The organism is Prochlorococcus marinus str. MIT 9314 (assembly GCF_000760035.1).
GTDB classification, from domain to species: Bacteria; Cyanobacteriota; Cyanobacteriia; order PCC-6307; family Cyanobiaceae; genus Prochlorococcus_A; species Prochlorococcus_A marinus_B.
Genome location: NZ_JNAO01000012.1, coordinates 57,426 through 172,768, shown reverse-complemented (window position 1 = coordinate 172,768; position 115,343 = coordinate 57,426). Strand labels below are relative to the sequence as shown.

Here is a 115,343-nt window from a genome sequence, read left to right as displayed (position 1 = left end):
AATTTCTTCTTTTTATGCTATTTATCATGGACCCTTAGGATTAACGCAAATTGCTAAGAGATTAGTTAAGTTGAGAATAAATTTAGAATCAAGTTTAGATGCTTTAGGTTTTGATATTCCTGATGGGATTAGATTTGATAGTGTTGATGTTTATTCTGAGCATTCCCAGGTGATCCATAATGAAGCTTTAAAAAATGGCTATAACTTAAGAATTTTGCCGTTGGGATCAACTATTGAAAATTCAACTGGCTTTGGGATCTCTTTAGATGAGCTTAGTAATGAGAAAGAAATAAAAGATATTTTGACTTTCATAGCAAACCTTGTAGAAAAAGAAGAAGATTTAGAGCATATAAAATTTGATAAAGAATTTCATCTTGAAAGTTTAGCTTTGAGATCCAGTGCATGGATGGAGCAAGATATATTCACAAATTACCAAAGTGAAACTGAATTAATGAGATATATATTCCGACTTGCAGAAAAAGATTTTTCTTTGGTAGATGGGATGATGCCATTGGGAAGCTGTACCATGAAGTTAAATTCTGCAGCAGAGTTAAATCCAGTCTCTTGGGCTAATTTATCTTCCATTCATCCTTTTTCCCCACCAGATCAAACTAAAGGCTATTCAAAAATTATATCTGACCTAGAAAACTGGATCAGTGAAATTGTTGGTTTAAAATCAGTTTCTTTTCAACCAAATGCAGGCTCTCAAGGAGAGTTTGCAGGTTTACTGGCAATAAATTCTTATTTTGAATCAAAAGGTGAACTGTTAAGAAAAAAATGTTTAATTCCAAAAAGTGCTCATGGAACAAATCCTGCTAGTGCAGTTATGGCAGGTTTTGACGTGTTAACTGTTGAATGTGATGACGAAGGAAATATTGATTTTCAAGATTTGTCAATTAAGGTCAAGAAATTTGATAACCAAATAGGGGCTCTTATGTTGACTTATCCCTCTACTCATGGAGTTTTTGAATTACAAATCAGAAAGATATGTGATTTAATTCACTCTGTGGGAGGATTTGTCTATTTAGATGGAGCAAATTTGAATGCTCAGGTTGGATTATGTAAACCGGGGAATTATGGTGTTGATGTTTGTCATTTGAATTTACATAAAACATTTTGCATTCCACATGGAGGTGGTGGTCCAGGAGTAGGTCCAGTTGCTGCATCAGAAACTTTAAGCCCATTTCTTCCTAATCATTCTTTAATGGATAATAATTTATCTATTAGTTCCAATTACGTATCTTCTGCCAAGCATGGGAGTGCAAGTATTCTTCCAATAAGTTGGATGTATATAAAAATGGCTGGTCTTAGTGGTTTAAGGAAAGCAACTGCGCATGCAATTTTATCTGCAAATTATATTGCGCATTCTTTAAAGCATAAATTCAAGATTCTTTATAAAGGAAAAAATAATTTTGTCGCGCATGAATGTATTTTAGATTTTAGGGATTTAAAATCCAAGACTGGTTTGGGTGTAAATGATTTAGCTAAACGATTAATAGATTATAGTTTTCATGCTCCAACTATAAGTTGGCCTGTTCCAGAGACGATAATGATAGAGCCTACTGAAAGTGAAAGTTTGGTTGAATTGGATAGATTTTGTGAGGCTATGCTATTGATTGGAGAAGAAATCAGCGAAATAGAAAAAAATGTTGCATTAAAGAATAACAATGTAATAAGTAACGCTCCCCATACGCTGAAAGAGTTAATTGCTGATAATTGGCATTATCCTTATTCAAAAGAAAAAGCTTCTTTTCCTTATAAAACTCCAACGTCTATTAAGTTTTGGTCTTCAGTTTCTAGGATCAATAATGCATATGGCGATCGCAATTTAATTTGTTCTTGCAATGTAAATCAAGGCGAGACTTTAGAAGAAAAAAAATGTGCTTAAAGGACTAGCGTTCTTATATTTACTTAGTTATTATCAGTGAGAATAAAAATTTAATATTTTCTTATAGAATTTTTTTAAATTTTTTTATTAAAATATTCGAGCATCAAATTTTTTGGGGTATTTGAAGCTATGACCAAAGATTTTAAATCTGGTAATGTTAAGCATCTGCCAATTAAAAACGTAGATTTACCAAATTTTGTCAATAATTTTTCGGGAGATAACTCAAACATTTATTCCATTGAGGGAACTAATGTCATAAGAGTACCCTTTGGTAAAAAATTTTCAAAGAAAAAAAGGCCTGAAAAGAACCAAAATATCGCTACTCTAATACTTCCTTTAAGTTCATATAATAATCCCACGCCTCCACACGTAGCATAATTAGGATTAATTTTAATCTATTTCTTTGAGAGTATCTGCATAATAATTTTGCAGTTGTAATGTTGCTTGATTCCAATCCCATTTTTCTGCTTCGTTTCGTGCCTCTTTTCTCATAACTTCTCTTTTATCTTCATTCGCTAGAATTTTTTTTGTCGCTTCAATCAAACTTTGTTCCCCATTATCTTTTTCATCAGGATCATATAAACAACCATTAATCCCATCGCTAATAATATCTGGAATCCCCCCCTTGTTGGCTCCGATAACAGGACATCCTGCTGCCATTGCTTCTAGTAAAACTAACCCAAGTGTTTCTGTACTAGATGGAAATAAAAATATATCTCCAGATGCATAGGCGCTAGCAAGTTCATCGCCAGATAAATATCCTATGAAATTAGTCTTTGTATTTTCGAAGATTTTTTCAAGTTGGTTTCTATATGGTCCGTCACCTACAAGTGCTAGGCAAGCATTTGGAATACTTTCTAAGACTGGTTTAATTCTCTCAATTTGTTTTTCTGCTGATAATCTTCCTACATAAATCAATAAGTAATTAGCGTCGTTATATTTTCCAAATAATTTTTTTCTCATTTTCTCACTTCTCAAATCTGGTCTGAAACTGTAAGTATCTACTCCTCTTTGCCAAAGAGCAGTTCTTTGAATACCTTTTTCTTTTAATTCATTGACCATAGCGGTGGAAGTACACAAATTTAACAAGGCTTGATTATGTGCTGCTTTCAGTAATTCCCACAAAAGTGGCTCTAGCATACCCATACCGTAATGTTCCAGATATTTCGGAAGATGAGTATGGTAGCTAGCAATTAAAGGAATATTATTAGTTTTTGCCAACCATATACCACCTAAGCCAAGTACAGCTGGATTAACAACATGTATCAAATCTGGGTTAAATTTTTCTAACTTATCTGAGACTGCAGGACCGGGTAAACCAAGCTTCAACTCTGGGTACAAGGGTAGTGGCATTGCAGCAACTCCCACTACAGTTGCTCCCATATATGATTCTGGACACCCCTCTGGACAAAAAATTATAACTTCATCACCATTTTTTATTAAAAATTCAATTGTTTTAGTCAGTCTTGTTACTATGCCGTCAACTTTAGGTAAAAAAGTTTCAGTAAACAATGCAATTTTCACTTTCTTAAGGTAATTATTTCAAAATTTTAATTAGTCTTTATAGCCTCAGCTTGTTTTTTTGTCCAGGATGAAACACAAGGTATGCGATTAAGATCACATCTATTGGAGTATTTTTTAGCAACTTCAACAACTTCTTCTAACAAGCCATTATCAAGAGTAGTTGGGTTTAAACCTAATTCTATAAAGCATTTATTATCAACAATTAGATCATTTTCAACTGCTTCATTCCTTGGATTTGGTAAATAATTGATATCAGCTCCAGTTAGAGAAGCAACTTTTTTAGCTAGTTCTCCAACTTGATGACTCTCAGTCATTTGATTAAAGATTTTGACTCTTTCTCCAGATTTCGGAGGATTTTCAAGAGCAAGTTGTACGCATTTTACAGAGTCTTTTATATGTATAAATGCTCTTGTTTGCCCTCCTGTCCCATGAACACTTAATGGATATCCAATTGCAGCTTGCATTAGAAATCTGTTTAAAACAGTTCCATAATCTCCATCATAGTCAAATCGGTTTGTCAATCTAGGATCCTTTAAAGTTGCTTCTGTATTTGTTCCCCAAACAATGCCTTGATGTAGATCAGTGATCCTTACAAGATCATTTTTGTTGTAGTAAAGAAATAATAATTGATCTAAAGTTTTAGTCATATGGTAGACACTACCTGGACTTGCAGGGTGTAATATTTCTTCTTCAAAGCGGCTTCCATCAGGTTGTGGAACTTCAACTTTTAGATAACCTTCTGGGATTGTTGCACCTCTATGTGATCCATATCCGTATACTCCCATTGTTCCTAAATGAACAACATGTATATCTAAATTACTCTCTACTATCGCAGCAAGTAGGTTGTGGGTGCCATTAACATTATTATCTACTGTATATCTTTTGGTAAAACTCGATTTCATCGAGTATGGTGCTGCTCTTTGTTCTGCAAAATGGATCACGGAATCTGGTTTTTCATCAATGAGCAAATTTAGTAATTTTTGATATTGCTTAGAGATATCCATATTAAGAAATCTCATAGGCTTGCCTCCAGTCTCTTCCCATGCAGAAAGTCGTTCTGTTATGGAAGAAATTGGAGTTAAAGATTCTACCTCTAGATCAATATCAATTTTTCTACGACTTAAATTGTCGACAATAATTACATCATGATTTTGCTCTGCTAAATTCACCGCACAAGGCCAACCGCAAAAACCATCTCCACCTAGAACAATAACTTTCACTCAGAACTCCAGAATTAAAAGATTCATAATATATTTATTAAATTACTACAGCGTGCTTCCACTTTGCGAAAAAACATTGTAAATAGTTTCAAATCTTCTTTCTTAATACGATAAATAAAAGCAAATAATAAATTTTTACTTTCTTTTTAAACTTTTCTCAATTTAGAGAATTAGATAGATATATTTTTTTCCGGGGAACTTGCTACTGCAAAGTCTTGTTTTTTAATTCTTCCTGCCAGAAAAGCTTGCCTGCCAGCTTTCACACTATAATTTATCGCTTGGGCCATTAGAGGAGGATTTGCAGCTTGTGCTATTGCACTATTGATTAAGACACCATCAGCTCCAATTTCCATGGCTTGAGAAGCTTCACTAGGCACCCCGATTCCTGCGTCAATTATTACTGGCACTTTTGCATTCTCAATAATAATCCTTATATTTGATAAATTTAACAAACCTTGCCCGGAGCCTATGGGAGAGCCCAGTGGCATTACAGTTGCACAACCTATTTCTTCCAGTCTTTTTGCAAGAATAGGATCTGCATTGATATAAGGTAGTACAGCGAAACCCTTTTTTATTAAAATTTCGGCTGCTTTAAGAGTTTCTATTGGATCTGGTAGCAAATACTTTTTGTCAGGAATAACTTCTAACTTCACAAAATTATTTTCTTCTTGACCAGATAATTTTGCAAGTTCTCTTCCTAAAATTGCTATTCTGACTGCCTCATCGGAATTCACACAACCAGCTGTATTAGGAAGCATCCAGTATTTTTCCCAGTTGATTTTTTCGAGTAAATTTTCTCCGGTCTGATCATTTTTAATTCTTCTAACAGCAACGGTTATAATTTCCGTTTCAGAATTTGACAAACTTTCCACCATATCTTGAGTAGATTTGTATTTGCCAGTACCAACCAATAATCTACTGGAAAATTGTTTTCCACCAATTAGTAAAGAAGAATAATGTTCCATATTTAGAATCCCTTATCTTTAATACCTTTATAAGGTTCATAATTGTTTCTTTTTTCTAACTCCTTACTTTTTTTAATTGCTGTTTTGTTTTTTGGATCAATCACCAAAACCTTTTGATAAGTTTCATATGCCAAGTCATACTCAAGTAAACGCTGTTGTGCTGATGCGAGGTTATTTAGAGCTATAGGATATTCTGGAAGTGATTTTATGGCAGATTTATAGTGTTTAATTGCTTTCTTAAATTCATTTTGAGCAGCATAAGAAAATCCTAAAGCATTATTTATTATCGCTTTGGCTTCATCAGGTTCATTTTCATAATTTTCAATTGCTTTTAAAAAAGTTTTAGAAGCTTCAGAATATAATCTTTTTTTTATCTGAATAGACCCAAATTCATATAATTCTGCAGCTTGAGTGAGAGAATCTAAACCTTTCTGCTCGAATTTTACTAAATTTAATTCTTCACTTCTTGTTTTTAAAAATTGTCTAAATACAAAAATAGAAATTATTATTAATACAACAAAAAGAATTATTAAATAAGATTGAAAGGAAGATATTTCCATTATTTATAATTTTTCTAGATTATATTCTTTTTTTCTACTGACTAACTGAAGAAACAATTTTTTCAAAACACTTAGGATCGTTTAAGGCTAATTGAGCAAGCATTTTTCTGTTGATGATAATTTCTGCATTTTTCATCCCATTTATTAACTTGCTGTAGTTTGTTCCATTTATCCTTGCAGATGCGTTAATTCTAGAGATCCAAAGTCTTCTAAAATCTCTTTTTCTTCTTCTTCTATCCCTATAAGCATTACAAAGAGCTTTCATCACTCTTTGGTTTGCGGTTCTGAAAAGATTTTTGTTGCCGCCTCTAAAACCTTTTGCAAGATTTAAGATTTTGTTTCTTCTTTTTCTGGCTATGTTGCCTCTTTTTACCCGTGCCATGAATATCTAATAAAAATTGGTTAAAGATTTATGCGTATGGAATCATTAATCTTACATTATCAGCATCTCTTTCATCAACTACGGCTTTTGTTGAGAGATGTCTTTTTAATTTTGAGCTTTTATGATCAAGTAAATGATTATGGAAAGCTCTTCTTCTCATGAATTTACCCGTCGCAGTAGCTTTAAATCTTTTGGAAGCTGATTTACGAGTTTTTAGTTTAGACATTTAAGTCAAATGTGTTTGATTAGAATAATCTAAACCTTTATATGCATTGGTGCAAATTAAAGTTTTTAATTAATTAAGGAAAGTTCTAATTTATGAAACTTACATTTACCTTTTTAAACTTATTTTTAGGCTGTATTTCTCTTTTAATAATAAACACTAAATTTATTTCACATGCAAAAGGGGAAGAATTGCTAAAGGTTGAACTCCATAATGAAATTAAAAAAGGAAAATTTTTAATTGGTTTAAAGCAATATTTAGGTGGGGAGAATGATAGTTTTTCGGAGAAAAAGAATATAAACTTTACAACTAATAAAGGTTTTTTAAACTTGATATCGTCTAACGGTATTAAACATAAATCAAAACAGATAAATATTACATGGGCGGATATTCCCGTAAAAAATCCAAAAACAATTGAAAGAATTGTTTTTGGTCCTTTTGCTAGCTATGAATCGGCAAAAAAACAATCAGAGAAACTAAGAGATAAAGGATTTGAGACGACTGTTGCCTACCCTAAAAATTGGGAAGTATGGATTCCATTTCAAGATGATCTGCCAGAGTTTGAATTAAACAATAAGATTTTCAGAAAAATAAAAAATTTTCAAATTACTCCCGTTCTTAGAAATGACTATAGTGGTATGAAACTTGAAGGTCCTATTTATATTTATTCTGAAGAGAAAATAAAAATAAATGGTGTTAATTTTGGCAAAAATTTTTATTTAATAAAGGATTTATATGGAACTTGGACCTTAGTTCAAAAAATTGAATTTGATGACTATTTAGAAGGTGTTTTGCCATATGAAATTGGACCGAATTCTCCTTTAGAAGCACTCAAGGCTCAAGCAGTTATTGCAAGAACTTGGGGCATATTTAATTCTGATAGATTTAATATGGATAAATATCATTTATGTGTAAGCATTCAATGCCAAGTTTATAAGCCTTCTGAAATTTCATATAAAAAAGTACAAAAAGCCATAAACGAAACTTCAAATTTAATTCTTACTCATGAAAATCAACCAATAAATGCCTTTTATCATGGTTCTAATGGTGGAGTATCTGCTACTGCAAGCGAGTCTTGGCAAATTCAAGATTATTCTTATTTCAATTCAATCATTGATGGTTCTAAAGCATTAAGTAAAATTTTTAAACTTCCAATTACAAATGAATCTTATTTAAATAATTTTTTAGATTTTGATGAAGAACAGTTTTATGGGAGTAATCATTCTCTTTTTCGATGGAATAAGAAAATTTCTAATCTTGAAATTAAAGAAAAGTTAATTAAAAACAAACTTATAAATATTAATGAAGATGTTTTTGATTTAAATTCTATTGAACGTGGGTCTAGTGGCAGAGTGACAAAATTGGAAATAAAAACGGACAAGGGTAATAAATCTATTGTTCTTGTTAAAGATGATATTCGAAGGGTATTAAATTTTATACCTAGTAATTTGTTTACTATTAATAAATTAAGTGATGATTTATGGCTTTTGAGAGGAGGAGGCTTCGGTCATGGTGTAGGTTTATCTCAGTCAGGAGCAATTGAAATGGCTAAATTAGGATTCTCTTATGAACAAATATTGAATCATTACTATCGAAGTGCAAAACTAAAAAAATTTGAGATATTGTCTCAATGGAAGTTAAGTAATTAACAATTTACTTTTATGAGTAAGGGTTTTTATAAAAATCGAAGATTGAAGTCGCTTATATTTCTTAGTGCTTGTTTTTTAGTAGCTTTTATTCCTCATGCTAGCAATATCGAAAATTTCTTTTACATGATATTGACTATTTCTTTTGTGATTGTTTTTTACGGTTTAATAGTTATTTCTAGAAATTTCAAAAGGAACACTGTTTTAAATACTGTAAGCAGAAGAATAAGTAATAAAGAGTTACCTGTGCTTGATATTTTAGTCGCAGCTAGAGATGAAGAGAATGTCATATCAAGATTAGTTGAAAAATTATTTAGTTTAGATTATCCAACAAATAAATTAAATATTTACATAATCGATGATGGTAGTTCTGATAAGACGCCTTTAATTTTAGATCGATTATCTAGAAAATATGCCAAGCTAAAAGTCATAAGTCGTTCTCCAAATGCAGGAGGAGGAAAGTCAGGAGCTTTGAATTATGCCTTGAAATTTACCCATGGTGAATGGTTATTAGTTTTGGATGCTGATGCTGAATTAAAACAAGATTCTTTGATAAGGTTATTTAGTTTTGTAGAAGAGGGTGATTGGTCTGCAGTTCAACTAAGAAAATCAGTAACAAATGTAAGTAAGAATTTTTTAACTTCCTGTCAGTCAATGGAGATGGCTATGGATGCAATCTTTCAATATGGAAGATTATCAGTTGCTGGAGTTTCAGAATTAAGGGGAAATGGTCAATTAATTAAGAAAGAAACATTATTAGCATGTGGTGCTTTTAATGAAGATACAGTTACAGATGATCTTGATTTGAGTTTAAGATTATTATTATCAAAATCTAGAATTGGAATCTTATGGGATCCTCCAGTCATGGAGGAGGCAGTTGAGAATTTAAATGCTTTATTAGCCCAAAGGCAAAGATGGGCAGAGGGGGGGTTGCAAAGATTCTTCGATTATGGAGATCAATTATTTACTAATAAAATTGATTATTTGCAGAAATTTGATTTAACTTACTTTTTCATCTTGCAATATGCATTACCAATCATTTCTATTTTTGATTTAGTTTTCAGTGTTGCTTTTTTAGATTCACCAATTTACTGGCCTATTTCATTTACAGCTTTTATGTTATCTGGAATTGCGTTTTGGTACGGTTCTTCTTGTAAAAGTGAAGTACCTGTATTGCAAAAAAGCAATTTTTTGATGGTATTTGTATCGGTTTTTTATTTATCACATTGGTTTTTAGTAATCCCTTGGGTAACTATAAAGATGTCTGTTTTTCCAAAAAAGATACTCTGGAGAAAGACTCTTCATACTGGAGTTTAATCTATTCATCAAGGTCTATAATTTCTCCATTAAAAAAATTTGCTAAATTTTTTGAACTATCATCATAAGTTTCCTCGTTAGATATTTTTGTTGACGAATTAGTTTTTGGATCTATTTTAATTTTTGGTTCTATTTTTTTTATTGGCTGGGAATCATTTACTTCATTTTGGGTTATTTCTGGAGTGTTTGTTGGGTTACCTTTATTTAATTTTTTGGTCGAAAAATTAAGTATTATTCCATCTCCAAATATCTTTTTTACAGTATTTTCAATTATAACTTTTCTGCTTTTTATCATACTTTCCCAGTTTGGAGATAATGCAATTGTGATTTTCTCCGAATCAAAACTTTCAAGTTCGGCTTGTTGCGAAAGTAACATTTTTGTTGATGGTAACTCTACTTTAGAAAGAATTAATTCCCATTTATCTTTTAAATTTGATCCAGGATTATCTTGGTTATTTTCAGAAATATTTTCAATTCTCTCTTTTTCAAGAACTTCAAATTTTTCTACTTTTTCGTCTTTTTTTTCGATCAATTCCTTGTGAGTTATCTCTTCTTGGATACTTGGTTTTGGAATCTCATCTGAAATATTTTTTTTATTAATTGGAATGTTTTTTCTACTTTCATGCTTCTCCTCAGTCGTATTGTTTTTACTTTCTTGTTTATTTTCAAAACTATTTATCTCTTGACTATCTAGAAGACCAGTTAAATGAATTTCAAACCAAAGCCTTGGATTATCACTTGATTTGATTTGATATTCGATATTTCTCAGATTATTATGCCAATTAATTATTGTTGATTTATTTATTGTTTTTGAGATTTTATCTAACTCATCTCGAAATTCATCAGACGTATAATAAAGATCTGAATATTTATTATTTGTAGTGTGTAATAAAAGATCTCTTGTTATATTCAATAATCCGATAATTATTTGAAGAGGTTCGTTTCCAGCATCATATAATTTGTTACAGGTGTCAATTAATGACTCTGGCTTATTCTCAACCAATGATTTAATCAGATTTGTTAATTCATTTTCTGATACTTCTCCTAGGAGGTTTTGGATATTATTGATTGTTATCCCTTCTGGTAAGAGATTCAATTGTTCAAGGAGGCTTTGTGCATCTCTCATACCTCCATTAGACCTTTTTGCAATCATTTTTAACGCCTGAACTTCGTAATTAATGGATTCTTTTTCGGCGATTTCTGATAAATGTTGAAAAATATCACTAGGGCTTATTCTTCTAAAATCAAACTTTTGGCATCTACTTTTTATTGTATTTAATACTCTCTCAGGATTTGTCGTCGCAAGTATAAATACAACTCTTGAGGGTGGTTCTTCAATAGTTTTTAGTAAAGCATTTGAAGCTGCCGTTGAAAGCATATGACATTCATCAATTACATAGACTTTCCATCTCGCTTGAGTAGGTGCAAATCTCGCTCTTTCTATAATTTCTCTTATATTTTCTACTCCTGTATTTGATGCTGCATCAATCTCGATAATATCTAGAGCGCTCCCATCTGTAATTTGTCTACATAAGTCACATCTACAACAAGGAGTTATCGTAGGTTGGTCGAATGCCTGGCAATTTAGAGATTTTGCAAATATTCTTGCACTTGATGTTTTTCCAGTGCCTCTTGGACCATTAAAAAGATATGCAGGAGCAATTTTTTTTGTTAATAGAGCTTGTTTTAGTGTAATGGATATAAATTTTTGCCCAACCAATTCGTCTAAGTTGTTTGGTCTATATTTTTGATGAAAAGGCTTATGTATATTTGGCATTTATCTTTCATTAATTAGAAAAATTAGGGATTCAATTAAAAAAATTAAACTCTAATTTTATGCAGACTCTTTAATGATTCTTTTTGAGCCTGAAGGTAGTTTAACAATTTTAGATGAGAACAAATTATCTACCATTTTTTTTGTAATTGTGAATTCTTTTACATTTTCTTCAGAAGGCAAAGTGTACATTATGTCTAGCATTAGTTCTTCAATTATTGATCTTAATGCTCTTGCACCTGTTTTTCTTTTGTATGCTTCATTTGCTATCGCTTCAACAGAATCAGGCTCAAATGATAATTCAACATTATCCATACTTAGTAAAGTTTTGAATTGCTTTACTAATGCATCTCTTGGTTGAGTCAAAATAGATTCTAAAGTTTCTTTAGTAAGACGATCTAATACAGCACAAACCGGAATTCTTCCAATAAATTCGGGAATTAGACCATATTTCACTAAGTCATCTAATTCTAAATTTTTCAGGGAATCTCTTGGATCTACTATTTTTTTTGTATCAACTTTGTTTTCATCTGAATTGGTGGTAAATCCTATAGAGTGTTTACCCATACGCTTTTGAACGATATCCTCTAAACCTATAAAAGCTCCCCCACAAATAAATAGTATTTGACTCGTATCAATTTGGATGCAGTCATTATAAGGATGTTTTCTTCCGCCTTGAGGTGGCACATTTGCAATTGTTCCTTCAAGCATTTTTAATAATGCTTGCTGTACCCCTTCACCGGAGACATCTCTAGTAATTGAAGGATTCTCGCTTTTTCTTGCAATTTTATCTATTTCATCAATATAAATAATTCCCTTTTGAGCTAGTTCTACATTCATTTCTGATTTCTGTAGAAGTCTTAAAAGTATGTTTTCAACATCCTCCCCAACATATCCAGCTTCTGTCAAAGTCGTTGCATCAGCTACTGCAAAAGGAACATCTAAAAACTCTGCTAAAGTTTGCGCCAATAATGTTTTTCCACTTCCAGTAGGGCCGATGAGTAAAATATTTGATTTTTGTAATTTAGTTGCTTGTGAATCAGTTGAATTGCTATTTTTACTGTCTTCTTTAACTTTCCAAGCTAACCGCTTGTAGTGATTATATACGGCTACTGATAATATTTTTTTTGCAGATTCTTGTCCAACAACTTGATTATCTAGAAAACTTTTTATTTCTAATGGCTTAGGAATTGAGGTTAATTCTAAAGGAACAGATTTTTTTGGATTATCAGTTGGTAATTTCTTTTTTACTTGTGGAGAGTTGTTTGTGTTCGCTTGATTATCAAGTAGTTCTTCATCGAGAATCTCATTACAAAGGTCTATGCACTCATCACAGATATAAACCCCAGGACCAGCTATAAGCTTTCTTACTTGGTCTTGTGACTTCCCGCAAAATGAACATTTAAGATGGGCGTCGAATTTAGCCATCGATTATAAGTTTTTAAAGTGAAAGGTGTGAAATATTCCCTATTCACTAGGATTGCTCATAAATATCGATTCGTCATCATATTCTTAAAAAATCAGGACCCCTTGTCACTTTTTGATAACTTTATCAATTAATCCATATTCGACTGCTTCTGAGGGGGATAAAAAGTAATCTCTTTCTGTATCTTCATTAATTTTTTCTAAAGGTTGACCAGTATGTTCAGCTAAAAGTGAATTTAATGTTTTCTTAAGAAAAAGTATTTCTTTAGCTTGTATTTCAATCTCTACTGCTTGACCTTGCGCACCTCCTAGAGGTTGATGAATCATAATCCTAGAATTAGGTAAAGCTAATCTTTTCCCCTTTGCTCCTCCAGAAAGTAGAAATGCCCCCATACTTGCGGCTACCCCAAAACATATTGTCACTACATCAGGCGATATTTGTTGCATGGTGTCATAAATGGCCATTCCTGCAGTTACTGAGCCTCCAGGAGAATTAATATATATTTGTATGTCTTTTTCGGGATCTTCAGCTTCAAGAAATAATAATTGTGCAACAAGGGAGTCAGATACTTGATCATTAATTCCAGTACCTAAAAAAATTATTCTTTCCCTCAATAACCTTGAATATATATCAAAAGCTCTTTCTCCTCTACCTGATTGTTCTATAACAGTTGGAACAGCGGCAATAGTCTTATGATTACTTTCGTAAGAACTTATTGAGCTTTGGATTAAATGTTTTTTTTCTGAGTTCACAACTTAGTTTGAGTCTTATGAATAATTTAGGGGGTTTTTGTTTAATTAGTAGGAAATTTCATAAATTATTTTTTTTCTTTTTTATTTCGAGTTTTTGTAGTTTTTGTAGTTCCTGTTGTTTTAGTCCCAGATTTTGCGGCTTTTGATGTTTTGGAGGTTTTTGTAGCTTTAGAAGTTTTTGTAGTTTTTTCTTTTACTTCAGAATTTTCTTCAAGCCAAATTATTAATTTTTCTTTGAGTAGATCGTTACTTACTACTTCTGTTAATCTTTTAATATCTATTTGTTTTGAAGATTGAGAGATTGCAGCTTCATAATCTTTCATTTTTAAATCAATTTCATCTTTCTCGACTTTGATGTTTTCTGTTTCAGCTAATGCTTTTAAAGCTAAATTTCTTTGAACATTTTTTTCAGCTTGAGGCCTTGTGGACTCTGCTAATGACTTAACTAATTCCGGAGTGAAAGTAGATTTTACATCAAGACCTTGTTGAGCAAATCTTTGAGCGGTTTGTTCAATATTATTCCTCACTTCTATATCAATCATAGATTTTGGAATTTCAGCAACCAATTCGTTTGTTAAAGCATCTAATAAAGCTTCAATTTTGATATCTTTTTGAGTTTTTTCAAAATTGTCTTTAAGTTGCTTCTCAATATCTTTCTTTAACTCTTTTAATGATTCTTTGTTGCCAGACTGTTTTGCAAAATCGTCATTAAGTTCAGGCAATTCTTTTTCCTTAAGATCCTTAAGATTTACTTCAAAAATTGCTTCTTTGCCTCTTGAATCCTCATGAGAATAATCATCAGGAAATTTAAGGTTAAGTGTTTTAGTATCACCAATTTTCATCTTTACGATTCCCTCAACGAAACCAGGAATCATTTTGTTCTTTTCTAACTCAAGATCCATTGATTCACTTGTTCCACCATCAATCTCTTTACCAGAATCTTTATATTTTCCTTTGAAACTAACTACAGCAATATCTCCTAATTTTGCTGCTCTATTGGTAACTGGAATAATGTTTGCAAACTGATTTCTAGATTTTTCTAGCGCTTCATCTATTGACTTAGGATCAAACTTTGTATTTGATATTTCAACACTTAGTCCTTTGGATTTTTTAAGTTTTAATTCTGGGGCAATATCAGTTTGAAGAGTAACCTTAAGTGATTTTTCAGGACTAAACTTTGCAAGTAAAGATTCAAATCCATCTATCAATTCTGGCTCACTTAGTGGCTCTATAGATTTTATTTTTAACGCTTCTTGCCATGATTTATCAATAATTTTTTCTAGAGCAGAAGCGTGTAATTGCGTGATGCCAATTCTTTGGATTAAGACTTGTTTAGGAATCTTACCAAGTCTAAATCCCGGAATTTTAGCCGAACGACTGATAGAACTGATTGTTTCATTTACACACGTTTTGCATGTCTCAGATGGTATTTCTAATTCGAATGAAATTCTACTTTGAGGCAGAGGAGTTGTTTTGACTATTAGTGCATCTTTAGCCATGTTTTTCTAAGTTATTACTATAAGTCGAATCTTAATTATTTCACATTATGTGATTTCCTTGAAAGTTAATTTTTTGATAAAGTAAAAAAAATAGTCAATCTATTTATAAAAATCATTTTAAAGTGTGAGACAATCTCCGTATTTGCCTAATAGGCCATTAAAAGTTGCTGTTTTAGGTTCTTCAGGTGCTGTGGGATCTGAATTGCTAAAAATTCTTGAACAACGTGATTTCCCAATATCAGAATTGGTCTTGCTTGCATCAGAGCGGTCAGAAGGAAAAAAAATTATTTGGAAAGATGAAGAATTAGTTACAAAAAAAACAACTAAGGAAGAATTTAAGAATCTTGATTTAGTTTTGGCTTCAGCTGGCGGAAGTATTTCAAAAAAATGGTTGTCTACCATTATTGATCAAAATGCTTTATTGATAGATAATTCAAGTGCTTTCAGATTAGATAAGAACGTCCCTCTTATAGTCCCTGAAGTTAATGCTAGTGACGTACTTAATCATGATGGGGTAATAGCGAATCCAAACTGCACTACCATTTTGTTGACATTAGTTTTAGCTCCATTAAACAAACTTTCGACTATTCAAAGAGTTATTGTCTCAACATATCAATCTGTCAGTGGTGCAGGCCAACTGGCGATGGAGGAACTAAAACTTTTAACTGAACAATATCTTCAAGGAAATCCTCAAAAAAGTAAAGTTTTGCCATACTCCCTTGCTTTTAATTTGTTTTTGCATAATTCCCCTATGCTTTTAAATAATTACTGCGAAGAAGAGATGAAAATGGTTAATGAGACAAGGAAAATATTAAATATTGCTGATTTAAAGCTCTCTGCTACATGTGTTCGAGTCCCAGTACTGAGAGCACACTCTGAATCGATCAATATTGAATTTGCCGATGTAGTTGAGCCTAAAGATGCTCTTGAAGAATTAAAACAATCTCCTGGAATTGAAGTTATTGAGGATTACAAAAATAATAGATTTCCTATGCCAAATGACGTTATGGGAAGGGATAATGTTGCTGTTGGCAGGCTAAGAACTGATATAAGTCAGCCTCATGGATTAGAATTATGGTTATGTGGAGATCAAATAAGAAAAGGAGCAGCTTTGAATGCTGTTCAAATAGCTGAGTTATTAATTCCAAAAAAATGATTACAGACAAAACTGAGTGTAATAATCCACTATTTGGAAGAATATTGACTGCAATGGTTACTCCATTCACTGAGAATGGAGATGTAGATTATGAACTAGCTATAAAACTTTCAAATTATCTTTTTGAGAACGGTTCCGATGGAATTGTGTTGTGCGGTACTACTGGAGAATCTCCGACTCTTTCATGGGCGGAACAGCATGATTTATTTATTGCGGTAAAAGGATCTTTAGATGCAAGCTGTAAAGTAATAGTTGGCACTGGTAGTAATTGTACAAGCGAAGCTGTGGAAGCTACAAAAAAAGCTTACGATTCTGGTGCCGACGGTGCTTTGGTCGTTGTTCCTTATTACAATAAGCCCCCTCAAGAAGGTCTTTATAAACATTTCAGTTCTATAGCTAAATCTGCAAAGGATTTACCTCTTATGCTCTACAACATTCCTGGCAGGACTGGATGCAATTTATTACCTGATACTGTGAAGAAACTTATGGATTTCTCAAATATTCTCAGTATTAAAGCTGCAAGCGGTAGAATAGAGGAAGTAACAGAATTAAGGGCTATTTGTGGCTCCGAACTCTCTGTATATAGTGGCGACGATTCATTGTTGCTTCCAATGTTATCGGTAGGTGCTGTAGGAGTAGTAAGTGTTGCAAGTCATTTAGTTGGATTGCAATTGAAAGAGATGATTCATTCTTTTCAAAGTGGAAAGGTTTCCAATGCTCTTGCTATTCATGAAAAACTTCAGCCTCTTTTCAAAGCACTCTTTATGACTACTAATCCAATCCCAATTAAAGCTGCTTTGGAGCTATCGGGATGGGATGTAGGTAATCCTAGGAGTCCTTTGTCACCTTTAAACAATGACATGAAAAAGCAACTATCTTTTATCCTGAATTCCCTATAATAGGGATTATATTTAACTTGATAATTAAATTTAAATAAACCTTATTTGATTACAAGCAGGCCTTCATAAATTTCAAAATTATGCAATCAAGTACAAATTCAACTGTAAATAGATCTACTCATGATTCATCTAGATCTAAAAGTAATACTCCAGCTCTACGGGTAATACCTCTTGGAGGATTACATGAAATAGGAAAAAACACTTGCGTTTTTGAATATGGTGATGAATTAATGCTTGTTGATGCTGGCCTAGCTTTCCCATCTGATGGTATGCATGGCGTCAACGTTGTTATGCCTGATACAACTTTTTTAAAAGAAAATCAAAGAAGAATAAAAGGAATGATTGTCACTCACGGGCATGAAGATCACATTGGAGGTATTTCTCATCATCTAAAGCATTTTAATATTCCCATTATTTATGGCCCAAGACTTGCAATGTCAATGCTTAGAGGAAAAATGGAGGAAGCAGGGGTATCTGATAGAACAACTATACAGACAGTAAATCCTAGAGATGTTGTAAAAGTAGGACAACATTTTTCTGTTGAATTTATTCGAAATACCCATTCTATTTGCGATAGCTTTTCTTTAGCAGTTACAACACCTGTTGGCACAATTATTTTTACGGGAGATTTTAAGTTTGATCATATGCCAGTAGATGGAGAGCAATTTGATATTGAAAGAATGGTGCATTACGGAGAGAAGGGTGTTTTATGCATGTTCAGTGATTCTACTAATGCCGAAGTTCCAGGTTTTTGTCCTTCTGAGAAGACTATCTATCCCTCTTTAGAAAAACATATTGCAGAGGCAAAAGAACGAGTTATCCTCACCACTTTTGCTAGTTCTGTGCATAGAGTGACAATGATCTTAGAATTGGCCATGAAACATGGAAGAAAGGTCGGTTTGTTAGGTAGATCGATGATAAATGTTATTGCTAAGGCAAGAGATATTGGTTATATGAAATGCCCAGATGATTTGTTTGTTCCTATCAAGCAAATTAGAGATTTGCCAGATAGGGAGACCTTATTATTAATGACGGGTAGTCAAGGAGAACCCCTAGCAGCGTTAAGCAGAATCTCTCGTGGTGAACATCAACATGTTCGGCTTAAGACTACTGATACTGTAATATTTTCAGCTAGCCCAATTCCTGGTAATACTATTTCTGTTGTTAATACAATAGATAGATTAATGAAACTCGGAGCAAAGGTTGTTTATGGAAAGGGTGAGAATATTCATGTTTCTGGTCATGGTTTTCAAGAAGATCAAAAGTTAATGTTGGCACTCGCAAAACCTAAGTTTTTTGTTCCTGTTCATGGAGAACATAGAATGCTTGTTTGTCATGGGAAGAGTGCACAAACTATGGGGGTTCCAAAGGACAATATCTTAATTATTGAAAATGGAGATGTAGTTGAGTTAACACCTAATTCTATTCAAAAGGGTGATCCTGTAAAAGCTGGTGTTGAACTGCTTGATAACTCACGAAATGGGATTGTAGACGCTCGAGTATTAAAGGAAAGGCAGCAATTAGCTGGGGATGGTGTAGTAACTGTTTTAGCTCCTATTAGTACAGATGGGAAGATGGTTGCGCCTCCTAGAGTTAATTTGAGAGGAGTTGTTACTACTGCAGAGCCAAGAAAAATGTCTATGTGGACAGAACGAGAAATAAGCTGGGTCTTAGAAAATAGATGGAAACAATTATCCAGACAAACTGGGCCGAATAATTTTGAGGTAGATTGGATTGGTGTACAAAGAGAAATTGAAAATGGTTTATCGAGAAGAATGAGAAGAGAATTACAAGTTGAACCACTTATTTTGTGTTTAGTTCAACCTGCTCCAAGTGGAACTCGTGCTTATATTCCAAAGATTACAGAAGAGCAAAATTTCTCCAATAGAAATAGAAATAATAATAATTTCCATAAGAAATCAAACAATAATAGTCATCCTAATAGTTCAAATAACCCACAAAATTCCCAAAAAAGTTCAAAAGTATCACAGAATCCATCAGCTGAGACTGCTACAGAAGATTCATTTGAAGGTAGAACAAGAAGAAGAAGATCTGCTGTAACATCTTAACTTTTTTCAAAATTTATATAGTTTTTATCCCAAACAATTTTTAAAAACTCTTGCAGATTAATTTGACCTTTATTTTTTTCATAAATTGAAGTTGCTAATTTTGTCAGATTTTTAGAACTACATTGCTTTGGAGATATTTCTTTTAAAAATCTATTTAAAATTGTGCACCTCGCTTCAATACACATACCATTTAGGAGATTCCTATCGATACCTTTAACATCTTTACAATAAAAATATGCTAGTTCACTTAGATCATTACGTTCATTATTGTATTTGCTCATTTTTTGGGAAAAATTATTTATCCTCTCAGAACAACCAGGATAGATGACTTCTAAGGTAGGAATAATTTTTTTTCTTACTAAATTTCTTTTTAATTTAAGATCTGAATTTGTAGGATCTTCCCAAACTGGAATCTTCATTTCATTGCAAAATTGTTTTGTATCTTCCCTACTGAAAATTAATATTGGTCTTATTAAATAAATTTGATTTTCTATTAATCTTTTACTCTCAATATTACTCAGACCTGCAAAATTGCTTCCTCTAGATAAATTGAGGATAAATGTTTCTGCATTATCACTACTCGTGTGACCAGTTAGCAAATAAATATTATGTTTTTCCTGGTTTTTATTTAATAAAGTTTTGGCTCTTTCACATAATTTTTTATATCTCCATTCTCGTGCTTTTTCTTCTGAAGAAATACCTTCTTTATTTGCTTGATCAAAAGAGAATGAAATATTTTTATCTTCGCAATAATCTTTTAATTCAAGAGCATAAAGTGATGATTTTTCGTGCCACTGATGATCACCATGCCAAACACTAATGGACCAATTATGTAGTTTTTTTAGGTCATTAATTAGGGTTAATAAGGCCATTGAGTCTTGACCCCCCGAAACACTTATTAAAATATTGGATTCTTTGGGAATTAATATTTTTTTGGCAAGAATCTCCTTATGAAGCTTATGATGCCATGATGACCAATTTTTCTGACTTAATTTTTTATCAGTCATTTTGTGTTGCTCAGATAATATTTTTTAAAAAATGCACTGTTTTACTAAAACAATGTCACAATCGGGTAATAAATTCATTAAGTCAATGAGTCTGATTAATCTTTTGCCACAAAAAATCAAAGAAGAGTTAAGAAGCAAATCCTTACTCAAAGTTATTTCAGGATTGAATAATTTCGATGTTCAGTCTGTGAAAATAATTGTTGAGGCTGCTTCATTAGGAGGTGCAGATCTTGTCGATATTGCTTGTAAACCCGAACTCGTTGATTTAGCACTTAAGAATTCAACACTACCAGTTTGTGTTAGTTCAGTAGTGCCTCGATCTTTTCAAGATTGTGTAAAAGCAGGAGCATCATTAATTGAGATAGGAAATTACGATACTTTTTATGAAAAAGGCATTCATTTTTCAGATAAAAAAGTTTTAAACATTACAAAAGAGACGAGGGATTTATTGCCTAATTTTCCTTTATCAGTAACTGTTCCTCATACTATGCCTATTGATAAACAAGTTGATCTTGCTGTAAAGCTAGTGGAAGAAGGCGTTGATATTATTCAAACAGAAGGTGGTACCAGTTCTACTCCTTACTCTCCAGGAATTCAAGGTTTTTTTGAAAAATCAGTACCAACTCTTGCATCTACCTATGCTATTCATCAAGAATTTAAGAAACAATCTCTGAATATACCAATCATGAGTGCCTCTGGATTAAGCCAAGTAACTTGTCCACTAGCAATATCTTCTGGAGCCTCAGCAGTTGGGGTTGGATCGGTGGTTAATAAATTAGATGATTTAATATCAATGATTGCGGTTGTTAGGGGACTAAAAGAATCTTTGAAAAATTCAATAATTGGAGAAAAAATTTCTTAGTATAGCAACATCCTTTAACTCCTAGCTTGATGAACAACTATAAGCTTCAAGCTCCTTACGAACCAAATGGAGATCAACCAGAAGCTATTAAAAAATTAGTTAAAGGCGTAAATAATGGTAAACAGTTTCAGACTCTTTTAGGAGCTACTGGAACTGGAAAAACATTTACCATTGCCAATGTAATTCAACAAACAGGAAGGCCAGCACTTGTTTTAGCCCATAACAAAACGTTGGCTGCACAACTATGTAATGAATTAAGGGAATTTTTTCCAAAAAATGCTGTTGAGTACTTCATTTCTTACTACGATTATTACCAACCTGAAGCTTATGTACCTGTAAGTGATACTTACATAGCCAAAACTGCTTCAATTAATGAAGAAATAGATATGCTTAGGCATTCTGCAACACGCTCATTATTTGAAAGAAAAGATGTAATTGTTGTAGCCTCAATAAGTTGTATTTATGGTCTTGGTATACCGAGTGAGTATTTAAAAGCTGCAGTTAAATTTGAAGTGGGAAAATCAATAAATCTACGTTCTTCTTTGAGGTCTCTGGTTGAAAATCAATACACTAGAAATGATATTGAAATTACTAGAGGTAGATTCAGAATTAAAGGTGATGTTTTAGAAATCGGTCCAGCTTATGAAGATAGATTAATAAGAATTGAGTTATTTGGTGATGAAGTCGAGGCTATTAGATATGTTGACCCTACTACAGGAGAAATACTTGAAAGTTTGGAACAAGTTAGCGTTTACCCAGCGAAGCATTTTGTAACTCCAAAAGAAAGACTTGAGAGTGCAATAAGTGCAATTAGAAGTGAATTAAAAACTCAACTAGATAAATTTGCATACGAAGGAAAATTATTAGAGGCTCAACGTTTAGAACAACGTACAAAATATGATTTAGAAATGCTTAAAGAGGTTGGTTATTGTAATGGAGTTGAGAATTATGCTCGTCATTTATCAGGTAGGGAGGAAGGTTCACCGCCAGAATGTTTAATAGATTACTTTCCCAAAGATTGGTTGTTGGTAGTTGATGAGAGTCATGTAACATGTCCTCAACTTCATGCGATGTACAACGGTGATCAATCAAGAAAAAAAGTTTTAATAGATCATGGTTTTAGATTGCCAAGTGCTGCAGACAATAGACCTTTAAAATGTGAAGAGTTTTGGGAAAAATCAAAACAGACATTATTTATAAGTGCAACCCCCGGCCAATGGGAATTAGATCAATGTGATGGTGAATTTATTGAGCAAGTTATAAGACCAACTGGGGTATTAGACCCGGTAATTGATGTAAGACCTAGTGAAGGCCAAATAGAAGATCTGTTATCTGAAATAAGAATTCGAGCTGAAAAGAATCAAAGAGTGCTTGTGACAACACTTACTAAGAGAATGGCTGAAGATCTAACTGATTTTTTATCTGAAAATAAAGTAAGAGTTAGATATTTGCATTCCGAAATCCATTCAATTGAAAGAATTGAAATTATTCAAGACCTTAGAATGGGCGAATATGATGTTTTGGTAGGAGTTAATTTATTAAGAGAGGGACTAGATCTTCCAGAAGTATCCTTAGTCGCCATTTTAGATGCTGATAAAGAAGGTTTTCTGAGGGCAGAAAGGTCATTGATTCAAACAATAGGAAGAGCTGCTAGACATGTTGAAGGTGTTGCTTTGCTTTATGCAGATAACTTCACAGATTCAATGAAAAGAGCAATATCTGAAACTGATAGAAGAAGAACTATTCAAAAAAAATATAACCAAGTCAATGGTATTACTCCAAAACCTGCAGGCAAAAAAATAGAAAATTCAATATTATCTTTTCTAGAACTTTCCAGAAAACTTGATGCTGGTGGTTTATCTAAAGATTTAATAAATATAGTTAATAACAAAACTGACGCAATTCTCAGTTCCAGTGATAATCAATGTTTGCTCGAAGAATTGCCTGACTTAATAGAAAAGTTAGAAATTAAAATGAAAGACGCTGCAAAAGAGTTAAATTTTGAAGAAGCAGCAAATTTGAGGGATAGAATCAAAAAATTAAGACAAAAATTGGCAAGAAATAATTAAAAAGAACTTATTTTTCTAATTCGAAATGATTATGAATCGCATTAACTGCTTTGTCACAATCTTTTTCTAAGACAATACATGAAGTCCTAATTTCACTAGTGGCAATCATTTCAATATTGATATTTTGGTCAGCCAATGCTCTAAATATTTTTCCAGCCGTCCCAACCTTAAATGCCATTCCCGCTCCTACAGTACTTACTTTTGCTATAGCAGGGCCATCTTCAATGTATGATCCGGGTAATTTTTTAGTTAAGGCCTCAAAAACTAAGTTAGCTTTTTCTCTATCTTGTTTATTCATTGTAAGACTAATATCTTTAGTTTTAAAAGTGGAAATTCTTTCAGACTGAACAATAGTATCGATAAGTAAATTATTTTCAGCTAATGCTAAACATATCGATGCTGCTACACCTGGACGATCAGGCAGTTTTCGAAAGCTTACCTGAACTTGGTTTTTATCTAATGCAATTCCTCTTACTTCAGGTTGATCTTGTTTTTCATTGATTGGATTAACAAATATTTGTGTATCGGATAACTTAAATTTCTCAGCAACAAATCTAATAGCTTTTGGTATATTATTAATTTCAACTACACAGCTGACTTTAATTTCACTAGTAGCTATTAACCTAACGTTTATATTCGCTTGAGATAAAGTATCAAATAAATCAGCTGAAACACTAGGTCTGCCCATAATGCCTGCTCCCTGAATACTTAATTTTGTCATGTTGGTTTTTAAGTTAAATTCTCCCCCTAATTGACTAGTTATAAGTTCACATTGTTCTGCAGTCTTTTTTACTTCTAATACACCAACAGTAAATGTAATATCGTTTTTATTTCCATCATTTGTCGCTTGTATTATTAAATCTACGTTAATACTTGCTTCTGAAAGTTTTTCAAATATTTGTGCAGCAATCCCAGGCCTATCAGGAATATTTGAGAGACTGAATACTGCTTGGTTTTCTAATACTTCAAGACTATTGACTGTTTTTGTTAATTCTAAGCTTCCTCTTTTTAGCGGGAGAGGCTGGATTTGACTTTCTAAGAGAGTCCCACTGGAGTCACTTTGGCTTGATTTGACACATAATTTAATTCCATAATTGCGAGCAATTTCTACTGCTCTTGGATGGAGAACTGAAGCACCGACGCTTGCAAGTTCAAGCATTTCCTCGCAGCTAATTTCATCTAAGAGTTTTGCATTAGGAACAATCCTTGGATCAGTAGTAAGAACCCCTGGAACGTCTGTATAAATTTCGCAAGTCTCAGCTCCTAAAGCTGTTGATAAAGCTACCGCGGAAGTATCTGAACCACCTCTACCCAAAGTTGTAATTTCCATTGAACCCGTATGGCTTAATGTTGTTCCTTGAAATCCAGCTACGACAACTACAAAACCCTGATTTAAATAATTTTGGATCCTTTCTGTTTTAATATCCAGAATTCTCGCTTTACCATGAATTGATTCAGTAATAATTCCAACCTGGCTACCAGTCATTGAAATTGCAGGTATTCCGTACTCGTTTAATGCCATTGATAGAAGAGCTATGGTTACTTGCTCTCCAGTTGAGAGAAGCATATCCATTTCTCTTCGATTGGGATTTTTACTAATTGATTCCGCTAAACAATTTAAATCATCTGTAGTTTGCCCCATCGCAGAGACAACTACTACAATTTCATTCCCTGCTTCTTTACTTTGACAAATGCTACTTGCAATATTTTTAATTTTTTTAATATCACCGACAGAAGTACCGCCAAATTTTTTTACTAGTAAAGCCATATTTAAATGATAATGTAAATTCTTAAACTTATAATTTGGTTAACTTAATTTAATTAATTTCTCTGTAAAAACATTTATGGGATTATTACCTTGTTTTAGTAATGATTCAATATCTAGTAAGTTACTCATTAAATTAATTAAATATTCTTGAGATACATTTTTGACTTTTTTTCGAATAAAAAAAATTCGTTTTGGATTAGAAATGCCTGCAAGATTACAAATCTTTTCTGCATTATCGTTACCTGAATTAACTGATAGCTTGACAATGGTATGAATTCTTATTTGACTAATTAAACCTGCATTTAGTCTTAAAGCAGGTTCTCCTTTCTTTAAAGAATAATTTATTTCAATGAGGCTTTCATTAATATTTTTTTGTAAGAGAAGATCAATGATTTTGAAAATATTAGATTGATGATCACTAAATATTTTTTTTACATCAATACTTTTAAGAAAAAGTTGTGAATTCGAATCACTTAATATTGCAGAGAGGTATGTTTTAGCTTTAGCTAATTCATTTATTAGTTTAAAGCTGTCATTACCAACTGAATCAATTATTAATTCAGCTGCATTTTTATCAATTTTGATATTCATTTCATTTGCGGCATCTTCTAAAAATCTTTTTTGGCCCTCATAGTCCCAAATTTCTGGTAAAGAAAATGATTTTTCTTTGGCTAAATTATTTTTAATAAGTTTTTGTAAAAATTTAGTACTCTTTAGTCTTGAGTCTGGTTTTTTTGTATTTTGCAAAATGAAATAAGTATTTTGAGGTATATTGTCATGAATTTTTTCAAATTTAGTTCTTAGATCTTCATTTTTGGCAGTAAAAATGGGATTATTTTTCAATGTAACTATTCTGTATCCATCTCCAAAAGGAGGTGTAAGAACTTCATCAAAAGCTTTATTGACTTGCTCATCATCATCTCCATTTAAATTAGTTACGTTTATTTCTTTCCATTCTTTGGATACTTCCTTATCAATTAATTTTTGAATAAATGTATTTTGAGCATTTAGATCATTACCCCATAATATTTGTATTGGCATAATAGCTCAATAAAACCCATATATTAACTATGATTACTTCTAACACAAATTAAATTTAATGGTAATAGATCATCCAATTTTTTTGGAAAGCATCAGATTCATAAGATCTCGTTTAGCAGCAAATGATCTAAATTATTTGGAAAAAAAAGTATTAGAGAGATTAGTCCATACTTCAGGAGATTTTACGGTTCAAAATCTTTTAAATTTTAGTGAAGGTGCTTGTGAAAAGGGTCTTCAGGCACTTAAAAATGGTGCTCCGATTTTAACTGATACCGATATGGCAGCAGCAGCAATAAAATCCATGGCAGAAAATACAACTAGTAATACAGTATTCACCGCTAGAATGTGGTTTGGAAAAAATAATCATACAAACTTAACTAAAACTGCATATGGCTTAAGTGAAGGTTGGAAGGAGTTATCCGCTATAAATTCTGGAAGCAAATCTCCTATTGTAGTTATTGGCAGTTCGCCTACAGCGTTAACTTATTTAATTGATATTTTAGAAAATTCAAAAGATTTACCTAGTTTAATTATCGGAATGCCTGTTGGATTTATTGGAGTAGAAAATAGCAAAAATAAATTGATTTCCACCGATCTTCCTAGAATTGTTTTGAATTCAACTAGAGGAGGTGCTGCCATGGCAGCTGCTGCGGTTAACGCCTTATTGAGGGAAACTATTTAAAGAGTATTTATTTTATAAAAATGTCAAAAATCTACTTAATATCATAATTTAATTTGTTATTTTCTTCTAAAGAATTTAAAACTGATTTTGCTTTTTCTATAACTTCTTTTGGGACTCCTGCTAATTTAGCTGCTTCTATGCCATAGCTTTTGTTTGAGCCCCCTTTAATAATCCTGTGGCTAAAAATTAGCTGATCGTTATTTTGTTCTACTAAAACTTGAAAATTTTGTATATTCTTATTTGAATTTTTTAAATAATTAAGCTCATGATAGTGCGTAGCAAAAATAGTATTACATTGAATTTTTTTTGCAAGATATTCACTTACTGACCAAGCTATTGAAAGTCCATCAAAAGTAGATGTCCCTCTGCCAATCTCATCAAGTAAAACTAGTGAGCTAGAAGTTGCCTGATTTAGAATTGATGCAGTTTCAGACATTTCTACCATAAATGTTGATTGTCCAGATGATTGATCATCAACAGCCCCAATTCTTGTGAAAATCCTATCTGCAATCTTGATTTCAGCATTATTAGCAGGAACAAAGCTACCAATTTGTGTGAGAATTTGTATTAAACCAAGTTGTCTTATAAAGCAACTTTTTCCGCTTGCATTGGGACCGGTTAATATAATTAATTTTTGATTATCCTCAAAAGAGATATCGTTTGCTACAAACTTTTTATCACTTAACAATTGCTCTACAATTGGATTTCTTCCTGCGATAATTTTTGTACTATTTTTTGTTATTGAATCATTTATTGGTATTAATGAAGGTTTTATAAAATTGTTTTCTACTGAAGTAATTGATAAACCAAGTAGTGCATCAAGAGATGCTATGGATTTTGCGATTGATCTTATTTGTTTTGTTTTTTCAGCAACTATATTTCTTAATTCGCAGAAAATTTCATATTCTTTTGATGAAGCTCTACTTTTTATTTGGAAAATCTTATTTTCTTTATTTTTAATTTCAGAAGTGATATACCTTTCTTCATTAGTAAGTGTTTGCCTTTTGATCCAATGTTGTGGAGCTAAATTAACTTTTGACTTATTAATAGAAATGTAATAACCAAAATTTTTATGAAATTGAATTTTTAGGTTTGAAATTTTGCTAATTTTTCTTTCCTTTGATTCCTCTTTATTTAGCCACTCAGAGTAATCATCCATTAAATTTCGTAAACCATCTAATATATTGTCAACACCATCGTGGATCATGCCTCCTTCACTAATATTTAGAGGAGGATTTTCTACTAATTTAAAACTTATAGTATCAGCTAATTCTAAGAGTCCTTCATCAATATTTTTTAATTGATCAGTCCAATCTGGCAGATCATATTTAAATAATTCAATTATGGATTTTAGTCTAGGCAATTTTTTTAAACCTTCAGCTATTGCAATTAAGTCTCTGGGACTTGCATGACCTGCACAAGCTCTACCTGCAAGTCTTTCTAAATCCCCCATTGCTCTAAGTAAATTTTGGGTATCTGTACGTAATTTTTTAGATTCAAGAAAGTTTGTAATTATATTTTGTCTTTTATAAATTTCATTAACGTTTAATAGTGGTGAATCTATCCACCTTCTTAAACACCTTGCGCCCATGCAGGTATAAGTCCTATCAATACTCCATAGTAGCGAACCTACATAATTGTTTTCTCGTTGAGTATTTTTGATTTCTAAGTTTTTTTGAGTTTGATAATCAATAATTAATTTGTTGTGACCATATTGGATTTGTGGAAAGTCTAATGAGATTTTTAAAGAAGAATCTTTATCTAAATTTGAAGGATTAATTTTTTCTAAATAATTTAATAAACCTCCAAGTGATCTAGTTGCATTGTTTAAATTTTTAAGTCCTATTCCCTCTAGGTTTGCAATTTGGAAATAATTTTTTATTAGATAATTTGCTTCATTAATTCCAAAATTAGTCTCTTGAGAAACAGTATATGTAATTTGACTATTTCCTTTAATTAATAAATCTCTTACTGCATTGCTTCCTACAATGATTTCTGAAGAATCTAATTTAATAATTTCATCAAATAGTTTTGACAGAGATTGGCCTTCTAAAGTTATTAATTCTCCTGTGCTTACATCAGCTTTTGATATACCCCATTCATAAGATTCATCTGAGTTTTCTTCTGATAAGTAAATAGCACTAATCCAATTATTTTTCTTTGCTATCAACATCCCCTCTTCAATTACAGTGCCAGGAGTAATTATTCTCGTTATTCCTCTTTTAATTGGAGTGCCATAATTTCCAGAACTTTTTTCTAATTGATCGCATATAACCACAGAATAATTTTTTTTAATTAAATCAGCACAATATCTCTCCATTGCATGATGGGGAACCCCTGCCATAGGGATCTTACCAATCTCTTTGCCAGCATCTTTACTGGTAAGCGTTATTTCTAAAAGGTTAGATATTAATACAGCATCCTCAAAAAAACATTCAAAAAAATCTCCTAATCTATAAAGTAATAACCTATCTTTATTTTCTTCTTTTAGAGTTACATAATGCTTCATTACAGGAGTTAATTTCAGTTTTGAAACTGTTTTATAGCTATAAGATTCTTCATTGATGCAAACATTTTTGTTATTTGAAATTAAATCAGTCTTGAATTTATTTATTAAATTAGTTGAATTTTTTCTTTGTCTGGGTCTTTTTTGCGATTCTTTTTTTAAATCTTCCAAAGATAAATCTTCTGGAATTTTTGTTATTTCTTTTTGTTCATTATTATCATTACCAATCGCAAATAAATTCTTTTGAATTATCGTATCTTCTTGCATACTTTTTTAATTCCTAAATAGATATTAGGTAGAATTTTTTTTTTTGCATTTAAAGTGGCTAAAGTATGTAAATTTTCTCCAAAAATTATCATTTTCATGAGATTATAGTATTTATAATATTTGAAACCTAAGACTGAATTATGCAGGCTGTTAACTTTTTCTTCGTAAACGCTCTATTATTTGCTTCTTTAATTGCGGTAGTTGGAGTACCCGTTTTATATGTGACTCAACCTTCTACTGAGGAAGGACAGCGAGAAAGTAGGAGAAAAATTTATTCTATTGCTGCTGTTTGGGTTGTTTTGGTTTTTGTTACAGGGATAGTTTCTTCATTAGTTTGAACTTAATACCTTTTCGTGAGAGTCTATTAATATATCTAAGTAAAATTTAATGGCTATTTTTGAGGGTTCTTTTACTAATGCCTCTACTTTAAAAGTTGGGATTGTAATAGCAAGATTTAATGATTTAATTACAAATAAAATCCTATCTGGTTGTCTTGATTGTTTAAAAAGACATGGTTTAGATACCTCTGAATTAAGCAATCAAGTAGATATAGTTTGGGTTCCTGGTTCATTCGAATTACCAATCGCAGCTAAAACTCTTATAAAAAAAAAGAGTTATGATGTTGTAATTGCTCTTGGGGCTGTGATCCGTGGTGAAACTTCTCACTATGATGTAGTTATATCTGAGGCGAGTAAAGGTATTTCACAAGTTTCAAATGAAAATAATGTTCCAATTATTTTTGGAGTTTTAACTACTGATACTATGCAGCAGGCTTTAGAAAGAGCAGGGATTAAAAATAATCTTGGTTGGAATTATGCTTTACAAGCAATTGAGATGGGATCCTTAATAAAAAATTTAAATTAATTGAAAAAATTGAATTATTTTTATCATTGATCCCTTCTTTGATATAAAATAAAAAAGTTATGCGGATGTAGCTCAGTGGTAGAGCATCTCCTTGCCAAGGAGAATGTCGAGAGTTCGAATCTCTTCATCCGCTCTTAATGTTTGTATCTTTTAAGATATTCTTAATAAAAATTTCGTAATGACAAGAGTAATTTCTATTGAGGATTTAAAGGGATTATTTACTAAACCTTATGGTACAGATGCACCAACAAAACAAAAATGGGCTGAATTTTATAATGAGAATGTTATTTTTACAGACCCTACGCAGGAAACAGAGGGCTTAGATTCTTATGTTAAAGCTCAAGAAAAGCTTGTTAAAAGATGTGATGATGTTTTTTTAGAAACTCATGCAATTTCCATTACTGGGAATTGTGGATTTGTGGAATGGACTATGGGTTTAAAAATTATGGGTAAAGAATTTATCTATCCTGGAACTACTCGTTTATTATTTGGTAAAAATGGATTAATAACAGAGCACAGAGATTACTTTGATTTCTGCGGCCCAACTTTTGGACCAGTTCCTATTTTAGGACCTTTTATAAGATGGCTTTATAGTAAATTTATTTCTTGATTTTGTTTTCTTTAGAAACAGAGTGTTTTATATTTCATGAATCAATAAATTTTGAGAAGTAACATCTTTAAAATTAAATTGGGAATAAAACAATTTTTTATTTGTTGTCATTAAATATAATTTTTTTGTATTTTTAATTTTTTTAGAAGATAAAAGATTTTTTACAATTAATGTACCAAAACCTTTGCCTTGGTGATTTTCATCAATAACAATATCCCAAAGCACTCCGCGGTAAATCCCATCGGTTAAAGCTCTGCCAAAACCAACTATTTCTTGACCAACCCAAAGACTTATTACCACATCACTGTTAGCAAGACATTTTTTTAGATCATTAATTGTTCTTTTTTGTGCCCAGAAAGCATTTGTATCTAATAATTTTTGTAGCTTAATTAATCCATTTGTAGGTTTAAGATTAGGACCTAATCCAAAAACCCTTAACCCTAAAGCTCCTCTGGCATGTTTGATTAGAGATATTTTTTTCATTTATTAAAAAGATTTTGAAAAGTGATGTCAACTAGGTTATTTATGTGACTTCAATCTAAATACCTTAATCGATCGTTTATATAAAATAAAGAGATAATATTTTTCTTCATTCTGTTGTAACGCACTAATTTATAATGATTGTAATAAGATGAATTTTTTAAGGACTTTGACTTATGCTAAAACTTTTGTTGGGAGATCCGAATACACGAAAGTTAAAGCGCTATCAACCAATAGTGGAAGAGATAAATTTTTTAGAAGAAGAAATTTCTCAATTGACTGATGATGAGCTTAGACAAGAAACTCAAAATCTTAAATCAAATATTTCAGCAGAATTAGATTTTAAAAAACAAAAAGAACTACTTGAAGAATTTCTTCCTAAAGCCTTTGCAATTGTTAGAGAAGCAAGTAAACGTGTTCTTGATATGAGACATTTTGATGTTCAGTTAATAGGCGGGATGGTTTTAAACGAGTGTCAAATTGCTGAGATGAAGACTGGAGAGGGAAAAACTCTTGTCGCAACTTTACCTTGTTATTTAAATGCTCTTACGGGGAAAGGAGTTCATGTTGTTACTGTCAATGATTATTTAGCTAGAAGGGATGCAGAGTGGATGGGACAAGTTCATCGTTTTTTAGGTTTATCCGTTGGTTTAATTCAGCAAGATATGAATCCAGTTGAGAGGAAGAAAAATTATGATTGTGATATTACTTATGCAACAAATTCAGAATTAGGATTTGATTATTTAAGAGACAATATGGCTACCGATATTAGTGAGGTAGTTCAAAGAAAATTTAATTATTGCGTCATTGATGAGGTAGATTCAATATTAATTGATGAAGCAAGAACGCCTTTAATCATTTCTGGCCAAGTTGAAAGACCACAAGAAAAATATCAAAAAGCTGCAGAATTATCTCTGGCATTAGTCAAAGCAAAAGAATTAAGTAAAGATGGTATTGATCCAGAAGGGGATTATGAAGTTGATGAAAAACAGAGAAGTTGTATATTAACTGATCAGGGTTTTGCAAAATGTGAAGAGTATTTGGGAGTTAATGATTTATATAATCCTCAAGATCCTTGGGCGCACTATATAACTAACGCTTTAAAAGCCAAAGATTTATTTATTAAAGATGTAAATTATATAATTAAGAACGAAGAGGCTGTCATAGTGGACGAATTTACTGGTAGGGTAATGCCTGGAAGGCGTTGGAGCGATGGACAACATCAGGCAATAGAAGCCAAAGAGGGTCTTAAAATTCAGCCTGAGACTCAAACATTAGCATCAATCACTTATCAGAATTTTTTCCTTTTATATCCCGGTTTAGCAGGAATGACGGGAACTGCAAAAACTGAGGAAGTTGAATTTGAAAAAACTTATAAATTAGAATCAACAGTTATACCTACAAACCAAATAAGAAAGAGACAAGATTGGTCTGATCAAGTATTTAAGACAGAGATTGGTAAATGGAAAGCCGTTGCTAAAGAAACTGCACAAATTCATAAAGATGGTAGACCTGTTTTAGTTGGTACAACAAGTGTTGAAAAAAGTGAATTACTAAGTTCACTTTTATCTGCCGAAAAAATACCGCATAATTTGTTAAACGCTAAGCCAGAGAACGTTGAACGTGAGGCAGAAATTGTTGCTCAAGCGGGAAGAGCAGGTGCTGTTACTATTGCGACTAATATGGCTGGAAGGGGAACGGATATAATTCTTGGCGGTAATAGTGACTATATGGCAAGGCTTAAATTAAAAGAAATTTTAATTCCTTTGTTAGTCAAGCCTGATAATGAGCATAAGCCACCAATACCTAAACAAAGAAGTTCAAAGTCTAAGACTGGTTTTTCTACAAAAGCTGATTCAAATTTGAAAAAGAACATTTCAAATTCTTCAACAAGTCTTTTCCCCTGCAAACTAGATGAAGAAATTGAAAAGAAACTCTCTCTTTTATCTGATGAACTTGTTAAAAATTGGGGAGATAGAAAACTTTCTGTCTTGGAGCTTGATGACAAGATAGCTACAGCTGCAGAAAAAGCACCAACTAATGATTACTTGATAAAGCTTTTGAGAGAATCTTTGTCTGATGTAAAAAAAGAATATGAAAAAGTTTTGATTCATGAAGAAGAAAAAGTAAGAGAAGCCGGAGGTTTACATGTTATTGGTACTGAGAGACACGAATCAAGAAGAGTGGATAATCAACTGAGAGGAAGAGCAGGAAGACAAGGTGATCTTGGAAGTACAAGATTCTTTTTATCTTTAGATGATAATTTATTGAGGATTTTTGGAGGTGATAGAGTAGCCAATTTAATGAATGCTTTTAGGGTTGATGAAGATATGCCTATTGAGTCAGGAATGCTTACTAGATCTCTAGAAAGTGCTCAAAAGAAAGTTGAAACCTACTATTACGATATTAGAAAACAAGTTTTTGAATACGACGAGGTAATGAACAATCAAAGAAAAGCAGTTTATGGCGAAAGACTAAGAGTATTGAAAGGAATTGATTTAAAAAGACAAGTAATAGGATATGGAGAAAGGACAATGATTGAAATTGTAGATGCTTATATTAATCCTGATCTTCCTCCTGAAGAGTGGAATATTGATCAATTAATTTCTAAAGTTAAAGAATTTATATATCTTTTAGATGATCTTAAATCTGATGATATTAATTTACTGTCAATAGAAGAATTAAAAAACTATCTTCAAGAGCAGTTGCGAATAGCTTATGATTTAAAGGAATCACAAATAGAAAAGATTCGTCCAGGATTAATGCGAGAAGCTGAAAGATTTTTTATTTTGCAGCAAATCGATAATTTATGGCGAGAACATCTGCAATCCATGGATTCTTTGAGGGAATCAGTCGGATTGAGAGGTTATGGTCAAAAAGATCCCTTAATCGAATATAAAAACGAAGGATATGACATGTTTCTTGAAATGATGACTAATATGAGACGAAATGTTATCTATTCAATGTTTATGTTTCAACCTAAAACTGACGTTAATGAAAAAACTTAAATCAATATTTAATCATCTCCAAGAAATTCAAAAATTTCTTTATCTTTAAGATTTTGAGAATCACCGAGTTTAGAAATATCAATAGATTCTGAGCTAACTATACATTCTAGAGTTTTTTGTAATTTAAGAATTTCAGTCTCAAGGGAGTCTATCCTATCCATTAAATTCTTTATCACATTAGCTTCTGCATCTGGTAAGGCAGAGTGAGCTAATGGATTGACTTTGACCCCACTTTGATGCACTACTCTTCCAGGAACTCCGACCACAGTACTGTTCCCCTCTACATTTCGAACAACTACTGAGCCAGCACCAATACGGGTATTAGATCCTACCGTGATGGATCCAAGAACTTTTGCGCCAGCTCCGACTACAACATTTTCCATTAAGGTGGGGTGTCTTTTGCCATGGCTTTTGCCAGTTCCTCCTAAGGTCACTCCCTGATAAAGCAAACAGTTATTTCCTATCACAGCAGTTTCACCAATTACAACTCCCATTCCATGGTCTATGAAAACCCTCTTACCAATTTTTGCCCCAGGATGGATTTCAATACCTGTTGCTAACCTATTTAGGTGACTGAGTAAGCGGGGAATCAAAGGAATCTTTAATTGCCATAATTTGTGCGTAAACCTATGTATAACTATTGATTGAAAGCCTGGGTAGCAAAGAAATATCTCTACTATTCCTCTTGCGGCGGGATCTCTCTCTTTGATAATTTCTATATCTGATTTAAAAGTTTTCAATACCATGGTTTAATTAATAACTCCTATTTCTTTTTTTAATTGATTTATTGTTTCGATACTTAAATAATTTTTAGCACATATTATTTGAGGTAATCTCATTAACTGAGAACGATTTTTTAATAATGTGTTTTCTACAACTGATAAACTCGGTCCATCACACACTATATGGTTTGAAGCCTTTAAAAGTGAGAGTAATCTACTGTTATTATCTGAGATTGCCGTCATTAGCATTAATTCGCTGCCACGCATGCTATGTATAATGACTTCTGCTGCTCTCAATAAACCAGGACTTATGCTAACAATACCTACACAACTTCCAGCATTTAATTCCTTGAGAATTTTTAATTCCTTTTGAAAGTCGCTCAAGTCAACTGAAATTGCGCGAACTCCATGTTTCTTAGCAACTTTTTCTAGGGGCTGTAAAAAATATCTACTTGTGACAATCGTACCATTATTTGAATTACTCAAAACTTTTTCTAATTCTTCCATAGGAACAACTTCTACTGGTACATTAACTGTTTTAGAAAGGTCTTCTGCTATTAACATAGAAGCTCCAATATCTTCTCTAGGAGTACTGACTATGATTCTTGATCCGCACTTTATACGCCAATCAATTTCATTGGTCAAAATCTCTCTCGTCTCTTGTAAAGAGAATCCAAGACTTATTAAGTTGTCAATAACCTTCTTTGCTTCTTGATCAGGAACCTTACTTATTTTATCTTTTGAGTAAAGTGATTTTGTGAATTCTCTTTTAGTAAGATTATCTCTTACGTAGATACCTGATCCAGCTATTGCTTCAACAACTCCATCTATTTCCAGTTGTCTGTAAACTTTGCTTATAGTATTCCGATGGAGTCCAGTCTGCATTGCAAGTTGCCTTGTACTTGGAAGCCTGTGTCCGGGAGGATAATGTCTTGCTGCAATTGCGAAACAAATTTGATTAATTAGTTGAGTAGATGCCGGAATATCACTTTCTTGTTGAATATGGAATCTCACTTTAGAAAAATCCTGACTAATTTAATTTTTGATATAGTGACACTTTAACATTCGTCATATTTTTTAATAGCAATTTATCATCCATCATCTTTTTTAATAAGAGGAGTTTTGCGAGGGCTTAAAAACATAATCATGTTTCTACCTTCTCTTTTTGGTTTTTGTTGAACTTCTGACTGCTCTTCTAAATCATTAGCCATTTTTAAGAGAAGTGTCTCAGCTAAATTTGAGTGTTGAATTTCTCTTCCCCTAAAAATTACAGTGCATTTTACCTTATCTCCTGACTTTAGAAACTTAGTCGCTTGACCAATTCGAACATCATAATCATGCTTGTCAATTTTATACCTCATTTTTACTTCTTTAACTTCTGTTTGATGAGATTTTTTCCTTGCTTCTTTAGCTTTCTTTTCTTGTTCAAATTTATATTTACCGTAGTCCATGATTCTACAAACAGGAGGACTTGCTTTTTCGCTCACCAAAACTAAATCAAGTTCTCTTTGAGATGCTATTTCTAATGCTTTTAATCTATCTATGACGCCTAATTGTTTTCCATCTGAATCAACGACTCTCAATTGAGGGTATTTTATTCTTTCATTTATATTTGGTAGCTCTCTAACTGGAGCTCGTCGGTCAAAGCGTGGGCGTGGGGGCATTCAGTTAATTAAATAAATTGATTGGATGATGAACAAAATCTATTTTTATAAAGTTAGCTTAAAAAAGACTCTATTTTAATTATTGCATCTTTTAGTAGGTTTTTGTTATTAAGCCAAAGAGGATTATTTTTATTACGAAACCAAGTTTTTTGTCTTTTGGCAAATTGGATTGTTTTTGTCGCAGTTAACTCAATCGCTTTGTCAATTGTTGAACGATTATTTAAAACATCCTTAGCTTCTCGATAACCAATGGTTTCTAATATTGGCAAATCAAATCCGTAATTAGAGATCAGTTGTTTTGTCTCCTCAATAATTCCAGATGAAAACATATTTTTTGTTCTTTGAAAAATTCTTTCTTTTAAATTTTCTCTATCTAATCCAAGCTCTAGGATTTTCCAGTGAGGCGGTTTTTGAACTTTTAGAGTTGACATAGGTTTACCTGTTACGTAGAAGACTTCTAAAGCTCTTATTGTTCTAATGTGGTCAGCAAAATTGATTTTTTTTGTTGATAATGGATCACAATTTTTTAACAGGTCCCAACATTTTTCCTGACCAAGTTCTTCTAATTGTTTTCTAAAATTATTTTGAGGCGGGACATCTGGTACAAAAAATCCTTTTGTTATTGAATTCATATATAATCCACTACCTCCAACAAGAAAAGGTAGGTTATCTCGTTTAATTTCTTCTTTAATAGATTGTTGAGCAATTTCTTGAAATTGTTTTACATTAATTGGGTTGGTTGGTTCTTCAATATCTATTAAAAAATGCTTTATTTTTTTTTGTTGGATTTTAGATGGTTTGGCTGTTCCAATATCCATGGACTTATAAATTTGCCTTGAATCGATATTGTGTATATGAGTTTTAAAATATTCTGCAATTTCAATAGCTAGTTCTGTTTTGCCACTTGCAGTAGGCCCAATTAAAATTATTACATGAGGAAGATACGAAGACATATGAATTTCTGAAGAAAAAAATATTAGTTATATAATTAAAGTAATTAAATTTTTCATTGACTTCGAGCCTTTATCTTATTGCGGTGGTAAGTTTAATGAAATACCTTTTAAAATTGACATTTTAAAAGTCTAATATTTTCTTATATTAAATGAGTGAGGACAAAAGATCTAATAAAATCTCAAATGATTATGGCGCGGAACAGATACAGGTTTTAGAGGGGTTAGAACCAGTTCGTAAACGCCCCGGGATGTATATAGGTTCAACAGGACCTAGGGGATTACACCATTTAGTATATGAGGTAGTTGATAACTCGGTTGATGAGGCACTTGCAGGACATTGTGATCACATAGAAATAGTTCTTCGAGCAGATGGCTCTGCTTTGATTTCTGATAATGGACGAGGTATTCCAACAGATATTCATCCAAGAACAGGGAAAAGTGCCTTAGAAACTGTATTAACTGTTCTTCATGCAGGAGGTAAATTCGGAAGTGGTGGTTATAAAGTTTCAGGGGGTTTGCATGGGGTAGGAATATCTGTAGTTAATGCTCTAAGCGAATGGGTTAATGTGACTGTTTATAGGGATGGAAGCGAATTTAATCAAAGATTTGAAAAAGGTGTATCAAAGGGTGAATTGGAAACTAAAAAGCAGACTGGCAAACCATCTAAGAAAGGAACAACTATTTGCTTTAAACCCGACAAAACAATTTTTTCTGGAGGAATTGAATTTGAATATGCTCTTCTTTCATCTAGATTAAGGGAGCTAGCTTATCTAAATGGCGGAGTAAAAATTGTTTTTAGAGATGAAAGAGATCGTTTATCAGATGGTTCTTTTAAAGAAGAAATTTATTTGTATCAAGGAGGTATTAAAGAATATGTTGAATACATGAATGCTGAAAAAGATTCTATTCATCCTGAAATAATTTATGTTGACTCACAGAAAGAAAATGTATATGTAGAAGCAGCTTTGCAATGGTGTTCAGATGTATATTCAGATAATATTTTAGGATTTGCAAATAATATTAGAACTATTGATGGAGGAACTCATATTGAAGGATTAAAAACAGTTTTGACAAGAACTTTCAATAATCTTGCAAAAAAGAGAGGCAAAAGAAAAGATATTGAAAAAAATTTAGCTGGCGAAAATATTAGAGAGGGTTTGACTGTTGTTTTATCAGTAAAAGTTCCAGATCCCGAATTTGAAGGGCAAACAAAAACAAAATTAGGAAATACTGAAGTACGGGGAATTGTTGATTCTCTCATTGGGGAGGCTCTCACAAAATATATGGAATTCAATCCTGGAATTTTGGACTTGATTCTTGAAAAAGCAATTCAATCATTTAATGCAGCAGAAGCTGCGAGAAGGGCTAGAGAATTAGTAAGAAGAAAAAGTGTTCTAGAAAGTTCTACATTACCGGGTAAATTAGCAGATTGTAGTTCTAGAGATCCCTCAGAATCAGAAATTTATATAGTTGAAGGAGATTCAGCTGGCGGCTCAGCAAAACAAGGACGAGATAGGAATTTTCAGGCTATTTTGCCTCTCAGGGGTAAAATTCTCAATATTGAAAAAACTGACGATACCAAAATTTATAAAAACACAGAAATACAGTCATTAATAACAGCTCTAGGATTAGGAATAAAAGGAGAGGACTTTGACCAGAGCGCTTTGAGATATCATAGAGTTGTAATTATGACAGATGCTGATGTTGACGGTGCTCATATAAGAACATTATTACTGACATTTTTTTACAGATACCAAAGAGAACTTGTTGAAAAAGGTTTTATATACATTGCTTGTCCCCCTCTTTATAAAGTTGAAAGAGGTAAGAATCATAATTACTGTTATAACGAGAATCAATTAAAGGATACAATTCAAGGTTTTGGAGAAAATGCAAATTATAATATTCAAAGATTTAAGGGACTAGGAGAGATGATGCCAAAACAATTATGGGATACAACAATGAATCCTCAAACGAGGATGATGAAAAGGGTTGAAATCGAAGATGCACTTGAAGCTGACAGAATATTCAATATATTAATGGGAGATAAAGTTGCACCAAGAAGAGAATTTATTGAAACACATAGTAGCAATTTAGATATGGCAACTTTAGACATATGATTAATAATGTTCTAAAGAATTTTTGTTTAATTACTTTTGCATTAATCGCTCCAATAACATTACCTGCCGGTGGGATCCAAAAAAGTTTAAAGCAAAATAAGTTCCCTGATAATATAAATGAAATTATTTTGAGTACCAATACTTCTCTTTATTCTTGTCCTGAAATTTATGCCAAGGAATTGTTAGTTCTTGATGTAGGTACAACTTTGTCAGTATTACGTAATTGGAAAGTCAGCAAAAATGAAAATTGGGTGAGGGTTGAATTAGCTTCTAATAAATTTTTAGATAATCCTAATAAGATTTTAAAAGGCTGGATAAAAATGTAAATTTTGAAGTTTATTTCAATAAGTATAATTTTACTCGGAAGTACTTTTGGATTAATACTGAGAATATTCATACAAAATAATTTTAAAGAAAAAATAGGTTTTGATATTGACCATACTTCAATAGTAAATTTTATATCATCTTTTTTGCTGGGAATTTTAGTGGCTTTAAACTTTTTTAATAACGAAATATTAATATTATTTTATAGTGGTTTTTTAGGATGTTTTAGTACATATTCTTCATTTATATATCAATTATTTATTTTATTTAAAAAGAAAAAATTTCTAAGATTATTTTCACATTACATTGTAGTGATAATTTTTTCATTCCTGCTTTTTTATTTCGGTTATTTTCTTATCCAGTTTTTTTAAAGTGAAAATAAATAATTTTATTTATATTCTTTTGGCTGCTTACCTAGCTACTTTTTTAAGATTATTTATAGATAATAATTTTTTTATTTCAATAATTGGATCATTTTTAGTGGGTTTTTTTATAAGAAGAAGATTAAGTTATTCAACTAAAAAAATTTTATTGAGTGGTTTTTTTTCTTGCTTTACATCGTTTAGCGGATTTATATATTTTTTGTACACAATTTTAAAACAAGGAGATTGGATAAAATTTATAATTTTTTTTAATTTAATCATCATCGTAAATTTATTCATAATGCTTTTCGGATTCTGGATAAGTAGAAAAATTACTTAGATTTCTTATAATAGTTTTGTTACTTTGATAAGGGATTATATTTATGAATGAAAATAATCTTGAGACAGTTACATCGTTATCTGCAGATTTAAATACAAGAGAAAATATTACTATTCAACTTGAGGAATTGCTCATCACGGGAAACTATGATGAGGCGAAGTTACTTTTAGAGCCTTCCCAACCTGTTGATATTGCAGATGCTATTGGAAGCCTTCCACTAATATTGCAGGCATTAGCATTTCGATTATTAAAGAAAAATGAAGCAATTGAGGTTTATGAAAATTTAGATCCAGTAGTTCAGCAAACTTTATTAGAAAGACTTCGTTCAGGAGAAGTTTTAGAAATCGTTGAAAAAATGTCTCCTGATGATAGGGTTCAACTCTTTGATGAATTACCTGCAAAAGTTGTACGAAAATTTTTATCTGCTCTTAGTCCTGGTGAAAGGAGAGTAACAGCTGAATTACTTGGATATGAGCCTGAAACTGCCGGAAGATTAATGACAACTGAATTTATAGATCTTAAAGAGATGCAAACAGCAGCTGAAGCTCTTTCTCTAGTGAGAAAAAGAGCCCCATTTACTGAAACTATTTATAGCTTATATGTTACAGATAAAGAAAGACATTTAACTGGTATTCTCTCTTTAAGAGACCTTGTAACTGCTGATCCTTCTAAGCCAATTGGAGAGGTTATGACAAGAGACGTAGTTAATATCGCTACTAATACGAATCAAGAAGAGGTTGCTAGAGCAATACAAAGATATGATTTTTTAGCTCTCCCAGTCGTTGATAAGGAAAAAAGACTTGTTGGTATAGTGACCGTTGATGATTTAATTGACGTCATAGAACAAGAGGCAACAAGAGATATTTATGCGGCGGGGGCAGTACAATCTGGAGATGAAGATGATTATTTTCAAAGCAGTTTGTTTACGATTACTCGAAGAAGAATTGTATGGTTGTTAATTTTGGTTTTCGCAAATGGTTTAACGACAAAAGTTATAGCTATGAATGATCAAATATTAAAAGAAATAGTTTTATTAGCTGCATTTATTCCGCTACTAATAGGAACTGGGGGGAATGTTGGCGCTCAAAGTTCAACGGTTGTAATTCGAGGTTTAAGTACTCAAAAACTGAAGTCTCTTGGTGCAATTAAGGCAGTTTTTAAGGAGGCAATTACAGGCGCTCTTTTAGGCGTTTTTATGATGCTTGTAGTATTTCCCTTTGCTTGGTGGCAAGGAGAAGGACCTTTAATTGCCTCTGCGGTTGGAATAAGTTTGATATCCATAACAACTCTTGCTGCTACAACAGGAGCGATCCTCCCTTTGTTGTTTGACAGAATGAAATTGGATCCAGCCTTAATGTCCTCCCCTTTCATTACAACCGTAACTGATATAGCAGGTGTATTTATTTATCTCAGCACAGCAAAATGGCTATTAAGTTCTTCATTAGTCTAAAATCAGTAGGTATTTATTCTCATTTTTGTAAAATTGTGGATTTTTTTGTTTAACTTTACATTTCTTAATGGTATTGTTTACAAAACAACATCCAATCTTCATGTCTTCTGAAACAATAAGTGAAAATAAACTAGCGACAATCGCATCTATAAAAGCAAGTAATGATGTAGATCTTGTTCGATCATACTTGAGGGATATAGGAAGAGTTCCGTTACTATCGCATGAACAAGAAATTACCCTAGGTCGCCAAGTTCAAGAGTACATGGAAGTTGAAAGAGCAGAATTAGAAATTATTGAATTAACAGGAGATAAGCCTAGTATTGATGAATTATCGACCAAATTGAACTTATCTACTTCCATAATTAAAAAAAGACAGAGAGCTGGACAGAGAGCTAAAGAAAGAATGGTTGCAGCAAATTTAAGATTGGTAGTAAGCGTTGCAAAAAAATATACAAAAAGAAATATGGAACTTTTAGATTTGATTCAGGAGGGAACTATTGGACTAGTCAGGGGAGTTGAAAAATTTGATCCAGCAAGAGGATATAAGTTTTCAACATATGCATACTGGTGGATTAGACAAGGAATTACAAGAGCAATAGCTGAAAAAAGTCGAGCGATCAGGCTACCAATTCACATTACTGAAATGTTGAATAAGTTAAAAAAAGGGCAGAGAGAGCTCAGTCAAGAAATGTCTAGAACTCCAACTGTAACTGAACTTGCTAAGTACGTAGAGCTTCCTGAAGATGATGTGAAAGATTTGATGTGCAAAGCTGGGCAGCCAGTCAGTCTTGAAACCAAGGTTGGCGATGGTGAAGATACTGTTTTATTAGATTTACTTGCGGGGGGCGAGGATTTGCCAGATGAACAAATAGAGATGGATTGTATGAGAGGTGATCTACATTCTCTTTTACATCAATTGCCTGATCTGCAATGTAGAGTTTTAAGAATGAGATACGGAATGGATGGTGATGAGCCAATGTCTCTTACAGGTATAGGAAGAGTACTAGGGATAAGTAGAGATCGAGTAAGAAATCTTGAACGAGATGGATTAAGAGGCTTGAGAAGACTTAGTGATAATGTAGAAGCTTACTTTGTTTCTTGAATAAATTCATTCATTAACTGATTTGTCTTTTCAGGTTCTTCATCATGAGGACAATGACCAGCCCCCTTTATAATGTCTAATCTTTTAATATTCCTGAATTTGTTTTTCCACTGTCTTGCTTCATTTAAAGATTCCCAAGGATCTTTTTCTCCCCAAATCAGTTGTATTGGAGCATCAAGTTTATCGAAAAGGTCAGTAGCGAGATAGTCATCAAATAAGTTAATAAAACCACGAAATGCTTCTTTTGAGTTTTTCCTTTGAGAGGGGTGATAAAGTATGTCAATCAATTCTTTATCAATATTTTTTCCTGTAGGGTAAGCTTGTTCAAGTATTTTCTTAATAACTTTTGGATTAGCAGCTCTTGTAAAAAGTGTATTGCTAATTACTCTTTGTCTGACTATCGTTTTAAGGACGGGTCGCAGTAGATTCATTAAAATATCACTTTTTTTTAAACGTTTATCATCCATAGTTCTTTGTGCACAATCAATCAAAATAACACCTTTGCAATCATCTTTGAGAATTTCAGCAGCTTTTAATGCAATAACACCGCCAATGGAATTTCCTACTAAGTAAACGGGAGATTTAATTACCTCTGCACAAAATGTGGATATTTGATTACCCCATAATTCAAATGAATATTTAATTGAGTTTTCTTTAACGCGTTCGTAGGCTAATAAAGAACTAGGCTGACTGCTTTTTCCAAATCCTAATAAGTCAATTGCGTAGCAGTTAGAAAATTTCCCAAGAAAATCTTGATTATGTCTCCAATGGTTTTTTGATGCCCCAAATCCATGAACTAATAAAATTTTAATTTTTTTTTCAGTATAAGATTCTTTTGATAAAGACCAAGAAATTTCCCAATTTTTCCAGTTCCAAGTTTCAGATTTATTTAAAGACACTTTTAATATGTTTTAATTAAACTTTAATTCAAAAAAAAATAATTCGTTTTTAATAAATTATTCTTATTTAAGAAAAAGCGTTCATTTTATGCAAAAGAAAAAGGTCATATGTATTGGAGAGGCTTTAATAGACAGAATCAGAAATAAGTCAAATCAAGAATTTACAGATTTTTTGGGTGGTGCGCCGGCTAATGTTGCTTGTGCATTAAGAAAATTAAAAATAGATTCAATATTTATAGGAAGTTTGGGTAATGATGATTATGGAAAAAAATTTATTAGGCAATTTAATGAATTGGAAGTTAATTTGGATTTTTTGCAATTAGATAATGATTCATCTACTCGCGTCGTTAATGTAGATAGAGATCAATTTGGAGATCGTTTTTTTTCAGGCTTTGAGAAAAGTCCTCATTCATGCTTTGCAGATGAAGTTCTTAGTAAGAAATTAATCCAAAAAGAAATTTTAAATTTGGAGGAATCTTTTCTAGAAACAAAATATTTGGTTACCGGAACGATCTTGTTATCATCTCCAATATCAGCAGAGACCATTTTTTTTATTCTTGAACAGGCTAAAAAATTTGAAGTCAAAATAGTTATTGATTTGAATTGGAGAGAGGTCTTTTGGGATAATTCAAGTTTTTCATCAGAAATTTCTAAAGCTGCGAGAGTTAATTTAATTAAAAATTTTTTAAATCATGCAAATGTTTTAAAACTTGCCAAGGAAGAAGCAACATTATTTTTTGAGGATGATAATCCCTTGCGAGTATCTCAACAATTGTCTAATAGACCAGATGTAATAATAACTGACGGAAAGAACCCCGTTGAGTGGTATATCAGTGGATTGCAGGGAATTACCGAAACTCCTTCTTCTCAAAAAATTGTTGATACAACTGGCGCAGGCGATGCTTTTCTGGCTGGCTTAATTTCAAAATTGATATCTTCTGACTATCCTTCAAATTCACTAGAGATAGAAGATTACATTAAGTTCGCAAGTGTTTGTGGGTTATTAACTTGTCTTGGTGAAGGCGCCATCGAGCAACAGCCATATTATGATAGTGTTAATAAATTTTTGGGATCTCTTATTTCGTAGTGTCTTCCATAACTTTTTGCGTAACTAATTTGTATTTTCCAGAAATTATCAATAACTGGTTCTATTAATTCTGGCCATTCAATAACTAAAATAGCTTGTTTTTGTATTGCCTCTTCTTCTTCTGAAAAAAAAACTTCTTTTGCTAAAGAATTATTTTCTAACCTGTATAAATCAAGGTGAATTAGCGGAATTTTTCCTGAGTTATAGTGATGCGATAAGGCAAATGTAGGGCTTGTAATGTCCTCAGAGATTGATAAGCCTTTAGCAATCCCTTGAACAAATGAAGTTTTCCCAGCCCCAATTGGACCCTGTAATAAGACAATTGATTGGGGGTTTAATTTGTGTGAGAGTTTTTTTCCTAAATTTAAAGTCTCTTTTAAATTCTTAACAAACACAAAATGACGGAAAAATCATTTATAGTTTAGTAGAAAAAGTATTTACTAGATATGGTTATCGCAAATTCAGTTAAAACCTCCACTCCTAATTATGTAATCGCTGATATCTCTTTATCGGATTTTGGTCGTAAAGAAATTAAAATTGCCGAAACAGAAATGCCTGGATTAATGGCACTTAGAGATAAATATCAATCTGACAAACCATTAAAAGGTGCAAAAATAGCTGGAAGCCTTCATATGACTATTCAGACAGCAGTCTTAATAGAAACTCTTGTTGATCTTGGTGCAGAAGTGAAATGGGCTTCATGCAATATTTTTTCAACTCAAGATCATGCGGCTGCAGCAATAGCAGATCAAGGAATTTCTGTATATGCAAAAAAAGGCGAGACGCTTGATGAATATTGGCAATATACCCACTACATCCTTGATTGGGGTTCAGAATCTCCAAATATGATTCTTGACGATGGAGGAGATGCAACTGGCTTATTAATACTTGGTAGTAAAGCAGAAAAAGATTTATCTGTTTTAGATAATCCTGGTAATGAAGAGGAAATTGCTTTATTCAATTCCATTAAGTCTAAGTTGAAATTTGATAGTGACTTCTATTCTAGAATTAAGAGTAATATCATTGGAGTAACTGAAGAAACTACAACGGGAGTTGCGAGACTTTATCAATTGCAAAAGCAAAATGCTTTACCATTCCCTGCTATTAACGTTAATGATTCAGTAACTAAGAGCAAATTTGATAATTTATATGGCTGTCGAGAATCTTTAGTTGATAGCATAAAGCGTGCAACTGACGTAATGATTGCTGGAAAGGTCGCTCTAGTAATGGGTTTTGGAGATGTAGGTAAGGGTTCAGCCCAGTCATTGCGTGGACTTGGTGCAATCGTAAAAGTTGCTGAAGTTGATCCAATTTGTGCTCTTCAAGCAGCAATGGAAGGTTTTAGCGTTGTTACGCTAGATGATGTTGTGAAAGATATAGATATTTTTGTTACGGCTACTGGTAATTATCAGGTAATTACTCATGAAAATCTTCTAAAGATGAAGAATGAGGCCATTGTTTGTAATATTGGACATTTCGATAATGAAATTGATGTAGCTTCATTAAAAAATTATGAATGGGAAAATATTAAGCCGCAAGTTGATCACATAACTCTACCAAGTGGAAATAAAATTATTCTTTTAGCTGAAGGTAGATTAGTAAATTTAGGATGTGCCACTGGCCACCCAAGCTTTGTTATGAGTAATTCTTTTACTAATCAAGTATTAGCGCAAATCGAACTTTTTAATAAATCAGAGCAATATGCCAAAGAGGTTTATGTTTTACCAAAACACCTAGATGAAATGGTGGCTAGATTACATTTAGATAAAATTGGTGCGAAATTAACAAAATTAACTAAAGATCAGGCTGATTATATCAATGTCCCTATAGATGGACCTTACAAACCAGAACTTTATAGATACTAAGTTTGAGTTTAATTTTTTTAAATTTTCTTACTTCAATTCCTGATTACATCAGTTTAGCTGTTGAAAAAAATTCAACAATTGCATACCTTACTATTTGTTTGGCTATGTTTTTAGAAAATTTAATTCCTCCAATTCCTTCGGAAGTAATAATGCCATTGGGTGGTTTTTTTGTTTATCAACAAAAATTAAATTTCTATTTTTTAGTTTTTTGGGGATTACTTGGAACTATTTTAGGATCATTGCCTTGGTATTATTTAGGTAGATTAGTAAATGAAGAAAGACTTTCAAATTTTCTAGATAAAAAGGGAAAATATTTGGGTATTTCTTCTAATGATCTAAATAAAAGTAAAAGGTGGTTTGATAAATATGGGGTTTCTTTAGTTTTTTGGGGCCGATTAGTACCAGGCATAAGAACTTTAATTTCAGTTCCCGCTGGCATAGAACTTATGCCATTAAGAAAATTTTTGCTTTGGACTACATTCGGTAGCTTTATATGGGTAGCACTTCTAACTTATTCAGGCTATTTATTTGGTGAAAACTATCTAATCATTGAAACTTACTTAGATCAAATCAAAGTTGTTTTAAAGCCAATTTTAATTTTAGTTTTCTTATATTTTTTTATAAAAATACTTATTAGATTTTTGAAAAAAAAATAAAGCTTAGAAAGGAATTTCACTTGAATTATTGCTGTTGGAATATTGGTTATTATCAGACTCTTTTCGTGAGCCTAGTAAGTTTAATCTATCTACCCTAACAACTGGTTTATATCTATCTTCTCCAGTATTTTTATCTTTCCAACTATCAATTTTAAAGCTTCCTGTAATACCAATTAATGATCCTTTTTTCACATAATCTGCAGCGATTTGCGCTTGCTTGCCCCATATTTCTAAGTTAAACCAATCTGGTTCTTCATCTCTGCTTCTTCTGTTAACTGCAATTGTGAAATTGGCTACGATACTGCCTGATTCAAAATATCTGACATCTGGTTCACGTCCTGCTCTGCCAACAAGATTAATAGTGTTAATTTCCATAATTTTTTTTTTTTAATACTACTCATATTTCCAGGTTATGCTCAAAGTTTTACGTGCTATTCATAACTAAACGATAGAATTTCAAGAGCTTGGCAAAAAATAGATATATTATTTATAAAAAGTATTCTTATTGTGATTTTTAACAGATTTAAATTTTCTAGAGATATTGGCATAGATTTGGGAACGGCCAATACTCTTATACACGTATCAGGAAAAGGGGTTGTTTTACAAGAGCCTTCTGTTGTGGCTATGGATTTAGAAGAAGGTATTCCATTAGCTGTTGGTAAAGAAGCAAAGTTAATGCTTGGAAGAACTCCCGGCAATATAAGAGCAGTAAGACCACTAAGAGATGGGGTTATTGCAGATTTTGATGCTGCAGAACAAATGATAAAAACATTTATTCAAAAATGTAATGAAGGCAAGGGGATAGTAGCCCCAAGAATAGTGATTGGTATTCCAAGTGGAGTTACTAGTGTTGAGCGAAGAGCAGTAAGAGAAGCTGGATTAGCGGGAGCTAGAGAAGTTCATTTAATTGATGAACCTGTAGCAGCAGCAATAGGAGCATCATTACCAGTAACTGAGCCAATTGGAACAATGATTGTTGATATTGGTGGAGGCACTACTGAGGTTGCAGTATTAAGTTTAGGAGGAACTGTATTGAGTGAATCTGTTCGAATAGCAGGCGATGAAATAAATGAGTCAATTGCACTTTATCTTAAAAAAGTTCACAATTTAGTTGTTGGAGAGAGAACTGCAGAAGATATTAAGATTAAAATTGGATCTGCATTTCCAGATGATGATTTTGATAAAACTACTTTAGAGGTTAGAGGTTTACATCTTTTATCTGGTCTACCTAGGTCAGTCACTTTGACATCAGGAGAAATCAGAGAAGCCATGGCTGAAACACTCAGTAAAATAGTCGAAGCTGTAAAAAGAACTTTAGAGCGAACCCCCCCCGAACTGGCTGCAGACATAGTTGATAGGGGGATTATGCTTGCTGGTGGTGGAGCTTTAGTGAGAGGTATTAATGATTTATTGAGTGATGAAACAGGAATTTTTACTCACATAGCAGAAAACCCACTTCTTTGCGTAGTGAATGGTTGTGGAGAAGTATTAGATGATTTTAAAAAACTCAAAAGAGTTGTTGACACGCCAGAGTTTATAAGGAATGCCATAAGAGATTAATGTTATGTTAGGAACCCGACGAATTTCTACTAGTCGTTGGTGGCATAAAAAGAAAAATTGGTTATTTTTTGCAATTTTTTTATTTTTGGTTTTTGTAAGAATATCAAAAGGAGCATTCTATAAAGATTTTTTTTATTTTATTTCGAAACCTTTTTGGCCGGGTCAATTTCAAAAAGAAATTATTCTAAAGAGCATAGTTCAAGAGTCTTTAATAAACTTAAGTCTTCTTAAAAAGGATAATATAAGATTGCGTGAAATCTTATCTCTTCAACAATCTTCCGATAATGATAGTATTTCTGCGGCAGTTATTTCGAGAAAAACTGGAGGTTGGTGGAGACAAATAATTCTAAACAAAGGTTCAAAAGATGGCGTGGAAATTGGTAGTACTGTTACTGGCCCAGGTGGATTATTAGGAAGGGTAAATAATACTTCTTTATTTACTTCTTCGGTAACATTATTAACTTCTCCAGAAAGTAAATTAGGTGTATGGGTTGATAGAAGTCAAATTAATGGACTACTGGTTGGTTCAGGAGATAATTATCCTAACCTAATACTTTATTCAAAAGATGCTGATATTAAAGTAGGAGATTTTGTATCGTCTTCTCCTGCGAGTTCTTTATTACCTCCAAATATCCCTATTGGGATTATCCAATCTATAGATGAAACATTACAATCAAAAAAAACAGCAAAAATTTCACTTTTTGCAAATCCACAAGTAATTGATTGGGTGCAAATTTTGAAAGTAAATATTTAATGAATAAATTTCTTACAAAAAAATTATCTATAGTCAGCTTTGTTTTTATCCCAATTATTTTTTTGTGGCATCCTAATTGGCTTGGATTTTTAGGCGTTCAGCCATATTGGCCTTTATTTTGGTTGTTGCCTTGGTCAATGATTAATGGATCAATCAATGGATTAATATATGGTTTGTTTTTAGGTCTAATTTTAGATTCTCTGACTTTAGATAATAATTTTTCTCAAATACCAGGCTTAATTCTTTGTGGCGTTTTGTTTGGTCGAATTAAATTACATAGTGATATTTTGGTGGGACATTTTAGGTTTGGTTTGATTTGTTCTTTTGGAAGTTTTTTATGCGGGACTCTTTATCTTTTACAAATTTTGTTTAGAAATTTTTCTGAAAGTAATTCTTTAATGTTTATTCCCGGTGTTAAAAATATCTTATCTGAAGTTTTTTTAACAGGTTTTTTTGCTCCCTTTATTTGCTCCCAACTTTTAAGAATGTTTAAATTTTCAAGAAGAAAATTGCAGTAATAATTTTTGTCGAGAAGTAAAAAGTGTTTTAAAAAATTTATATTTTTAAATTATTGGAAATTTTTTAAACCTCAGGAATATCTCTATGAGGGTTCGTAATGTTATATTTTTAATTGTTAGAATAAAAATTCAATGCAATAGTTTTTGCTTTGAAATATCGATAAATCTTATTTAACTATGTCAAAAGCAAGAATTTTAGTTGTTGATGATGAACCAGCAGTTTTGAAGGTATTAGTTACGAGGCTTCAACTAGCTGGATATCAAGTTTATTCTGCTACTAACGGCGAAGAAGCTCTTGAATCTTTCCACAAGTATTCCCCAGACTTAATAGTTCTCGATGTTATGCTGCCAAAAATGGATGGATTTGCTGTTTGTAGAAGAATTAGGGCTGAATCAGTAGTACCAATTATATTTTTAACCGCTTTAGAGGCTATTTCAGAGAGAGTTGCAGGTTTGGATTTGGGGGCGGATGATTACTTATCTAAACCATTTAGCCCAAAAGAGTTGGAGGCTAGAATTGCAACTATTTTGAGAAGAATGGGTCCAGCTGTATCGGTTGCTGAAACTAAAGAAGTTCCTTCGGGCAAAGGAGTAATGAAGTTTGGAAGTTTAGTTGTTGATACTAATCGCAGACAAGTTTCTAGAGCTGGAGACAGAATTAGTTTAACTTATACTGAATTTAGTCTCCTAGAATTATTATTCGATGAGCCTGGTAAGGTTGTCCCGCGAGCAGAAATTTTAGAACAGCTTTGGGGATACCCTCCCCGTAGAGCTGCAGACTTAAGAGTTGTTGATGTATATGTTGCGAGATTAAGAGGTAAATTGGAACCAGATCCAAGAAATCCAGAACTAATATTAACAGTTAGAGGGATTGGTTACGCATCTCAGAGAGTTGGCGAAACGGCAACATCTTTGGCAAGTTGAGCCATAGTCTGATAATTTTATTAAATAAAACAAATAAATTAAAATAAATTTTGTCTGAAATAAAAGAAGCACGCTTACAAAAAGCTAATTCACTTGTTAGTAAAGGATTTGTTTCTTACGCACAAAATTTTAAGGTATCACATTCTATCAGTTTTCTTATTCAAGAATTTGATTATTTAGAAAATGGTCAGGAGGAAGATTTCAGTGTTTCGATTGCTGGTAGAGTAATGGCAAAAAGGGTAATGGGTAAAATTGCCTTTTTCACAATAAGCGATCAAGATAGTCAGATTCAGCTTTATTTAGATAAAAGAATTATTAATTTAAATTTAGAAAAACAAAAATTACTTTCTTTTGAAGATATCAAGGAAATCGTAGATATTGGAGATTGGATAGGCGTCTACGGAACTATTAAAAAAACTAATAAAGGTGAGCTTTCAATTAAAGTAGAAAAATGGGAAATGTTATCCAAATCATTACAACCTTTACCAGATAAATGGCATGGATTGACAGATATTGAAAAAAGATATAGGCAACGTTATCTAGATTTGATTGTGAATCCTTATTCTAAAAATGTATTCAAAACAAGAGCAAAATGTATAAGTTATATAAGAAAATGGCTAGAGAATAGAAATTTTTTAGAAATAGAGACTCCAATTCTGCAATCTGAAGCAGGTGGTGCTGAAGCAAGGCCATTTATAACTCATCACAATACATTAGATATTCCCCTGTATCTAAGAATAGCTACAGAATTACATTTAAAAAGAATGGTTGTTGGAGGATTTGAGAAAGTATATGAATTGGGCAGAATCTTTCGTAATGAGGGTATAAGTACAAGGCATAATCCAGAATTCACTTCAGTTGAAATTTATCAAGCTTTTTCTGATTATGTCGATATGATGGATTTAACAGAAGAACTGATAAAAGATATAGTAGCTGATTCATGTGGCTCTTTACTTATAAATTATCAAAATAAAGAAATTGATTTTTCTAAACCTTGGGTAAGAATATCCATGAAAGATATTGTTAAAAAATATACAGGGATTGATTTTGATTCTTTCAATGGAGACTTTCTAGCAGCAAAACAAGCCGTTAAAAATATAAATGTTGATCTCTCTAATAAAGTAAATACTATTGGAAGACTTTTAAATGAGGTCTTCGAGCAAAAAGTAGAATCAAAACTTATAGAACCCACTTTTGTTATGGATTATCCTGTTGAAATTTCTCCTTTAGCTAGGCCTCATCTTGAGAGTAAAGAAATAGTGCAGAGATTTGAACTATTTATTGTAGGTCGAGAGTTGGCAAATGCGTTTAGTGAGTTGATAGATCCAGTTGATCAAAGAGAAAGAATGCAATTACAGCAATCTCTTAGAGATGAAGGTGATCTTGAGGCTCATTGTATAGATGAAGATTTCTTGAATGCTTTGGAGATTGGTATGCCTCCTACTGGAGGATTAGGTATAGGCATTGATAGGTTAATTATGTTAATTACTAATAGCGCATCAATTAGAGATGTAATCCCTTTCCCATTGTTAAAACCAGAAATAACTTCCAAAAAAGGTGAAAAATTACCCTTGAATGAAGTAAAATAAGTTAATTAATCCAATACGAAATTTTTTAAATGAGTGGTGAACGTGTTGGTTTCCGTTTCAAACACGCGGATGCAGTAGTTAAAAGAAATCCTCAAGGCCGATCAAGAAGAGGATGGGTTATTGAACCAGTAGAGCAAACTACAAGTAGGGGTACAAAGATGCCTGCATACAAAATTCGCTGGAGAGATAGTGAGAGGCCTGAAACTGTATTACAGCATATGTTAATCGCAGATCCAGATCCTTCCCCACCTCCAAGTACAGTCATTTTAGATTGATAGATTCAATAATTCTGCACAATATTTTTATCTTTTTATTGCAGAGTAGATTTCTTTTTTTATACTTTTTTGTTTTTCTTCTTGCCGTTTGTCATATAATTTTTTCCCTTTGCCGACTCCAATAGTTAGTTTTATCCATGAGCCTTTTAAATAAAGAGATAATGGAACTATAGTCATTCCTTTTTTTTCAGTATTAGATTTCATTTTTATTATTTCTTTTTTATGTAATAGCAACTTTCTATTTCTTAATGGATCATGATTAAAGAAAGACCCCACATTTTTATGTGGTGAAATGTGAACATTTAATAACAAGATCTCCCCATCTCTGAATGAACAGTATCCGTCTCTTAAATTTGCTTTCCCATTTCTAATGGACTTTACTTCAGTACCTAAAAGCTCAATTCCAGCTTCGATTGTTTCAGATATTGCATATTGAAATTTTGCATATCTATTCTCGGCTAGAAGTTTAAAATTATTTGTTTTATTAGTATTACTTTTAACTTTGTTTGAATTTTTTGTCATTTTAGTTTTAAAAAATCTTTCTAATCAGAACAATTGCAATTAACCTTTCATTATGGCAATTATTTCTTCTAATATAGGCAATAATGACTTTTCTCCTCGTAAAAAAGAGCTTCGGCTAGTTGATTCAAAAATCATTCCAGAAGAAAAGAGAAATAATAATCTAAACTTAGCCCGACCTCTCACCTTTAATGAATTTATTGGCCAAGAACAACTTAAATCCTCTTTAAGAATATCTATAGATGCTTCAATTTTAAGAAAAGAACCTTTGGAGCATACTCTTTTATATGGACAGCCTGGACTAGGTAAGACTTCTCTTGCTTTTTTGATAGCACATGAATTGAATACAAAATGTAGGATAGCGACTGCTACAGCAATTGAAAGACCAAGAGATATTGTTGGTTTACTTCTTGGATTAAAAGAAGGTGAAGTTTTATTTATTGATGAGATACATCGTTTAAATAGGTTAACTGAAGAATTGTTATATTCCGCAATGGAAGATTTCAGACTTGACTTAACTATGGGGGCTAATAGAGGTGCCCGTTGTAGAACAATTAATCTTCCTAGGTTTACTCTGATTGGCGCTACAACTAAATTAGCCTCAATAAGTGCACCTCTTAGAGATAGATTTGGTATATCTCAAAAAATTGAATTTTATACACATGATGAATTAAAACAAATTATTGTTAATTTCTCCCGATTAATAAACCTCAATTTAGATGATGAAGCATCTTATGATTTAGCAAAGATATCTCGAGGGACTCCAAGAATTGCCTTAAGATTATTAAGACGAGTTAGAGATTATGCTCAAGTTGTTATGAAAACTAATAAGATTTCCGTAAATTTAATAAAAAAAGCTTTAAACTCTTTCCAAATAGACGAAAAAGGATTGGATTCTTTAGATAGACACTATTTATCTTTTCTTAACCAAAACAATAACACTCCAACTGGCCTTGATTCAATTGCAGCTGGCTTGGGTGATGATTCTTCAATGTTAGAATTTGTAGTTGAGCCTTATCTCATCAAAATTGGTTTCCTCACGAGAACTCCTCGAGGAAGATTGCTTACTGCTTTAGGGAAAAAGTACATTGATTCAAAAAATGATAACTTTTAAAAACGTTAAGGTTTATTTTTTATTAACTTTTATTTTTTTGAATATTTTTTATATTGCACCATGCTATTCAATATCTTTGAGAGAGGATTTGTTTAAAAATGCATTAGATCTAAGTTCAAGCGGAAAATTTAATCTCGCTTTGCAAGAGTGGAATCAATATCTAGATTCTTATCCTGATGATGCTGCCGGTTTTAGCAATAGAGGAAATGTAAGACTTGTTATAGGAGATGAAAAGGGAGCAATAGATGACCAAAATAAGGCAATAAGTTTAAATCCCAGTGAAATAGATCCTTACATTAACAGGGGGATAGCAGAGGAAGCATTGGGTTTATGGTCACAAGCGAAAAAAGATTATATGTTCGTTATTTCGCAAGACAGTAAAAATTTTTCTGCATTATATAATCTGGCAAATGTAGAAGGATCTACATCACATTGGGATGCAGCAAGAGATTTATTTTCAAAAGCTGCTTTATATAATCCTGGATTTGCCATGGCTAGGTCAAGTTTGGCATTAGCAGATTTCCAGTTGGGGAATATTGATGAATCTGAAAAAGAATTAAAAAAATTAATTAGACGTTACCCAACTTTTGCAGATGCTAGGGCAGCTTTAACAGCTTTGAATTGGTCTCAGGGTGAATCTGGAAAAGCAGAGAGTAATTGGATAGCGGTAACTGAATTAGATCCTAGATATAGTGATGAAGAATGGTTAGAAAAAATAAGAAGATGGCCTCCACAACCAATTAAAGATTTGATGAACTTTATCGATTTAAAATAAGTAATGAATGCAGATCAGTTTCATAAAAAAATTGATTCGATTAATGATGAATTAATTAACTTAAGAAGACATATCCATGCACATCCGGAATTAAGTGGACTTGAAAATCAAACAGCGATCTTGATCAGTGGTTTTCTAAAAAATATTGGTTGGAATGTTAAAGAATCTATAGGTAGGACTGGAGTTATAGCAGATTTTGGTCCTCTAGACAAAGGCATTATTGGTTTAAGAGTAGATATGGATGCTTTGCCAATATTTGAGGAAACTAAATTAAGTTTTTCTTCAAAAGTAGATGGTGTTATGCATGCCTGTGGTCACGATTTGCACATCGCGATTGGATTGGGTGTGGCAAAAATTATTAAGGATTTAAAACTAAATTTTGGGACTCGGATAATTTTTCAGCCTGCTGAAGAAATTGCAAGTGGAGCTAGATGGATGATTAAGGATGGTGCAACTAATGGGCTAACACATATTTTGGGAGTTCATGTATACCCTGATTTATCCGTAGGGACTATTGGGATTAAAGAGGGAAGTTTAACTGCAGCTGCTGGAGAACTTAAGGTTGAGATTAAAGGAAAATCAGGCCATGGTGCTCGGCCTCATGAAGGAGTTGATGCTATTTGGGTGGCTTCTAAAGTTATCTCGGGAATTCAAGAATCCATAACACGGAAGTTAGACCCTTTAGATCCTCTAGTAGTAACTTTTGGAAAAATAAATGGTGGTAATGCATTCAATGTTCTTGCAGAACAGGTTAATTTAATTGGTACTGTTAGATGCACTAATCGTAAATTATTTACTAATATTGGGAATTGGCTCAATGAAAATATTACTTCTTTAGCTAAAAGTTGCGGAGCTGAGGCAAAAGTAATATTTAGAGAAATCACTCCTGCAGTTAATAATAATTCAGAAATTAATAGAGTCCTCAGAGATTCGGGAATTAAGGTTTTAGGTCAAGAAAATGTTATTGAATTACAAAAACCATCATTAGGAGCTGAGGATTTCGCTGAATTCTTAAATGATATTCCAGGAGCTATGTTTAGGCTTGGTGTTTCTAGTTCAAATGGGTGTGCTCCTCTTCATAGTTCTAAATTTGATCCGGATGAAAGAGCTATTGCTATTGGGATTAAAGTGATAACAGAATCCATAGTAAAGTTAAATAATGAAAAAATTAATACTATTGCTACATGAAAGTTAATAAAAGATTTATCTTATCTTTTGTGGCTCCCTTAATGATCTTCATATCTGCTATGGGATTAATATTTAAAAACAATTCTAGGAAGATTTTTTATTTACCGATTGGATTAATGGGGGTTGTAATTATTTTGGAAAGGGGTATTAGTAGACAATTGGATAGAAAAAATATTTTAAAAAAGATAAAGTCTCATCAAAAAGTTAAATAAAATTATTTTTATTTATTTTCATGCAATAAAAGATGACTATTTTTTAGAAAAGAGCTATTAATAAGATTAAGACTAGGGGTGCTAAAAATTTAACTTAGCTGAGATCATACCCTTTGAACCTGAATCATTAATTTTGATGCAGGGAAGTGGAGATATGATCAAACTTTAGTAATAACATTTTTAAAAATTACGAAATTATGAGAAGTTCTTGGATTAAGCCCCGCCTTGGAAAAGACAATGTAACTCAGATGAACTTTGCGAGAAACGGTCATATTACTGAAGAAATGGATTTTGTTGCTAAAAAAGAGAATCTACCTTCTTCTTTAATAATGGAGGAAGTAGCAAGAGGAAGATTAATTATTCCAGCTAATATTAATCATTTGAATCTTGAACCAATGTCTATAGGTATTGCTTCTAGATGCAAAGTTAATGCCAATATTGGTGCTTCGCCTAATGCAAGTGATATCAATGAAGAAGTAGAAAAGCTAAAACTAGCTGTTAAATATGGTGCTGATACGGTTATGGATCTTTCTACAGGAGGAGTAAATTTAGATGAAGTGCGGCAAGCAATTATTCAAGAATCTCCTGTTCCTATAGGAACTGTTCCTGTTTATCAAGCTTTAGAAAGTGTACATGGTTCAATAGATAGACTAACAGAAGACGATTTTCTTCATATTATTGAAAAACATTGTCAGCAGGGCGTAGATTATCAAACTATTCATGCTGGTCTTTTAATAGAGCATTTGCCAAAAGTTAAAGGAAGAATTACTGGAATTGTCAGTAGAGGGGGAGGTATTTTAGCTCAATGGATGTTGCATCATTTTAAGCAAAATCCTCTCTATACAAGGTTTGACGATATTTGTGAGATTTTTAAGAAATATGATTGTACTTTTTCTTTGGGAGATTCACTAAGGCCTGGATGTTTGCATGATGCTTCTGATGATGCTCAGCTAGCTGAATTGAAGACCTTAGGCGAGCTTACTCGAAGAGCATGGGAACATAATGTTCAAGTAATGGTTGAGGGTCCTGGTCATGTACCTATGGACCAAATTGAGTTTAATGTGAGAAAGCAAATGGAAGAATGTTCAGAAGCTCCTTTCTATGTACTTGGACCATTGGTAACAGATATTTCTCCTGGTTATGACCATATATCAAGTGCTATTGGGGCGGCTATGGCAGGGTGGTATGGAACTTCTATGTTATGTTATGTAACCCCAAAAGAACATTTAGGTCTCCCAAATGCAGAAGACGTACGCGAAGGATTAATTGCTTATAAAATAGCTGCTCACGCTGCTGACATAGCAAGACATAGAGCTGGTGCGCGTGATCGAGATGATGAACTTAGTCATGCAAGGTATAACTTTGATTGGAATAAGCAATTCGACCTTTCATTAGATCCAGAAAGGGCAAAGCAGTATCATGATGAAACACTACCTGAAGAAATCTTTAAAAAGGCCGAGTTTTGTTCAATGTGTGGGCCAAAACATTGTCCTATGAATTCAAAGATTTCAGACGAATCTCTAGATCAGTTAAAAGATAAACTTGAAGAATGTAATACTACAGCGTAATTATCAGTTATTAGTTATAGAATTTCCTTCGTCTTATTAACTACGTTTTCGACTGTAAATCCAAAATTTTTCATACATTCTCCACCTGGTGCTGATGCACCAAACCTATCCATAGTAATACAAATTCCTTCAAAACCTGTATACTTATGCCAACCAAATGAATGGGCAGCTTCTACTACAACTCTCTTTTTCACACTACAAGGTAAAACACTTTCTTTGTAAGATTCTTCTTGCTCTTCAAAAAGTTCTACACAAGGCATAGAAACAACTCTGACTTTTTTACCTAAGCTTGAAATTTCCTTGCTTGCTTCAATGCAAAGATTAAGTTCGCTTCCAGTACCAATAAATATGAGATCTGGTGTTCCTTCGCAATCGGAAACTATGTATCCTCCTAGAGCCACTTTGTCGATCGAAGTATTTTCTTGATTTGGCATGCCTTGTCTACTTAAACAAAGGGCAGAAGGTCTTTTTCGATTTTGAATTGCTAGCTTATAAGCTCCACTTGTTTCATTTCCATCACCTGGCCTGAAAACTAGCATGTTAGGCATGGCACGAAGAGAGGGGATAGTTTCAATAGGTTGATGTGTTGGCCCGTCTTCTCCTACACCAATTGAATCATGAGTTAATACATAGATCACTCCTAATTCGCTGAGTGCTGAAAGCCTCATTGAACCTCTCATGTAATCGGCGAAAACAAGAAAGGTTCCACCGTAAGGGATAAGACCGCTATTATGATAGGCGATACCATTTAGGACGGCTGCCATAGCATGCTCTCTTACCCCAAAATGTAAATATCTTTTTTCGGGACTATGAGGCTGGAATGATCCTGTTTCTCCCTTGATATCTGTGTAATTAGAGTGAGTTAAATCTGCAGATCCACCAATTAATTCAGGCAGGTTAGGTCCTAATGCACCTAAACAAATTTGTGAATGCTTTCTAGTGGCTAACCCTTTATCATCAGGTGTATATGAGGGGAGATCTGAGTCCCAATTCTCAGGTAATTGGCCTTTTAACATTCTGTTTAACTCGGCTCCTTCGGTAGGATATTTTTTTTGATATTCTTCAAATTTAGAATCCCATTCTTTCTCTAAATTCTCACCTTTGTTTATTGATTTTCTAAAATGCGCATATACTTCATTTGGTATTTCAAATGGAGGATATTCCCAATTAAGAAAATCTCTAGTTAATGCAGCTTCTTCTTCTCCAACAGCTGCTCCATGAATTCCAGCAGTATCTGATTTATTAGGCGAACCATAACCTATGGTTGTAGAAATTTTTATAATTGAAGGCTTGTCTGTTATTAATTTTGCTTTTTCGATAGCTTCAGTTATTCCTTTAACATCATGATTTCCATCTTCAACATGTTGTACATGCCATCCATAAGCTTCGTATCTTTTTAAGACATCTTCGGTAAAAGAAACGTCGGTTCGCCCATCAATTGTAATTTGATTATCGTCATAGAGTGCAATTAATTTTCCAAGTTTAAGATGACCAGCTAATGAGCATGCTTCTGATGCAATGCCTTCTTGATTACAGCCATCACCCATTATTACGTACGTATAGTGATCAACAATATTGCAATCAGGCTTATTAAATTTAGCTGCTAAGTGTGTTTCAGCTATTGCTAAACCAACTGCATTCGAAATTCCAGCTCCAAGAGGTCCGGCAGTAACTTCAACACCTTCAGTTTCGAATGTTTCTGGATGTCCAGGAGTTTTTGATCCCCATTGCCTAAATTCTTTAATATCTTCTATGGAAACTGATTTATATCCTGTCAAATGAAGCAAGGAATATAACAGCATACAGCCATGACCAGCTGATAATACAAAACGGTCTCTATTAAACCATTTTGGGTTATTGGGGTTGTGATTAAGTATGTTTTGCCATAATGCATAACCCATAGGAGCACATCCCATTGGCAATCCAGGATGTCCACTATTAGATTTATTTACTGCATCTACAGCAAGCATTCTTATACTATTTACACAAAGTGATTCTAATGAAACAGATGCAGCGACCATTGTTTTAAAATAAGTTAAGTTGGAAATACAGAATTGGGTGTCTTCAATTCATTTTGCTGAAAGCAAGGCAAACGTTGTGACCACCAAAGCCGAAAGAATTAGAAAGAGCAACTCCTACTTGAGCTTCTCTTGCATTATTTGGTACATAATCAAGATCACATTCCGGATCTGGATTAACGTAGTTAATTGTAGGAGGGATAAAATTATGTGTCAAAGAAAGTATACAAGCTACAGCTTCTATACCTCCTGAACCTCCTAAGAGATGACCTGTCATCGACTTAGTAGAGCTTACAGGAATGAGGTAAGATCTGTCTCTAAAAATAGATTTAATTGCAGAAGTTTCATTTTTGTCATTAGCTGATGTACTTGTTCCATGAGCATTTATGTAATCAACTTTTTCAAGGCTAAGACAAGCGTCTTCAATTGCTAAGTTGATAGCTTCGGCTCCTCCAATCCCTCCTGGAGATGGAGCAGTTATATGATGAGCATCACATGTTGTTCCATATCCAATTATTTCTGCATAAATTCTTGCATTCCTTTTTTGTGCATTTTCTAAAGTTTCTAAAACAAGAATTCCAGATCCCTCTCCAATAACAAATCCATCTCTTTCTGCATCAAAAGGTCTGCTAGCAGTTTGAGGGCTTTCATTTCTAGAAGAAAGAGCTTTGGCGCTGGCAAAACCAGCTACTCCGAGAGGTGTAATACTTGCTTCTGCTCCCCCACAGATCATTGCATCTGCTTTTCCAAGTTGGAGTAATCTAAAAGAATCACCAATTGCATTTGAACCGGCAGCGCAAGCGGTGGATACAGAAGAACTTGGTCCTTTCGCACCCAAAGCGATTGCAGCCAAGCCAGTGGCCATGTTTGGAATCATCATTGGGACTGTAAATGGACTTACTCTTTTAGGCCCTTTATGACTCAATGTTTGAGCTTGACTTTCCATAGTTAGTAAGCCTCCAACACCAGAACCAATAATCACTCCAATTCTTGATGCATTAGATTCAGTAATTTCAAGTCCAGAATCATTAAAGGCTTGCTTTGCAGCAATAACTCCAAATTGGGAAAAACGATCCCACCTTTTGGATTCTTTAGCTTCAATAAAATTTTCAGATTGAAGATTTTTTACTTCTGCAGCAAATTTGCAAGGATGTTGTTCAGGATCAAAGAGAGTAATATCTGAAACCCCATTACTACCTGCTTGAAGACCTACTAAATATTCATCAATGTTATTACCAATTGGAGTTACTGCTCCGATACCAGTAATAACTACTCGATGGAAATTTGGCATCCTATACTAACCTTTTTTTTCTTCGATGAATTTTACTGCATCGCCAACAGTTGCTATTCCTTCAGCTGCTTCATCAGGAATTTCAATATCAAAAGCTTCTTCAAGAGCCATTACTAATTCAACAGTATCTAGAGAATCTGCACCTAAATCATTTTGGAAATTTGAATCTGATTTGACTTCTCCTGCTTCAACGCTTAATTGTTCTGAAACAATAGAACAGACTTTTTCGAGGATTTCTTGTGACATAGTTTATGGAAATTACTAATTATCTATATGATTTTATGCCCTAGAGTTAACAAGAGTGAAGCATATCTTAATTTTTTTAATTTCTTTGTAAGACAATAGTATTATAAAACGAGGTTCAAAAGACAATTTTTACATGTCACACGCAGTTAAAATTTATGACACTTGCATTGGTTGTACCCAATGTGTAAGGGCTTGCCCACTTGATGTTTTAGAGATGGTTCCTTGGGACGGCTGTAAAGCTGGCCAAATAGCTTCATCTCCTAGAACAGAAGATTGTGTAGGTTGCAAAAGATGTGAAACGGCATGTCCCACAGATTTCTTAAGTATTCGTGTTTATTTAGGAGATGAGACTTCTAGGAGTATGGGATTAGCATATTAATTTTTATAGTGCAGTTTTAAGAGAGTCCATGTTTTAGTAAATACGTATTTTATTTCAATATAATTGAAAAAAAAATTCGTATGTGTGGAATAGTTGCTGTAACTGGGTATAAAAAAGCTTTACCATTATTAATTAATGGTTTAGAAAAACTTGAATACAGAGGTTATGATTCTGCAGGTATTGCAATAATAAATTCCGAAACAAATTGTATTTCTTGTAATAAAGCAGAAGGAAAACTCAAGAATTTAATAAGTAATCTAAATAATCATAATATTCCTGGAACTGTGGGTATAGGTCATACCAGATGGGCAACTCATGGAAAGCCTGAGGTTAAAAATGCACATCCTCATACTGATAGTTCAGGAAATATAGCAGTTGTTCAAAATGGAATTATTGAAAATTTTCAAGATTTAAAAAATAAATTAGAGCAAGAGGGCATTATTTTTAATTCTGATACAGATACTGAGGTGATTCCTCATCTAATTCAAAGAGAGTTAAATACATTAAGTAAACTTAATCTTGAGAATAATGGGTCAACATTATTAGTAGCTGTGAGAAATGTATTATCGGATTTAGAAGGATCTTATGCTTTAGCTGTTTTATGGTCTGGTGCTCCAACCTCTTTGGTCGTTGCAAGAAGACAAGCGCCCTTGATAATTGGTTTGGGTGAAGGAGAATTTATTTGTGCTAGTGATACTCCAGCCATTGCAAACTTTACAAATATTATTTTGCCTATGGAGGATGAAGAAATAGCTTTGTTGACTCCGCTTGGAATTGAAATATATGACTCAAGTAACGAGAGGCAATATAGAAATCCGGTTTCTTTAAAAGTTTCAGAGCAAATAATGGATAAAATGCATTTTAAACACTATATGTTAAAAGAGATATATGATCAGCCACAGACTGCAAAAAACTGGTTGGAAACTTATTTAATTAAGAACTCAGATAATGGTCAATATCAAATCAATTATCCATTTGATACAGAATTTTTTGAATCAATAGAAAGAATTGAAATCATTGCTTGCGGTACAAGTAAACATGCTGCAATGGTGGGTAGCTTTTTATTTGAACAATTTTCAGGGATCCCTACAAATGTCTTTTATGCAAGCGAATTTCGATATTCACCACCTCCACTATTGCCAAATACGTTAACTATTGGAGTCACTCAATCCGGAGAAACTGCTGATACAATTGCGGCTATCGATATGGAAATTAAAAGACGTTCTTCAATTGAAAATAAAAAATTTAAACCCAACCTTATTGCAATAACAAATAGAAAAGAGAGTTCCATAGGAAGGCAGATCTCAAATATAATTGATATCTGTGCAGGAATAGAAGTTGGAGTTGCAGCAACAAAAACTTTTTTTGCTCAATTACTTTCTTTTTATGGATTAGCTATTAAATTTGCTCAAATTAAAGGTAATCAAAGTCCTGATGAAATAGGTAAATTAATAGACGAACTTATAAAACTTCCGCCATTACTTGAAGATCTCTTAGAGAAACATAATAAATCTTCAGAAAAGCTAGCACATGACTTTTTTAATATTAAAGATGTTATTTTTTTAGGAAGAGGAATAAATTATCCTATTGCTCTTGAAGGCGCGTTGAAACTTAAAGAAATTAGTTACATTCATGCAGCTGGATATCCTGCTGGTGAAATGAAACATGGTCCAATAGCTTTATTAGATAAAAAAGTACCTGTAATTTCTATTGCCTCCCCTGGTGAGGTTTTTGATAAAGTTATCAGTAATGCTCAAGAAGCAAAAGCTAGAGATTCATATTTGATTGGGATTGCTCCTGAATGTAATGGAACTGAAATCTTTGATTATTTGATGAAAGTTCCTTCCTCTAATGAATGGATTTCACCTTTACTTAATATATTGCCTTTACAATTATTGAGTTACCATATTGCAGCTCATAGGGGACTTGACGTTGATCAACCAAGAAATTTAGCTAAAAGTGTAACTGTTGAATAAATAAGTTTCTTAAAATTTTTTATTTTTTTGATTTATAGCTCTAAAAGTCCATTTGGAGGATCGATGATTAGAAAATTATTCTTTATATCTACTAATGGGACTATTTCTTTAACAAAAGGTATGAGAACTTTTTTTTGATTTTTAAATAGTTCAATAACAAGCAAATTATTTTTTTCATTTTCTAAATTGATAACTTTTCCAATTTTTTTTAATTCATCATTTTCTAAAGTCTTGACCTCGAGATTTACAAGTTCTAACAAGTGGAATTCTTCCTTTTTTAGTTTGGGTAGTGTATCAGCTTTTACAAGAATTTTAAATTTTTTCAGTTGCTCTGCATGATTTCTTGTATTTATTCCTTGAAACTTAACTATGAAGGTTTCTTTACCGGGCTGTTTGAAACCAGATATAAGTTCTATTTTTGAAGGAAGTTCATTTTCTTTTTGCAACCATCTAATTCCCGGTTTTAAAAATCTTTCTTCAAAATCACTTAGAGATTTAACTTTTACCTGTCCATTAATTCCATGACATGATGTTATCAATCCAACTGTCAACCATTCATTTTTAATTATCATATATTGTATTAGAAAGAGTGTTTTATGGAATTTTCTACTAAACCCATACTCCCCGGATCTTTTGTTGTTGTAAAAGACAACAATTCTATCTATAAAGGATATAAAGGTTTTGTACAAAGAGTTACAAAAAAAAGAGCAGCGGTTCTTTTTGAGGGAGGTAATTGGGATAAACTCATAACTTTTCAGCTAACCAATTTAGAAATAGTTTAAAATTAGATCTTACCCATAGTAATAAATTTTTCTAGCAAAACTCTAGCTGCATTTGTTTCTGCTTGTTTATGGGACTTGCCGAATGCATATGATTCTTTTAATCCTTCGATAAATATATCGCAAGAGAATCTTTTAGGATCCCCATTTTTCTTTGAGACTTCAATTATTTTATAGACTGGTAAATCCAAACCTTTACTTTGACACCACTCTTGCAATACTGTTTTAGATTTGAATTTATATGGAGCTTTTAAAAATATTTCTGAATCTTCTTCCCAAATATCATCTAACCAAAGATTTACTTCCTCAATGGAATTAAAACACTTGTAAACAGCACCGATTAAAGCTTCTGTAGCTTCACCAATAATAGTATTTTTTGAATTTTCATCACCAATAGCTTTAGGTCCTTTAATTATTAATTTTTCTATATGAATTTTTTCCCCTAATTTAGTTAACCATTCATCACTTACAATTTGCGATCTTAGCTCTGATCTTTCTCCTACACTCATTTGAGGATATTTTTTTTCAATAAAATTAGAAGCCGCTAATCTGAGGACTGCATCTCCAAAAAATTCTAGTTTTTCATAATTTAATATTTTGTCCTCCGAAGAGTGGATAAATGCTTGATTAAAATTTTGAATAATTGAAATATTTTGAGTTCTAATTATTTCAGAAAATCTTTTTGATTTAATATTTAAAGACTTTAAAAAAGTAGTTATTTGATTAATCCTCTTTGCGTTAATTATTTTTGTCATCTGATTTGAATAATCACAACAATTAGAAAGCAGGTCATAAGCCGGGTTCTGTTCACCTTAATTAATAAGATGGGCAATCATCTATCTAGGACTGGAATTACTTCAAAGTCTCAAGCGGCGCTTAAAAGTAGATTATTTAATGGTCATAAATCTACTAAGCCTTGCTCCCAGCCGGGGTTTACCTAGCCAACACTTCTCAATGTTGCTGGTGCGCTCTTACCACACCCTTGCACCCTTGCCATACATAAAGTATTAGGCGGTATGTTTCTGTGGCACTATCCTCACGGTTGCCCGCACTGGGAATTACCCAGCAAGCCTGACCATGTGGGAGCCCGGACTTTCCTCAAGAAAGTTTTATTTTGTTTCCAAAATAAAACTTTCTTGCGATTGCCTCTCCTGCTTTCATTTAGCATAATGCTTAATGCTCAAAAAATCATCTATTGGGGCTGTAGCTCAGCAGGATAGAGCAACGGTTTCCTAAACCGTAGGTCGTGGGTTCGACTCCCGCCAGTCCCGTAAAATAAAAAACTATATGTAGTATGTGTGCAAACTTGCTACTCTCTAGCTAGCGTGTAGTTAGTAATAAATCTTTTATGGCTAAGTTGCACGATATGCGTTTGAAGCTCTTAATTCAACAAGAGCATGAACGCATTTCTAAATCCCAACCGAATGATTTAGATCTTTCAATAGTTCAAGCAAGATGCCTTTGCTGGCTTGCGCTATTGGCGGAAGCTCACGAAGATCAAGCAAATGATGCAGAAAAAAGAGGCGATGCCGAGCAAGCAATGGGATGGTTTGCTGATTCTATGAGATTAAGAGATGTTATTAATTTGGTTACTAGTATTGAGATACCTTTGCCAGATAGTCCGGATTCACTCGATGAAAATGACGAATTATTGGATGGTCCTACAATTTTGCCCAAATAATGAGATGATATAGAAAGAATTATTTTTTCTTTTGACTGAAGAACCATGTCAATGCTCTGATTGTCAGAGATTTTATAAAGAACATGATCGTCTAATTAGAGAATTTCCTACTTTTAAGCAGCAACAAGAATTGAATTGGGCATCTATTCAATCGTTCAGAACTCTTTGTACCAAGGTAACTGATGAGTTGCAGAGACAATTATCTGAAAGAGAATCCAATGAAGATAATAGTTCAAAGGAAAAACATATTTCTGATATAGATATTACTGAAGCTTTAGATGAACTAGAAAGTGTTAATGCATATTTATATTCAATTGAAGCATTAATGGAAAGAATATTTGATACAAAAATTTCAAACAATATTGAATCAAAATTTAAAGAAATTGCAAATGAATTAGCCCCAGACCCATTAAATATGGATAGATTAATCTTGAATAGATTATTTCATCAAACCCCAGATTCACCAGATAAGAAAAATATTAATTAGTTAATTCTTCGACGTCGCAAGTAATTTCAACTGGCATTGGAGATACTTTCCAAATAGATTTACAGTATTCTCTAATAGATCTATCTGAAGAAAAATATCCTGACCTAGCAGTATTTAATAATGCCATTTTATTCCAAGATTTTTTATTATTCCAGCATTCACTGACCACATCCTGCTTATTTAAGTAATCTTCAAAGTCAGCCATAACAAAAAATGGGTCATGGCCTGTAAGGCTATTTAGTAAAGGTTTAAATAATTCTTTATCCCCATTGCTAAAGTGGCCAATTTCAATAAGGCGTATAACCTCTTTGAGTTCTGGACATTGATCAATAAAAGTTTTGGGAGAGTAGTTATTATTTTTTAAGCCCATAATTTCGCTTTCAGTCTTACCAAAAAGAAAGAAATTCTCTTTTTTCACAAGATCTCTTAATTCCACATTCGCTCCATCTAAGGTTCCAATCGTTAACGCTCCATTCATGGCAAATTTCATATTTCCAGTTCCAGATGCTTCTTTTCCAGCAGTTGAGATTTGTTCTGAAAGATCCGTTGCAGGATAAACTATTTCACCAAGTTTAACGTTATAGTCTGGTAGAAAAACAACTCTTAATAAACCATCCATATCTGGATCAGAATTTACTACATCAGCAATACCATTAATGAATCTAATCATTAGCTTTGCCATAAAGTAACCCGGCGCAGCTTTGCCTCCAAATATTATTGTTCTTGGGACTTCATACTTGTTTGTACCATTTTTGATTCTTAAATATTGGGCAATAATTTGTAGGGCGTTTAAATGTTGCCTTTTATATTGATGAATTCTTTTAACTTGAACATCAAATAAACTTGATGGATCTACCAGTATTCCAGTTTTTGAATGGATAAAGCTGGCTAATTTTCTTTTGCCATTTAGTTTGGTTTCCTCAAATTTTTGTAAAAAAATGTTGTCATCTTTTTTTTCTTCTAACTTTTTAAGAAGTTCCATATTTGTTATCCAGTTTGGACCAACTTCTTCTTCAAGAAGGTTAGATAATGATGGGTTAGATAAGGCTACCCATCTCCTTGGAGTAACTCCATTAGTTACATTTGTAAATTTTTCAGGCCATAGAGCTGCGAATTCAGGCAGAAGTTGTCTTTTGATTAGATCTGAGTGGAGAGCTGCGACACCATTTATATGATGGGCTCCAATAGTAGCTAAGTGAGCCATACGAACTGATTTCGTGCCTTCTTCATCAATTATTGAGAGTTTTTGAAGGATTTTGTCATCACCGGGATAACGTAGTCTTAATTGTTGCAGAAATCTCCAATTAATTTCATAAATAATTTCTAAATGTCTAGGAAGAAGATCATTAAATAAATTTAAATCCCATTTTTCTAAAGCTTCTGGCAGTAATGTGTGGTTGGTATATGCAACTGAGGAAGTTGTGATGTTCCAAGCTTTATCCCAACCTATTTGATATTGGTCAATAAGAAGTCTCATTAATTCTGCAACAGCTATGGCAGGATGTGTATCATTTAATTGGACTGTCCAATGCTTAGGGAATTCTGTTATTGGTATTGATCTTTTCTCAAGGCTTCTCAGCATATCCTGAAGAGAACAGCTTACGAAGAAGTGTTGTTGTTTGAGTCTTAATCTTCTACCTTCGTCTGTTCCATCATTTGGATATAGAACTTTTGAAAGAGTTTCAGAGGCAACTTTTTCTTCTACTGCTCCATAGTAATCACCAATATTGAAAGCATAAAAGTCAAAACTTTCTGTTGCATCAGCTCTCCATAGTCTTAATCTGTCACATGTATTTACCCTATACCCTAAAACTGGAACATCATGGGGGACACCTATTGCATGTTCAGAAGGTATCCATCTTGATCTGTAGTTTCCTTTATCGTCTCTATAATTTTCAGTTCTTCCTCCAAAGCCAACAAAACATGATTCATCAGGTTGTGGAAGTTCCCAAGGCCATCCACCTTTTAGCCATTTGTCAGTAACTTCAACTTGCCAACCATCTCTGATTAATTGATTGAATATACCAAATTCATAGCGAATACCATAACCAATTGCTGGAACTTGAAGAGATGCTAATGACTCCATATAACATGCAGCAAGTCTACCAAGACCGCCATTACCTAAACCAGGCTCTTCCTCTACTTCTAGTATTGTTGATAAAGATTCAATACCAAATCTTTTTAATGCATCTTCAGCTTCTTGAGTTATGCCAAGATTGAGGAGGTTATTACTTAATTGAGGACCTATTAAAAATTCTGCTGATAAGTAAGCTACCGTTTTTTGTGGTTTTTTTCTGATGACCTCTTGGCTGGCTAAGTATCTTGTCATTAGCCTATCTTTAACTGCGTAACTCAAAGCCATATATAAGTCGTGTGGACTCGCAGAGGTTGCTAACTTTCCAAGAGTGTAGAAAAGATGGGCTGTCATTCCTTGAAAAACAGCATCTGAATCCATCCCAGCTTTCTCAGGATCTAAATAGCAGCCTGGTGTAGGCAAGCGCAGATCGAAGGGTTTGTTGGAATTCATTGGATTAGCCATATAACAGACAATAGCCATTTTTTAGAAAATTTCTTTGTTGTAACTTCAGATCCACACTTGTTGAGTATTTTTGCTTTTTTCTTACATATTTCTTAAAGTGGGCCCTCAATAAACTATCTTCCAATTAGGTAGTTTATTTTTTACACTTAAATGTACTCTTTACTTGCTGAATTAAGTGCACATGATTTGGAAGTTGCTGAAACGTTGATCGGAGTTATAAGATTTTTATTGATCTTTTTAGCAGCAAGAGCATTAGCAGAAGTATTAGTAAGACTAAGTTTGCCAACGATTGTAGGTGAGCTTCTTGCAGGGGTTGTAATAGGAGCTTCAGGATTCCATTTATTGATACCGCCCTCAGCTGGAACTGAACTAAATGAGGGACTTGTAAATGTTATTAGTTCCTTAGCTTCAATCCCCCCAGAAGCAGTACCAGATGTTTATTTCGAAAGCTTTCCCTCCCTCCAAGCAGTAGCAACACTTGGTTTATATGCACTTTTATTTTTAACAGGCTTAGAAAGTGAGTTAGAGGAATTGGTAGCTGTCGGTGCTCAGGCTTTTACTGTTGCTATGGCTGGCGTAATTTTACCTTTTGCTTTTGGAACTCTTGGATTAATGTTTATTTTCCAAGTAGATCTAATTCCAGCAGTTTTTGCTGGAGCATCTATGACAGCCACAAGTATAGGAATTACAGCAAGTGTTTTCGGTGAATTGGGATATTTGAAAACTAGAGAAGGACAGATTGTTATTGGTGCAGCAGTGTTAGATGATATTTTGGGAATTGTTATTTTGGCAGTTGTAGTCGCCCTTGCTGCAGGAGGTACTTTAGAAATTGCTCCCATTATTAAATTAGTTGCAGCAGCTGTAGTCTTTGTTATTGCTGCTATTGCATTAAGTAGAACAGCTGCTCCAGGTTTTGATTGGTTATTAGATAGATTAAAGGCTCCTGGAGCCGTGGTGGTAGCTTCTTTTGTGATACTTGTATTGTGTTGTTTCGTGGCAACAGCCATTGGATTGGAAGCAGCTTTAGGGGCTTTTGCAGCTGGATTGATTCTTAGTAGTTCTAAAAATAATCATGCAATACAACAATCTGTTTTACCTTTAGTTTCCTTATTCGCCACTATTTTCTTTGTATTAGTTGGAGCTGGAATGGATTTATCTGTTATCAATCCACTTGATCCAACAAGCAGATCAGCTCTTGTAGTCGCAGGATTTTTATTAGTTGTTGCGATTATTGGAAAAATTGCTGCCGGATGGGTATTTTCTAGTGATAAACCTACAAATAGATTAGTTGTAGGTTTGGGTATGATGCCTAGAGGAGAGGTTGGTTTAATTTTTCTTGGGCTAGGAACAAGCGCTAAGTTATTAACCCCTTCTCTTGAAGCAGCTATTTTATTAATGGTTATAGGAACTACATTTCTTGCACCTGTACTTTTAAGAATTGTTCTAAAAGATAAGCCCCCAAATGATGGCAATAAAATTTCAGATGATGTTGCAGCTGATCCTGTGGGTCTTCTTTAGGAAATAAGTTTATTAGAATCAATAAAGATAAATTTTCAATGAATGGAAAAGTCAGCTCTGATAGATAGTGATGTAAATTATAATTGGAATTTTTTAAATTACCCAATTCATACAGTTTCCTCTAAGCCCGAGCAAACATCAAAAGATTGTGTAATTTTATTAATTCATGGTTTCGGTGCTTCTACGGATCATTGGAGATTTAATATTCCTATTTTGAGTACAAAATACGAAGTTCATGCAATGGATTTACTCGGTTTTGGAAAAAGTCCAAAGCCTCAAGACGTCGAATACTCAGGATCTTTATGGAAAGATCAAGTTGTTGCTTATGTAAAAGAGAAAATAAAAAAACCTACAATTGTTGTTGGAAATTCATTAGGTGGATATGCCGCATTAGCAGCTGGTGCAGAATTAAATGAGCTAAATGCAGGAGTGATCTTACTTAATGCTGCTGGATACTTTAGTGAAGAAAAAACTATCAAAAAGAATATGTTGCAAACTTCAATTGAAACAGTTGCCGGCATATTTTTGAAAAATATTGTTCTTCAACGTTTGATTTTTGAAAATATGAGAAATCCAAAAAATATTAAAAAAACGTTGAATCAAGTTTATGTTGATAAAAAAAATGTTGATGATTTTTTAGTTGAGTCAATAAGAAAGCCTTCTCTAGATTTCGGAGCTTTTAATGTTTTTAGAAGTGTATTTAACCCATCAGGTCCTCAGGGATTGCCGTTGGATAAGCTATTCGCAAAACTAAATGCACCATTATTACTTCTTTGGGGAGGGAAAGATCCATGGATGAACACTCCAAAAAAAAGAAATTTATATAAAAAATTTATACCAAAGAATACAAAAGAAATTATTCTTGATGCAGGACATTGTCCTCATGATGAGATACCTGAATTAGTTAATCAGCATATTTTGGATTGGGTTGATTCTCTTTAATTAATAATCGTGAAAGTTGAATTATCTAATAAGGAACAAGGAATTTTTGTCTTTCAATTGGATAAAAATAACTACATTAAATTTTGTCCTGAAAGAGGAGGCGTTATTACAAATTGGGTTTCGGATGGTAATGAAATACTTTATTTCGATGAAACAAGATTTATGGAAAAGACAAAAAGTATTAGGGGAGGCATTCCAATCTTGTTTCCAATTTGTGGAAATCTCAATACCTCTAGTTCAGTATTTGGAAATGGTTATTTGCAATTACCACAACATGGTTTCGCAAGGGATTTGCAATGGCAATACTCCTTTAATGAAAATGAAAAATTTTTATGTTTATTCTTAAATGCATCTAAAAAAACCAAAAAATATTATCCTTTCGATTTCGAACTAAAAATAGAAGTTATCTTAAAAGTTAACTTTTTAGAATTTGAAATTACAATCTATAACAAAACAGACTTTGCTATGCCTATAAATTTTGGTTTGCATCCTTATTTTAAAATTTCAGATTTCAAAAATTTAGAGTTTGTTGATAATCCACTTAATTGTCAGGATCAAAAAAGAAATACTATAAGTAATACTTTGGATGAATTAAACAAAATTAATTTAGGAGTTGATCTTCTTATGTATACTTCCGGTAGAAGCTCTTTTCGAGATAAAATTTTTAAAAGAGAGGTAACTTTAAATCATCCATATCCTTTTGATTTAGGCGTTATTTGGAGTGATCCTCCAAGAAGAATGATGTGTCTCGAACCTTGGACTAGTCCCCGAAATTCTTTTGTTGATGGATTTAGAAACATTATGATTCCTTCAAATGATAGTAAAAGGTTAAATGTCTCAATACAAATAAAATCTCTTAAGTAATTTTGTAATACTTATGAAATTTGTCGTTATAGATGATGATCCAACAGGCTCTCAAACTGTTCAAGATTGCTTATTACTGCTCAAGTGGGACTGTTCAACTTTAGCTAAAGGTTTTGAATCTAAATCTAATTTATTTTTTATTTTGGCTAATACAAGATCATTATCGGAAAATGATGCGAAATTAACAATAGAGGAAATTTGCAAAAATCTTAAGACTTTAATTACTTCTCAAGTCTATGAAGAAGAAATTATTTTTATAAGTAGAGGAGACTCTACTCTTCGAGGACATAATTATTTAGAGCCAATTGCTCTAAATAGTTGTTTAGGTCCTTTTGATGCTACTTTTTATATTCCAGCTTTCATAGAAGGTAAAAGATTCACAATTAATGGATCTCACTTTGTTGATAAAACTCCTATTAGTCAAACAATTTTTGCAAAAGATAAAATTTTTGGATATGAGACAAGTAATGTAAAGAATCTTTTATTTCAGCAGAGTAAATCGCAAATAAATTTTGAAGATATTCAAAATCTTTTATTGTCAGATATCGAAATGTTAAATGATGAAGAAAATAATATTGTTTTTAAAACACTAAAGAACTTGAAGAATAATAAACATGTAGTTGTAGATGTAGAGAATTATTCTCAACTAAAAAAATTTTCTTTAGTAATTAAAAAATTAATTAAACAAAAAAAATTCCTTTTTCGAACTGCAGCAAGTTTCATAAGTTCAATTTCTGAGAAAAAAAGTGTCTCTCAGAATGAAATATTTTTCTCTAATTTAAGAATAAGAAATAAAGAAAAGAGTTTTCTTCCAGGACTGATAATTGTTGGATCTTATGTAGAACTTTCTACAATACAATTGAATAATTTATTAGAGATAAGTAATTGCAATCCAGTTGAATTAGATGTTTTTGAATTCTTTAAAATTACTTCAACGCATGTTAATCAGAAGAGAAGGAATTTGTTTAAAAATAAATTTTTAAAAGAAATTAGATTTTCTTTTGAGAGAGGAAAAACTCCTGTTTTGTTTACTTCAAGAAAATTTATGTCTTTAGATTCTTCTGAACTATTTAATTTTTATAATTTACTTGCTTGTTTTATTGCTGAATTAGTCACGGATTTGAAGTATGAAATAGGATATTTGATTTCAAAAGGTGGAATAACAACAAATTTGATTCTTAGTAAAGGACTTAATGCAGATTATGTTTATCTTGAAGGACAGATTTTAACTGGAATTTCAGTGGTGACTTACAACCTAAAAAATGGCGAAAAACTTCCCATTGTTACTCATCCTGGAAACATTGGTACTAAAGATTCACTGGTAAATATTTGGAAAGTTTTTGAAAATAAAAATAATTTTTAAAATTAGAAATTTGAGATAATTTCTTCAGCAAAACTGCTGCAGGACAGAGGTTCTACTTTTGGTTCCATTAAGCGTGCTAAATCATAGGTGACTTTTTTTTGCTCAATTGCCTTACTTAAACCATTAGTAATTAAGTTAGCTGCCTCATCCCAACCAAAATATTCAAGCATCATTACACCACTAAGAATTACTGAGCCTGGATTAATCTTATTTAAGCCTGCATGTTTTGGCGCAGTACCGTGAGTAGCTTCGAAAATTGCTGCATTATCACCAATATTTGCACCAGGAGCCATACCTAGGCCACCAACAATTGCTGCAGCTGCATCAGAAACATAGTCTCCATTGAGATTTAAGGTTGCAAGAATTGAATATTCTTGAGGTCTAGTTTGAATTTGTTGAAATATACTATCAGCTATCCGATCATCAACAAGAATAAGTTCTCTCCATTTTCCATCTCCGTGAGAATTTGATATTGATGCAATAACTTCTTTAATTTCTTCGCAAATGAATGCTTTTTTGTTATTTGTAAGCTTGTCAAAACCTGGTTCAATTTTTCGAGCATTATTTTCAACTGTAATTTCTGGATTTTTCTGAATATTATCTAGAATCCAGCTTTCTCTCTCTGTAATGCAATCTTCTCTAAATTCATTTACTGCTAATTCATATCCCCAATCTCTAAATGCACCTTCTGTATATTTCATAATATTCCCTTTGTGTACAAGAGTTACATGCCTTTTATCTCCTGATAATCTTTTGGCATGTTCTATAGCTTTTCTAATATGCCTTTGGCTACCAGATTTACTTACTGGTTTTATTCCAATACCTGATCCGTCTGGTATAGATCTATTTTTTAAATTTTTACTTTTTGGTATGACAACGTTATTTAAGTGATTAATTAATTCAAGACAATTATTGTCCTCAGCTTCCCATTCAATACCCATATAGATGTCCTCAGTATTTTCTCTATAAACAATAACGTCTAAATTTTGGGGATTTTTGTGAGGGCTTGGAGTTCCTGAATAATATTTGCATGGTCTAACACAGCTATATAAATCAAAGATTTGTCTTAATGCAACATTAAGAGATCTAATACCTCCACCGATGGGAGTCGTTAAAGGACCTTTGATGGCCACACCAAAGTGTTTGATTGCCTCAATAGTGTCTTGAGGCAGATAGTTATATGTTCCATAAAGTTCACAAGCTTCATCGCCCGCATAGACCTTAAACCAATTAATTTTTCTTTCATCTCCATAGCTTTTTTTAATCGCTGAATCAAGAACGATTTGAGTTGCAGGCCAAATATCAACTCCAGTACCATCACCCCTAATAAATGGGACAATTGGATTATTAGGAACATTTGGTTTGCCTTGATCAAAAGTTATTATCTCGCCTTCATTAGGTAAAGTTAATTTTTCAAAATTTGGCATAGCATTTAATTAATAAAATATAACTCATTAAAGTTCCTAGTATTTTAATTTGCGATGAGTTATTTTCTTTAAAACCTAGAAATTTATTATTCAAATGTGAATAGAGAAAGTTTGTTGATCAGCATTTCAACATCTTTATTAAAATAAAAAGTAGTTAATAAGCAAATTAAAGCAAATTATGTCATTTTCAAAAAAGTACTCAACTACTTTATGAATGCGAGTTCAAATGTAAGTAATGTTGAAATAGCCAATAAAATTGCTTCTACTGCAGCTTTGTTTCGGAAATATTTTCCAGATGCAAGCGTAAACTTTAGTCCATGGGACAATTCAAATAATGAATCCATGCAAGATACTATTGATTTTGCGTTTCATTTTCCTGGTTGGAGTCCTCTTATTGAATGTAGAGCAATACTCTTACAATTAAGAATTGAAAATGATAATAATGGCAGAGTTCCGAAATTGTTGGGAATAATAATGCGAGGTATGATTGTTCCCTCCGAGAGATGGAGAGTGGCTACCATCGGTGATTGGGAAATGACTGGTACTCATTTACCGCAAAAGGAACAAAAAGATAACCTTTTTTTGGTTTGTAAAGAACTTTATAAGTTATTCTCTACAACATCTGCTGGTAACAAAAATTAGCTGTTTTATGTATTTTCCTTGTAGATTAAATACACTTACAAAAATAATTCAAAATATATGGCAGTTGCACTCGCAGGACAATTAAGAGAAGGGACAAAAAAATCCCATACTATGGCAGAAAATACTGGCTTTGTGGCTTGTTTTTTAAAAGGAGTTGTTGAAAAAAAATCTTATAGAAAATTAATTAGTGATTTATATTTTGTTTATGAAGCTATGGAAGAAGAAATTGAAAGACTGGTCAATGAGGAACATCCCGTAATAAAACCTATAGGTTTTAAATCGTTATTCAGAAAAGAAACTCTTGTAAATGATCTTAAATTTTATTTTGGTGAAAACTGGAAGCAGGAAATTAATATTTCTCACTCAGCAAAAGAATATGTTGAAAGAATCCGAGAGGTCGCAAAAAAATCACCAGAGCTATTAGTTGGTCACCACTACACTCGCTATATTGGAGATTTATCTGGAGGGCAAATCTTGAAAAGGATCGCTAAAAAAGCATTAAATTTGCAGGGAAATGATGGTTTAAATTTTTATGAGTTTGAATTAATTGCTGATGAAAAGAAATTCAAGGAAGAATATTCCCTTACTTTGAATCAACTTCCAATAAATCAAAAGACTGCTGATCAAATTATTGATGAAGCTAATCAAGCTTTTACTTACAATATGAAAATGTTTAAGGAGCTTGAAGGTAACTTGATTGCTGTTTTAGGAAAGATTGTATTCAATTACATTACAAAAAAAGTCAGAAAAGGAAGTACCGAGACCTAATATTCATGTTTGATTCATTAGTTGATTTTCTTAAAACCAATATTGATGAATTAAATGGTAATGAATTACAAATATCTAGCGAATTTAAAGAACATCATAATGAAGACTCAAAATATATTATTAAGAATTGGCTTTTTTCATCTCCCGAATATAGAAAGTGGCGAATAACAAGATTAGATGGTGGCAAAAAACTGCAAGTGTTTAATACGGTTGCATATCCTAATTTTGATTGTGAAATGCCTATTTTAGGAGCTGATATTTTATGGTTTGGAACTTCTCAAAAGTTATTAGCAATACTTGATTATCAACCTTTAATTCAAGAAGGCAAATATCTCGAAAAATATTGTTCAAGTTTAGGTATTATTAAAAAAAAATATCCTGCATTTGATAATAATAAAATGAAGAAAATATATGATTCAAAAAAGTATTTTTCGCCATGGGTAATTATATGTAGAGGAAATAAATTAAATCTTGATAGAGATTTAAATAATATATTCCATTCATTTGTAAATAATTATTTGAACATTCATAAATCGAATCCTGTTAATCAATTCTTAGATGCAGAAGAAATAAAGATTAATCAAATTAAATATGATAAGTATAGTTTTGAAAAAGACCCTGCAGATAAATTGTTTAAATCTTTTTTTGGAGAAAAATGGACAAAAAAATTTGTCAATAAATTCCTTTTTACATTAAATAATGAGATTATTTATTGAATGTTAATTCAAGATACTATTTTTTACAGGCCAGATTGGAGATGGCATAATTTTTTAAAATATTTAACAAATAACTTAAGTAAATATAACTGTTTAGAAAAAATAATACCTCTGGAATATTCTTATAAAGATTCAACTTATGGTTCAAAAAAATCAAAAAAAAATGTGAATCTCTCTACTTGGGGAGTAACGCATAAAAAAAGAATTCAATTCGCAAGAGCAGTGTGTATAAATAGTCCAAATTATTCTGTTTTAAATTTTTTAATTATTCCTAAAACTATTTATAACGTCCCATTTTTTGGAGTAGATTTTGTTTCTCTTCCTAATAGTTATTTATTAGTGTTAGATTTTCAGCCCTCATTAAAAATACAAAATCAATACAATAATCAGTTATTAGAAAAACTTATCAAACTCAAAAATCATTGTCATTCATCACTACCATTAGCTGAAGAAATGTCTGCGGATGTAGCTAGATTTTTTTCTCCAGGAGCAATATGGTCAAAATTACCTAAAGAAGAAAGAAGTGATTTTTTAATTGCTAATCAGCTTTATAACTCATTTAAGGAATATCTTGATTTGTATTTGGAAATTCTTTTCGAAAGCAAAGAAGTCAATATTGACCTTCAAAAAGAATTAATAAACGGTCAAAATAATTATTTGAATTATAGAAGAGATAACGATCCAGCGAGGCCAATGTTGTCGAGTTTGTTTGGTAAAGAATTTACTGAATCTTTAATTAAAGAAGTTTTATTTACTACTTAAAAGTCTTACAATGTATTGGAATTTGAAATCATATGAAAAAAATTTCTATTCTTTTTGTATGTTTGGGAAATATTTGTAGGTCTCCCGCAGCAGAAGCTATCTTTATAAGTCTAATTGAAAAGAGGGGCTTAACCGATGGCTTTATTGTAGATTCTGCTGGGACTGGGAGTTGGCATATTGGAAAAAAAGCTGACTCTAGGATGAGAATTGCGGCAGAAAGAAGGGATATAAATATCTTAAGCAGGGCTCGTCAAATTAACAAAAAAGATTTTGACGAATTTAACTATATTATTGCGATGGACGATTCAAATTTTAGAAATATTCAAGATCTTAAAAATAGAACAGCTTCAGCTGGTTTTGCATCAATTAAAAAAATACAAGATTTTAGAACAGTTTTTAATGAGAAAGAAGTTCCTGACCCATATTTTGGAGGTGATGAGGGGTTCGATTATGTCCTTGATATTTTAGAAGATTCTGTAAACGGTTTTTTGGAAAGTATTTCTTGAATTTATTTGATCTCAGTCTCTTTAGGAATCTTGTCATTATAAAGATCAATAATTTTATCCACTACCTCATTAATTGAGTATCCATCCGTAATAATTTCTATTGCGTCATTTGCTTTTACTAAAGGTGATATTTCCCTATTGGAATCTTCAAGATCTCGTTTCTTTATAAGTTCTTTTAATGTATTAAGGTCTATTTCTTGTAAGTCTTTACTATTTTTATCAAATTTTCTTCTTTTTGCTCTTTCGTCAATGCTAGCAGTTAAAAATATTTTAAGTTCTGCATGAGGAAAAACAGTAGTTCCTATATCTCTTCCCTCAGCTACAAGTCCGCCTGATTCTCCAATTTTTCTTTGTTCTTCGACTAAGAATTTTCTTACTTCTTTTATTGAGGAAATTTTAGAAACTATGGAAGTTATCTTTTGCGACCTAATTTCTTTAGTAACACAGTAGTTATTAACATAAACATCCTGATGTGAATTTGTATTTGACTTGAAAACAATGGATATATCTTTAAAAATATTAAGTAATTTTTTTTCTTTTTTATAAGCAATATTTTCTTTAAGTATAAGCCAACTCAATGCCCTATACATTGCGCCAGTATCTAAATATAGAAGTTTAAGTTTTTTCGCTATTAACTTTGTTACAGTACTTTTACCTGAACCTGCAGGACCATCAATTGCAATAATCGGCCTTCTTTTCATTAGGAAAACGTGATCAATTAATCTTGTCTCTCCACATCTTATCGCACCAGCCAGTAACGAAATATTATCCTCATGTCTTGCTTTTTGGAGGGTATGAGGGTTTAAGTGTTCTAAATATTCGATTGAAATTTTTTTTGCTGATAACTTTTTAATTATTTCGTTTAAATTGAAATTTTTTTCTTGTTGAAAATTTTTTTTTGCTTCTAATAACTCACTTGAAAAAAACCTAATCAATTTCCTTTCGTTTTTTGATAAATGTACATTACGTGAACTTAAAGGAATTCCATCAAAATCTCTTTGTGTAGGAATAGATTTAATAGCAATATTTAATCTCTCTTTTAGGACAAGATTTTTTAAAATTAAAAGTTGTTGCCAATCTTTTTCTCCTAAGTAAAGATTTTTAGGCTTGATTAGATTAAGTAATCTATAAACTACTGTACAAACGCCATCAAAATGTCCAATTCGATTTAATCCACATAATGCAGAAGATAATTCTATTGGAGCTTTTAGGAATTTAATATTTTTATTATTTGGTGGATATATATCTTCATTACTTGGGATGAAGATGGCATCCGCGCCATTTGAGAATGAGATTTTTATATCATTATCAATTGTTTTAGGGTAATTCTCTAAATCTAACTTGTTATCGAATTGAAGTGGATTAATAAAAATACTTACTAAATTAACATTAGAATTGTCATTTTTTGCTGTTGATATTAATTTTATATGTCCATTATGAAGATTACCCATTGTTGGAATAAAGTTAATTTCACTATTTATATTTCTCCTCCAATTTTCTATTTCTTCAGTTTTCCTTATTATGACTTTCTTCACTTTGTTTTTAAAAAATAAATCTATTTGATAAATAATTACTGGACAAAATCAATCTTAGGAGGAATATCTATATAGGGAGAGTCTATCATTTTTATTTCATGGATTACAAAACATCAGGTGTTGATATAGAAGCTGGACGAGAATTTGTTTCCGAAATTAAACAGGCAGTTGAAGGAACTCATACATCTAATGTGATTGAGGGTATTGGCGGGTTCGGAGGCTTGTTTAGAATTCCTATCGATAGTTTTAAAAAACCAGTTCTTGTTTCAGGAACTGATGGTGTTGGAACAAAATTAGAATTAGCCCAAAGTAAAAACTTTCACTTTGAGGTTGGTATTGATTTAGTTGCTATGTGCATGAACGATATCATTACTAGTGGTGCAAAACCGTTATTTTTTCTGGATTATATTGCTACTGGTAAGCTTGATAAGAAACAATTATTGAGGGTTGTTCAGGGAATTTCACATGGCTGTAGAGAAAATAACTGTTCATTACTCGGCGGAGAAACTGCTGAAATGCCGGGATTTTATTCGAAAAATAAGTATGATCTTGCAGGATTTTGTGTTGGAATAGTCGATGAGGATAAGCTTATTAATGGTAAAAAAGTCTCTGAAAATGACTTAATAATTGCTTTAAAAAGTAATGGAGTTCATAGTAATGGCTTTAGTTTAGTAAGAAAAATTATCCAAAACAATAATCAAATAGAAAAGGAATTTGAAAAAGTTTCTCACTTAAGGTTTTATGATGAGTTATTGAAACCTACAAAAATTTACAATAATGTGGTTAACCAAATGTTATCTGAAAATATAGAAATTAAAGCAATGTCTCATATAACTGGAGGAGGAATTCCAGAAAATTTACCAAGATGTATTCCTTCTGATTTTATTCCTTATATCAATACCAATTCTTGGGAAATACCTATTTTATTTAAATTCCTTAAAGACAAAGGATCTGTTCCTGAAAAAGATTTTTGGAATACTTTCAATCTTGGAGTTGGATTTTGTCTAATTATTGATAAAAAATTTAAGGACGCGATATTAAGTATCTGTGAAGATTATGATATAGATAGCTGGGAAATTGGAAAGATAGTTCGAAAAAATAATTCAACAATTAGTAAATTTTTGCCAGAAATTTTAACTTAAATTTTTTTATCTTTTTTAAACGAGTTTTAAAAAATTATTTTTTATACCCAAATGAAAAAGTTAGGTGTAATATAATAAAATTACCGCCGAATTATATCGGAAGTTTAAGTATTAAGATTTAACCTTTATTCAATGCCCTTTGCAAATAATCAAAGAATTACACGTAGACGTAGTTCAGCTGGCCCTACACCTCCAAAAAGACCAATAGGTAATAATTCTGAATCCAATGGTAGACAGGCTCAAGGCCCAAGACCAACTTTCTTGACACTAAGGGATCATGGGAAAGTTTTTGTTGCTGATTTACCTAATTTGTCTGATGGTCAATTAGCGCATATTAGTAAAGAAGCTAATGAAGTTTTGAATAGTTTGGAAAAAAGACTTAGTGATCTTGAAAATGAACCTAACGTTAGTAATCCGGAAAACGATACGCTGATAAAAGCTTCTACTAAAAGAGATGTCACACTGAGGTTTATTAAATCAATTGAAGAAGAACAAGAACATAGAAAGAATAATCCTGCTTTACGAGATGCTGCATCTGAATCGTTACCGAGAACTTTTCTTGAGGTTGCTAGACATAGATTGCCTGGAGCAACTTTTGATTCACTTCTTCGAGAGGCTCTTGAAGCTTGTGCAGTTGATGAGAGTGCTGAAGAAAATCAAGTTATTGATGAGCCTAAAGAAACTGTAAAAATTATGGATATACCCTCTTCCAACACTAATGCTTCACTTGTTGTTAGTATCGATTCAAGTGATGATTCTAAGAATGACTCTATTTGATTCAACACAAGAGTTAATAAGCTTTCAAGACCAAAATAATTCAAAAATTAACCTTACTTCAGATAAAGATCCCATTTTATGTAATCATTGCAAAAGAACTGCTTCAAATGGTATTAGATGTTTAGGAATGTGTGTAGCAGATAATGATTACTAAAAAAATTCAAATTTTATATAAATAATCTGATGAAAATAATTAATAAATTGCTTAAATTTTTTTTATTAATAGATATCAGGTATTATTTATCAATAAATAAAGAAAAGATCATTTTTCTATATATCAATAAGTAATTGAAACTTTATACCTTTTATTTCAAATTGAAGTTCTTAGAAAACTTCATAATCAAATGTGTAAAAAAATTAAATAAGGCGGCACCCAGATTCGAACTGGGGATAAAGGATTTGCAATCCTCTGCCTTACCACTTGGCCATGCCGCCGAAAAAGACTCGATTGATTCTTTTTATGATCTTAACAGTAAGTTGTCTCATTCTCTATTATTTATATGTAATGGTCATGGAGAAGATGTAATCGCATCTGAAATAATAAAACGATTACTAAACAAAATAAAAAATAAAAATATTGAAGTTTTACCGTTAGTAGGAAATGGAGATATTTTTAATTCCATAAAATCAAAGAATTTTCGTAAAATAGGATACTTAAAAGAGCTGCCTAGTGGAGGTTTTAGTAATCAAAGTCTGAAGGGATTTGTGCTTGATTTGTTTGCAGGATTTTTAATCGATAATTTAAGAAATTTTCTACTTGTAAAACAGAAGTCAAAACATAACTGCAAAATTATCGCAGTAGGCGATTTCTTGCCATTACTCTTCGCTTGGAGTTCAGAATGCGAGTTTAGTTTCATTGGAACTCCCAAAAGTGATCATACTTGGAGTAGTGGGCCAGGTTGGGATTTAAGTGATTTTTATCATAAGTTGAAAGGTTCTGAATGGGATCCATGGGAAATGTTTTTAATGAAATCTCCAAGATGTAAAAATTTAATTATGAGAGATGAAATTACAGCTAATAATTTGAATAAAAAAAATATTGATGCAAAATACTTGGGTAATCCAATGATGGATTTTGTTAAAGCAAAAAACGATAAGATATCAAATATTATTTCTTTTAAAAGGATTATTTTATTAGTTGGAAGTAGATATCCTGAAGCTCTTAAAAATCTTGATAATTTTCTCAATTGTTTGCAAGATTTTCATTTATCAAATGATTTGGTTATTCTTTTGCCTTTGAGCATTAATGCGAATGTGATTCAAATTCAAAATTATTTAAATAAATATGGTTTTGTAAAACAAAGGAAAGTTAAATTTCTAATAGATGAAGATTCAGTATGGAAAAAGAAAGATCAATATGTAGTGATTGGAAAAGGTAAATTCAATTCATGGGCCAATATGGCAGAAGTTGGCTTGTCTAATGCAGGAACTGCTACGGAGCAAATTGCTGGCCTTGGAATCCCATCTCTTTCTTTACCAGGCCCTGGACCACAATTCACAAAATCGTTTGCAAAAAGACAATCAAGATTATTGGGAGGTAGTGTTTTAGTTTGCAAGAACAAAAAAATTCTTTTAAGACGTTTAAGTTTACTTTTGAAAGTAAACTTTGATAGGTTAGATCAAGCAAAAATTGGAAAAAAAAGAATGGGGGAATCCGGAGCAAGTAAGAAAATCGTAGATGCAATAAACCTTCATTTGTTATCTTGGTAAATGGCAATAGCTTATTAATTATTAATTCTTTTATGTATCCAATAAATGATCGGCAATATCTAAAAATTTGTGCAGAGATTGCAAAACTTATGAGCATAAGCTTATCTTCTGCTAAAAAGAAAGTAGAAATTCAAATTGCTAAAGAAGGCTCGAAAACTATGCAAGAAAAAATACAAGTTGCTCAAAATGTTTTAAAAATTTGTGAAAAAAATGATGGAGATCAATTAAGCTCTTCAAAAATACTTGATAAGCTTATGGAAACTCTTGATGGTGAAGATAATTTTTTAACTGAAGATTGATTCTTAATGTTCAAATATATTTGAGAATTTTAGTATGTCTAAATCAGCATGTACAGAAACTGTTTCGAAACATTTTTGAGCTAATTCATATCTATTCTCTCTTTCTAAGATAACTTTTAATTTATGCATAGCTTGAATTAAATATCTAACATCATTTGCTGCATAAGCTAGTTGATCTTTTGTTAAATCTTCGTTGCTACCCCAATCACTACTTTGCGAGCTTTTGTCCATTTCTATACCTAACAATTCATTAATTAAATCCTTTAAACCGTGTTTATTTGTATAAGTTCTTGCCAACTTACTAGCAATTTTTGTACAAAAAATATTTTTTGTATTAATTTCAAGATTGCATTTTAGAGCTGCTACATCAAATCTCGCATAATGAAATATTTTAGTAATTTTGTCATCTTCAAGAAGCGCTTTTAAATGAGGTGAAGACGATGTATTAAGTTCAATTTTTACACAGGATGTTCTTTTAAATTCATTGCATATTTGTACTAAACAGAGTCTATCTCTTCCATGAATTAAACCCATTGCTTCAGTGTCAATAGCTAGGTAGGATGATTTTTTGTAAAGATTGTATAAATCTACTGTTAAATCGCTATAAAGGAAATCAATATTTTTATTTTCAATAGTCATTTTTAATAATTATTTAAGGTAATTTAAAATTTAGAATATTATTTAAAATTTATTAAATTAAGAATTTTTATCTAATAGGAATATTTTACAGAATAATTCTAAAAAATTATAATATGATGTAACTTTAATTTTTATTCTCGAGTTACTAGAAAAAATTATTTAATGTCATATTCCTTAAATTCAACATTATTGCTGACAATTCTCTTGGCCATAGGATTATTTTTTTTTCTAAGGGCTTCCAGTAAAGATAGAACTACCATCGTTGAGATTTCATCTTCTCAGCAGCCAATTAAGGTTTTAAATGGTTTATGTGAATGGCTTAATTTGAGGGGATGGAAGCAAACAGGAGGAGATTTTGAACAAAGAATTTTAATATTCAAGGGTCAAGTTGTTTCTAGTAAATTTTTAGCAATTTTTTTAGGTTTTCTCGGTGGTTTTGGTTCTTGTGCTTTGGGATTAGTAATTATTCAAATATATCCTGAATTAGGTTGGTGGCCTATTCTTTTGGGATTAATTGGTGGCCCTTTGTCTGGAATTTTTTATTTTAAAAAATCAGCAAGAGAGGAGAAATTTGAATTAAGGTTGATCAACGAAAATGAAAAAGATTCAACTTTTATGAGAATTAGAGCCCATAGGGATGAATTAATCTCTTTAGAAAATGAACTCGGAGAAAAACTTCAATTGAAAAGTGACGGTTCTTTATTTAAAACACCTATTTAAGATACTTAAACTTTTATTCGATAATTTTTAATCAAAAATATTATTCTCTATACAGAATTTCTCTAACTCTTTATCTTTCAACCAATCTTGGGGTTTTGTAAAAATTGATGTGAGAAATTCCTCTCGAGAACCATTTTTAGCTTTATATCCATATTCCCATCTAGCTAAAGGTGGTAAGGACATTAATATAGATTCAGTTCTGCCATTTGTTTGTAGTCCAAAAATCGTCCCTCTATCCCAAACTAAATTGAATTCAACATATCTACCTCTTCGATATAGCTGGAATTCTCTTTCCTTAGATGAATATGTTTGAGAAGCTCTTTTTTCAATAATGGGCAAATATGAAGGGAGGAATGCCTGTCCACAGTTTTCCGCTAAAGAAAATAAATCATCCCAATTTAAATTAGATCTTCCAATATTTTCTGAAGCTTTTGATGCTTCTCCATTTTGATTATTTCCTCTATAAATATTGCCTGAACCATCTTGATAATCATAAAAAATACCTCCTATGCCTCTAGATTCATTTCTATGCTTCAAGAAGAAATATTCATCACACCATGGTTTGAAAACTTTATGCAAATCTTGATCAACTTTCTCACAAGCTTTTTTATGCTCATTATGAAAATTCCTTACATCAGAAAGATAAGGATAAAAAGGGGTTAAGTCTGCACCTCCCCCAAACCACCAAACAGGACCAGCTTCGAAATATCGATAATTCAGATGAACTGTAGGAATATAGGGATTCTTAGGATGCAAAACCATAGAAGTTCCCGTAGCAAACCATTCATGACCTTTTGCTTCGGGCCGTTGAGAGATAATAGATTGAGGTAATTCTTTTCCCTGTACTTCTGAGAAATTTACGCCTGCTTGCTCAAAAATAGAACCATTTTTCAATACTCTTGATCTTCCACCGCCACCTTCGTCTCTTAGCCAGGATTCCTCTGTAAATTTCCCTTTGCCATCTACATTTTCCAGTCCTGAACAAATTTTGTCCTGTAGAGTTAACAAGAGATTTTTAGTTTTTTCTCTCGAGTTTTTAGGAGGTTCTTTCAACATGTATTTAGTAAATCTTGAAGAAAAAATTTTTTTTGGTTAATTATAAGTTTCTCTTTATAATTTCTCTTAGTGGGTCCTTATTGCCTATTATTTGATAGTTCGACATAGTTCTTAATCTTTTAAACAGTCGACTACCTTGTCAAAATATTTAAAAATTTAATGACCACAATAGAAGATGCGAATTTTGCTTTACAAAAAGTTCTAGATGCTGGATCACAGAAAAATGTAATTGAATTATCCTGGATTAAAAATGTAAGAGTAACTATACCGAGAGTAATCGTAACATTATCGTTACCATCGTTTGCAAATTCTCAGAGAGATAGAATTGTAGAAGAAGTTAGAGCGGTACTACTGGATTTTGAAGATATTGATGATGTTCAAATAGAGATAGATAATAATCCTTCCAAAACAGAATCTCAAAATCAAAGTAATGTGCCTGAGTTGCAGAAGATTGATGGGATTCGGCATATCATAGCTGTTAGCAGTGGTAAAGGTGGAGTTGGGAAAAGTACCATTGCAGTTAATCTTGCTTGTTCGCTAGCTAAATTAGGCTTAAAAACTGGGTTGCTTGATGCGGATATATATGGACCTAATACTCCCTCAATGATGGGAGTTGCCGAACAGAATCCTAAGGTTACAGAAGGTAGTGGTAGTGATCAAAGGTTAATACCAATAAATAAATATGGAATTTCATTGGTATCAATGGGTTTCCTCATAGAAGAAGGTCAGCCAGTTATATGGAGAGGACCAATGCTTAATAGTATTATCAGGCAATTTTTATACCAAGTTGAATGGAATAATCTCGATTTTTTGGTTATTGATTTGCCTCCAGGAACAGGAGATGCTCAAATATCTCTTTCTCAATCTGTGCCTATTTCTGGCGCTATAGTTGTTACTACTCCTCAACAAGTATCTCTGCAAGATGCAAGGAGGGGATTAGCAATGTTTAAACAACTCGGAGTACCTTTACTGGGAATTGTAGAAAATATGTCAGTATTTATTCCGCCAGATATGCCAGGTAAAAAATATGAAATTTTTGGTAAAGGTGGTGGACAAACATTAGCTATCGAAAATGAATTACCATTATTAGCTCAAATTCCTATTGAAATCCCTCTCGTTGATGATAGTAATAAAGGTGTACCAATCTCAATAAGCCAGCCCAATAAAGAAAGTTCTGTTGTATTTGGTAATTTAGCTCAATTAATTAAGAATCAATTTGTTAATACTTAGTTGATGTTTAAGAGAATTTCTTTATTAAATAAAAGAGGATTTTTACAAAAAAAAGATAACTTTAATAGAGGTTTTTTATTTTCTCCGCTACTTATAATTCCCCTGTTTTTAGTTATTATTTCGGGTTTATTGATAAAAAGTATTCAGAGTGAATTTTTGGTATCGAACTATTTAGGTCATATCCTAACTGGTTGTTTAGGTTATTTCTTAGCATTTTTTATTTCCTATATACCAATAGAGAGAATTAGAAAGTATGTTTTTCCATTTTATTTGTGTACTTTAATATCCTTATTACTAATTTATTTCTTTGGGATTTCAGTTTCTGGAGCTCAAAGATGGCTAAACTTGGGCATCTTTTCTTTTCAGCCTTCAGAGGTGGCTAAACTTAGTACTGTATTAACTCTTGCTTTAGTACTCGACAAAAAAATAATTCTAACAATAAGAGATTTATTATTACCCTTATTAGTAGTAGTTATACCTTGGTTATTAATTTTCTTTCAACCGGACTTAGGTACCTCTTTAGTTTTAATTGTTTTGACAAGTGTGATGCTCTATTGGTCGCAAATGCCCATAGAGTGGATTTTGATATTAGTACTTTGTATTATCACATCTATATTGTATATAACCTTACCAACTCTTCTTATTTTCTGGATTCCAGTTATAGGATATCTTGCTTATAGATCTTCAAAAAAGAAAATTATTTTTTCTGCTTTCTCTATTTCGTTCCATATTTTAGTGGCAAAATTTACACCAATTTTGTGGCAATATGGCTTAAAAGAATATCAAAAAGATAGATTAGTTTTGTTTTTAGATCCAAATAGAGATCCATTAGGTGGCGGATATCATTTGATACAGAGTCAAATTGCAATTGGTTCTGGAGGATTATTTGGAACTGGTTTATTGCAAGGTAAGCTGACTAATTTGCAATTTATACCTGAACAGCATACTGATTTTATATTCAGTGCTTTAGGGGAAGAATTAGGTTTTGTGGGGTGCACTATAGTTTTATTTTTGTTCTTTTTTTTGATTAAAAAACTTATTAATACTGCAACAATTGCTAGAACTAACTTTGAATCTCTAATTGTTGTTGGAATAACCTCAACTTTTTTATTTCAAATAATTATTAACTTATTTATGACTATTGGATTAGGACCAGTTACTGGGATTCCCCTTCCTTTTATGAGCTATGGTCGAACGTCATTGGTGACTAATTTTATATCCATTGGATTTGTTTTATCTATATTGAAACGTTCTAGATCACTAAGAAGTTGATGAAATCGCAAATAACTATAAAAAAAATTCAAGAGCTTTTGATTAAAGGAGTCCAAACCATATATGTGGATGACGATACATCCAGAAGAATGTGGTGGGCTTCCTTAGAAGTTATTCAAAAAGATTTCCTTTCTCAGAATTATAAACAGGGCGGGATGTGGGTTGCCTCGCCTTTGCCAGCTTTTAATGATAAAAAATTTTTAAATCAACTTCATGGGTGGCTTTGGTCTCCTGAGGGGTTTCCATACTTTCAAAATGAGAATGCAGGTTTTTTGCCAGTCAATAATTCAGAAAAGATAAAAAAAGATTTTGATTTAGTTTGTAATTATAAAGTCTTAAATCTTTGTCAAGAAGATGGTTATGAACCTTTTTTGATGATAATCACTCCAAATTTTCAATGCATATTATCAATTGTAGGAGAAAAAGATAAAAAAATTCTATTAATGAAGTGTGATGAAGAAAGCCTTAAACTTTCAATTGAATTAATGCATGCAAAATTAAATCAAGAAAATTATGAGGAAGGAGTAAAATTTCGTAATGCAATCAATAATTTAGGTAACCTTAATATTAATAATCAATTTGAAAAATTATTTTGGCCGATATTATCGGCAAAATTAGCAAATATTTCTCCAAATCATAATATACAGAATTCTGTGAAAAATGATGAAAAAAATGTGCAAATAACTGAAGCAAAATTATTACGTGCAATTTCTCATGAAGTAAGAACTCCTTTGGCAACAATAAGAACCCTAATAAGTTCTACTTTAAAAAAATATAAAATGGATGAATCAATGAGAAATCGTTTAATTCAAATAGATAATGAATGTAATGAACAAATTGATAGGTTTGGTTTAATCTTTAATGCAGCAGAATTAGTTGGTAATGAAGTGTCATCATTGAATAACTTGGCGAAAATTAATTTATCCGAAATTTTCAGTAAGCTTGCTCCTTTATGGAATAAACAATTAAACCGACGTGGTATTTCTTTGAAGATAGATATCCCCAAACAACTTCCACAAATTTTGAGTGATTCTGAAAAATTAGAATTAATGTTAAGAGGATTAATTGATAAAAATACTAGAGGATTAAAAGAAGGCAGTACATTAATTTTAGAATTAAGACCAGCTGGTCAAAAACTCAAACTTCAACTCAAAGTACAAAAATTAGATAACAATCAAAAAGAAATTCTACAAAAAGATAACGGTTCTGATATTGGTCCTGTTTTAAATTGGAACCCTCAAACTGGAAGTTTACAACTTAGTCAAAATGCAACTCAAAAGTTGTTAGCTAGTTTAGGAGGGCATGTCACACAAAGACGTGATACAGGTTTGACGGTATTTTTTCCAATTTCAGATTCAAAATAAAATCACAAAAAAGTTTTTCATATATTAAATAATGTAGAAAATTTCCTATTAATTTTGAATTTTGCAAAATATGAATGCTAATTTCTTATAAGAAATAACTCAAAATCTAGGATGACTGAAACTTTAGTTGGTCAATTTCCAAAGCATATAGGAAGTACTGGGGGTTTATTAAACTCAGCAGAAACCGAAGAAAAATATGCAATTGTATGGAAAAGTTCAAAAGAACAAGCATTTGAATTGCCCACCGGCGGAGCGGCTTTAATGCATGAAGGTGATAATTTAATGTACTTTGCAAGAAAAGAACAATGTCTTGCACTAGGGACACAATTAAGAGCTTTCAAACCAAGGATTGAAGATTTTAAAATCTACCGAATTTTCCCAGGTGGCGATATTGAATTTTTACACCCAAAGGATGGTGTTTTCCCTGAAAAAGTAAATGAAGGCAGAGAGAAAGTAGGTCATAATCCTAGGAGAATAGGTGAGAATCCTAATCCAGCTGGTTTGAAATTTACAACTAAGAATACTTTTGATTAACTTCCTTAAAGTTGATATAAAAGAAGAAAATAATTATAATTTGGGCTGACATTATTAATATGATCAGCTCAAAGAAAGATAGTTTTTTAAAGGCTTACAAAGAAGGTAAAAATTTTATACCTATAGTTGAAACTTGGCCAGCGGATTTAGAGACTCCATTATCGACTTGGTTAAAATTATCTTCAAAAGATTCCCATGGTGTTTTTCTTGAATCTGTTGAAGGTGGGGAGAATTTGGGTAGGTGGAGTATTGTTGCTACTAAACCTCTTTGGGAAGCCGTTTGTTATGGAGAAGAAACAGTTAAAACATGGAATAATGGCAAAACTGAAACACATAAAGGTGATCCTTTTGATATTTTAAAAAGTTGGACAAAGGAATATAAGTCAACCATGCTCGAAGAATTACCATCAATTGGACAGTTATATGGCTCTTGGGGTTATGAATTAATAAATCGAATAGAGCCAAGCGTTCCAATAAATGAAATACCAGAAAACAATATCCCTTATGGTTCATGGATGTTTTTTGATCAATTAGTTGTTTTTGATCAAATTAAAAGATGTATTACTGCAGTGGTTTATGCAGATACAACTTCTTCTAGAGAGTCTTCGATTGAAGAGTTATATCTAAACTCAATTTCTAAAATTCAGGAAACTAGAAATTTAATGAGAGTTCCTCTAAAAGAAAATGAGTTTTTAGATTGGAATGAAAATGAGAATTTGAATTTAGATCTAGAAAGTAATTGGAAGAAAAAAGATTTTGAGGATGCAGTTCTCTCTGCAAAGGAATACATAAAAAAGGGAGATATCTTTCAAATAGTTATAAGTCAGAGATTTCAAACTCAAGTCAATAATGATCCCTTTAGTTTATATAGAAGTTTGAGGATGGTTAATCCATCTCCATACATGTCATTTTTTGATTTTGGCTCATGGTATTTGATAGGTTCGAGTCCTGAAGTAATGGTTAAAGGTAAAATAAATAAAAATAGTGAGATTGTCGCAAGCTTAAGACCAATAGCTGGCACAAGACCTAGAGGTATTGATAATCAACAAGACTTAGAACTAGAAAAGGATTTGTTAAAAGATCCAAAAGAGATAGCAGAGCATGTAATGTTAATAGATCTTGGAAGAAATGATCTTGGAAGAGTTTGTGAAATCGGTACTGTGGAGGTCAAAGATTTAATGGTTATTGAAAAATATTCACATGTTATGCATATAGTGAGTGAAGTACAGGGGATCTTGAAAAATAATACTGATGTATGGGATTTGCTTAGGGCATGTTTTCCCGCTGGAACTGTAACTGGAGCACCAAAAATAAGAGCAATGCAATTAATTAAAGACTTTGAAAAAGATGCTAGAGGACCTTATGCGGGTGTTTATGGATCTATTGATATTAATGGTGCATTAAATACGGCTATTACAATAAGAACAATGATAGTTAAACCTTCAAAAGATGGAAAATATAGTGTATCGGTTCAGGCAGGTGCTGGAATAGTTGCAGATTCTTCACCTGAAAATGAATATAAAGAGACAATTAATAAAGCTAAAGGGATACTAAAAGCATTAGCCTGTTTAAATAAATAAATGAGTAAAGATAATCTCTATAAAGGTTTTGAGGTGGAACTCTTTACAGGTTCTTTAGATTCTCATATTGGTGTTTCAGCTGATATTGAGAAAAAATTTTCTGACTTTGTAAAAGAGCCAGATAACAGAAATGTTGAATACATAACAACACCTGAAAAAAACTACAAGTTTCTATATGAGAAATTAATAATTCCAAGAAAAAAGTTAAGAAAGTGGCTTAATACTAAAAATTTAACAATCATTCCTTCCTCCACTCTTTGTTTTAAACATGATATTCAATTTCAAAGATCTGATATTGACAACGTCTATCATCAATTTATTCAAGATAATTATGGAATATCTATTGCAACTTCAAGCGTCCATATAAATATAGGAATAGACGATTTAGATAAACTTTTTACAGCTATAAGGCTTATAAGATCTGAGGCTGCTCTATATTTATCATTAAGTGCTAGTTCACCCTTTTTAAATAATAAAATTACCAATAATCACTCTCAGAGATGGATCCAGTTTCCTAAAACACCAAGTAGGGTTCCTTTTTTTGTAAATCATAATTCTTATATCGACTGGATAGAGGAAAATATATCTAATAAAAATATGCAAAATATTAGGCATTTTTGGTCTTCAATCCGACCTAATGGTCCCCAAAGACCTTTAATTCTTGATCGTTTGGAATTAAGAATTTGTGATTTTGTTCATGATATTAATCTTCTATTAGGAATAACGGCCATGATAGAACTAAGGATTTTGAATCTTTTTGAAAATATAAATACCTTAGATCCTATGAATGCTAGTATTTTTTCTATGGATGAGTTGTCAGAAATATGTGATCAAAATGAAATTAATGCTGCTAAAGATAGTCTTAATTCAGAGTTAATTCACTGGCAAGATGGAAAAAAAGTTATTTGTAGAGAATGGATTCAAAACTTATTATCAGATTTATCATCCACAGCAGAAGATTTTGGAATGAAACATCTTTTAAATCCTATCTATAAAGTGCTTGAAGAAGGCAATCAATCTATGAAATGGATAAATCAATATGAAAAAGGTCTTTCTATTGAGCAGATAATGAAAATTTCTATCGAAGATATGATTAGGAGTGAGATCTAGAATGTTTGATTATTTAAATAAACATTTGATCTGAACATTTTCACTTATGACATAATGATTATATGGAATCTTTTCGACAGATAAAAAATAATAACGTGGATCTGATAAGTAACAATGATCCACTTGATAAAAATCGTCTTCTAATTGAAGATCTATGGGAATCTGTGCTAAGGGAAGAATGCCCAAATGATCAAGCAGAGAGATTGATACAGCTTAAAGAATTAAGTTATTCAAAACAAATTAATGGCGATAGTTCAAAAACTTTTAAAAATGAAATAGTTGATATTGTAAATTCTATGGATTTAGCAGAATCCATAGCAGCAGCAAGGGCTTTTTCATTGTATTTTCAACTCGTGAATATTTTGGAACAAAGAGTTGAAGAAGATAGATATATTCAAAGCTTTACCAATAAGGATGTTCAAAAATCGCCCGACAATCTTGATCCTTTTGCCCCTGCATTGGCTAGGCAAAATGCGCCAGTAACTTTTAGAGAATTATTTTACAGGCTGAGGAAATTAAATGTTCCCCCTGGAAAATTAGAGGAGTTATTGCAGGAAATGGATATTCGTTTAGTTTTTACTGCACATCCGACGGAAATAGTGAGACATACGATTAGACATAAGCAAACAAGAGTAGCAAATTTATTAAAAAAAATACAAATTGAGCAATTTCTAACAAAAGAAGAAAAAAATTCTCTAAAAACCCAATTAAAAGAGGAAGTAAGACTTTGGTGGAGAACAGATGAATTGCATCAATTTAAACCTTCAGTTTTAGACGAGGTTGATTATGCCTTGCATTATTTTCAGCAAGTTTTGTTTAATGCTATGCCTCAATTGAGGGTCAGAATCGCTGAAGCACTCACTGAAAATTATCCAGATGTTCAGATGCCCTCTGAATCTTTTTGTAACTTTGGGTCTTGGGTGGGCTCTGATAGGGACGGTAATCCATCGGTGACTCCTGAGATAACATGGAGAACTGCTTGCTACCAAAGGCAGTTAATGTTGGAAAGATATATTGCTGCGACGTCTAATCTTAGAGATCAATTAAGTGTCTCAATGCAATGGAGTCAAGTCAGCTCCTCTTTATTAGAGTCACTAGAAACTGACAGGGTTAAATTCCCCGGAATATATGAAGCTAGAGCTACAAGATATAGATCGGAACCCTATAGATTGAAATTAAGCTATATTCTAGAGAAATTAAGACTAACACAAGAAAGAAATAATTTATTAGCTGATAGTGGGTGGAAATTTGCCTTAGAGGGAGAAGTTGATAGCAAAAATCTAGATAAAGTTGAAAACTTATATTACAAGTCAGTAAATGAATTTACTTATGATCTCGAACTAATTAAAAATAGCTTAATTAGTACAGATTTAACTTGTGAGTCTGTGAATACCTTACTTACTCAAGTTCATATTTTTGGATTTTCTTTAGCAAGTTTAGATATTCGACAAGAGAGTACAAGGCATAGTGACGCCATACAAGAGCTCACAAATCATCTTGATTTATCTGTTCAATATGACCAAATGTCTGAGGAAGAGAAAATTAAATGGCTTATAGACGAATTAAATACAAAAAGGCCTTTAATTCCATCTGACGTTAACTGGACAAAAACTACAGAAGAAACCTTTTCAGTTTTTAAAATGGTTAAAAGACTACAGCAAGAATTTGGAAGTCGCATTTGTCATTCTTATGTAATTTCAATGAGTCATAGTGCATCTGATTTGCTTGAAGTTCTCTTATTGGCAAAAGAAATGGGACTTCTTGATCAAAATTCGCAAAAATCAAAATTATTAGTTGTTCCTCTTTTTGAAACTGTGGAAGACCTTAAAAGAGCACCGGAAGTAATGGAAAAGTTGTTTAAATTAGATTTCTATAGATCATTGTTGCCAAAAGTAGGAGAATCTTGTAAACCTCTGCAAGAATTAATGCTTGGATATTCTGATAGCAATAAAGATTCGGGGTTTGTTTCTAGTAATTGGGAAATTCATAGAGCCCAAATAGCACTTCAAAATCTCTCAAGTAGAAATAATATATTGCTAAGACTTTTTCATGGAAGAGGGGGTTCTGTAGGGAGAGGAGGAGGTCCAGCCTATCAGGCAATATTGGCTCAACCAAGCGGTACTTTAAAAGGGCGAATAAAAATAACAGAACAAGGTGAAGTTTTAGCCTCTAAATATAGTCTTCCCGAACTGGCTTTGTACAATCTTGAAACTGTTACTACAGCGGTAATTCAAAATAGTTTGGTCAATAATAGACTTGACGCTACTCCTGAATGGAATCAATTAATGTCTAGGTTGGCAGAAACATCAAGGTCTCATTATAGAAAACTAGTGCATGAGAATCCTGATTTGTTGAATTTCTTTCAAGAGGTAACTCCAATAGAAGAAATAAGTAAATTACAGATATCTAGTAGGCCTGCTAGAAGAAAAAAAGGTGCAAAAGATTTATCAAGTTTAAGAGCTATTCCATGGGTATTTGGTTGGACACAAAGTAGATTTCTTTTACCAAGTTGGTTTGGAGTAGGTACTGCATTGTCATCTGAATTAAATTCAGATCCACAACAAATTGAATTATTAAGAGTTCTGCATCAAAGATGGCCATTTTTTAGGATGCTAATATCTAAGGTCGAAATGACATTATCTAAGGTGGATTTGGAAGTTGCTAGATATTATGTTGATACTCTTGGCAGTAAAGAAAATAAAGATTCTTTTGATAATATTTTTGAAGTAATTTCTAAAGAATATAATCTTACAAAATCTTTAATACTTGAAATTACTGGTAAAAATAAGCTCCTAGAATCTGATAGAGACTTAAAATCATCAGTAAGCTTGAGAAATAAGACAATTATTCCATTAGGGTTTTTGCAGGTTTCACTTCTAAGAAGACTAAGAGACCAAACAAGACAACCTCCAATAAGCGAATTTCTTATAGATAAAGACGAATCTAGAAGAGCTTACAGCAGAAGCGAATTATTGAGGGGAGCACTTTTAACTATTAATGGGATAGCAGCTGGCATGAGAAATACAGGTTGATAATTGCAATACTTTTCTAAAAAAAAACTTGTTCTACCAGAAGGTTATTTTGTTAACTCTTCTCAAATCCCATTAGCTAAAGAAGTTAACAAACTTTTATCGAATTGTGGTAGTGAGACATTTCCAATAAAAGCTCTTACTGAGGCTATTCAGAAAAGTAATTTCTTTTTTACCATACAGAATGAATTAAAAAATAAATTATATGGCTTTGTAAGGGTTACGTCCGACAGGGGATTGAATGCTAACTTATGGAATTTAAGTGCATTGCCAGATAATAATCAGCAACTTTATTATTCAATATTGCTACAAGTAACTCTTGAGAAAATAAATAGAGAAATGCCTGGATGCAGTATTTCTGTACAGGCTCCAGTGTCTTCGTTTATAAGTCTAGAAGAAAATGGATTTATACTAGATCCAAATGGAATAAGAGTAATGGGATATAAACTTTAAAAATTATTTTACGAGCATGGAGGGATTCGAACCCCCGACTCTCAGAACCGGAATCTGATGCTCTATCCAACTGAGCTACATGCCCTTTAATTTTTCAATTTCTTTAAAGAAAATCTAAATATTTTAAACTTAGCTAATTTAATTAATGAATGCACAAAAAAAATTTTTTTAAATAAACTAAAAATTAAAAATTTTCGAAATCATAAAAGTTTTGAAATTGATTTAAAAGAGCAAAGAGCAATTGTTCTTGGCTGTAATGGTATTGGTAAGTCAAATTTACTTGAATCGGTTGAATTTTTAAGTCAATTAAAATCTAATAGAGCACTAAGTGATAAAGATTTAATAGAGAATGATAGTGATATGGCTGTTGTTTTAGGACAGATAAATTTTAAAGACGATTTAAAGTTAAATTTATTCCGAAAAGGCCCTAAAAGAATTTATGTCAATGAATCAATCTTGAAAAGACAGAGTGAAATAAAGAATTATATACGAAGTGTATGTTTTTGTTCTAATGATATAGATATTGTTAGAAGTGAACCCAGTTATCGAAGAACATGGATTGATAAAGTCGTATCTCAGCTTGAACCAGTATATTTTGATCTGATAAGCAGATTTAACAGGCTTTTAAAACAAAGAAGTCATTTTTGGCGTTCGGAAAGTTTCTTAAAAACTCAATCCACAGATATTGTTGAAAGCTTTGATATTCAAATGTCAATAATAAGTACAAGAATTTTTAGGCGAAGAAGAAGGGCTTTATTAAAAATAAAACCATATGTTGAATATTGGCATAATTATTTAAGTAAATCTAAAGAGCAAATAAGCATAAATTATCTTTCGGGGATACAGAATATAAGCCCAGAAGAAGAAGAAGAAGAAGAAGAAGAAGTGATTAGAAAAAAAATAGCAGAACAACTATTAAATCAGCGTTCAATAGAAGCATTGACTGGTAAATGTAATTTTGGACCTCATCGTGATGATGTTGAGTTTCTTATTAACAATGTTTCAGTTAGAAAATATGGTTCATCTGGACAGCAAAGGACTTTTATCTTGGCTTTGAAGATGGCTGAACTGGATTTATTAAATAAAACATTTAATGTTCCTCCAATACTTATATTGGATGATGTCTTGGCGGAATTAGATTTAACCAGGCAAAATTTGTTATTAAATTCTGTTGGTAAAGATAGTCAATGTTTCATAAGTGCGACGCATTTAGATAAATTTAATCAGTCTTTCTTAGGCTCATCACAAATGATTCACTTATAATTCAAAAAACGCATGATTTTAAGCTAATCTTAAATTCATATAATTTTCTTAAATGGAAATCTACAAAAAAAATCAAATTTTAAGTAAGTTTCAAGATGATAATAAATTAACTCATCAAAGTAAGCACCTTTTGTTGGAACTTTATAGATGCGATTGCGAGAAATTAAATGACGAATCCTTTTTGCGCTGTACTTTAAATAGAGCTGCTAAATTGGCAAATGCGACAGTTCTTAATTTGATAAGTAACAAATTTGAGCCTCAAGGGGTTACGGCGATTGCATTACTGGCTGAATCTCATATTTCAATACATACTTGGCCTGAATCTAATTATTCGGCAGTCGATATTTTTACATGTGGTCAAAATATGATGCCTGAACTAGCTAGTCAATATTTGATTGAATCCTTGATGGCTAAAGAACATTCATTGCGTGTCATTGAGCGAAATCCCCCTTCAGCAGTCTCTAATCAGATCAGAACTGTTGTTTGACAATATTTACCTATTTAATTTTCCGCTTACAAGTCCCTCAAGATCTAAACTTGTGCAATTAAATCCTAAATTAGAAAAATATTGAACTAACTCACGAAAATTATATTTGTTAAAAAAATGCTTTAATTCATCTTGGGGAATTTCTATTCTGGCAGTTGAGCCTTGGCATCTAACTCTAACCTCCGATATTCCACATTCTTTAAGATATTCTTCTGCTTTCTCAACCATTTTTAGCCTTTCACTAGTTATTTCATGGCCATAAGGAAATCTTGATGATAAACAAGGTTGAGCAGGTTTATCCCACCAAGGAAAACCCAATGCTCTTGATATATCCCTAATGTCTTGTTTTGAGACTTTAAATTTTGCAAGGGGAGAGATAACTCCTGCTTGTTTTGAGGCTTGTATACCTGGTCTGTAATCTTTAAGGTCATCCAGATTGACTCCATCTAAAACTATCTTGTAATTAAGTTTTTTAGAGAGGTAGGTTGTATGTTTGTGGAGCTCTTTTTTACATGCAAAGCACCTATCCTTAGGATTTTCACTGTAACTTGATTGGTCTAATTCTGATGTTTTAATCTCTACATGCTTTACTCCAATCCATTTTGCTTGCCTTCTTGCTTCTTCACGAAGAGTAGTGGCTAATGCAGGAGAAATTCCAGTTACGGCAATTGCTTTGCTGCCTAATTGCTCGAATGCTAATGATGCTACTAATGTACTGTCAACTCCTCCGGAATAAGCAATACAAACACTATCGAGATTCTTAATGTATCTTCTAATTGTATAAAGCTTTTCACTTTGTTCATCAGAGAGAATTTCTAGTTGATTGAACATGCTAATTACTTTAAAATTCAAATTACCTATGAATAGGTTGAATTTATTATTAAATATTTAATAATATTCTTATCTATATCTTAGATTAAATTTACTAATTTTGTTCAATTGACGAATACGAGTAGAAATAGTGGAATTGGTATTGTCACAGCAAGTGACAGTCAAGAGAGATCAAAAGGTCAATTACATATTTATGATGGAGAGGGTAAGGGGAAAAGTCAGGCTGCCTTGGGAGTAGTTCTCAGGACAATAGGATTAGGAATATGCGAAAAAAGACAGTCAAGAGTTTTACTTCTAAGATTTTTAAAAGGCCCTGAGAGACCATATGACGAGGATTCAGCTATAGAGGCTTTACAAAGAGGCTTTCCACATTTAATTGACCATGTAAGGACAGGAAGATCCGAATTTTTCACTGCTGACCAAGTTACAAAGTTTGATATTGGTGAGGCCGAAAGAGGTTGGAATATTGCTAAAGGAGCAATTGCTAGTTCTCTTTATTCTGTAGTTGTACTAGATGAGTTAAATCCAGTTCTTGATTTAGGAATGCTTGATATCAATGAAGTAGTTGATACTCTGCAAAATCGTCCAGATGGATTAGAAATAATTATTACTGGAAGGGCAGCCCCACCCTCTTTGGTAAGAATATCTCAACTCCACTCAGAAATGAGACCACGTTTTATAGGAGACTTATCAGAACTATCCAAACAAAGTAGTTCTAGTGGTGGAATTGAGATTTATACAGGTGAAGGAAAGGGTAAATCCACAAGTGCACTCGGTAAGGCTCTTCAAGCTATTGGTAAAGGAATTTCTCAAGATAAAAGCCATAGAGTTTTAATATTACAGTGGTTAAAAGGTGGAAATGGATATACCGAAGATGCTGCCATAGAAGCTTTGAGAGAGAGTTACCCTCATTTAGTAGATCATTTGCGTTCAGGCAGAGATGCCATCGTATGGAGAGGTCAACAACAACCAATTGATTATGTTGAGGCTGAAAGAGCATGGGAAATTGCAAAAGCTGCTATTTTGTCTGGCTTGTATAAAACAATCATTTTAGATGAATTGAATCCAACTGTTGATTTAGAGTTGTTACCTGTGGAATCAATACATCAAACGCTCTTAAAAAAACCAGCAGATACAGAAGTTGTAATTACTGGGAGGTGTAAAAATGAACCTTCATACTTTGAATTAGCTGATGTTTACTCTGAAATGGTTTGTCATAAGCATTATGCAAATGTGGGAGTTGATTTAAAAAGAGGAGTTGATTACTAACTTATTCTTAAAAAATTATTTGCACAATATTTTTTTATTTTTTCAATGCCGCCTTCAATAGATCTTGACTGAATTTTGAATTTAGACAAGATTCTTGAAGCTTTTTCAGAGCGTTTCCCCGATTGACATATAGTGAAAACCTCTTTATTCAAACTTTCTTTTTGAATAAATTTTAAGTCAGATTCTTGCTTCAAATGACTCAGGGGAATTGAGATAGATCCCTCTATTGCGGATTTAGAAAACTCTTCATTTTCTCTAACATCAATTAAAAGAATTTTGTTAGGTTTTGCTTTGTATAAACTATTAAAGTCATTAGCATTAATACTTTTAATTTCATAGTTTTTCCCGCAATATTCATCATTATTATAAAAGCTCTTAAACTGAGACAGATTTTTTATTCGTTTATTTAACTGATCACTTTTTAGATGTAATTTTTTTATATTCATATTAAAAAGATCAAAAATTAAAATTTTCCCATCTAAAATTTCACCTTTTTTCAAAATGATTTTGATAATTTCATTTACCTGAAGAATTCCTATTAAACCAGTTGAAACACCTACTACCCCGTATTCTGCACAACTAGGTACAGCATTTTTTATAGGTGATTCTGGAAGTAAGTCTCTTAAATTAGGACTATTTTTATATAAATTGAAAACACTTACTTGCCCTTCAAAGCCTTGTACACTTCCAAAGACTAGGGGTTTTTTTAATATCAGGCATGAATCATTTATTAAATATCTTGTGCCAAAGTTATCCGAGCAATCACAAATAACATCAAACTCCTTTATTAATCCAAGAGCATTTTTAGGATTAATTCTCTCTGAAAAGGTTAATATTTCACAATTAGGATTGAATTTTTTAATTCTTTCCCGAGCAGAATCAATTTTAAGATTACCAATAGTATTTGTTTCATGAATTATCTGTCTCTGGAGATTAGACTTTTCAACTTGATCGTTATCAACTATTCCAATTCTCCCAATTCCTGCTGCAGCTAGATAAAGCAAAACAGAAGAACCAAGCCCACCTGCTCCAATGCATAATACTGAGCTGTTTTTAAGATTTAGTTGGCCTTCATAACCTATCTCTTTGAGGGTCAAATGTTTTTGATATCTTTCTTCTTCATCAGAGTTTAAGAAATTAAATTTTATATCTTTGGACATTGAAATCCTTTAATTTTTGCGAGATAAACTATGAAAATATAATAATTAAAATAAAAATTTTAGACTTTTAAATTTTTCTTATTACTCTGATTTATTAATGTTTTTGTTAGAACTAGATCATAATGTGAAGTTTTTATAAATCAATTTTAAGTTTAAATATCTTCAGAAAGCATATATACCAAGGCCTCTCAAAAAATACAAAATGTTTCGGTTCGGAATTTTGCACAACAAAAAGGTAGTCAATAGACGTTTTTTCCGATACTGTCTGGTTCATATATTAAGTTTACTGAATTCATGAGTGATAACACTCCAGAGTCAAACCAAGACTCCGGCTCCGATACAAGCTCAGAAACCAAAAGTTTTTCAGAGAAGTACTCTGATGTTATGGGAAAAGTCAACGAAACCCTTGGTAATGTTGATTGGACTCAAATGGGCAAGTACGGCAAGGCGGCAGGCATAATTGCTGTTGTCGTAATAGCTCAGATAATAATTAAAGTCGTCATTGATACGATAAACTTTTTTCCAATTATTCCTGGTTTACTTGAACTGCTAGGGGTCATTGTTGTCGGTCAATGGAGCTGGCAAAATCTTCGTACCAGTGAAAATCGTGAAGCTGTTCTAGATAAGGTACAAAATCTTAAGAAGACATATTTAGGTTAGTTAAAGATTACATATTAAGAATTGCTTTTATGTAATCTTCAACTTGGTTTATGTACCCTCCTCCAAACATATTGGCGTGATTCAATATGTGATAAAAATTATAAATAATAATTCTTTTTTCAAATCCTTTTTTTATAGGAAAAATTCTATGGTATTCTTCATAAAATTCTTTTCTAAAACCTCCAAATAGTTTTGTCATAGCTATATCTACTTCATTATCTGCCCACCAAGATGCAGGGTCAAATATAACCCCCTTCCCATTTTTGTCCATTCCTGCATTGCCTGACCATAAATCACCATGAACTAGAGTATTTATTGGTTTGTGATTCAGCAATTCTGATTTAATTTTTTCTTTAACTTTATTTATAGTTTCTTTATCTAAAATTCTCGATTTAAGACTTAATAATTGAGGTATTATCCTTAAGTTTAAAAAACAATCTATCCAATTATCTTCCAAGCCTTTTTTCTGATCTGTTGTTCCGATAAAACCCTCAACTGGAAACCCAAACATTTTGGGGTTAGATTCAGCTGATTTCAAGTGCAATTCACCTAAACCTTTTCCAAGCTTTTTTTGGTCAAAGTTATGCATATCTATCCATTCAATTAAAAGAATCTCTATATTTTTTATATTTTTATATGCAATAACTTCAGGAATAACTAAGTTTTCTTGATTAATGTATTTTCTCAAATTTTGGAGACAATATTTTTCAAATTTAAGAAATTTTTTGTTTCTAATGTTTCTTTTAAGGAATAACTTTTTGTTTGAGAATTCTATTCGCCATGCATTATGAATATCGCCACCATGTACTTGTTCAATACTTTTTGGATAGGTTTCACCTAATTCTTCACAAATTTCGTTAATTTCAATAGGAGATAATTTTTGCATCTTAATGAAAAAGTCTGAAGTTATTGTTGTAGGCGCCGGTATAGCAGGACTAACTTCTGCAGCGATTTTATCAAAACAAGGATTATCTGTGACTTTAATCGAATCTCATACTCAAGCCGGAGGATGTGCCGGTACTTTTAAAAGAAAGAATTATACTTTCGATGTTGGCGCAACTCAGGTTGCTGGTTTAGAGAAGGGAGGAATACATTCTAGAATTTTTGATTTTTTAGATATTCCATCCCCAGAAGCTACAATTTTAGACCCTGCTTGCATTGTTGATTTAAATGATGGTGGTAATCCTATACCTATTTGGTATGAAAAAAGTAAATGGATTGCTGAACGAGAAATGCAGTTTCCTGGGAGTCAAAGATTTTGGAAGCTTTGTACCCTAATACATGAAAGTAATTGGATATTTGCTAATAATAATCCTGTATTACCAATAAGTAATTTTTGGGATTTTTCTCAACTTCTCAAAGCACTAGTACCTTCAAACCTTGTCACAGGTATCTTACTTAAATCTACTATTTTTGATCTATTGCGGATATGTGGATTATCCAAGAATGAGCGCTTGATTAAATTCTTAAATCTTCAACTAAAACTTTATTCTCAAGAGGACGTTTATAGTACTGCAGCATTATATGGATCTACTGTTCTTCAGATGTGTCAACAGCCACATGGTCTGTGGCATCTTAAAAAATCTATGCAGTCTTTAAGTGAATCATTAGAAAGTTCATTAATTAAAACTGGAGTTAATTTAATTTTTGGACAAGAAGTTAATTCTATAACTTTTGACGACGTAAATATGTATTGGCAAATATCTGCTAATTCGAAAAAAAATTCATTTATTTATCAAGCAAAAGATGTGATTTATACCGCACCTCCACAATCCTTGCTCAAGCATTTGAAAGATCCTTTAGACAGAAAAAAAAATTATAAAAATCGACTTAATAATTTGCCTGATCCAAGTGGAGCTGTAGTTTTTTACTCAGCATTAAAAAAGGAACATATTAAAAAAACATTCTCCAATCATTATCAATTTGTTTCAAAAGAATTTTGTTCGTTATTTGTATCAATTAGTGATGATGGTGATGGAAGAGCGCCAAAAGGTGAGGTTACTTTAATTGCCAGTATCTTTACCAAAACTAAAGATTGGTTTGATCTAGATAAACAAACTTACTTAAAGAAAAAAAATGGTTTCATGAAAAAAATATCCCTTGAATTGGAAAGTCAATTTGATATTGATCCTGAAAAATGGCTACACAGAGAATTAGCAACTCCATTGGGCTTTGAAAAATGGACAAAAAGACCTAATGGAATAGTAGGCGGGCTTGGTCAAAATCCAGATATTTTTGGTTTATTTGGATTATCAAGTAGGACACCTTTTGAAGGTTTATGGTTATGTGGAGATTCTATTTATCCAGGAGAGGGGACTGCAGGTGTTAGTCAGTCTGCATTAATGGTTTCAAGGCAAATTTTAGCTTCCAAAGGTATAGAAAATTTTAGTTTATAAATTTTTGTCTGTTTTCTTTTGCTTCAGCAAGTTTTTTTGAAAGTAAATCCCAATTTTTTTCTTTAATAAGAGATTCCAGTATATTCAGCTTATTTTTAAAATTATTTATGGAATTTAAAACATTAATCTGATTATTAATAGCTAAATCTAGGCCAAGTTGTTCATTGCCTCCGCCAACTCTCGAAGTGTCAGCAAATCCTGTAGCAGCTAATTTTTGCGAGAGATCTAATAAAGATTGATTATTTTTTGTTTGCGCAGTTTCTATGAGGGCAGAAGCTAAAAATATAGGCAAATGAGAAATTAGAGATACTGCTTCATCATGCTCTTTTGGCGAAGCTTGGCAAATTTCACAATCCATTGATTTTATGAGCTGGGAAATAGTTCTGACTGAATTTAAATCACTATTTTGTGTTGGGGTAATAATCCATTTTGCATTTTTAAAAAGACCTTCAAAACCTGAATCAACTCCTTTTTTTTCTGTGCCTGCCATTGGATGAGATCCAATAAATAGAGGATGTGAATTTTCCCATGTATTTACAATTGGTTCTTTTACAGACCCTACATCAGTTAGTATGGTTTCCTGAGGTATTGATGCTACTAATTGTTGCGACGGACTGATCAAGTCTTTGATAGGCAATGCCAAAATTATTAGTTCACATTTTTTTAATAAGTTCAAATCACAGCTAACAAAATTTGCAAGTTTTTTATCCTTAGCTTTTTTTTCATTAAATTCATTATTTGCTATTCCATAAATTGTATGATTTAGACTTTGGAGTTTTAATCCTAAAGAACCACCGATTAATCCTAATCCTACTATTCCAATTTTCATAAATTAATTAATTCAAGACCCTTTTTTATTGATACCAATTTTTTGTATATTAGGTTCATAAATTTTGCATGTTTTTGAAATTAAATTAATTATAAATGCTTGAAATTTTAAGTCATCAATATTTGAAAAATTTTTTGAGAGATCAAAGTATTAATTGGGAGCATATATATTCTTTTGGGAGGATAGTTTCCAAATGTATTGAAAATGATTCTACCTATCTAATTAATTCAGAAATTTTCTCTAGCTATGATTGGTTACCTCCAATTTTGATTTCTTTATTTTTAAAGGAAGAGGATTCAACTTTTATTTTATCTAAAGAAAAAATACAATTTATAAGCCAATTTCAGATTGATTCATTGAAAAATCTAGGTTTTAATTTTATTTTGAAAAATGATCAATTTATTTTTGCAAATCATCATGTTCACTTGATAACTATCCAAAATTTTCTTAATGATCCCAATTCTCGTAATCTTAGAAATCATCGAATAGTTTATTCAGGAATTGAGGATATAAAACAGGATTTAAAAAATCATTTTAGGATTTCTTTACTTAAAAAGGATTGGACAAAAAATTTTAAAGAATTTGAATTAATCAATCAAAAATTTATAAAAGTATATGATTCGTTGAAGAAAAAGTTCTTCTTGAGAAAGGTCTTAGGAAATAGTTATATTAATTTAGATGAAAAAGAAATTAGTTTCTTGTCAAACTTTTTTCATGAAAATTCTTTTTTTTCTGATAAATTTTTAAGCGTCAACAAAGCATTATCTCAAGGTTGGGCATGCTGGGTAAAGTTAAACGATACAAATTTAGATTGGAATTTGTATTTACAGCCAATAGATGAACTTTTTCAAATTAAGGAATTTTTTTCAAATAATAAATTTGTTTTTTTATCAGCATTGAGAAAAGATAATTTTTTCCAAATGTATTTTAAAAAGCATAGTTTAGATATTGACTTGGTTATTAATTTTAAGAGTAATTTTGAAGAGAAAAAGATTTCTTTATATATACCCTCTAAACAGTTGCTTCCAAATAATCCTTTTTTTACCAATTCAATCTTGGACAAATGCAAAAAGTTAATACTTTTTAGAAAGGGTTTAACTTTAGTGTTGTCTGATGATATTGATTTAAAAACTAATCTTGCTACAGAATTAGCTTCTACTTACGGGAAGAGAGTATTGCTAGAGACAATTCCCTCAGGTAGAAATGAAATCCTTTGCTCTAGTTTTGACTGGTGGATTATGAATTCTTATTTAATTCAAATTCCAGAACAAATTATCATTCCTTTACTTCCGATTCCGAATATGTCAGAACCCATTAATGCAATTACTGTTTCTCATAAAAAGAAGCTTTCTCAAGATTGGTTTAGAGACTTCTTTCTTCCTCAAGCAAGAATTAAACTTGAAAGATCTATTTCTCCTTTAAGAAGAAATTCAGGTAAGTTAATAATCCTAGATGGAAGAGCAAATAAAAGAAATTGGGGAAGATTACTTTTGCAAAACATTCAACCCTCAAAACAAATTAACTATATGCTACCTTTTGATTAGGTTATGATTTTGTAAATAACTAAAGAAATATGGGAGAAGCAAAAAGACGTAAAACACTTGGTTTACCTCCAAAAAAAAATAATAGTAAAACTAAAATTGATGAGTCTCCAAGATTATTTGAATGGCTTCCCTTTACAATCAATCAAAGAGATAAACTAATTAAATTAAGTATTAAGGCCAGTTGGTTTGGAATCGGAGGGTTAGTAATCTTATGGATTGTAGTGAGATTTATAGGCCCTGCTGCTGGGTGGTGGACTTTAGCTGATTCTTTATAAATCTAAGCTACTGTTTTTATATCATTAACAGCGATTGTATTAGTAGGATTGCTATTTAATGCTTTCATTGAATTAGAACTGACTTCTGTTCCTTCTGTTAATTTCTCTTTAACCATAGATTCTACTTTATTCCTGATTTCTAAGTTTTGATCAAGCCAAATAATTGTATTATCTCTTCCTTGTCCAATATTTTCTCCTTCATAACTATACCAAGCACCTCTCCTTATGATGATATTAGTCTCTTCTGCTAAATCTAATAAGCATCCTGTTGTACTAATACCTTTCCCAAAGAGAATATCAAATTCTGCAATTCTAAATGGTGGTGCAACTTTGTTTTTTGCTACTTTTACTTTTGCTCTTATGCCATATTCCTCAGTACCTCTTTTAAGAGTTTGAATTCTTCTGATATCAAGTCTTACTGAGGCGTAAAATTTTAATGCATTACCTCCTGTGGTTGTTTCTGGATTGCCGTATGTAACTCCAATTTTTAAGCGTAATTGATTCAGGAATATTACCGTACATCCAGATTTGCCAATATTTCCTGTTATTTTCCTCATTGCTTGGCTCATTAGCCTTGCTTGGCTTCCAATTACATGATCTCCCATCTCTCCTTCTATCTCAGCTCTTGGGGTTAGTGCTGCGACCGAGTCAACAACAACAAGATCTACCGCACTCGATCTTATAAGTTGGTCAACTATTTCTAGAGCCATTTCACCAGTATCTGGCTGTGAAACTAACAAATTTTCAACATCAACACCTAAAGAGGCCGCATAAACTGGATCGAGTGCATGCTCAGCATCTACAAATGCAGCTACTCCTCCATTTTTTTGAACTTCCGCAATCGCGTGAAGCGTTAATGTAGTTTTTCCTGAACTTTCTGGTCCGTAAACTTCTACTACTCTTCCTTTTGGATAGCCTCCTCCTAATGCCAAATCTAAGGTGAGCGCTCCAGTAGATATTGTTTCTACTTTCATTCTTGAGGCGTCACCAAGTCTCATTATTGAACCTCGTCCAAAATTTCTTTCTATTTGACCTAAGACAAGACTTAATGCTTTGTCTTTTTCTTTTGATTCAGTTTTGTTCTTTTCTTCAAGGCTCATTGTTTGATTTATCGGTTAAAGTTCTTGTAATTATTCTAAATTTGGAAATTTTTATTTAAACCAAACTTCATAAATACAAACTATAGTACATCTGTACTCTAGCTGATTATATTCAAATTGCAACTAATTCTCCAAGGTTTCCTAATTTTAATAATTTGATTTCATTACTTAACTTATTTTTATCTGATTCCTTCAAATATCCCCAATCAGCTAGGAAGCATGGAATGTGAGAAGTTTCTGAATTTTGTTTAATATCGACTAGAGTTTTTTTTCTATCTTCTATAAAGCCTAAAATTTCATAGGTTTGTGTAAGTTCTTCAGCTATTTTGATTTTTGTTCCTGATTCATAACCAAAAATAAATTCTGGAAAAATATTTAATTGTTTAAGAATTTTTTCTGCAAATATTTTACCTTTAGTTGTTATGACTCCAGTTTTTATTCCTCTTTTGTTTAATTCTTTCATAAAATTTATAATTTCAAAAAAAGGTTTATGTAAATTTACCCACGATTTAAAATCTTTATCAATTTGGTACTTGCGAGACTTATCTAACATTTTTTGTATATCTTCTGCTATCCAGGAATTTTCATTTAATATCCTCTGGCAATTTTGATGATAATTATTAAGGAAATCTTCTTTATTATGACTTTTTAATGGATTTTCTGTTCTTATAATTTCATGAACAATTAGAATCATTTCCCAACCATATTTAACCCAAGGCCTAATTTCTTTGAAAGAATTTGGTACTCCTTGATAAAGTTTTTGATCAATAGTGATGTTGGGTGAATTTAAATATCTTTCGCAGGCCAGCAAGGAGCTATGCCAATATTCTTGCATTCCATCAACTATTACTCCATCAAAATCAAATAGAAAAATTTTTTGAGAAGACACCAATTGAATATTAGAACTGGGCCGCTAGGATTCGAACCTAGGAATGTCGAGACCAAAACCCGATGCCTTACCACTTGGCGACGGCCCATTGAATTACCATTTTAATACATGAGAAGATTTTTTTCTATCCAAAAAATACAAATTTTTTATAAACATGGCGCTAGTTTTGAAAAATACAAATATTATTTGAATTAGCTCGATTTCCATGGCTCTAGAAATTTCTGAGCTTTTTTGATCGCCAAGCTCATTTTTTCAGGATACTCATAGAGTTTTTTGTTATTTTTGTGAGCAAATTCAATAAGGGGCTGCATAATTTTTCTTGCAGCACTTCCAAATGCTATTCCATCTGGGAGATTGTTTGAATTCAACAATTCATGAGTTTTTTCATTTGTTCCTCCTGCTAATTGAATTAATCCTGGTGGAAGATCTGAGCCGATTTTTTCAAACAACTTAACAGCATCTCTACTTGTTGTAGGAGCAAGATCTCCAGACATTGGCCTTCCATCTAGTTGCCAAATAAGGGGAATATCTAGCTCATTAAGAATTTCATATCTTTCCCAAAGAGCTTTCAAAAGATCTTCTGGCTCTTGGGCTTTTTTGAAAGATTGATTTAATCCACAACTAATAGATATCTTGTCTAATTTCATTCCAGAACTTTTAAGGATACTTACAACTTTTGTAAAAGAATCTAGGCGATTGATTTCTGTATGAATTTCTACTGCATTAGGCCTTATTGTTTGAAGTGTTGATGCCAAATCATTTTTTGACAAATTATATTCATATTCACTAATTAGATTTAGAGGACAACTATTTAAACATCTTCCACATCCATAACATTTACTCTCTTTAATTCCGAAATTATCAATTGCAAAGGTGGGGCATACTTTTTCGCATGGTCTTGGACAACTAGGGGGACATTTTAAAGGATCAAATTTTGCTTTTCGAAAGTGGATATCATTACCATCACTAATACTTATCATTAATCCAGGAGAGTTTTTAAAGACTTTTTTTGCCCAATCGATTCCTTTTTTTGCTGCATAAACTATAGATTCTTCTGCTGCAACATCTATGTAGTCGACACCAGCAGCAGTATAAATTGCACATAAATCTTCTATGGCAACAATATCTTCATTACTGGCACCACAAATTAACTTAATCCATTTATCTTTTTTATTCTTGATTTTAATCAAACAATTTAACTTTCAAATTCATCCAAAATATAATTACTTAATGGTTTCCATTCAAGTTTTCTTGAACCCCCCATTTCAACAACTATTTTTAGTTTATTATCGTTAGTGCAAATCTCTATTAAGCTTTCTAATTCAGATTGAGATAATACTTGACCTTCTAATAACCAAAGTAATCTATTTTTATCATTTTCATTAAATAACTCAGAAGCTTGTGGGATTACTTGTTGAACTTCCCCAAGCGCTCCGTTTCTTCCTACACTTTGATGACCAAGGTGAGGTGGTCTAACGCCATGCAATTTGAGCAAGAAAACTTCTGGATCTCCAAGCCCTCTTGCTGAAGTTATAAAAGTTTTAAAGCCTTTGGCCCTCATTCTCCTCAAAAGACGAGTTTCATAACCACCTTCAAGAGGAGCAAATATTGCGAGACATTTGTTAGTTTTTAAATCGTTATGAAACTTTTTCCCTGAGAGAAGTAATGGCATAAGAATTTCCTTTATTTCTATTTTATTTTATTTTATGGTACTTGATGATGTACAATTGTAACTCAGTGAATTTTTAAGCTCGCAAGCTAGCCGAGCCTCTGAAAATTTCACATTTTTTAGCGTTTCGTTAAAAAACTCAGGTGGGTTTATCCCGAGAGAAACTATCTATTATTTCAGATAAGTCTCGACCTTACTAATTGTTTTTTTATTAACTTCACCTTAATAACTGAAAGGTTTAGATAATTGAAAAATTATTACGAGCTAGCCTAATTTAGTCTTATGTCTATCGGAATTTTAGGAAAGAAATTGGGCATGTCCCAACTTTTCGATGATAAAGGTAATTCGGTACCAGTTACTCTTATAGAGGCTGGTCCGTGCCGCGTCACTCAACTGAAAACAACTGCTTTGGATGGTTATACCGCCGTTCAGATAGGTTATGGCTTGTCCAAAGAGAAGCATTTAAGTAAACCTGAAAAGGGACACTTATTGAAATCAGGTGAAGAACTTTTAAAGCATTTGAAAGAATATAGGGTTGAAGAAACTTCATCTTATGAAATCGGAAAACAAATAACTGTAAAAAACTTTGAGGTTGGTCAAAAAGTTGATATCAGTGGCAAATCTATGGGTAGAGGTTTTGCAGGTTACCAGAAAAGACATGGTTTTAGCAGAGGTCCTATGAGTCATGGTTCAAAAAATCATAGAGCACCAGGATCTACAGGAGCAGGAACAACTCCGGGTAGAATTTATCCAGGGAAAAGAATGGCAGGAAGATATGGAGGAAAACAGATAACTACCAAAGGATTGTTAGTTCTAAAAATTGATGATCAGAAGAATTTGCTTGTAGTAAAGGGTTCTGTTCCAGGTAAGCCCGGCTCAATTGTCAACATTAAGCCAAATAATGTTGTAGGCAAAAAAGGAGGTGAAAAATCATGACAACACTTGAAACTTTAAAGTGGGATGGTAAAAAATCAGGCAAAGTTACTCTTGATTTAGCAGTTGCTAAAGAAACTTCTTCGGCAGACTTAATCCATAGAGCAGTCCTTAGACAGCTAGCAAATAAAAGACAAGGGACAGCATCAACTTTGACAAGATCTGAAGTGCGCGGGGGCGGTAGAAAGCCATACAAACAAAAAGGTACAGGAAGAGCTCGTCAAGGATCAATAAGGACACCCTTAAGACCTGGTGGAGGAATTATTTTTGGACCGAAGCCACGTTCTTACAATCTTGATATGAATCGTAAGGAACGTAGATTAGCTCTTAGAACAGCTCTTATGTCCAGAGTATCTGATATGAAGGCTGTTGAAGATTTTGGATCTACTTTAAAGCAGCCTAAAACAAGTGATATAATCAATGGACTTGCTCGATTAGGTATACAAAAAACTGAAAAAGTTTTGGTTATTCTTGATAGCCCTTCCGATATTATAAAAAAATCCATTAATAATATTGAGAAAGTAAAATTAATCGCTGCCGATCAATTAAATGTTTTTGATATTCTCAATGCCAATAAATTGGTAATAGGTCAATCAGCGATAGATAAAATTCAGGAGGTTTATGCATCATGAGTAAATTATTCGATTCTCGTTTAGCCGATGTAATACGAAAGCCAGTTATTACTGAAAAAGCTACAAATGCACTAGATCTCAACCAATATACTTTCGAAGTAGATCATAGAGCGGCTAAACCACAAATAAAGGCAGCTATTGAAGCCTTGTTTAGTGTTAAAGTCATAGGAGTTAACACTATGAATCCTCCTAGGAGAACAAGAAGAGTCGGGAAATTTTCCGGTAAACGTTCTCAGGTCAAGAAGGCAATTGTACGTCTTGCTGAAGGAGACAAAATCCAACTATTTCCAGAATCTTAAGGAGTTTTAATCATGGCAATACGTAAATTTAAACCTTATACACCTGGCACTAGGCAGAGAGTAGTTACTGACTTTAGTGAAATCACAAGTGCAAAACCTGAAAGATCACTAATAGTTTCAAAACATAGAGTTAAAGGCAGGAATAATCGTGGAGTTATCACTTGTCGTCATCGTGGAGGTGGTCACAAAAGGCAATATAGATTAGTCGACTTTAGAAGAGATAAAAGAAATATCAACGCTAAAGTTGCAGCTATACACTACGATCCTCATAGAAATGCAAGATTGGCACTTTTATTTTACGAAGATGGAGAGAAAAGATATATTATCGCTCCAGCAGGAGTAAAAGTCGGACAAAATGTCATTTCTGGAGAAAGTGTTCCAATTGAAGATGGAAATGCTATGCCGCTTTCTGTTATGCCATTAGGATCTAGTGTTCATTGTGTTGAGTTATACGCAGGTAGGGGTGCTCAAATGGTTAGATCCGCAGGAGCTAGTGCTCAAGTTATGGCAAAAGAGGGAGATTATGTTGCTTTAAAACTCCCATCTACTGAGGTAAGACTTGTAAGAAAAGAATGCTACGCAACTCTTGGTGAAGTAGGTAATTCTGAAATAAGAAATACTAGCTTAGGTAAAGCAGGAAGAAGAAGATGGCTTGGAAGAAGGCCTCAAGTCAGAGGTAGTGTAATGAACCCATGTGATCATCCACATGGAGGAGGAGAGGGAAAAGCACCAATTGGTAGAGCAGGCCCAGT

General features: G+C 32.3%; 113 protein-coding genes, 5 tRNA genes, 1 other RNA gene and 1 riboswitch (2 of these 120 cut by a window edge). Of the genes, 74 read left to right on the top strand and 45 right to left on the bottom strand.

The genetic code is table 11. The features are described from left to right. Together gcvP and EU98_RS0109100 are read left to right on the top strand one after the other, a co-directional pair. On the top strand, nt 1–1,888 hold the 3' portion of the coding sequence (gcvP, locus tag EU98_RS02225; protein WP_032516165.1) for an aminomethyl-transferring glycine dehydrogenase. 1,022 nt of this gene lie to the left of the window's left edge; the window shows 1,888 of its 2,910 coding nt (coding positions 1,023–2,910); the start codon falls outside the window, past its left edge; it ends in the stop codon at nt 1,886–1,888. Between the two features lie 129 nt (nt 1,889–2,017). Continuing rightward, on the top strand, nt 2,018–2,266 hold the full coding sequence (locus EU98_RS0109100) for a hypothetical protein (RefSeq protein ID WP_032516164.1): 249 nt from the start codon (nt 2,018–2,020) through the stop codon (nt 2,264–2,266). A 12-nt stretch (nt 2,267–2,278) separates the two neighbouring features. Here EU98_RS0109100 and EU98_RS02230 read toward each other — a convergent pair whose 3' ends face one another. From EU98_RS02230 to rpmI, 6 genes are all read right to left on the bottom strand, one after another. Then, nucleotides 2,279–3,412 carry a glycosyltransferase family 4 protein gene (locus EU98_RS02230; RefSeq protein WP_032516163.1) on the bottom strand — a complete coding sequence of 378 codons (1,134 nt, stop codon included), beginning with the start codon at nt 3,410–3,412 and terminating at the stop codon, nt 2,279–2,281. A gap of 26 nt (nt 3,413–3,438) precedes the next feature. Next, nucleotides 3,439–4,632, bottom strand: a complete 1,194-nt coding sequence (locus tag EU98_RS02235; protein ID WP_011863760.1) for an NAD-dependent epimerase/dehydratase family protein — start codon at nt 4,630–4,632, stop codon at nt 3,439–3,441. Between the two features lie 170 nt (nt 4,633–4,802). Then, the gene (locus EU98_RS02240; protein WP_032516162.1) at nt 4,803–5,597 is read right to left on the bottom strand and encodes a thiazole synthase; all 795 of its coding nucleotides are present in this window, start codon (nt 5,595–5,597) and stop codon (nt 4,803–4,805) included. Nucleotides 5,598–5,599: 2 nt separating this feature from the next. Beyond that, nucleotides 5,600–6,157: a tetratricopeptide repeat protein gene (locus tag EU98_RS02245; RefSeq protein WP_032516161.1), complete on the bottom strand. Its 558-nt coding sequence runs from the start codon at nt 6,155–6,157 to the stop codon at nt 5,600–5,602. A gap of 34 nt (nt 6,158–6,191) precedes the next feature. After that, nucleotides 6,192–6,539, bottom strand: coding sequence for a 50S ribosomal protein L20 (gene rplT / locus EU98_RS02250; protein ID WP_032516160.1), 348 nt, complete (start codon nt 6,537–6,539; stop codon nt 6,192–6,194). Between the two features lie 28 nt (nt 6,540–6,567). Further along, entirely contained in the window at nt 6,568–6,765 is a 198-nt protein-coding gene (gene rpmI, locus EU98_RS02255) for a 50S ribosomal protein L35 (RefSeq protein ID WP_032516159.1), read from the bottom strand. A 92-nt stretch (nt 6,766–6,857) separates the two neighbouring features. Here rpmI and EU98_RS02260 point away from each other — a divergent pair, with 92 nt between their 5' ends. Next, nucleotides 6,858–8,411, top strand: coding sequence for a SpoIID/LytB domain-containing protein (locus tag EU98_RS02260; RefSeq protein WP_032516158.1), 1,554 nt, complete (start codon nt 6,858–6,860; stop codon nt 8,409–8,411). A 12-nt stretch (nt 8,412–8,423) separates the two neighbouring features. Further along, on the top strand, nt 8,424–9,725 hold the full coding sequence (locus EU98_RS02265) for a glycosyltransferase family 2 protein (RefSeq protein ID WP_032516157.1): 1,302 nt from the start codon (nt 8,424–8,426) through the stop codon (nt 9,723–9,725). A 1-nt stretch (nt 9,726) separates the two neighbouring features. On the opposite strand, the gene EU98_RS02270 is transcribed toward EU98_RS02265, so the two are convergent. The 4 genes from EU98_RS02270 to tig all read right to left on the bottom strand — a co-directional run bounded on the left by EU98_RS02270 (nt 9,727) and on the right by tig (nt 15,176). After that, complete coding sequence (locus EU98_RS02270; RefSeq protein WP_032516156.1) at nt 9,727–11,502, bottom strand: DNA polymerase III subunit gamma/tau; 1,776 nt, start codon at nt 11,500–11,502, stop codon at nt 9,727–9,729. A gap of 57 nt (nt 11,503–11,559) precedes the next feature. Continuing rightward, the gene (clpX, locus tag EU98_RS02275; RefSeq protein WP_032516155.1) at nt 11,560–12,927 is read right to left on the bottom strand and encodes an ATP-dependent protease ATP-binding subunit ClpX; all 1,368 of its coding nucleotides are present in this window, start codon (nt 12,925–12,927) and stop codon (nt 11,560–11,562) included. Between the two features lie 105 nt (nt 12,928–13,032). Then, complete coding sequence (clpP, locus tag EU98_RS02280) at nt 13,033–13,653, bottom strand: ATP-dependent Clp endopeptidase proteolytic subunit ClpP (protein ID WP_072165467.1); 621 nt, start codon at nt 13,651–13,653, stop codon at nt 13,033–13,035. Between the two features lie 89 nt (nt 13,654–13,742). Continuing rightward, on the bottom strand, nt 13,743–15,176 hold the full coding sequence (gene tig, locus EU98_RS02285; RefSeq protein ID WP_032516154.1) for a trigger factor: 1,434 nt from the start codon (nt 15,174–15,176) through the stop codon (nt 13,743–13,745). Between the two features lie 124 nt (nt 15,177–15,300). On the opposite strand from tig, the gene EU98_RS02290 reads away from it, so the two are divergent. The 3 genes from EU98_RS02290 to EU98_RS02300 all read left to right on the top strand — a co-directional run bounded on the left by EU98_RS02290 (nt 15,301) and on the right by EU98_RS02300 (nt 19,300). Then, nucleotides 15,301–16,332, top strand: a complete 1,032-nt coding sequence (locus EU98_RS02290; RefSeq protein ID WP_032516153.1) for an aspartate-semialdehyde dehydrogenase — start codon at nt 15,301–15,303, stop codon at nt 16,330–16,332. Continuing rightward, on the top strand, nt 16,329–17,231 hold the full coding sequence (dapA, locus tag EU98_RS02295) for a 4-hydroxy-tetrahydrodipicolinate synthase (protein WP_011819263.1): 903 nt from the start codon (nt 16,329–16,331) through the stop codon (nt 17,229–17,231). The genes EU98_RS02290 and dapA overlap by 4 nt, the downstream gene beginning before the upstream one ends. 80 nt (nt 17,232–17,311) lie before the next feature. Further along, nucleotides 17,312–19,300 (top strand): ribonuclease J, encoded by a 1,989-nt coding sequence (locus tag EU98_RS02300; RefSeq protein WP_032516152.1) that lies wholly within the window; start codon nt 17,312–17,314, stop codon nt 19,298–19,300. Here the strand turns inward: EU98_RS02300 and tilS are convergent. Continuing rightward, nucleotides 19,297–20,307 (bottom strand): tRNA lysidine(34) synthetase TilS, encoded by a 1,011-nt coding sequence (gene tilS, locus EU98_RS02305; protein ID WP_032516151.1) that lies wholly within the window; start codon nt 20,305–20,307, stop codon nt 19,297–19,299. The genes EU98_RS02300 and tilS overlap by 4 nt on opposite strands. 85 nt (nt 20,308–20,392) lie before the next feature. On the opposite strand from tilS, the gene EU98_RS02310 reads away from it, so the two are divergent. Together EU98_RS02310 and uvrB are read left to right on the top strand one after the other, a co-directional pair. Further along, a complete protein-coding gene (locus EU98_RS02310; protein WP_025927750.1) occupies nt 20,393–21,169 on the top strand; it encodes a DUF561 domain-containing protein in 777 nt (258 codons plus the stop codon). A gap of 29 nt (nt 21,170–21,198) precedes the next feature. Then, the gene (gene uvrB, locus EU98_RS02315; protein ID WP_032516150.1) at nt 21,199–23,238 is read left to right on the top strand and encodes an excinuclease ABC subunit UvrB; all 2,040 of its coding nucleotides are present in this window, start codon (nt 21,199–21,201) and stop codon (nt 23,236–23,238) included. Nucleotides 23,239–23,245: 7 nt separating this feature from the next. Here uvrB and EU98_RS02320 read toward each other — a convergent pair whose 3' ends face one another. Both EU98_RS02320 and holA read right to left on the bottom strand, forming a co-directional pair. Beyond that, nucleotides 23,246–25,006, bottom strand: a complete 1,761-nt coding sequence (locus EU98_RS02320; RefSeq protein WP_032516149.1) for an aspartate kinase — start codon at nt 25,004–25,006, stop codon at nt 23,246–23,248. 39 nt (nt 25,007–25,045) lie between these two features. Beyond that, on the bottom strand, nt 25,046–26,047 hold the full coding sequence (gene holA / locus EU98_RS02325; RefSeq protein ID WP_032516148.1) for a DNA polymerase III subunit delta: 1,002 nt from the start codon (nt 26,045–26,047) through the stop codon (nt 25,046–25,048). 58 nt (nt 26,048–26,105) lie between these two features. Between holA and EU98_RS02330 the strand changes: the two genes are divergently transcribed. Then, the gene (locus EU98_RS02330) at nt 26,106–26,729 is read left to right on the top strand and encodes a precorrin-8X methylmutase (RefSeq protein ID WP_032516147.1); all 624 of its coding nucleotides are present in this window, start codon (nt 26,106–26,108) and stop codon (nt 26,727–26,729) included. Nucleotides 26,730–26,760: 31 nt separating this feature from the next. Here the strand turns inward: EU98_RS02330 and mutS are convergent, their stop codons facing one another. Next, nucleotides 26,761–29,502, bottom strand: a complete 2,742-nt coding sequence (gene mutS / locus EU98_RS02335; RefSeq protein WP_032516146.1) for a DNA mismatch repair protein MutS — start codon at nt 29,500–29,502, stop codon at nt 26,761–26,763. 140 nt (nt 29,503–29,642) lie between these two features. Here mutS and psbZ point away from each other — a divergent pair, with 140 nt between their 5' ends. The 4 genes from psbZ (at nt 29,643) to EU98_RS02355 (ending at nt 30,976) form a co-directional block, all read left to right on the top strand. Continuing rightward, nucleotides 29,643–29,840, top strand: a complete 198-nt coding sequence (psbZ, locus tag EU98_RS02340; RefSeq protein WP_002807211.1) for a photosystem II reaction center protein PsbZ — start codon at nt 29,643–29,645, stop codon at nt 29,838–29,840. A 49-nt stretch (nt 29,841–29,889) separates the two neighbouring features. After that, a complete protein-coding gene (ribH, locus tag EU98_RS02345) occupies nt 29,890–30,366 on the top strand; it encodes a 6,7-dimethyl-8-ribityllumazine synthase (protein WP_032516145.1) in 477 nt (158 codons plus the stop codon). Between the two features lie 61 nt (nt 30,367–30,427). Beyond that, nucleotides 30,428–30,499 (top strand) — tRNA-Gly (locus EU98_RS02350). 45 nt (nt 30,500–30,544) lie between these two features. Further along, complete coding sequence (locus tag EU98_RS02355) at nt 30,545–30,976, top strand: nuclear transport factor 2 family protein (protein WP_032516144.1); 432 nt, start codon at nt 30,545–30,547, stop codon at nt 30,974–30,976. Nucleotides 30,977–31,003: 27 nt separating this feature from the next. Here EU98_RS02355 and EU98_RS02360 read toward each other — a convergent pair whose 3' ends face one another. Then, nucleotides 31,004–31,459, bottom strand: a complete 456-nt coding sequence (locus EU98_RS02360) for a GNAT family N-acetyltransferase (RefSeq protein ID WP_032516143.1) — start codon at nt 31,457–31,459, stop codon at nt 31,004–31,006. 173 nt (nt 31,460–31,632) lie between these two features. On the opposite strand from EU98_RS02360, the gene secA reads away from it, so the two are divergent. After that, nucleotides 31,633–34,464 carry a preprotein translocase subunit SecA gene (gene secA, locus EU98_RS02365; protein WP_193743026.1) on the top strand — a complete coding sequence of 944 codons (2,832 nt, stop codon included), beginning with the start codon at nt 31,633–31,635 and terminating at the stop codon, nt 34,462–34,464. A gap of 8 nt (nt 34,465–34,472) precedes the next feature. Here the strand turns inward: secA and cysE are convergent, their stop codons facing one another. The 4 genes from cysE to miaA all read right to left on the bottom strand — a co-directional run bounded on the left by cysE (nt 34,473) and on the right by miaA (nt 37,803). Then, nucleotides 34,473–35,210, bottom strand: a complete 738-nt coding sequence (gene cysE, locus EU98_RS02370) for a serine O-acetyltransferase (RefSeq protein WP_032516142.1) — start codon at nt 35,208–35,210, stop codon at nt 34,473–34,475. A gap of 3 nt (nt 35,211–35,213) precedes the next feature. Next, the gene (locus EU98_RS02375) at nt 35,214–36,200 is read right to left on the bottom strand and encodes a GntR family transcriptional regulator (protein ID WP_032516141.1); all 987 of its coding nucleotides are present in this window, start codon (nt 36,198–36,200) and stop codon (nt 35,214–35,216) included. Between the two features lie 77 nt (nt 36,201–36,277). Beyond that, entirely contained in the window at nt 36,278–36,850 is a 573-nt protein-coding gene (infC, locus tag EU98_RS02380; protein ID WP_032516140.1) for a translation initiation factor IF-3, read from the bottom strand. 53 nt (nt 36,851–36,903) lie between these two features. After that, a complete protein-coding gene (gene miaA, locus EU98_RS02385) occupies nt 36,904–37,803 on the bottom strand; it encodes a tRNA (adenosine(37)-N6)-dimethylallyltransferase MiaA (protein WP_032516139.1) in 900 nt (299 codons plus the stop codon). 149 nt (nt 37,804–37,952) lie between these two features. On the opposite strand from miaA, the gene gyrB reads away from it, so the two are divergent. The 6 genes from gyrB to EU98_RS02410 all read left to right on the top strand — a co-directional run bounded on the left by gyrB (nt 37,953) and on the right by EU98_RS02410 (nt 43,498). Continuing rightward, the gene (gene gyrB / locus EU98_RS02390; RefSeq protein WP_032516138.1) at nt 37,953–39,920 is read left to right on the top strand and encodes a DNA topoisomerase (ATP-hydrolyzing) subunit B; all 1,968 of its coding nucleotides are present in this window, start codon (nt 37,953–37,955) and stop codon (nt 39,918–39,920) included. Continuing rightward, nucleotides 39,917–40,246: a hypothetical protein gene (locus EU98_RS02395; RefSeq protein WP_032516137.1), complete on the top strand. Its 330-nt coding sequence runs from the start codon at nt 39,917–39,919 to the stop codon at nt 40,244–40,246. The genes gyrB and EU98_RS02395 overlap by 4 nt, the downstream gene beginning before the upstream one ends. Before the next feature lie 3 nt (nt 40,247–40,249). Beyond that, nucleotides 40,250–40,615 (top strand): fluoride efflux transporter FluC, encoded by a 366-nt coding sequence (locus tag EU98_RS09550; protein WP_072165463.1) that lies wholly within the window; start codon nt 40,250–40,252, stop codon nt 40,613–40,615. Nucleotide 40,616: 1 nt separating this feature from the next. Continuing rightward, nucleotides 40,617–40,946, top strand: coding sequence for a CrcB family protein (locus EU98_RS02400; RefSeq protein WP_032516136.1), 330 nt, complete (start codon nt 40,617–40,619; stop codon nt 40,944–40,946). Between the two features lie 43 nt (nt 40,947–40,989). Continuing rightward, on the top strand, nt 40,990–42,396 hold the full coding sequence (gene mgtE / locus EU98_RS02405; RefSeq protein ID WP_032516135.1) for a magnesium transporter: 1,407 nt from the start codon (nt 40,990–40,992) through the stop codon (nt 42,394–42,396). A gap of 100 nt (nt 42,397–42,496) precedes the next feature. Then, a complete protein-coding gene (locus EU98_RS02410; protein WP_032516134.1) occupies nt 42,497–43,498 on the top strand; it encodes an RpoD/SigA family RNA polymerase sigma factor in 1,002 nt (333 codons plus the stop codon). On the opposite strand, the gene EU98_RS02415 is transcribed toward EU98_RS02410, so the two are convergent. Continuing rightward, on the bottom strand, nt 43,483–44,397 hold the full coding sequence (locus EU98_RS02415) for an alpha/beta fold hydrolase (RefSeq protein ID WP_032516133.1): 915 nt from the start codon (nt 44,395–44,397) through the stop codon (nt 43,483–43,485). The two genes, EU98_RS02410 and EU98_RS02415, sit on opposite strands and share 16 nt — an antisense overlap. A gap of 88 nt (nt 44,398–44,485) precedes the next feature. Between EU98_RS02415 and EU98_RS02420 the strand changes: the two genes are divergently transcribed. Beyond that, nucleotides 44,486–45,484, top strand: coding sequence for a carbohydrate kinase family protein (locus EU98_RS02420; RefSeq protein WP_032516132.1), 999 nt, complete (start codon nt 44,486–44,488; stop codon nt 45,482–45,484). Here the strand turns inward: EU98_RS02420 and tsaE are convergent. Then, nucleotides 45,442–45,879, bottom strand: a complete 438-nt coding sequence (tsaE, locus tag EU98_RS02425) for a tRNA (adenosine(37)-N6)-threonylcarbamoyltransferase complex ATPase subunit type 1 TsaE (protein ID WP_032516131.1) — start codon at nt 45,877–45,879, stop codon at nt 45,442–45,444. The two genes, EU98_RS02420 and tsaE, sit on opposite strands and share 43 nt — an antisense overlap. 51 nt (nt 45,880–45,930) lie before the next feature. Between tsaE and ahcY the strand changes: the two genes are divergently transcribed. Together ahcY and EU98_RS02435 are read left to right on the top strand one after the other, a co-directional pair. Next, nucleotides 45,931–47,349: an adenosylhomocysteinase gene (gene ahcY / locus EU98_RS02430; protein ID WP_032516130.1), complete on the top strand. Its 1,419-nt coding sequence runs from the start codon at nt 45,931–45,933 to the stop codon at nt 47,347–47,349. A 2-nt stretch (nt 47,350–47,351) separates the two neighbouring features. Next, a complete protein-coding gene (locus EU98_RS02435; protein WP_032516129.1) occupies nt 47,352–48,005 on the top strand; it encodes a DedA family protein in 654 nt (217 codons plus the stop codon). Nucleotides 48,006–48,008: 3 nt separating this feature from the next. Here EU98_RS02435 and EU98_RS02440 read toward each other — a convergent pair whose 3' ends face one another. Continuing rightward, nucleotides 48,009–48,380 (bottom strand): single-stranded DNA-binding protein, encoded by a 372-nt coding sequence (locus tag EU98_RS02440; RefSeq protein WP_025938767.1) that lies wholly within the window; start codon nt 48,378–48,380, stop codon nt 48,009–48,011. Nucleotides 48,381–48,512: 132 nt separating this feature from the next. On the opposite strand from EU98_RS02440, the gene EU98_RS02445 reads away from it, so the two are divergent. From EU98_RS02445 to EU98_RS02470, 6 genes are all read left to right on the top strand, one after another. Then, the gene (locus EU98_RS02445; RefSeq protein ID WP_011819234.1) at nt 48,513–49,565 is read left to right on the top strand and encodes a rod shape-determining protein; all 1,053 of its coding nucleotides are present in this window, start codon (nt 48,513–48,515) and stop codon (nt 49,563–49,565) included. Between the two features lie 4 nt (nt 49,566–49,569). Then, on the top strand, nt 49,570–50,319 hold the full coding sequence (mreC, locus tag EU98_RS02450) for a rod shape-determining protein MreC (protein WP_032516128.1): 750 nt from the start codon (nt 49,570–49,572) through the stop codon (nt 50,317–50,319). Continuing rightward, nucleotides 50,319–50,837 (top strand): hypothetical protein, encoded by a 519-nt coding sequence (locus tag EU98_RS02455; protein ID WP_032516231.1) that lies wholly within the window; start codon nt 50,319–50,321, stop codon nt 50,835–50,837. Before mreC ends, EU98_RS02455 begins: the two co-directional genes overlap by 1 nt. Nucleotides 50,838–51,014: 177 nt before the next feature. Next, on the top strand, nt 51,015–51,761 hold the full coding sequence (rpaB, locus tag EU98_RS02460) for a response regulator transcription factor RpaB (RefSeq protein WP_032516127.1): 747 nt from the start codon (nt 51,015–51,017) through the stop codon (nt 51,759–51,761). Nucleotides 51,762–51,811: 50 nt separating this feature from the next. Then, nucleotides 51,812–53,350: a lysine--tRNA ligase gene (lysS, locus tag EU98_RS02465; protein WP_032516126.1), complete on the top strand. Its 1,539-nt coding sequence runs from the start codon at nt 51,812–51,814 to the stop codon at nt 53,348–53,350. A 29-nt stretch (nt 53,351–53,379) separates the two neighbouring features. Continuing rightward, complete coding sequence (locus tag EU98_RS02470) at nt 53,380–53,625, top strand: hypothetical protein (RefSeq protein ID WP_032516125.1); 246 nt, start codon at nt 53,380–53,382, stop codon at nt 53,623–53,625. Between the two features lie 27 nt (nt 53,626–53,652). On the opposite strand, the gene smpB is transcribed toward EU98_RS02470, so the two are convergent. After that, nucleotides 53,653–54,147, bottom strand: a complete 495-nt coding sequence (gene smpB, locus EU98_RS02475) for an SsrA-binding protein SmpB (protein ID WP_032516124.1) — start codon at nt 54,145–54,147, stop codon at nt 53,653–53,655. 52 nt (nt 54,148–54,199) lie between these two features. Between smpB and ruvB the strand changes: the two genes are divergently transcribed. The 4 genes from ruvB (at nt 54,200) to thiC (ending at nt 59,001) form a co-directional block, all read left to right on the top strand. Beyond that, nucleotides 54,200–55,258: a Holliday junction branch migration DNA helicase RuvB gene (gene ruvB / locus EU98_RS02480; RefSeq protein ID WP_032516123.1), complete on the top strand. Its 1,059-nt coding sequence runs from the start codon at nt 54,200–54,202 to the stop codon at nt 55,256–55,258. Continuing rightward, a complete protein-coding gene (locus EU98_RS02485; RefSeq protein WP_032516230.1) occupies nt 55,245–56,033 on the top strand; it encodes a tetratricopeptide repeat protein in 789 nt (262 codons plus the stop codon). The genes ruvB and EU98_RS02485 overlap by 14 nt, the downstream gene beginning before the upstream one ends. Nucleotides 56,034–56,036: 3 nt before the next feature. Then, on the top strand, nt 56,037–57,221 hold the full coding sequence (locus tag EU98_RS02490) for an amidohydrolase (RefSeq protein WP_032516122.1): 1,185 nt from the start codon (nt 56,037–56,039) through the stop codon (nt 57,219–57,221). A 276-nt stretch (nt 57,222–57,497) separates the two neighbouring features. Then, nucleotides 57,498–57,595, top strand: a riboswitch (TPP riboswitch). A gap of 35 nt (nt 57,596–57,630) precedes the next feature. Continuing rightward, on the top strand, nt 57,631–59,001 hold the full coding sequence (gene thiC, locus EU98_RS02495; RefSeq protein WP_032516120.1) for a phosphomethylpyrimidine synthase ThiC: 1,371 nt from the start codon (nt 57,631–57,633) through the stop codon (nt 58,999–59,001). A 14-nt stretch (nt 59,002–59,015) separates the two neighbouring features. Here thiC and tkt read toward each other — a convergent pair whose 3' ends face one another. Genes tkt through acpP form a run of 3 tightly spaced genes read right to left on the bottom strand, consistent with a single transcriptional unit; the run spans nt 59,016 to nt 62,556 of the window. Beyond that, nucleotides 59,016–61,022 carry a transketolase gene (tkt, locus tag EU98_RS02500; RefSeq protein ID WP_032516119.1) on the bottom strand — a complete coding sequence of 669 codons (2,007 nt, stop codon included), beginning with the start codon at nt 61,020–61,022 and terminating at the stop codon, nt 59,016–59,018. A 43-nt stretch (nt 61,023–61,065) separates the two neighbouring features. Next, a complete protein-coding gene (gene fabF / locus EU98_RS02505; RefSeq protein WP_032516118.1) occupies nt 61,066–62,310 on the bottom strand; it encodes a beta-ketoacyl-ACP synthase II in 1,245 nt (414 codons plus the stop codon). A 6-nt stretch (nt 62,311–62,316) separates the two neighbouring features. Further along, nucleotides 62,317–62,556 carry an acyl carrier protein gene (gene acpP / locus EU98_RS02510; RefSeq protein ID WP_002808065.1) on the bottom strand — a complete coding sequence of 80 codons (240 nt, stop codon included), beginning with the start codon at nt 62,554–62,556 and terminating at the stop codon, nt 62,317–62,319. Between the two features lie 133 nt (nt 62,557–62,689). Between acpP and psaC the strand changes: the two genes are divergently transcribed. Beyond that, a complete protein-coding gene (psaC, locus tag EU98_RS0109090) occupies nt 62,690–62,935 on the top strand; it encodes a photosystem I iron-sulfur center protein PsaC (protein WP_007099573.1) in 246 nt (81 codons plus the stop codon). An 80-nt stretch (nt 62,936–63,015) separates the two neighbouring features. Continuing rightward, nucleotides 63,016–64,911, top strand: a complete 1,896-nt coding sequence (glmS, locus tag EU98_RS02515) for a glutamine--fructose-6-phosphate transaminase (isomerizing) (RefSeq protein ID WP_032516117.1) — start codon at nt 63,016–63,018, stop codon at nt 64,909–64,911. Nucleotides 64,912–64,943: 32 nt separating this feature from the next. On the opposite strand, the gene rimM is transcribed toward glmS, so the two are convergent. Beyond that, nucleotides 64,944–65,483 (bottom strand): ribosome maturation factor RimM, encoded by a 540-nt coding sequence (gene rimM, locus EU98_RS02520; RefSeq protein ID WP_032516116.1) that lies wholly within the window; start codon nt 65,481–65,483, stop codon nt 64,944–64,946. A gap of 24 nt (nt 65,484–65,507) precedes the next feature. Here rimM and EU98_RS02525 point away from each other — a divergent pair, with 24 nt between their 5' ends. Further along, nucleotides 65,508–65,693: an NAD(P)H dehydrogenase subunit NdhS gene (locus tag EU98_RS02525; protein WP_032516115.1), complete on the top strand. Its 186-nt coding sequence runs from the start codon at nt 65,508–65,510 to the stop codon at nt 65,691–65,693. A 2-nt stretch (nt 65,694–65,695) separates the two neighbouring features. Here the strand turns inward: EU98_RS02525 and EU98_RS02530 are convergent, their stop codons facing one another. Together EU98_RS02530 and rnpB are read right to left on the bottom strand one after the other, a co-directional pair. Further along, nucleotides 65,696–66,445: a ribonuclease III family protein gene (locus tag EU98_RS02530; protein ID WP_032516114.1), complete on the bottom strand. Its 750-nt coding sequence runs from the start codon at nt 66,443–66,445 to the stop codon at nt 65,696–65,698. A 21-nt stretch (nt 66,446–66,466) separates the two neighbouring features. Then, nucleotides 66,467–66,849: RNase P RNA component class A (rnpB, locus tag EU98_RS09360), an RNA gene on the bottom strand. A gap of 38 nt (nt 66,850–66,887) precedes the next feature. On the opposite strand from rnpB, the gene EU98_RS02535 reads away from it, so the two are divergent. The 3 genes from EU98_RS02535 to EU98_RS02545 all read left to right on the top strand — a co-directional run bounded on the left by EU98_RS02535 (nt 66,888) and on the right by EU98_RS02545 (nt 67,858). Then, nucleotides 66,888–66,961, top strand: a tRNA-Arg gene (locus tag EU98_RS02535). A gap of 77 nt (nt 66,962–67,038) precedes the next feature. After that, the gene (locus EU98_RS02540) at nt 67,039–67,371 is read left to right on the top strand and encodes a hypothetical protein (protein ID WP_011377237.1); all 333 of its coding nucleotides are present in this window, start codon (nt 67,039–67,041) and stop codon (nt 67,369–67,371) included. Nucleotides 67,372–67,402: 31 nt separating this feature from the next. Then, nucleotides 67,403–67,858 (top strand): hypothetical protein, encoded by a 456-nt coding sequence (locus EU98_RS02545; protein ID WP_032516113.1) that lies wholly within the window; start codon nt 67,403–67,405, stop codon nt 67,856–67,858. Here EU98_RS02545 and EU98_RS02550 read toward each other — a convergent pair. Then, entirely contained in the window at nt 67,851–70,397 is a 2,547-nt protein-coding gene (locus EU98_RS02550; protein ID WP_032516112.1) for a glycogen/starch/alpha-glucan phosphorylase, read from the bottom strand. The genes EU98_RS02545 and EU98_RS02550 overlap by 8 nt on opposite strands. A 150-nt stretch (nt 70,398–70,547) precedes the next feature. On the opposite strand from EU98_RS02550, the gene EU98_RS02555 reads away from it, so the two are divergent. The 4 genes from EU98_RS02555 to EU98_RS02570 are packed head-to-tail and all read left to right on the top strand — an operon-like array spanning nt 70,548 to nt 75,084. Beyond that, nucleotides 70,548–71,915: a cation:proton antiporter gene (locus tag EU98_RS02555; protein ID WP_032516111.1), complete on the top strand. Its 1,368-nt coding sequence runs from the start codon at nt 70,548–70,550 to the stop codon at nt 71,913–71,915. A gap of 42 nt (nt 71,916–71,957) precedes the next feature. Beyond that, nucleotides 71,958–72,857 (top strand): alpha/beta fold hydrolase, encoded by a 900-nt coding sequence (locus EU98_RS02560; RefSeq protein WP_032516110.1) that lies wholly within the window; start codon nt 71,958–71,960, stop codon nt 72,855–72,857. A 9-nt stretch (nt 72,858–72,866) separates the two neighbouring features. Beyond that, complete coding sequence (locus tag EU98_RS02565) at nt 72,867–73,721, top strand: galactose mutarotase (RefSeq protein ID WP_032516109.1); 855 nt, start codon at nt 72,867–72,869, stop codon at nt 73,719–73,721. A gap of 13 nt (nt 73,722–73,734) precedes the next feature. Continuing rightward, complete coding sequence (locus EU98_RS02570; protein ID WP_032516108.1) at nt 73,735–75,084, top strand: four-carbon acid sugar kinase family protein; 1,350 nt, start codon at nt 73,735–73,737, stop codon at nt 75,082–75,084. Between the two features lie 2 nt (nt 75,085–75,086). On the opposite strand, the gene EU98_RS02575 is transcribed toward EU98_RS02570, so the two are convergent. Further along, nucleotides 75,087–76,511, bottom strand: a complete 1,425-nt coding sequence (locus tag EU98_RS02575) for an NADP-dependent isocitrate dehydrogenase (protein WP_032516107.1) — start codon at nt 76,509–76,511, stop codon at nt 75,087–75,089. A 210-nt stretch (nt 76,512–76,721) separates the two neighbouring features. Here EU98_RS02575 and EU98_RS02580 point away from each other — a divergent pair, with 210 nt between their 5' ends. Genes EU98_RS02580 through EU98_RS02600 form a run of 5 tightly spaced genes read left to right on the top strand, consistent with a single transcriptional unit; the run spans nt 76,722 to nt 79,905 of the window. Further along, nucleotides 76,722–77,153 carry a hypothetical protein gene (locus EU98_RS02580; RefSeq protein ID WP_032516106.1) on the top strand — a complete coding sequence of 144 codons (432 nt, stop codon included), beginning with the start codon at nt 76,722–76,724 and terminating at the stop codon, nt 77,151–77,153. A gap of 57 nt (nt 77,154–77,210) precedes the next feature. Further along, nucleotides 77,211–77,921, top strand: a complete 711-nt coding sequence (locus tag EU98_RS02585) for a heme oxygenase (biliverdin-producing) (protein WP_032516105.1) — start codon at nt 77,211–77,213, stop codon at nt 77,919–77,921. 5 nt (nt 77,922–77,926) lie between these two features. Continuing rightward, nucleotides 77,927–78,637, top strand: coding sequence for a 15,16-dihydrobiliverdin:ferredoxin oxidoreductase (locus EU98_RS02590; protein WP_032516104.1), 711 nt, complete (start codon nt 77,927–77,929; stop codon nt 78,635–78,637). Continuing rightward, nucleotides 78,638–79,399, top strand: coding sequence for a phycoerythrobilin:ferredoxin oxidoreductase (locus tag EU98_RS02595; protein ID WP_032516103.1), 762 nt, complete (start codon nt 78,638–78,640; stop codon nt 79,397–79,399). A gap of 32 nt (nt 79,400–79,431) precedes the next feature. Then, on the top strand, nt 79,432–79,905 hold the full coding sequence (locus EU98_RS02600; RefSeq protein WP_032516102.1) for a low molecular weight protein-tyrosine-phosphatase: 474 nt from the start codon (nt 79,432–79,434) through the stop codon (nt 79,903–79,905). 2 nt (nt 79,906–79,907) lie between these two features. Here the strand turns inward: EU98_RS02600 and EU98_RS02605 are convergent, their stop codons facing one another. Continuing rightward, a complete protein-coding gene (locus EU98_RS02605) occupies nt 79,908–81,440 on the bottom strand; it encodes a bifunctional pantoate--beta-alanine ligase/(d)CMP kinase (RefSeq protein WP_032516101.1) in 1,533 nt (510 codons plus the stop codon). Nucleotides 81,441–81,538: 98 nt separating this feature from the next. Here EU98_RS02605 and purM point away from each other — a divergent pair, with 98 nt between their 5' ends. From purM to EU98_RS09915, 3 genes are all read left to right on the top strand, one after another. Then, a complete protein-coding gene (gene purM, locus EU98_RS02610) occupies nt 81,539–82,582 on the top strand; it encodes a phosphoribosylformylglycinamidine cyclo-ligase (RefSeq protein ID WP_032516100.1) in 1,044 nt (347 codons plus the stop codon). A 132-nt stretch (nt 82,583–82,714) separates the two neighbouring features. Next, nucleotides 82,715–83,359 carry a hypothetical protein gene (locus EU98_RS02615; protein WP_025927087.1) on the top strand — a complete coding sequence of 215 codons (645 nt, stop codon included), beginning with the start codon at nt 82,715–82,717 and terminating at the stop codon, nt 83,357–83,359. After that, entirely contained in the window at nt 83,346–83,513 is a 168-nt protein-coding gene (locus EU98_RS09915; protein ID WP_193743025.1) for a hypothetical protein, read from the top strand. The genes EU98_RS02615 and EU98_RS09915 overlap by 14 nt, the downstream gene beginning before the upstream one ends. A 210-nt stretch (nt 83,514–83,723) precedes the next feature. On the opposite strand, the gene EU98_RS02620 is transcribed toward EU98_RS09915, so the two are convergent. Continuing rightward, nucleotides 83,724–83,794, bottom strand: a tRNA-Cys gene (locus EU98_RS02620). Between the two features lie 42 nt (nt 83,795–83,836). On the opposite strand from EU98_RS02620, the gene EU98_RS09545 reads away from it, so the two are divergent. After that, nucleotides 83,837–85,069 carry a lipid-A-disaccharide synthase-related protein gene (locus EU98_RS09545; protein ID WP_241466402.1) on the top strand — a complete coding sequence of 411 codons (1,233 nt, stop codon included), beginning with the start codon at nt 83,837–83,839 and terminating at the stop codon, nt 85,067–85,069. A 32-nt stretch (nt 85,070–85,101) separates the two neighbouring features. Then, nucleotides 85,102–85,368, top strand: a complete 267-nt coding sequence (locus EU98_RS02625) for a hypothetical protein (RefSeq protein WP_032516229.1) — start codon at nt 85,102–85,104, stop codon at nt 85,366–85,368. A 3-nt stretch (nt 85,369–85,371) separates the two neighbouring features. Here the strand turns inward: EU98_RS02625 and EU98_RS02630 are convergent, their stop codons facing one another. Further along, entirely contained in the window at nt 85,372–86,007 is a 636-nt protein-coding gene (locus EU98_RS02630) for a ribonuclease H-like domain-containing protein (protein WP_032516098.1), read from the bottom strand. 162 nt (nt 86,008–86,169) lie between these two features. Here EU98_RS02630 and EU98_RS02635 point away from each other — a divergent pair, with 162 nt between their 5' ends. Beyond that, complete coding sequence (locus EU98_RS02635) at nt 86,170–86,727, top strand: cofactor assembly of complex C subunit B (protein ID WP_032516097.1); 558 nt, start codon at nt 86,170–86,172, stop codon at nt 86,725–86,727. Nucleotides 86,728–86,754: 27 nt separating this feature from the next. Here EU98_RS02635 and hemF read toward each other — a convergent pair whose 3' ends face one another. After that, nucleotides 86,755–87,783 carry an oxygen-dependent coproporphyrinogen oxidase gene (hemF, locus tag EU98_RS02640; RefSeq protein WP_032516096.1) on the bottom strand — a complete coding sequence of 343 codons (1,029 nt, stop codon included), beginning with the start codon at nt 87,781–87,783 and terminating at the stop codon, nt 86,755–86,757. 159 nt (nt 87,784–87,942) lie between these two features. Here hemF and EU98_RS02645 point away from each other — a divergent pair, with 159 nt between their 5' ends. From EU98_RS02645 to EU98_RS02680, 8 genes are all read left to right on the top strand, one after another. Next, nucleotides 87,943–89,013 (top strand): Mrp/NBP35 family ATP-binding protein, encoded by a 1,071-nt coding sequence (locus EU98_RS02645; protein ID WP_032516095.1) that lies wholly within the window; start codon nt 87,943–87,945, stop codon nt 89,011–89,013. A 3-nt stretch (nt 89,014–89,016) separates the two neighbouring features. After that, complete coding sequence (gene rodA, locus EU98_RS02650) at nt 89,017–90,285, top strand: rod shape-determining protein RodA (protein ID WP_032516094.1); 1,269 nt, start codon at nt 89,017–89,019, stop codon at nt 90,283–90,285. Then, nucleotides 90,285–91,649: a sensor histidine kinase gene (locus tag EU98_RS02655; RefSeq protein WP_032516093.1), complete on the top strand. Its 1,365-nt coding sequence runs from the start codon at nt 90,285–90,287 to the stop codon at nt 91,647–91,649. Before rodA ends, EU98_RS02655 begins: the two co-directional genes overlap by 1 nt. Nucleotides 91,650–91,760: 111 nt before the next feature. After that, nucleotides 91,761–92,183: a photosystem I reaction center subunit II PsaD gene (locus EU98_RS02660; RefSeq protein ID WP_011819190.1), complete on the top strand. Its 423-nt coding sequence runs from the start codon at nt 91,761–91,763 to the stop codon at nt 92,181–92,183. A 59-nt stretch (nt 92,184–92,242) separates the two neighbouring features. Further along, nucleotides 92,243–93,763 carry an anthranilate synthase component I family protein gene (locus EU98_RS02665; protein ID WP_032516092.1) on the top strand — a complete coding sequence of 507 codons (1,521 nt, stop codon included), beginning with the start codon at nt 92,243–92,245 and terminating at the stop codon, nt 93,761–93,763. Then, the gene (gshA, locus tag EU98_RS02670) at nt 93,764–94,873 is read left to right on the top strand and encodes a glutamate--cysteine ligase (protein ID WP_032516091.1); all 1,110 of its coding nucleotides are present in this window, start codon (nt 93,764–93,766) and stop codon (nt 94,871–94,873) included. 62 nt (nt 94,874–94,935) lie between these two features. Continuing rightward, complete coding sequence (ppc, locus tag EU98_RS02675) at nt 94,936–97,905, top strand: phosphoenolpyruvate carboxylase (RefSeq protein WP_032516090.1); 2,970 nt, start codon at nt 94,936–94,938, stop codon at nt 97,903–97,905. Nucleotides 97,906–97,908: 3 nt separating this feature from the next. Continuing rightward, nucleotides 97,909–98,355 (top strand): hypothetical protein, encoded by a 447-nt coding sequence (locus EU98_RS02680; RefSeq protein WP_032516089.1) that lies wholly within the window; start codon nt 97,909–97,911, stop codon nt 98,353–98,355. A gap of 11 nt (nt 98,356–98,366) precedes the next feature. Here EU98_RS02680 and EU98_RS02685 read toward each other — a convergent pair. Then, nucleotides 98,367–98,440, bottom strand: a tRNA-Arg gene (locus EU98_RS02685). A 77-nt stretch (nt 98,441–98,517) separates the two neighbouring features. On the opposite strand from EU98_RS02685, the gene recF reads away from it, so the two are divergent. Both recF and speD read left to right on the top strand, forming a co-directional pair. After that, nucleotides 98,518–99,618 (top strand): DNA replication/repair protein RecF, encoded by a 1,101-nt coding sequence (gene recF, locus EU98_RS02690; RefSeq protein WP_072165461.1) that lies wholly within the window; start codon nt 98,518–98,520, stop codon nt 99,616–99,618. 52 nt (nt 99,619–99,670) lie between these two features. Further along, entirely contained in the window at nt 99,671–100,105 is a 435-nt protein-coding gene (speD, locus tag EU98_RS02695; protein WP_032516087.1) for an adenosylmethionine decarboxylase, read from the top strand. 6 nt (nt 100,106–100,111) lie between these two features. On the opposite strand, the gene larE is transcribed toward speD, so the two are convergent. Beyond that, on the bottom strand, nt 100,112–100,936 hold the full coding sequence (gene larE / locus EU98_RS02700; protein WP_032516086.1) for an ATP-dependent sacrificial sulfur transferase LarE: 825 nt from the start codon (nt 100,934–100,936) through the stop codon (nt 100,112–100,114). A 108-nt stretch (nt 100,937–101,044) separates the two neighbouring features. Between larE and EU98_RS02705 the strand changes: the two genes are divergently transcribed. Then, nucleotides 101,045–102,205, top strand: coding sequence for a cob(I)yrinic acid a,c-diamide adenosyltransferase (locus tag EU98_RS02705; RefSeq protein ID WP_032516085.1), 1,161 nt, complete (start codon nt 101,045–101,047; stop codon nt 102,203–102,205). On the opposite strand, the gene moeB is transcribed toward EU98_RS02705, so the two are convergent. Beyond that, nucleotides 102,202–103,365 (bottom strand): molybdopterin-synthase adenylyltransferase MoeB, encoded by a 1,164-nt coding sequence (moeB, locus tag EU98_RS02710; RefSeq protein ID WP_032516084.1) that lies wholly within the window; start codon nt 103,363–103,365, stop codon nt 102,202–102,204. The genes EU98_RS02705 and moeB overlap by 4 nt on opposite strands. A 294-nt stretch (nt 103,366–103,659) precedes the next feature. On the opposite strand from moeB, the gene EU98_RS02715 reads away from it, so the two are divergent. Continuing rightward, nucleotides 103,660–104,025 carry a CAAD domain-containing protein gene (locus tag EU98_RS02715; RefSeq protein ID WP_032516083.1) on the top strand — a complete coding sequence of 122 codons (366 nt, stop codon included), beginning with the start codon at nt 103,660–103,662 and terminating at the stop codon, nt 104,023–104,025. Between the two features lie 7 nt (nt 104,026–104,032). Here EU98_RS02715 and EU98_RS02720 read toward each other — a convergent pair whose 3' ends face one another. Next, a complete protein-coding gene (locus tag EU98_RS02720) occupies nt 104,033–104,911 on the bottom strand; it encodes a fructosamine kinase family protein (RefSeq protein ID WP_032516082.1) in 879 nt (292 codons plus the stop codon). Between the two features lie 4 nt (nt 104,912–104,915). Here EU98_RS02720 and crtD point away from each other — a divergent pair, with 4 nt between their 5' ends. After that, nucleotides 104,916–106,421, top strand: a complete 1,506-nt coding sequence (gene crtD / locus EU98_RS02725) for a C-3',4' desaturase CrtD (protein ID WP_032516081.1) — start codon at nt 104,916–104,918, stop codon at nt 106,419–106,421. Here the strand turns inward: crtD and EU98_RS02730 are convergent. After that, nucleotides 106,411–107,250 (bottom strand): prephenate/arogenate dehydrogenase, encoded by an 840-nt coding sequence (locus EU98_RS02730; RefSeq protein ID WP_032516080.1) that lies wholly within the window; start codon nt 107,248–107,250, stop codon nt 106,411–106,413. The genes crtD and EU98_RS02730 overlap by 11 nt on opposite strands. A gap of 95 nt (nt 107,251–107,345) precedes the next feature. On the opposite strand from EU98_RS02730, the gene EU98_RS02735 reads away from it, so the two are divergent. After that, nucleotides 107,346–108,794, top strand: a complete 1,449-nt coding sequence (locus EU98_RS02735) for a DNA helicase (protein ID WP_032516079.1) — start codon at nt 107,346–107,348, stop codon at nt 108,792–108,794. A 29-nt stretch (nt 108,795–108,823) separates the two neighbouring features. After that, on the top strand, nt 108,824–109,069 hold the full coding sequence (locus EU98_RS02740; RefSeq protein ID WP_032516078.1) for a DUF2839 domain-containing protein: 246 nt from the start codon (nt 108,824–108,826) through the stop codon (nt 109,067–109,069). 2 nt (nt 109,070–109,071) lie between these two features. On the opposite strand, the gene recA is transcribed toward EU98_RS02740, so the two are convergent. From recA to ndhN, 5 genes are all read right to left on the bottom strand, one after another. Further along, nucleotides 109,072–110,169: a recombinase RecA gene (gene recA, locus EU98_RS02745; RefSeq protein WP_032516077.1), complete on the bottom strand. Its 1,098-nt coding sequence runs from the start codon at nt 110,167–110,169 to the stop codon at nt 109,072–109,074. 112 nt (nt 110,170–110,281) lie between these two features. After that, nucleotides 110,282–111,058 (bottom strand): HAD family hydrolase, encoded by a 777-nt coding sequence (locus EU98_RS02750; protein ID WP_032516228.1) that lies wholly within the window; start codon nt 111,056–111,058, stop codon nt 110,282–110,284. Between the two features lie 16 nt (nt 111,059–111,074). Then, a tRNA-Gln gene (locus tag EU98_RS02755) sits at nt 111,075–111,146 on the bottom strand. A 103-nt stretch (nt 111,147–111,249) separates the two neighbouring features. Next, nucleotides 111,250–112,248 (bottom strand): LdpA C-terminal domain-containing domain, encoded by a 999-nt coding sequence (locus EU98_RS02760; protein ID WP_032516076.1) that lies wholly within the window; start codon nt 112,246–112,248, stop codon nt 111,250–111,252. A 5-nt stretch (nt 112,249–112,253) separates the two neighbouring features. Next, nucleotides 112,254–112,730, bottom strand: a complete 477-nt coding sequence (ndhN, locus tag EU98_RS02765; protein WP_032516075.1) for an NAD(P)H-quinone oxidoreductase subunit N — start codon at nt 112,728–112,730, stop codon at nt 112,254–112,256. Nucleotides 112,731–113,009: 279 nt separating this feature from the next. Between ndhN and rplC the strand changes: the two genes are divergently transcribed. The 4 genes in view from rplC to rplB are tightly spaced (at most 12 nt apart) and all read left to right on the top strand, a layout consistent with a single transcriptional unit that may run on beyond the window. Then, on the top strand, nt 113,010–113,663 hold the full coding sequence (gene rplC, locus EU98_RS02770; protein WP_025923608.1) for a 50S ribosomal protein L3: 654 nt from the start codon (nt 113,010–113,012) through the stop codon (nt 113,661–113,663). Continuing rightward, nucleotides 113,660–114,292 (top strand): 50S ribosomal protein L4, encoded by a 633-nt coding sequence (gene rplD, locus EU98_RS02775; protein ID WP_025956207.1) that lies wholly within the window; start codon nt 113,660–113,662, stop codon nt 114,290–114,292. The genes rplC and rplD overlap by 4 nt, the downstream gene beginning before the upstream one ends. Beyond that, entirely contained in the window at nt 114,289–114,591 is a 303-nt protein-coding gene (locus EU98_RS0109080) for a 50S ribosomal protein L23 (RefSeq protein WP_011377190.1), read from the top strand. Before rplD ends, EU98_RS0109080 begins: the two co-directional genes overlap by 4 nt. A 12-nt stretch (nt 114,592–114,603) precedes the next feature. Then, nucleotides 114,604–115,343, top strand: partial view of a 50S ribosomal protein L2 gene (gene rplB, locus EU98_RS02780; RefSeq protein WP_002807290.1) — the 5' portion only. 124 nt of this gene lie beyond the right edge of the window; only the first 740 of its 864 coding nucleotides appear in the window; its start codon is at nt 114,604–114,606; its stop codon lies off the right edge, out of view.

Bases quoted from the DNA above. Each gene is read 5' to 3' on its own strand.
- EU98_RS02730 (WP_032516080.1), bottom strand. From the start codon at position 107,250: ATGAAAATTGGAATAGTAGGATTAGGATTAATCGGTGGTTCTTTAGGA.
- EU98_RS02395 (WP_032516137.1), top strand. From the start codon at position 39,917: ATGATTAATAATGTTCTAAAGAATTTTTGTTTAATTACTTTTGCATTA.
- acpP (WP_002808065.1), bottom strand. From the start codon at position 62,556: ATGTCACAAGAAATCCTCGAAAAAGTCTGTTCTATTGTTTCAGAACAA.
- EU98_RS02240 (WP_032516162.1), bottom strand. From the start codon at position 5,597: ATGGAACATTATTCTTCTTTACTAATTGGTGGAAAACAATTTTCCAGT.
- EU98_RS02660 (WP_011819190.1), top strand. From the start codon at position 91,761: ATGACTGAAACTTTAGTTGGTCAATTTCCAAAGCATATAGGAAGTACT.
- ppc (WP_032516090.1), top strand. From the start codon at position 94,936: ATGGAATCTTTTCGACAGATAAAAAATAATAACGTGGATCTGATAAGT.
- ribH (WP_032516145.1), top strand. From the start codon at position 29,890: ATGGCTATTTTTGAGGGTTCTTTTACTAATGCCTCTACTTTAAAAGTT.
- psaC (WP_007099573.1), top strand. From the start codon at position 62,690: ATGTCACACGCAGTTAAAATTTATGACACTTGCATTGGTTGTACCCAA.
- moeB (WP_032516084.1), bottom strand. From the start codon at position 103,365: ATGTCCAAAGATATAAAATTTAATTTCTTAAACTCTGATGAAGAAGAA.
- EU98_RS02245 (WP_032516161.1), bottom strand. From the start codon at position 6,157: ATGGAAATATCTTCCTTTCAATCTTATTTAATAATTCTTTTTGTTGTA.
- EU98_RS02595 (WP_032516103.1), top strand. From the start codon at position 78,638: ATGTTAATTCAAGATACTATTTTTTACAGGCCAGATTGGAGATGGCAT.
- EU98_RS02455 (WP_032516231.1), top strand. From the start codon at position 50,319: ATGAATAAATTTCTTACAAAAAAATTATCTATAGTCAGCTTTGTTTTT.
- holA (WP_032516148.1), bottom strand. From the start codon at position 26,047: ATGCCAATACAAATATTATGGGGTAATGATCTAAATGCTCAAAATACA.
- tilS (WP_032516151.1), bottom strand. From the start codon at position 20,307: ATGACTGATAAAAAATTAAGTCAGAAAAATTGGTCATCATGGCATCAT.
- EU98_RS02635 (WP_032516097.1), top strand. From the start codon at position 86,170: ATGTCATATTCCTTAAATTCAACATTATTGCTGACAATTCTCTTGGCC.
- EU98_RS02420 (WP_032516132.1), top strand. From the start codon at position 44,486: ATGCAAAAGAAAAAGGTCATATGTATTGGAGAGGCTTTAATAGACAGA.
- larE (WP_032516086.1), bottom strand. From the start codon at position 100,936: ATGTTCAATCAACTAGAAATTCTCTCTGATGAACAAAGTGAAAAGCTT.
- EU98_RS02555 (WP_032516111.1), top strand. From the start codon at position 70,548: ATGTACTCTTTACTTGCTGAATTAAGTGCACATGATTTGGAAGTTGCT.
- dapA (WP_011819263.1), top strand. From the start codon at position 16,329: ATGATTACAGACAAAACTGAGTGTAATAATCCACTATTTGGAAGAATA.
- EU98_RS02720 (WP_032516082.1), bottom strand. From the start codon at position 104,911: ATGCAAAAATTATCTCCTATTGAAATTAACGAAATTTGTGAAGAATTA.
- purM (WP_032516100.1), top strand. From the start codon at position 81,539: ATGGATTACAAAACATCAGGTGTTGATATAGAAGCTGGACGAGAATTT.
- EU98_RS02570 (WP_032516108.1), top strand. From the start codon at position 73,735: ATGAAATTTGTCGTTATAGATGATGATCCAACAGGCTCTCAAACTGTT.
- EU98_RS02740 (WP_032516078.1), top strand. From the start codon at position 108,824: ATGGGAGAAGCAAAAAGACGTAAAACACTTGGTTTACCTCCAAAAAAA.
- rplD (WP_025956207.1), top strand. From the start codon at position 113,660: ATGACAACACTTGAAACTTTAAAGTGGGATGGTAAAAAATCAGGCAAA.
- psbZ (WP_002807211.1), top strand. From the start codon at position 29,643: ATGCAGGCTGTTAACTTTTTCTTCGTAAACGCTCTATTATTTGCTTCT.
- rplC (WP_025923608.1), top strand. From the start codon at position 113,010: ATGTCTATCGGAATTTTAGGAAAGAAATTGGGCATGTCCCAACTTTTC.
- crtD (WP_032516081.1), top strand. From the start codon at position 104,916: ATGAAAAAGTCTGAAGTTATTGTTGTAGGCGCCGGTATAGCAGGACTA.
- EU98_RS0109080 (WP_011377190.1), top strand. From the start codon at position 114,289: ATGAGTAAATTATTCGATTCTCGTTTAGCCGATGTAATACGAAAGCCA.
- uvrB (WP_032516150.1), top strand. From the start codon at position 21,199: ATGAACAACTATAAGCTTCAAGCTCCTTACGAACCAAATGGAGATCAA.
- ruvB (WP_032516123.1), top strand. From the start codon at position 54,200: ATGGCAATTATTTCTTCTAATATAGGCAATAATGACTTTTCTCCTCGT.
- rodA (WP_032516094.1), top strand. From the start codon at position 89,017: ATGTTTAAGAGAATTTCTTTATTAAATAAAAGAGGATTTTTACAAAAA.
- speD (WP_032516087.1), top strand. From the start codon at position 99,671: ATGGAAATCTACAAAAAAAATCAAATTTTAAGTAAGTTTCAAGATGAT.
- EU98_RS02575 (WP_032516107.1), bottom strand. From the start codon at position 76,511: ATGCCAAATTTTGAAAAATTAACTTTACCTAATGAAGGCGAGATAATA.
- EU98_RS02540 (WP_011377237.1), top strand. From the start codon at position 67,039: ATGGCTAAGTTGCACGATATGCGTTTGAAGCTCTTAATTCAACAAGAG.
- EU98_RS02525 (WP_032516115.1), top strand. From the start codon at position 65,508: ATGGAATTTTCTACTAAACCCATACTCCCCGGATCTTTTGTTGTTGTA.
- EU98_RS02330 (WP_032516147.1), top strand. From the start codon at position 26,106: ATGGTAATAGATCATCCAATTTTTTTGGAAAGCATCAGATTCATAAGA.
- EU98_RS02270 (WP_032516156.1), bottom strand. From the start codon at position 11,502: ATGCCAAATATACATAAGCCTTTTCATCAAAAATATAGACCAAACAAC.
- clpX (WP_032516155.1), bottom strand. From the start codon at position 12,927: ATGGCTAAATTCGACGCCCATCTTAAATGTTCATTTTGCGGGAAGTCA.
- gyrB (WP_032516138.1), top strand. From the start codon at position 37,953: ATGAGTGAGGACAAAAGATCTAATAAAATCTCAAATGATTATGGCGCG.
- ndhN (WP_032516075.1), bottom strand. From the start codon at position 112,730: ATGCCATTACTTCTCTCAGGGAAAAAGTTTCATAACGATTTAAAAACT.
- rimM (WP_032516116.1), bottom strand. From the start codon at position 65,483: ATGATAATTAAAAATGAATGGTTGACAGTTGGATTGATAACATCATGT.
- EU98_RS02615 (WP_025927087.1), top strand. From the start codon at position 82,715: ATGCCCTTTGCAAATAATCAAAGAATTACACGTAGACGTAGTTCAGCT.
- EU98_RS02580 (WP_032516106.1), top strand. From the start codon at position 76,722: ATGAATGCGAGTTCAAATGTAAGTAATGTTGAAATAGCCAATAAAATT.
- EU98_RS02260 (WP_032516158.1), top strand. From the start codon at position 6,858: ATGAAACTTACATTTACCTTTTTAAACTTATTTTTAGGCTGTATTTCT.
- fabF (WP_032516118.1), bottom strand. From the start codon at position 62,310: ATGCCAAATTTCCATCGAGTAGTTATTACTGGTATCGGAGCAGTAACT.
- EU98_RS02715 (WP_032516083.1), top strand. From the start codon at position 103,660: ATGAGTGATAACACTCCAGAGTCAAACCAAGACTCCGGCTCCGATACA.
- EU98_RS02560 (WP_032516110.1), top strand. From the start codon at position 71,958: ATGGAAAAGTCAGCTCTGATAGATAGTGATGTAAATTATAATTGGAAT.
- tig (WP_032516154.1), bottom strand. From the start codon at position 15,176: ATGGCTAAAGATGCACTAATAGTCAAAACAACTCCTCTGCCTCAAAGT.
- EU98_RS02590 (WP_032516104.1), top strand. From the start codon at position 77,927: ATGTTTGATTCATTAGTTGATTTTCTTAAAACCAATATTGATGAATTA.
- EU98_RS02655 (WP_032516093.1), top strand. From the start codon at position 90,285: ATGAAATCGCAAATAACTATAAAAAAAATTCAAGAGCTTTTGATTAAA.
- EU98_RS02410 (WP_032516134.1), top strand. From the start codon at position 42,497: ATGTCTTCTGAAACAATAAGTGAAAATAAACTAGCGACAATCGCATCT.
- miaA (WP_032516139.1), bottom strand. From the start codon at position 37,803: ATGTCTTCGTATCTTCCTCATGTAATAATTTTAATTGGGCCTACTGCA.
- EU98_RS02550 (WP_032516112.1), bottom strand. From the start codon at position 70,397: ATGGCTAATCCAATGAATTCCAACAAACCCTTCGATCTGCGCTTGCCT.
- smpB (WP_032516124.1), bottom strand. From the start codon at position 54,147: ATGACAAAAAATTCAAACAAAGTTAAAAGTAATACTAATAAAACAAAT.
- rpaB (WP_032516127.1), top strand. From the start codon at position 51,015: ATGTCAAAAGCAAGAATTTTAGTTGTTGATGATGAACCAGCAGTTTTG.
- EU98_RS0109100 (WP_032516164.1), top strand. From the start codon at position 2,018: ATGACCAAAGATTTTAAATCTGGTAATGTTAAGCATCTGCCAATTAAA.
- mgtE (WP_032516135.1), top strand. From the start codon at position 40,990: ATGAATGAAAATAATCTTGAGACAGTTACATCGTTATCTGCAGATTTA.
- glmS (WP_032516117.1), top strand. From the start codon at position 63,016: ATGTGTGGAATAGTTGCTGTAACTGGGTATAAAAAAGCTTTACCATTA.
- EU98_RS02320 (WP_032516149.1), bottom strand. From the start codon at position 25,006: ATGGCTTTACTAGTAAAAAAATTTGGCGGTACTTCTGTCGGTGATATT.
- mutS (WP_032516146.1), bottom strand. From the start codon at position 29,502: ATGCAAGAAGATACGATAATTCAAAAGAATTTATTTGCGATTGGTAAT.
- recA (WP_032516077.1), bottom strand. From the start codon at position 110,169: ATGAGCCTTGAAGAAAAGAACAAAACTGAATCAAAAGAAAAAGACAAA.
- cysE (WP_032516142.1), bottom strand. From the start codon at position 35,210: ATGGTATTGAAAACTTTTAAATCAGATATAGAAATTATCAAAGAGAGA.
- EU98_RS02600 (WP_032516102.1), top strand. From the start codon at position 79,432: ATGAAAAAAATTTCTATTCTTTTTGTATGTTTGGGAAATATTTGTAGG.
- EU98_RS02360 (WP_032516143.1), bottom strand. From the start codon at position 31,459: ATGAAAAAAATATCTCTAATCAAACATGCCAGAGGAGCTTTAGGGTTA.
- EU98_RS09915 (WP_193743025.1), top strand. From the start codon at position 83,346: ATGACTCTATTTGATTCAACACAAGAGTTAATAAGCTTTCAAGACCAA.
- mreC (WP_032516128.1), top strand. From the start codon at position 49,570: ATGTTAGGAACCCGACGAATTTCTACTAGTCGTTGGTGGCATAAAAAG.
- secA (WP_193743026.1), top strand. From the start codon at position 31,633: ATGCTAAAACTTTTGTTGGGAGATCCGAATACACGAAAGTTAAAGCGC.
- rplT (WP_032516160.1), bottom strand. From the start codon at position 6,539: ATGGCACGGGTAAAAAGAGGCAACATAGCCAGAAAAAGAAGAAACAAA.
- EU98_RS02265 (WP_032516157.1), top strand. From the start codon at position 8,424: ATGAGTAAGGGTTTTTATAAAAATCGAAGATTGAAGTCGCTTATATTT.
- EU98_RS02440 (WP_025938767.1), bottom strand. From the start codon at position 48,380: ATGGAAATTAACACTATTAATCTTGTTGGCAGAGCAGGACGTGAACCA.
- EU98_RS02625 (WP_032516229.1), top strand. From the start codon at position 85,102: ATGTATCCAATAAATGATCGGCAATATCTAAAAATTTGTGCAGAGATT.
- EU98_RS02530 (WP_032516114.1), bottom strand. From the start codon at position 66,445: ATGACAAAAATAATTAACGCAAAGAGGATTAATCAAATAACTACTTTT.
- thiC (WP_032516120.1), top strand. From the start codon at position 57,631: ATGAGAAGTTCTTGGATTAAGCCCCGCCTTGGAAAAGACAATGTAACT.
- infC (WP_032516140.1), bottom strand. From the start codon at position 36,850: ATGCCCCCACGCCCACGCTTTGACCGACGAGCTCCAGTTAGAGAGCTA.
- EU98_RS02355 (WP_032516144.1), top strand. From the start codon at position 30,545: ATGACAAGAGTAATTTCTATTGAGGATTTAAAGGGATTATTTACTAAA.
- EU98_RS02490 (WP_032516122.1), top strand. From the start codon at position 56,037: ATGAATGCAGATCAGTTTCATAAAAAAATTGATTCGATTAATGATGAA.
- EU98_RS02485 (WP_032516230.1), top strand. From the start codon at position 55,245: ATGATAACTTTTAAAAACGTTAAGGTTTATTTTTTATTAACTTTTATT.
- gshA (WP_032516091.1), top strand. From the start codon at position 93,764: ATGAGTAAAGATAATCTCTATAAAGGTTTTGAGGTGGAACTCTTTACA.
- ahcY (WP_032516130.1), top strand. From the start codon at position 45,931: ATGGTTATCGCAAATTCAGTTAAAACCTCCACTCCTAATTATGTAATC.
- EU98_RS02470 (WP_032516125.1), top strand. From the start codon at position 53,380: ATGAGTGGTGAACGTGTTGGTTTCCGTTTCAAACACGCGGATGCAGTA.
- EU98_RS02300 (WP_032516152.1), top strand. From the start codon at position 17,312: ATGCAATCAAGTACAAATTCAACTGTAAATAGATCTACTCATGATTCA.
- EU98_RS02310 (WP_025927750.1), top strand. From the start codon at position 20,393: ATGAGTCTGATTAATCTTTTGCCACAAAAAATCAAAGAAGAGTTAAGA.
- rpmI (WP_032516159.1), bottom strand. From the start codon at position 6,765: ATGTCTAAACTAAAAACTCGTAAATCAGCTTCCAAAAGATTTAAAGCT.
- EU98_RS02735 (WP_032516079.1), top strand. From the start codon at position 107,346: ATGCTTGAAATTTTAAGTCATCAATATTTGAAAAATTTTTTGAGAGAT.
- hemF (WP_032516096.1), bottom strand. From the start codon at position 87,783: ATGTTGAAAGAACCTCCTAAAAACTCGAGAGAAAAAACTAAAAATCTC.
- EU98_RS02645 (WP_032516095.1), top strand. From the start codon at position 87,943: ATGACCACAATAGAAGATGCGAATTTTGCTTTACAAAAAGTTCTAGAT.
- EU98_RS02665 (WP_032516092.1), top strand. From the start codon at position 92,243: ATGATCAGCTCAAAGAAAGATAGTTTTTTAAAGGCTTACAAAGAAGGT.
- EU98_RS02585 (WP_032516105.1), top strand. From the start codon at position 77,211: ATGGCAGTTGCACTCGCAGGACAATTAAGAGAAGGGACAAAAAAATCC.
- tkt (WP_032516119.1), bottom strand. From the start codon at position 61,022: ATGGTCGCTGCATCTGTTTCATTAGAATCACTTTGTGTAAATAGTATA.
- EU98_RS02630 (WP_032516098.1), bottom strand. From the start codon at position 86,007: ATGACTATTGAAAATAAAAATATTGATTTCCTTTATAGCGATTTAACA.